Origin of the sequence: Candidatus Photobacterium acropomis (assembly GCF_030685555.1) — a bacterium.
Classification (GTDB): domain Bacteria; phylum Pseudomonadota; class Gammaproteobacteria; order Enterobacterales; family Vibrionaceae; genus Photobacterium; species Photobacterium lucens.
In genome coordinates, this window is record NZ_CP131609.1 from 747227 (window position 1) to 862569 (window position 115343).

General features: G+C 43.2%; 93 protein-coding genes, 6 tRNA genes, 7 rRNA genes, 1 other RNA gene and 1 riboswitch (2 of these 108 running past the window's edge). Of the genes, 68 read left to right on the top strand and 39 right to left on the bottom strand.

Features of this window, described 5'->3' with window-relative positions:
* The 3 genes in view from Q7657_RS10215 to Q7657_RS10225 are tightly spaced (each overlapping or abutting the next) and all read right to left on the bottom strand, a layout consistent with a single transcriptional unit that may run on beyond the window.
* A protein-coding gene (locus Q7657_RS10215) for an O-antigen ligase family protein (protein ID WP_107167451.1) crosses the window boundary here: on the bottom strand, positions 1–979 show its 5' portion. Its footprint begins 365 nt before the window's first position; the window shows 979 of its 1344 coding nt (coding positions 1–979); it begins with the start codon at positions 977–979; its stop codon lies off the left edge, out of view.
* Complete coding sequence (locus Q7657_RS10220; protein WP_107167452.1) at positions 976–2346, bottom strand: lipopolysaccharide biosynthesis protein; 1371 nt, start codon at positions 2344–2346, stop codon at positions 976–978. The genes Q7657_RS10215 and Q7657_RS10220 overlap by 4 nt, the downstream gene beginning before the upstream one ends.
* The gene (locus tag Q7657_RS10225; RefSeq protein ID WP_107167453.1) at positions 2343–3482 is read right to left on the bottom strand and encodes a glycosyltransferase family 4 protein; all 1140 of its coding nucleotides are present in this window, start codon (positions 3480–3482) and stop codon (positions 2343–2345) included. Before Q7657_RS10225 ends, Q7657_RS10220 begins: the two co-directional genes overlap by 4 nt.
* Before the next feature lie 529 nt (positions 3483–4011).
* On the opposite strand from Q7657_RS10225, the gene Q7657_RS10230 reads away from it, so the two are divergent.
* The 14 genes from Q7657_RS10230 (at position 4012) to metA (ending at position 16321) form a co-directional block, all read left to right on the top strand.
* Positions 4012–5562 (top strand): 16S ribosomal RNA (locus Q7657_RS10230).
* 72 nt (positions 5563–5634) lie between these two features.
* Positions 5635–5711, top strand: a tRNA-Ile gene (locus Q7657_RS10235).
* A 45-nt stretch (positions 5712–5756) separates the two neighbouring features.
* Positions 5757–5832 (top strand) — tRNA-Ala (locus Q7657_RS10240).
* Positions 5833–6135: 303 nt separating this feature from the next.
* Positions 6136–9026 (top strand): 23S ribosomal RNA (locus Q7657_RS10245).
* Between the two features lie 85 nt (positions 9027–9111).
* Positions 9112–9227: ribosomal RNA gene (gene rrf, locus Q7657_RS10250) — 5S ribosomal RNA — on the top strand.
* 394 nt (positions 9228–9621) lie between these two features.
* A 16S ribosomal RNA gene (locus Q7657_RS10255) occupies positions 9622–11170 on the top strand.
* A gap of 95 nt (positions 11171–11265) precedes the next feature.
* Positions 11266–11341, top strand: a tRNA-Glu gene (locus Q7657_RS10260).
* Positions 11342–11366: 25 nt separating this feature from the next.
* Positions 11367–11442 (top strand) — tRNA-Val (locus Q7657_RS10265).
* Between the two features lie 5 nt (positions 11443–11447).
* Positions 11448–11523, top strand: a tRNA-Ala gene (locus Q7657_RS10270).
* A gap of 272 nt (positions 11524–11795) precedes the next feature.
* A 23S ribosomal RNA gene (locus tag Q7657_RS10275) occupies positions 11796–14685 on the top strand.
* Positions 14686–14806: 121 nt separating this feature from the next.
* Positions 14807–14922 (top strand): 5S ribosomal RNA (rrf, locus tag Q7657_RS10280).
* A gap of 46 nt (positions 14923–14968) precedes the next feature.
* Positions 14969–15044 (top strand) — tRNA-Thr (locus Q7657_RS10285).
* 8 nt (positions 15045–15052) lie between these two features.
* Positions 15053–15168 (top strand): 5S ribosomal RNA (gene rrf, locus Q7657_RS10290).
* Together the 16S, 23S and 5S rRNA genes with 6 tRNA genes alongside form the textbook arrangement of a ribosomal RNA operon.
* A gap of 211 nt (positions 15169–15379) precedes the next feature.
* Positions 15380–16321, top strand: a complete 942-nt coding sequence (metA, locus tag Q7657_RS10295; protein WP_107166944.1) for a homoserine O-acetyltransferase MetA — start codon at positions 15380–15382, stop codon at positions 16319–16321.
* A gap of 49 nt (positions 16322–16370) precedes the next feature.
* Here metA and Q7657_RS10300 read toward each other — a convergent pair whose 3' ends face one another.
* A complete protein-coding gene (locus Q7657_RS10300) occupies positions 16371–17651 on the bottom strand; it encodes a cation:proton antiporter (protein ID WP_045063236.1) in 1281 nt (426 codons plus the stop codon).
* Between the two features lie 195 nt (positions 17652–17846).
* Here Q7657_RS10300 and metH point away from each other — a divergent pair, with 195 nt between their 5' ends.
* Entirely contained in the window at positions 17847–21518 is a 3672-nt protein-coding gene (gene metH, locus Q7657_RS10305) for a methionine synthase (RefSeq protein WP_107166943.1), read from the top strand.
* A gap of 76 nt (positions 21519–21594) precedes the next feature.
* Here metH and lysC read toward each other — a convergent pair whose 3' ends face one another.
* Positions 21595–22974 (bottom strand): lysine-sensitive aspartokinase 3, encoded by a 1380-nt coding sequence (gene lysC / locus Q7657_RS10310; RefSeq protein WP_107166942.1) that lies wholly within the window; start codon positions 22972–22974, stop codon positions 21595–21597.
* 101 nt (positions 22975–23075) lie between these two features.
* Positions 23076–23260, bottom strand: a riboswitch (Lysine riboswitch).
* A gap of 240 nt (positions 23261–23500) precedes the next feature.
* Here lysC and Q7657_RS10315 point away from each other — a divergent pair.
* On the top strand, positions 23501–24619 hold the full coding sequence (locus tag Q7657_RS10315; RefSeq protein ID WP_060989289.1) for a pyridoxal-phosphate-dependent aminotransferase family protein: 1119 nt from the start codon (positions 23501–23503) through the stop codon (positions 24617–24619).
* Between the two features lie 53 nt (positions 24620–24672).
* On the opposite strand, the gene Q7657_RS10320 is transcribed toward Q7657_RS10315, so the two are convergent.
* The 14 genes from Q7657_RS10320 to Q7657_RS10385 form a co-directional block, all read right to left on the bottom strand.
* On the bottom strand, positions 24673–26412 hold the full coding sequence (locus Q7657_RS10320) for a PglL family O-oligosaccharyltransferase (protein ID WP_107166941.1): 1740 nt from the start codon (positions 26410–26412) through the stop codon (positions 24673–24675).
* A gap of 77 nt (positions 26413–26489) precedes the next feature.
* On the bottom strand, positions 26490–29315 hold the full coding sequence (gene uvrA, locus Q7657_RS10325; RefSeq protein WP_107166940.1) for an excinuclease ABC subunit UvrA: 2826 nt from the start codon (positions 29313–29315) through the stop codon (positions 26490–26492).
* A gap of 129 nt (positions 29316–29444) precedes the next feature.
* Positions 29445–30317 (bottom strand): UTP--glucose-1-phosphate uridylyltransferase GalU, encoded by an 873-nt coding sequence (gene galU, locus Q7657_RS10330; RefSeq protein ID WP_107166939.1) that lies wholly within the window; start codon positions 30315–30317, stop codon positions 29445–29447.
* Positions 30318–30439: 122 nt separating this feature from the next.
* On the bottom strand, positions 30440–31288 hold the full coding sequence (locus tag Q7657_RS10335) for a glycoside hydrolase family 16 protein (RefSeq protein WP_107166938.1): 849 nt from the start codon (positions 31286–31288) through the stop codon (positions 30440–30442).
* A 9-nt stretch (positions 31289–31297) separates the two neighbouring features.
* On the bottom strand, positions 31298–32224 hold the full coding sequence (locus Q7657_RS10340; RefSeq protein WP_107166937.1) for a glycosyltransferase family 2 protein: 927 nt from the start codon (positions 32222–32224) through the stop codon (positions 31298–31300).
* 26 nt (positions 32225–32250) lie between these two features.
* The gene (locus Q7657_RS10345) at positions 32251–33162 is read right to left on the bottom strand and encodes a glycosyltransferase family 2 protein (RefSeq protein WP_258178286.1); all 912 of its coding nucleotides are present in this window, start codon (positions 33160–33162) and stop codon (positions 32251–32253) included.
* A gap of 28 nt (positions 33163–33190) precedes the next feature.
* Positions 33191–34123 (bottom strand): glycosyltransferase family 2 protein, encoded by a 933-nt coding sequence (locus tag Q7657_RS10350; protein ID WP_107166935.1) that lies wholly within the window; start codon positions 34121–34123, stop codon positions 33191–33193.
* The gene (locus tag Q7657_RS10355) at positions 34116–35099 is read right to left on the bottom strand and encodes a glycosyltransferase family 2 protein (RefSeq protein WP_053987994.1); all 984 of its coding nucleotides are present in this window, start codon (positions 35097–35099) and stop codon (positions 34116–34118) included. Before Q7657_RS10355 ends, Q7657_RS10350 begins: the two co-directional genes overlap by 8 nt.
* A 35-nt stretch (positions 35100–35134) precedes the next feature.
* Positions 35135–36568: an oligosaccharide flippase family protein gene (locus Q7657_RS10360; protein ID WP_107166934.1), complete on the bottom strand. Its 1434-nt coding sequence runs from the start codon at positions 36566–36568 to the stop codon at positions 35135–35137.
* An 89-nt stretch (positions 36569–36657) separates the two neighbouring features.
* Complete coding sequence (locus Q7657_RS10365) at positions 36658–37614, bottom strand: NAD-dependent epimerase/dehydratase family protein (RefSeq protein ID WP_107166933.1); 957 nt, start codon at positions 37612–37614, stop codon at positions 36658–36660.
* Positions 37611–38849, bottom strand: coding sequence for an O-antigen ligase family protein (locus Q7657_RS10370; RefSeq protein ID WP_107166932.1), 1239 nt, complete (start codon positions 38847–38849; stop codon positions 37611–37613). Before Q7657_RS10370 ends, Q7657_RS10365 begins: the two co-directional genes overlap by 4 nt.
* 60 nt (positions 38850–38909) lie before the next feature.
* A complete protein-coding gene (locus tag Q7657_RS10375) occupies positions 38910–41036 on the bottom strand; it encodes a GumC family protein (RefSeq protein WP_107166931.1) in 2127 nt (708 codons plus the stop codon).
* Between the two features lie 21 nt (positions 41037–41057).
* Positions 41058–41597, bottom strand: a complete 540-nt coding sequence (locus tag Q7657_RS10380; protein WP_081001658.1) for a polysaccharide biosynthesis/export family protein — start codon at positions 41595–41597, stop codon at positions 41058–41060.
* On the bottom strand, positions 41594–42814 hold the full coding sequence (locus Q7657_RS10385; protein WP_258178285.1) for an outer membrane beta-barrel protein: 1221 nt from the start codon (positions 42812–42814) through the stop codon (positions 41594–41596). The genes Q7657_RS10380 and Q7657_RS10385 overlap by 4 nt, the downstream gene beginning before the upstream one ends.
* A gap of 582 nt (positions 42815–43396) precedes the next feature.
* Between Q7657_RS10385 and Q7657_RS10390 the strand changes: the two genes are divergently transcribed.
* Complete coding sequence (locus Q7657_RS10390) at positions 43397–43936, top strand: single-stranded DNA-binding protein (protein ID WP_053987998.1); 540 nt, start codon at positions 43397–43399, stop codon at positions 43934–43936.
* Positions 43937–43983: 47 nt separating this feature from the next.
* Here the strand turns inward: Q7657_RS10390 and Q7657_RS10395 are convergent, their stop codons facing one another.
* The gene (locus Q7657_RS10395) at positions 43984–44883 is read right to left on the bottom strand and encodes a LysR family transcriptional regulator (RefSeq protein ID WP_107166930.1); all 900 of its coding nucleotides are present in this window, start codon (positions 44881–44883) and stop codon (positions 43984–43986) included.
* A gap of 227 nt (positions 44884–45110) precedes the next feature.
* On the opposite strand from Q7657_RS10395, the gene csrD reads away from it, so the two are divergent.
* The 29 genes from csrD (at position 45111) to tldD (ending at position 80706) form a co-directional block, all read left to right on the top strand.
* On the top strand, positions 45111–47030 hold the full coding sequence (gene csrD / locus Q7657_RS10400; protein WP_053988004.1) for an RNase E specificity factor CsrD: 1920 nt from the start codon (positions 45111–45113) through the stop codon (positions 47028–47030).
* Positions 47031–47212: 182 nt separating this feature from the next.
* Positions 47213–48688 carry a PilN domain-containing protein gene (locus Q7657_RS10405; RefSeq protein ID WP_107166929.1) on the top strand — a complete coding sequence of 492 codons (1476 nt, stop codon included), beginning with the start codon at positions 47213–47215 and terminating at the stop codon, positions 48686–48688.
* Positions 48685–49320 carry a type II secretion system protein GspM gene (locus tag Q7657_RS10410; protein WP_053988006.1) on the top strand — a complete coding sequence of 212 codons (636 nt, stop codon included), beginning with the start codon at positions 48685–48687 and terminating at the stop codon, positions 49318–49320. The genes Q7657_RS10405 and Q7657_RS10410 overlap by 4 nt, the downstream gene beginning before the upstream one ends.
* Positions 49313–49639, top strand: coding sequence for a hypothetical protein (locus Q7657_RS10415; RefSeq protein ID WP_053988007.1), 327 nt, complete (start codon positions 49313–49315; stop codon positions 49637–49639). Before Q7657_RS10410 ends, Q7657_RS10415 begins: the two co-directional genes overlap by 8 nt.
* A gap of 14 nt (positions 49640–49653) precedes the next feature.
* Positions 49654–51276, top strand: coding sequence for a pilus (MSHA type) biogenesis protein MshL (gene mshL, locus Q7657_RS10420; protein WP_107166928.1), 1623 nt, complete (start codon positions 49654–49656; stop codon positions 51274–51276).
* Between the two features lie 3 nt (positions 51277–51279).
* The gene (locus tag Q7657_RS10425; protein WP_053988009.1) at positions 51280–52128 is read left to right on the top strand and encodes an ExeA family protein; all 849 of its coding nucleotides are present in this window, start codon (positions 51280–51282) and stop codon (positions 52126–52128) included.
* Positions 52125–52472: a hypothetical protein gene (locus Q7657_RS10430; RefSeq protein ID WP_498827389.1), complete on the top strand. Its 348-nt coding sequence runs from the start codon at positions 52125–52127 to the stop codon at positions 52470–52472. The genes Q7657_RS10425 and Q7657_RS10430 overlap by 4 nt, the downstream gene beginning before the upstream one ends.
* Entirely contained in the window at positions 52441–53361 is a 921-nt protein-coding gene (locus Q7657_RS10435) for a tetratricopeptide repeat protein (protein ID WP_498827390.1), read from the top strand. The genes Q7657_RS10430 and Q7657_RS10435 overlap by 32 nt, the downstream gene beginning before the upstream one ends.
* Before the next feature lie 3 nt (positions 53362–53364).
* Entirely contained in the window at positions 53365–55077 is a 1713-nt protein-coding gene (locus Q7657_RS10440) for a GspE/PulE family protein (RefSeq protein WP_107166926.1), read from the top strand.
* A gap of 12 nt (positions 55078–55089) precedes the next feature.
* Positions 55090–56316, top strand: a complete 1227-nt coding sequence (locus tag Q7657_RS10445) for a type II secretion system F family protein (protein ID WP_053988012.1) — start codon at positions 55090–55092, stop codon at positions 56314–56316.
* Entirely contained in the window at positions 56297–56773 is a 477-nt protein-coding gene (locus tag Q7657_RS10450) for a hypothetical protein (RefSeq protein ID WP_107166925.1), read from the top strand. The genes Q7657_RS10445 and Q7657_RS10450 overlap by 20 nt, the downstream gene beginning before the upstream one ends.
* A 33-nt stretch (positions 56774–56806) precedes the next feature.
* A complete protein-coding gene (locus tag Q7657_RS10455; RefSeq protein WP_045063197.1) occupies positions 56807–57397 on the top strand; it encodes a type II secretion system protein in 591 nt (196 codons plus the stop codon).
* Positions 57398–57411: 14 nt separating this feature from the next.
* The gene (locus Q7657_RS10460) at positions 57412–57885 is read left to right on the top strand and encodes a type II secretion system protein (RefSeq protein WP_107166924.1); all 474 of its coding nucleotides are present in this window, start codon (positions 57412–57414) and stop codon (positions 57883–57885) included.
* Between the two features lie 35 nt (positions 57886–57920).
* Positions 57921–58388 (top strand): prepilin-type N-terminal cleavage/methylation domain-containing protein, encoded by a 468-nt coding sequence (locus Q7657_RS10465; protein WP_107166923.1) that lies wholly within the window; start codon positions 57921–57923, stop codon positions 58386–58388.
* A 29-nt stretch (positions 58389–58417) separates the two neighbouring features.
* On the top strand, positions 58418–58894 hold the full coding sequence (locus Q7657_RS10470; RefSeq protein WP_107166922.1) for a prepilin-type N-terminal cleavage/methylation domain-containing protein: 477 nt from the start codon (positions 58418–58420) through the stop codon (positions 58892–58894).
* A 103-nt stretch (positions 58895–58997) separates the two neighbouring features.
* Positions 58998–59489, top strand: a complete 492-nt coding sequence (locus Q7657_RS10475) for a prepilin-type N-terminal cleavage/methylation domain-containing protein (RefSeq protein WP_107166921.1) — start codon at positions 58998–59000, stop codon at positions 59487–59489.
* The gene (locus tag Q7657_RS10480) at positions 59486–60148 is read left to right on the top strand and encodes a type IV pilus modification PilV family protein (protein ID WP_107166920.1); all 663 of its coding nucleotides are present in this window, start codon (positions 59486–59488) and stop codon (positions 60146–60148) included. Before Q7657_RS10475 ends, Q7657_RS10480 begins: the two co-directional genes overlap by 4 nt.
* Entirely contained in the window at positions 60148–60870 is a 723-nt protein-coding gene (locus tag Q7657_RS10485) for a PilW family protein (protein WP_107166919.1), read from the top strand. Before Q7657_RS10480 ends, Q7657_RS10485 begins: the two co-directional genes overlap by 1 nt.
* Entirely contained in the window at positions 60860–61309 is a 450-nt protein-coding gene (locus Q7657_RS10490) for an MshP protein (protein WP_107166918.1), read from the top strand. The genes Q7657_RS10485 and Q7657_RS10490 overlap by 11 nt, the downstream gene beginning before the upstream one ends.
* Positions 61306–65478, top strand: a complete 4173-nt coding sequence (locus Q7657_RS10495) for a DUF6701 domain-containing protein (RefSeq protein WP_107166917.1) — start codon at positions 61306–61308, stop codon at positions 65476–65478. The genes Q7657_RS10490 and Q7657_RS10495 overlap by 4 nt, the downstream gene beginning before the upstream one ends.
* A gap of 173 nt (positions 65479–65651) precedes the next feature.
* Positions 65652–69581: a DUF6701 domain-containing protein gene (locus Q7657_RS10500; protein WP_107166916.1), complete on the top strand. Its 3930-nt coding sequence runs from the start codon at positions 65652–65654 to the stop codon at positions 69579–69581.
* A gap of 126 nt (positions 69582–69707) precedes the next feature.
* On the top strand, positions 69708–70751 hold the full coding sequence (locus Q7657_RS10505; RefSeq protein ID WP_005371106.1) for a rod shape-determining protein: 1044 nt from the start codon (positions 69708–69710) through the stop codon (positions 70749–70751).
* A gap of 40 nt (positions 70752–70791) precedes the next feature.
* Positions 70792–71769: a rod shape-determining protein MreC gene (gene mreC, locus Q7657_RS10510; RefSeq protein WP_107166915.1), complete on the top strand. Its 978-nt coding sequence runs from the start codon at positions 70792–70794 to the stop codon at positions 71767–71769.
* Complete coding sequence (mreD, locus tag Q7657_RS10515; RefSeq protein WP_053988023.1) at positions 71759–72247, top strand: rod shape-determining protein MreD; 489 nt, start codon at positions 71759–71761, stop codon at positions 72245–72247. The genes mreC and mreD overlap by 11 nt, the downstream gene beginning before the upstream one ends.
* Before the next feature lie 89 nt (positions 72248–72336).
* Complete coding sequence (locus tag Q7657_RS10520; protein WP_107166914.1) at positions 72337–72909, top strand: Maf family protein; 573 nt, start codon at positions 72337–72339, stop codon at positions 72907–72909.
* 12 nt (positions 72910–72921) lie between these two features.
* Positions 72922–74391 (top strand): ribonuclease G, encoded by a 1470-nt coding sequence (gene rng / locus Q7657_RS10525; RefSeq protein WP_107166913.1) that lies wholly within the window; start codon positions 72922–72924, stop codon positions 74389–74391.
* Between the two features lie 22 nt (positions 74392–74413).
* Positions 74414–78313 carry a YhdP family protein gene (locus tag Q7657_RS10530; RefSeq protein ID WP_107166912.1) on the top strand — a complete coding sequence of 1300 codons (3900 nt, stop codon included), beginning with the start codon at positions 74414–74416 and terminating at the stop codon, positions 78311–78313.
* 109 nt (positions 78314–78422) lie between these two features.
* Positions 78423–79241: a carbon-nitrogen hydrolase family protein gene (locus tag Q7657_RS10535; protein ID WP_107166911.1), complete on the top strand. Its 819-nt coding sequence runs from the start codon at positions 78423–78425 to the stop codon at positions 79239–79241.
* A gap of 19 nt (positions 79242–79260) precedes the next feature.
* Positions 79261–80706 carry a metalloprotease TldD gene (tldD, locus tag Q7657_RS10540; protein WP_053988028.1) on the top strand — a complete coding sequence of 482 codons (1446 nt, stop codon included), beginning with the start codon at positions 79261–79263 and terminating at the stop codon, positions 80704–80706.
* Positions 80707–80791: 85 nt separating this feature from the next.
* On the opposite strand, the gene yjgA is transcribed toward tldD, so the two are convergent.
* A complete protein-coding gene (gene yjgA, locus Q7657_RS10545) occupies positions 80792–81316 on the bottom strand; it encodes a ribosome biogenesis factor YjgA (protein ID WP_107166910.1) in 525 nt (174 codons plus the stop codon).
* A gap of 113 nt (positions 81317–81429) precedes the next feature.
* Between yjgA and pmbA the strand changes: the two genes are divergently transcribed.
* Positions 81430–82773, top strand: a complete 1344-nt coding sequence (gene pmbA, locus Q7657_RS10550; protein ID WP_053988030.1) for a metalloprotease PmbA — start codon at positions 81430–81432, stop codon at positions 82771–82773.
* A gap of 90 nt (positions 82774–82863) precedes the next feature.
* On the opposite strand, the gene mgtE is transcribed toward pmbA, so the two are convergent.
* From mgtE to Q7657_RS10605, 11 genes are all read right to left on the bottom strand, one after another.
* The gene (gene mgtE / locus Q7657_RS10555; RefSeq protein WP_053988031.1) at positions 82864–84225 is read right to left on the bottom strand and encodes a magnesium transporter; all 1362 of its coding nucleotides are present in this window, start codon (positions 84223–84225) and stop codon (positions 82864–82866) included.
* 292 nt (positions 84226–84517) lie between these two features.
* Positions 84518–84790 (bottom strand): HPr family phosphocarrier protein, encoded by a 273-nt coding sequence (locus Q7657_RS10560; RefSeq protein ID WP_107166909.1) that lies wholly within the window; start codon positions 84788–84790, stop codon positions 84518–84520.
* Positions 84787–85638, bottom strand: a complete 852-nt coding sequence (gene rapZ / locus Q7657_RS10565; protein WP_023933672.1) for an RNase adapter RapZ — start codon at positions 85636–85638, stop codon at positions 84787–84789. Before rapZ ends, Q7657_RS10560 begins: the two co-directional genes overlap by 4 nt.
* Positions 85639–85677: 39 nt before the next feature.
* Complete coding sequence (gene ptsN / locus Q7657_RS10570; RefSeq protein WP_053988033.1) at positions 85678–86127, bottom strand: PTS IIA-like nitrogen regulatory protein PtsN; 450 nt, start codon at positions 86125–86127, stop codon at positions 85678–85680.
* A gap of 2 nt (positions 86128–86129) precedes the next feature.
* Positions 86130–86417 carry a ribosome hibernation promoting factor gene (hpf, locus tag Q7657_RS10575; RefSeq protein ID WP_053988034.1) on the bottom strand — a complete coding sequence of 96 codons (288 nt, stop codon included), beginning with the start codon at positions 86415–86417 and terminating at the stop codon, positions 86130–86132.
* A gap of 35 nt (positions 86418–86452) precedes the next feature.
* The gene (locus tag Q7657_RS10580; RefSeq protein ID WP_107166908.1) at positions 86453–87922 is read right to left on the bottom strand and encodes an RNA polymerase factor sigma-54; all 1470 of its coding nucleotides are present in this window, start codon (positions 87920–87922) and stop codon (positions 86453–86455) included.
* Positions 87923–87994: 72 nt separating this feature from the next.
* Entirely contained in the window at positions 87995–88720 is a 726-nt protein-coding gene (gene lptB / locus Q7657_RS10585; protein WP_053988036.1) for an LPS export ABC transporter ATP-binding protein, read from the bottom strand.
* A 9-nt stretch (positions 88721–88729) separates the two neighbouring features.
* The gene (gene lptA, locus Q7657_RS10590; RefSeq protein ID WP_053988037.1) at positions 88730–89236 is read right to left on the bottom strand and encodes a lipopolysaccharide transport periplasmic protein LptA; all 507 of its coding nucleotides are present in this window, start codon (positions 89234–89236) and stop codon (positions 88730–88732) included.
* On the bottom strand, positions 89217–89780 hold the full coding sequence (lptC, locus tag Q7657_RS10595; protein ID WP_053988038.1) for an LPS export ABC transporter periplasmic protein LptC: 564 nt from the start codon (positions 89778–89780) through the stop codon (positions 89217–89219). The genes lptA and lptC overlap by 20 nt, the downstream gene beginning before the upstream one ends.
* Before the next feature lie 63 nt (positions 89781–89843).
* A complete protein-coding gene (locus Q7657_RS10600) occupies positions 89844–90815 on the bottom strand; it encodes a KpsF/GutQ family sugar-phosphate isomerase (RefSeq protein ID WP_107166907.1) in 972 nt (323 codons plus the stop codon).
* Between the two features lie 14 nt (positions 90816–90829).
* Entirely contained in the window at positions 90830–91789 is a 960-nt protein-coding gene (locus tag Q7657_RS10605) for a calcium/sodium antiporter (RefSeq protein WP_107166906.1), read from the bottom strand.
* A 517-nt stretch (positions 91790–92306) separates the two neighbouring features.
* Between Q7657_RS10605 and mlaF the strand changes: the two genes are divergently transcribed.
* Genes mlaF through murA form a run of 7 tightly spaced genes read left to right on the top strand, consistent with a single transcriptional unit; the run spans position 92307 to position 96985 of the window.
* Positions 92307–93107, top strand: coding sequence for a phospholipid ABC transporter ATP-binding protein MlaF (gene mlaF, locus Q7657_RS10610; RefSeq protein ID WP_053988041.1), 801 nt, complete (start codon positions 92307–92309; stop codon positions 93105–93107).
* 53 nt (positions 93108–93160) lie between these two features.
* On the top strand, positions 93161–93943 hold the full coding sequence (gene mlaE, locus Q7657_RS10615) for a lipid asymmetry maintenance ABC transporter permease subunit MlaE (RefSeq protein WP_053988042.1): 783 nt from the start codon (positions 93161–93163) through the stop codon (positions 93941–93943).
* Positions 93944–94002: 59 nt separating this feature from the next.
* Complete coding sequence (gene mlaD, locus Q7657_RS10620; protein WP_023933663.1) at positions 94003–94482, top strand: outer membrane lipid asymmetry maintenance protein MlaD; 480 nt, start codon at positions 94003–94005, stop codon at positions 94480–94482.
* Positions 94483–94490: 8 nt separating this feature from the next.
* Positions 94491–95129: a phospholipid-binding protein MlaC gene (gene mlaC, locus Q7657_RS10625; protein ID WP_107166905.1), complete on the top strand. Its 639-nt coding sequence runs from the start codon at positions 94491–94493 to the stop codon at positions 95127–95129.
* Positions 95126–95443 carry an STAS domain-containing protein gene (locus Q7657_RS10630; RefSeq protein WP_008987881.1) on the top strand — a complete coding sequence of 106 codons (318 nt, stop codon included), beginning with the start codon at positions 95126–95128 and terminating at the stop codon, positions 95441–95443. The genes mlaC and Q7657_RS10630 overlap by 4 nt, the downstream gene beginning before the upstream one ends.
* A gap of 19 nt (positions 95444–95462) precedes the next feature.
* Positions 95463–95717 carry a BolA family iron metabolism protein IbaG gene (gene ibaG / locus Q7657_RS10635; protein WP_008987882.1) on the top strand — a complete coding sequence of 85 codons (255 nt, stop codon included), beginning with the start codon at positions 95463–95465 and terminating at the stop codon, positions 95715–95717.
* An 11-nt stretch (positions 95718–95728) separates the two neighbouring features.
* Entirely contained in the window at positions 95729–96985 is a 1257-nt protein-coding gene (murA, locus tag Q7657_RS10640; protein WP_107166904.1) for a UDP-N-acetylglucosamine 1-carboxyvinyltransferase, read from the top strand.
* 72 nt (positions 96986–97057) lie between these two features.
* Here murA and degS read toward each other — a convergent pair whose 3' ends face one another.
* The 3 genes from degS to zapG all read right to left on the bottom strand — a co-directional run bounded on the left by degS (position 97058) and on the right by zapG (position 100216).
* Entirely contained in the window at positions 97058–98146 is a 1089-nt protein-coding gene (degS, locus tag Q7657_RS10645) for an outer membrane-stress sensor serine endopeptidase DegS (RefSeq protein ID WP_107166903.1), read from the bottom strand.
* A gap of 128 nt (positions 98147–98274) precedes the next feature.
* Positions 98275–99645 (bottom strand): Do family serine endopeptidase, encoded by a 1371-nt coding sequence (locus Q7657_RS10650; protein WP_107166902.1) that lies wholly within the window; start codon positions 99643–99645, stop codon positions 98275–98277.
* 112 nt (positions 99646–99757) lie between these two features.
* A complete protein-coding gene (gene zapG, locus Q7657_RS10655) occupies positions 99758–100216 on the bottom strand; it encodes a Z-ring associated protein ZapG (protein ID WP_181319887.1) in 459 nt (152 codons plus the stop codon).
* 195 nt (positions 100217–100411) lie between these two features.
* Between zapG and zapE the strand changes: the two genes are divergently transcribed.
* The 8 genes from zapE (at position 100412) to sspB (ending at position 106834) form a co-directional block, all read left to right on the top strand.
* On the top strand, positions 100412–101515 hold the full coding sequence (gene zapE / locus Q7657_RS10660) for a cell division protein ZapE (RefSeq protein ID WP_107166900.1): 1104 nt from the start codon (positions 100412–100414) through the stop codon (positions 101513–101515).
* A 283-nt stretch (positions 101516–101798) separates the two neighbouring features.
* Positions 101799–102227: a 50S ribosomal protein L13 gene (gene rplM, locus Q7657_RS10665; protein WP_005371187.1), complete on the top strand. Its 429-nt coding sequence runs from the start codon at positions 101799–101801 to the stop codon at positions 102225–102227.
* A 15-nt stretch (positions 102228–102242) separates the two neighbouring features.
* Positions 102243–102635, top strand: a complete 393-nt coding sequence (gene rpsI / locus Q7657_RS10670) for a 30S ribosomal protein S9 (RefSeq protein WP_005371189.1) — start codon at positions 102243–102245, stop codon at positions 102633–102635.
* A 377-nt stretch (positions 102636–103012) separates the two neighbouring features.
* The gene (gene petA / locus Q7657_RS10675) at positions 103013–103603 is read left to right on the top strand and encodes a ubiquinol-cytochrome c reductase iron-sulfur subunit (protein WP_053988049.1); all 591 of its coding nucleotides are present in this window, start codon (positions 103013–103015) and stop codon (positions 103601–103603) included.
* A complete protein-coding gene (locus Q7657_RS10680; RefSeq protein WP_008987889.1) occupies positions 103603–104868 on the top strand; it encodes a cytochrome b in 1266 nt (421 codons plus the stop codon). The genes petA and Q7657_RS10680 overlap by 1 nt, the downstream gene beginning before the upstream one ends.
* Positions 104865–105602, top strand: a complete 738-nt coding sequence (locus Q7657_RS10685) for a cytochrome c1 (protein ID WP_107166899.1) — start codon at positions 104865–104867, stop codon at positions 105600–105602. Before Q7657_RS10680 ends, Q7657_RS10685 begins: the two co-directional genes overlap by 4 nt.
* Before the next feature lie 85 nt (positions 105603–105687).
* Positions 105688–106326: a stringent starvation protein SspA gene (gene sspA, locus Q7657_RS10690; RefSeq protein ID WP_008987891.1), complete on the top strand. Its 639-nt coding sequence runs from the start codon at positions 105688–105690 to the stop codon at positions 106324–106326.
* Position 106327: 1 nt separating this feature from the next.
* Positions 106328–106834 (top strand): ClpXP protease specificity-enhancing factor, encoded by a 507-nt coding sequence (sspB, locus tag Q7657_RS10695; protein ID WP_053988051.1) that lies wholly within the window; start codon positions 106328–106330, stop codon positions 106832–106834.
* 64 nt (positions 106835–106898) lie between these two features.
* Here the strand turns inward: sspB and Q7657_RS10700 are convergent, their stop codons facing one another.
* The 4 genes from Q7657_RS10700 to Q7657_RS10715 are packed head-to-tail and all read right to left on the bottom strand — an operon-like array spanning position 106899 to position 110114.
* Positions 106899–107441 (bottom strand): BON domain-containing protein, encoded by a 543-nt coding sequence (locus Q7657_RS10700; RefSeq protein WP_107166898.1) that lies wholly within the window; start codon positions 107439–107441, stop codon positions 106899–106901.
* Positions 107442–107444: 3 nt separating this feature from the next.
* Positions 107445–108035 carry a phosphoheptose isomerase gene (locus Q7657_RS10705; RefSeq protein WP_008987894.1) on the bottom strand — a complete coding sequence of 197 codons (591 nt, stop codon included), beginning with the start codon at positions 108033–108035 and terminating at the stop codon, positions 107445–107447.
* 2 nt (positions 108036–108037) lie between these two features.
* The gene (locus Q7657_RS10710; protein ID WP_258178288.1) at positions 108038–108397 is read right to left on the bottom strand and encodes a YraN family protein; all 360 of its coding nucleotides are present in this window, start codon (positions 108395–108397) and stop codon (positions 108038–108040) included.
* The gene (locus Q7657_RS10715) at positions 108390–110114 is read right to left on the bottom strand and encodes a penicillin-binding protein activator (protein ID WP_258178284.1); all 1725 of its coding nucleotides are present in this window, start codon (positions 110112–110114) and stop codon (positions 108390–108392) included. Before Q7657_RS10715 ends, Q7657_RS10710 begins: the two co-directional genes overlap by 8 nt.
* Before the next feature lie 103 nt (positions 110115–110217).
* Here Q7657_RS10715 and rsmI point away from each other — a divergent pair, with 103 nt between their 5' ends.
* The 6 genes from rsmI to Q7657_RS10745 all read left to right on the top strand — a co-directional run.
* Positions 110218–111078 carry a 16S rRNA (cytidine(1402)-2'-O)-methyltransferase gene (gene rsmI / locus Q7657_RS10720; protein WP_053988054.1) on the top strand — a complete coding sequence of 287 codons (861 nt, stop codon included), beginning with the start codon at positions 110218–110220 and terminating at the stop codon, positions 111076–111078.
* A 150-nt stretch (positions 111079–111228) separates the two neighbouring features.
* Positions 111229–111614, top strand: an RNA gene (gene rnpB / locus Q7657_RS10725) — RNase P RNA component class A.
* A 267-nt stretch (positions 111615–111881) separates the two neighbouring features.
* Positions 111882–112340 (top strand): division/cell wall cluster transcriptional repressor MraZ, encoded by a 459-nt coding sequence (gene mraZ, locus Q7657_RS10730; protein ID WP_008987898.1) that lies wholly within the window; start codon positions 111882–111884, stop codon positions 112338–112340.
* 14 nt (positions 112341–112354) lie between these two features.
* Positions 112355–113302 carry a 16S rRNA (cytosine(1402)-N(4))-methyltransferase RsmH gene (gene rsmH / locus Q7657_RS10735; protein WP_023933638.1) on the top strand — a complete coding sequence of 316 codons (948 nt, stop codon included), beginning with the start codon at positions 112355–112357 and terminating at the stop codon, positions 113300–113302.
* A complete protein-coding gene (gene ftsL, locus Q7657_RS10740) occupies positions 113299–113619 on the top strand; it encodes a cell division protein FtsL (RefSeq protein ID WP_008987900.1) in 321 nt (106 codons plus the stop codon). Before rsmH ends, ftsL begins: the two co-directional genes overlap by 4 nt.
* Position 113620: 1 nt before the next feature.
* On the top strand, positions 113621–115343 hold the 5' portion of the coding sequence (locus tag Q7657_RS10745) for a penicillin-binding transpeptidase domain-containing protein (protein WP_053988056.1). 26 nt of this gene lie beyond the right edge of the window; the window shows 1723 of its 1749 coding nt (coding positions 1–1723); its start codon is at positions 113621–113623; its stop codon lies beyond the right edge, outside the window.

The window sequence follows — 115343 nt, forward strand, 5'->3', positions numbered from 1 at the left end:
CTAATCCCACCCCAGTCATTGGGTTATCAACGGCCATTAAAATAGCGGCTACCCAAGCATGAATACGTCCCATTGCAGATTCATCAATCGTGCCTGAACTTGCACTTGATACAAACCGATTTTCAAGCCCTGCGGCAGCGAACAGTATAATGATCCCAACAGCAGTAATGACCATAGGCATCACGATATTTTTGCTGTGTAATAAGATGGCCATAAAAATTACACTGATCACACCTAATTGCCCACCACGACTTTCAGTCACTGTAATGCCAGCTAGTAACATTAATGTCGCTGCGATCGCTAAGCATTTTATGAAGCGAGATGAATTAAATATATAGACTAAGGTAAATGAGAGTGGGAAGAGTAAAACTAAGGAAAGATCATTAGGATCCCCAAGCATCGAGCCAAACTCTCGTCCAATCGTGACTCGGGTCACTTCGACTAACCCTATACCATGTACTTTGTTATATAGGGTAAAAAAAGCAATTAATAAGCCACATAAGATCAGCAATAAAGGGATACGTTTTAATTGATTGATATTTGTCGGCAGCAAGCTAATAGCAAACACCATTAATACAATTTTAGAAAAGTTGCCAGTGAGCATTTCGAATGATTCTGTGCGGTTAGATGCCAATACACAGCAAATAGCGACCCATAACGCAAAAATGAGTAGCCAAGTATGTAATGGATGCCATTGGAAGCTACTAAAATTAAACCAAACTTGCCAACTTAATCCTGCAAGACAAGCCAATGCCAATAATTGAGGGATCTTAAAAGGCTCTAGCCATGGCATCGCCTCATGTAACCGAAAGTAAGAAAATAAAATAAACCAAATACACAATAGAAAAGCACGTTTGATCACAAAGGGGATGGCAAGTACCCCGAGTAAAGCGAAATAATGTTTTAGAGTGTATTGGCTAATAGCAAAACTACTCATTGTTGCTATAAAAGCAATGATCACTTGTTTGGTTTTTGTCATGGCTGAAGCCCCCGCAAGACATCACGGTAGTGACAATAATGACGCCAAGGCCAGTACACTTGAAAACAGAGCAGTGCTGTTAAAATCATGAGTAAAAAAGTGAGCTGATATTGCTGACAAAAACAGAGTAAGCAGATCAAAGCGAAGCTCAAAAACAATGAAGGAAGAGGGTACGATAATGGTAGATGGTATTGGCTATATAAATAAAAAATCACTAAGCGCAATGCTTGAATACTGATCCCACAATATATCAGCACTAAAATATCAAACATCGGAAGAATAAAAATAAATACCAGCAGTGAGAGCAGTGTTGAGAGGCTATTGATCATTAAAATGCCTTTGCCATGCTCATGGTAATAGCAGCCAACATTTAAAAAAGTACAGCAACCTTTAAGCATTAACCAAAGCGCAATAAACGGGATCAAAATACTGCTGTAATGAAAGGCAGGTTCAAGCCAAAAGCGTAAAAAACTGGGACCACATAAAATAATTGCAGCCGCAACTAATATACAAAGCTGACAGGCTAATATCGTAATATTAGCCAGTTGTTGTTTTTGCTCTTCACTATTTACCAAACTAAATCGTTTGGGAAACCACCAGAGAGAGAAAGGCTCAATGAATAAACTGGCTGCAACTCCCCACTGCATCGCAATAGCGTAAGGCGATACCGCATCCACTCCTAAATAATGGGCGATTGCCCAGCGCTCAGCCCCTAAAGAAATAAAACCAAGTAGACCTGAGATTGTCAGTATCACTCCATATTTCAATAAGGTGACATTTAAACTCAAGCTAGGCTTCGGCCATTGTTGGTATAACAATACACTGCCAATCAATTGGGCAAGAAGTCCAGCGAAAGCAATGCCATTTACTCCCCATGTGCGAACCAAGGATAAAATTAGGCCAGCTTGTACCAGTGCGACAATAACCTGGACGGTAATAAAGCGTGTCGCATTATCATCAATGCGTAACTTGGCTAATGGAATAGCATTGAGTGCATTGAGAAAAATCGTATAAATAAAGCAATTAAATGCAAATAATGGAGGGGGACCGGGGAGTAATGTTTGAAACTGTGGACTTAAAAACAGTAGCAAACTGGTGAGTATCAAGCCGCATAGTGAAACTTGCCATAATGCTTGCCCAAGTAAACGCTCAGGTTGTGAGTCATCATGATAAAAACGATATACCCCATCGATGACACCAAGAGTGATGAGGAGTGACAGCAGTGTGGTGAGTACCAATAGCACATCCAGTTTACCGTAATTTTCGAGCCCGAGTTGGGATGTGACATAAGGTTGCAGTGCTAGCCCTATCAATTTACAGAAAACCAGCCCAATGCCGTAAATCGCCACAACCTTAAAGGTTTTCATAATGCTTCAATCCATTGCGATAACCGTTTTGCTTGAATCTCGGCAGTGAAATGTTGCATGACGTGGCGATACCCTAACTCTCTTTGTTTCAGCAATGCTTGGTGAGTGTGTTGCTGGTGGCGAGTAATGGCATGAGCTAGCTGTTCTGGCGAATCCCTATCCACCATGATCCCAATATCAGGGGGTAAAATTTCGCAGCAACCATCAAGGTTCGTTGTAATAATAGGAAGCCCGAGTGCTAATGCCTCTTTTAATACCAAAGGTCCGGTATCCGTATCCCCATTAGCAGCAATCGTAAAAGGGGCGATTAAGCCTTGATAGCGTTCGGCATGGGAGCGAAGCCAATTGGCATCTTGGCTCCCTAAAAAAGAAACAACATTGGTTAATTGGTGTTGTTCGCAGAACCAAGCTAACTGCGCTTTCAGCGGGCCGTCACCGACAATATCGACCTTGATAGGATGCTTTAATTGCAGCAATGCTTGTAGTAGCGTCATCACGCCTTTTTTTTCTACCAAACGTCCAATAAAGAGAAAGCGTTCAGATGGATGCCAATCTTCAGTTAACAAGGGATAGTTTTGCTCTTCAATACCACAGGGTAAATAATGAACAGGCGTATCTGTTTGTGGCTGTAAGTGTGCATGCATTGCTTTAGTTACAGCACAGCAAAATTGGCAATGTGCCAGCTTGGCGAGCAAATCCTGAGGGCCGGCATAAATATCGGCACCATGACCGACAAACGACACTGGAATATTAAGTGTTTTAGCTGCAACTATCGCAATGGCAGCACTGTGCCAGGCAAAATGTGCATGAAGGTGTTGGCAGTGATGATGATCAGCCCACAATGCCAATTGTAATCCTTGGCGGATCAAGGCTAATCGACCAAATTCGTGTTGTTGAGAAATAAAAGGCAAACACCGAAAAGCATAAGGAATGTGACGAAAGCTGTAATAGGGCAAGCTTGACGAATAGCTGCATTGCTTCATGAGAGGGATATCAGCTTGTTGGTAATGCTGTCCTTTAACGAATGAGAAAGGAATGATTTGATGGCCAATTGCAGCCATCGCCCGCATTTCAACCCCTGTAAAAGTTTCAGATAAAGTGGGGAAACAAGGGATCACATAACCAATCGTCTTCATCATTCGGCTCCATGGTGCGATTAGATAAAATGATTCAAACTTAATGCCATGTTTTAGTGACACCGAAGTAAGAAAAATACGAATTTTTAAGACTGGTTATATTAGAACGTGATTAAAAGAAGATTGTTTTTGCAATTCGCAACTAAAATTGAATACGTGAAATGCATATTCCAATAGAGTGAAAGCATTAAAAAGCAGCGTTAAAAGCGATATTGGGTAAATACTAAACACTTAAATGTTTTTGTGAATTTTATGCTTGTCATCTCCAATTTAGCTCCTATAATGCGACCTCACTGACACGGAGCGAGCCACTGGCAAGCAACGAAATCAGTATTGTTCTTTAACAATTTGACCATGCAATCTGTGTGGGCACTCGTTGAATGATTAGTCAAAAAGATTTATCAATGATACTAGTGACCAATTTGATTCACCTCTTTATATAAAGAGGGGTATCAGCACAGTCAATTCATTCATCATTTATGATGAATTAACAGTATTCATTGAGCCGGTCGAAAGACCAACAAAACTTTAATTGAAGAGTTTGATCATGGCTCAGATTGAACGCTGGCGGCAGGCCTAACACATGCAAGTCGAGCGGCAGCGACTTAACTGAACCTTCGGGGAACGTTAAGGGCGGCGAGCGGCGGACGGGTGAGTAATGCCTGGGAATATGCCCTGATGTGGGGGATAACTATTGGAAACGATAGCTAATACCGCATAATCTCTTCGGAGCAAAGAGGGGGACCTTCGGGCCTCTCGCGTCAGGATTAGCCCAGGTGGGATTAGCTTGTTGGTGAGGTAATGGCTCACCAAGGCAACGATCCCTAGCTGGTCTGAGAGGATGATCAGCCACACTGGAACTGAGACACGGTCCAGACTCCTACGGGAGGCAGCAGTGGGGAATATTGCACAATGGGGGAAACCCTGATGCAGCCATGCCGCGTGTATGAAGAAGGCCTTCGGGTTGTAAAGTACTTTCAGTAGGGAGGAAGGCAGTGTCGTTAATAGCGGCATTGTTTGACGTTACCTACAGAAGAAGCACCGGCTAACTCCGTGCCAGCAGCCGCGGTAATACGGAGGGTGCGAGCGTTAATCGGAATTACTGGGCGTAAAGCGCATGCAGGCGGTCTGTTAAGCAAGATGTGAAAGCCCGGGGCTCAACCTCGGAACAGCATTTTGAACTGGCAGACTAGAGTCTTGTAGAGGGGGGTAGAATTTCAGGTGTAGCGGTGAAATGCGTAGAGATCTGAAGGAATACCGGTGGCGAAGGCGGCCCCTGGACAAAGACTGACGCTCAGATGCGAAAGCGTGGGGAGCAAACAGGATTAGATACCCTGGTAGTCCACGCCGTAAACGATGTCTACTTGGAGGTTGTGGCCTTGAGCCGTGGCTTTCGGAGCTAACGCGTTAAGTAGACCGCCTGGGGAGTACGGTCGCAAGATTAAAACTCAAATGAATTGACGGGGGCCCGCACAAGCGGTGGAGCATGTGGTTTAATTCGATGCAACGCGAAGAACCTTACCTACTCTTGACATCCAGAGAACTTAGCAGAGATGCTTTGGTGCCTTCGGGAACTCTGAGACAGGTGCTGCATGGCTGTCGTCAGCTCGTGTTGTGAAATGTTGGGTTAAGTCCCGCAACGAGCGCAACCCTTATCCTTGTTTGCCAGCACTTCGGGTGGGAACTCCAGGGAGACTGCCGGTGATAAACCGGAGGAAGGTGGGGACGACGTCAAGTCATCATGGCCCTTACGAGTAGGGCTACACACGTGCTACAATGGCGTATACAGAGGGCTGCCAACTCGCGAGAGTGAGCGAATCCCATAAAGTACGTCGTAGTCCGGATTGGAGTCTGCAACTCGACTCCATGAAGTCGGAATCGCTAGTAATCGTGAATCAGAATGTCACGGTGAATACGTTCCCGGGCCTTGTACACACCGCCCGTCACACCATGGGAGTGGGCTGCACCAGAAGTAGATAGCTTAACCTTCGGGAGGGCGTTTACCACGGTGTGGTTCATGACTGGGGTGAAGTCGTAACAAGGTAGCCCTAGGGGAACCTGGGGCTGGATCACCTCCTTACCTAAAGACTTACTGTTTAATGTAGTGTCCACACAGATTGCTTGGTTAATAGTAAAGAACGCAAAAAGACTTGGGTCTGTAGCTCAGGTGGTTAGAGCGCACCCCTGATAAGGGTGAGGTCGGTGGTTCAAGTCCACTCAGACCCACCACTTTCTCTCAGATGAAAGTGGCGGTTTTTAGTCTTTTATATCGTTGGGGTTATAGCTCAGCTGGGAGAGCGCCTGCCTTGCACGCAGGAGGTCTGCGGTTCGATCCCGCATAGCTCCACCACTCTTTAAACACATTCTCTTGAGTGTTTTTAAAAAGTGGTTATCTAACGATAAACACAATGCTCTTTAACAATCTGGAAAGCTGACTAGTAAATTCAATCGAATAGATTGATTTATAGTTTTCATCGAAAGATGAAAACGAGTTCTCAAAACAATACACATTCAAGTGTCTTGTATCGAGTCCGGCGAAAAACCAACGTTTAATACTTTCTTGATCGAAGTGTTAGACATAAACCTTGGTTGTTTGACCAACTTATTTCACTTTTTAAGTGAAGACTAAGAGTGAAACCTCTTGGGGTTGTATGGTTAAGTGACTAAGCGTACACGGTGGATGCCTTGGCAGTCAGAGGCGATGAAGGACGTATTAACTTGCGATAAGCCCAGATGAGGTAGTAAAAACCGGTGACTCTGGGATTTCCGAATGGGGAAACCCACTTACATAAGTAAGTATCGTGTTGTGAATACATAGCAGCACGAGGCGAACCGGGGGAACTGAAACATCTAAGTACCCCGAGGAAGAGAAATCAACCGAGATTCCGGCAGTAGCGGCGAGCGAAACCGGATTAGCCCTTAAGCTAGTTTGATGTTAGGTGAAGGTTCTGGAAAGTTCCGCGATACAGGGTGATAGCCCCGTAACCGACAACATCTTATCAGTGAAAACGAGTAGGACGGGACACGTGTTATCTTGTCTGAATATGGGGGGACCATCCTCCAAGGCTAAATACTCCTGACTGACCGATAGTGAACCAGTACCGTGAGGGAAAGGCGAAAAGAACCCCTGTGAGGGGAGTGAAATAGAACCTGAAACCGTGTACGTACAAGCAGTAGGAGCCCACTTGTTGGGTGACTGCGTACCTTTTGTATAATGGGTCAGCGACTTAATTTTAGTAGCAAGGTTAACCGTTTAGGGGAGCCGTAGGGAAACCGAGTCTTAACTGGGCGTCATAGTTGCTAGGATTAGACCCGAAACCGAGTGATCTAGCCATGGGCAGGTTGAAGGTGAGGTAACACTTACTGGAGGACCGAACCGACTAATGTTGAAAAATTAGCGGATGACTTGTGGCTAGGGGTGAAAGGCCAATCAAACTCGGAGATAGCTGGTTCTCCCCGAAAGCTATTTAGGTAGCGCCTCGGACGAATACTACTGGGGGTAGAGCACTGTTAAGGCTAGGGGGTCATCCCGACTTACCAACCCTTTGCAAACTCCGAATACCAGTAAGTACTATCCGGGAGACACACGGCGGGTGCTAACGTCCGTCGTGAAGAGGGAAACAACCCAGACCGCCAGCTAAGGTCCCAAAGTTATAGCTAAGTGGGAAACGATGTGGGAAGGCTCAGACAGCCAGGATGTTGGCTTAGAAGCAGCCATCATTTAAAGAAAGCGTAATAGCTCACTGGTCGAGTCGGCCTGCGCGGAAGATTTAACGGGGCTAAGCTATACACCGAAGCTGCGGCAATGTACTTTTGCCATTGGGTAGGGGAGCGTTCTGTAAGCCGTTGAAGGTGAGTTGTAAAGCTCGCTGGAGGTATCAGAAGTGCGAATGCTGACATGAGTAACGATAAAGGGAGTGAAAAACTCCCTCGCCGGAAGATCAAGGGTTCCTGTCCAACGTTAATCGGGGCAGGGTAAGTCGACCCCTAAGGCGAGGCCGAAAGGCGTAGTCGATGGGAAACGGGTTAATATTCCCGTACTTCTTATAATTGCGATGGAGGGACGGAGAAGGCTAGGTGAGCCTGGCGACGGTTGTCCAGGTCCAAGTATGTAGGCTGATGGTTTAGGCAAATCCGGACCATCTTAAGGCTGAGATACGATGTCGAGCTGCTACGGCAGTGAAGTCATTGATGCCATGCTTCCGGGAAAAGCTTCTAAGCTTCAGATTATAAGGAATCGTACCCCAAACCGACACAGGTGATCAGGTAGAGAATACCAAGGCGCTTGAGAGAACTCGGGTGAAGGAACTAGGCAAAATGGTACCGTAACTTCGGGAGAAGGTACGCTCCTAGCGGTGATGAGACTTGCTCTCTAAGCTGCCGGGAGTCGCAGATACCAGGTGGCTGCAACTGTTTATTAAAAACACAGCACTGTGCAAAATCGAAAGATGACGTATACGGTGTGACGCCTGCCCGGTGCCGGAAGGTTAATTGATGGGGTTAGACTTCGGTCGAAGCTCTTGATCGAAGCCCCGGTAAACGGCGGCCGTAACTATAACGGTCCTAAGGTAGCGAAATTCCTTGTCGGGTAAGTTCCGACCTGCACGAATGGCGTAATGATGGCCACGCTGTCTCCACCCGAGACTCAGTGAAATTGAAATCGCAGTGAAGATGCTGCGTCCCCGCGGCTAGACGGAAAGACCCCGTGAACCTTTACTATAGCTTGGCACTGAACATTGACCCTACATGTGTAGGATAGGTGGGAGACTGTGAAATAATCGCGCTAGCGGTTATGGAGTCGTCCTTGAAATACCACCCTTGTATGCTTGATGTTCTAACGTCGACCCCTTATCGGGGTTACGGACAGTGCCTGGTGGGTAGTTTGATCTGGGGCGGTCTCCTCCCAAAGAGTAACGGAGGAGCACGAAGGTGGGCTAATCACGGTCGGACATCGTGAGGTTAGTGCAATGGCATAAGCCCGCTTGACTGCGAGACTGACAAGTCGAGCAGGTGCGAAAGCAGGTCATAGTGATCCGGTGGTTCTGAATGGAAGGGCCATCGCTCAACGGATAAAAGGTACTCCGGGGATAACAGGCTGATACCGCCCAAGAGTTCATATCGACGGCGGTGTTTGGCACCTCGATGTCGGCTCATCACATCCTGGGGCTGAAGTCGGTCCCAAGGGTATGGCTGTTCGCCATTTAAAGTGGTACGCGAGCTGGGTTTAGAACGTCGTGAGACAGTTCGGTCCCTATCTGCCGTGGGCGTTGGATGATTGAGAGGGGCTGCTCCTAGTACGAGAGGACCGGAGTGGACGAACCGCTGGTGTTCGGGTTGTGTCGCCAGACGCATTGCCCGGTAGCTAAGTTCGGAATCGATAACCGCTGAAAGCATCTAAGCGGGAAGCGAGCCTCAAGATGAGTCATCCCTAGACCTTTAAGGTCTCTAAAGGGTTGTTGAAGACTACAACGTTGATAGGTCGGGTGTGTAAGTGCTGCGAGGCATTGAGCTAACCGATACTAATTGCCCGTGAGGCTTAACCATACAACACCCAAGGGGTTTTATACGGACTCCAAGAACACTTGAACGTGTGTTTGAGAATCAGCTTTTCAAGATTGTAACGAATTTGCTTGGCGACCATAGCATTATGGACCCACCTGATCCCATGCCGAACTCAGTAGTGAAACGTAATAGCGCCGATGGTAGTGTGGGGCCTCCCCATGTGAGAGTAGGACATCGCCAGGCTTAAAATTAGAAAGCCCGTTCATCAGAACGGGCTTTTATTCGCTCCCACTGATTGGAATGTGAGCGAGGTCAAAAGAAGGTTTTCACTTTTTAACCAACTGATTAAAAAGATGAGAATTTTGTCTTGACTGAATATCAGATAAGCGTATTATACGCCACCTGACTTGCTGAAGCGCAAAGCGCTAAGGCATTGAAAGTCAACGTTCTTTAACAATTTGACCATGCAATCTGTGTGGGCACTCGTTGAATGATTAGTCAAAAAGATTTATCAATGATACTAGTGACCAATTTGATACCTCTTTATATAAAGAGGGGTATCAGCACAGTCAATTCATTCATCATTTATGATGAATTAACAGTATTCATTGAGCCGGTCGAAAGACCAACAAAACTTTAATTGAAGAGTTTGATCATGGCTCAGATTGAACGCTGGCGGCAGGCCTAACACATGCAAGTCGAGCGGCAGCGACTTAACTGAACCTTCGGGGAACGTTAAGGGCGGCGAGCGGCGGACGGGTGAGTAATGCCTGGGAATATGCCCTGATGTGGGGGATAACTATTGGAAACGATAGCTAATACCGCATAATCTCTTCGGAGCAAAGAGGGGGACCTTCGGGCCTCTCGCGTCAGGATTAGCCCAGGTGGGATTAGCTTGTTGGTGAGGTAATGGCTCACCAAGGCAACGATCCCTAGCTGGTCTGAGAGGATGATCAGCCACACTGGAACTGAGACACGGTCCAGACTCCTACGGGAGGCAGCAGTGGGGAATATTGCACAATGGGGAAACCCTGATGCAGCCATGCCGCGTGTATGAAGAAGGCCTTCGGGTTGTAAAGTACTTTCAGTAGGGAGGAAGGCAGTGTCGTTAATAGCGGCATTGTTTGACGTTACCTACAGAAGAAGCACCGGCTAACTCCGTGCCAGCAGCCGCGGTAATACGGAGGGTGCGAGCGTTAATCGGAATTACTGGGCGTAAAGCGCATGCAGGCGGTCTGTTAAGCAAGATGTGAAAGCCCGGGGCTCAACCTCGGAACAGCATTTTGAACTGGCAGACTAGAGTCTTGTAGAGGGGGTAGAATTTCAGGTGTAGCGGTGAAATGCGTAGAGATCTGAAGGAATACCGGTGGCGAAGGCGGCCCCTGGACAAAGACTGACGCTCAGATGCGAAAGCGTGGGGAGCAAACAGGATTAGATACCCTGGTAGTCCACGCCGTAAACGATGTCTACTTGGAGGTTGTGGCCTTGAGCCGTGGCTTTCGGAGCTAACGCGTTAAGTAGACCGCCTGGGGAGTACGGTCGCAAGATTAAAACTCAAATGAATTGACGGGGGCCCGCACAAGCGGTGGAGCATGTGGTTTAATTCGATGCAACGCGAAGAACCTTACCTACTCTTGACATCCAGAGAACTTAGCAGAGATGCTTTGGTGCCTTCGGGAACTCTGAGACAGGTGCTGCATGGCTGTCGTCAGCTCGTGTTGTGAAATGTTGGGTTAAGTCCCGCAACGAGCGCAACCCTTATCCTTGTTTGCCAGCACTTCGGGTGGGAACTCCAGGGAGACTGCCGGTGATAAACCGGAGGAAGGTGGGGACGACGTCAAGTCATCATGGCCCTTACGAGTAGGGCTACACACGTGCTACAATGGCGTATACAGAGGGCTGCCAACTCGCGAGAGTGAGCGAATCCCATAAAGTACGTCGTAGTCCGGATTGGAGTCTGCAACTCGACTCCATGAAGTCGGAATCGCTAGTAATCGTGAATCAGAATGTCACGGTGAATACGTTCCCGGGCCTTGTACACACCGCCCGTCACACCATGGGAGTGGGCTGCACCAGAAGTAGATAGCTTAACCTTCGGGAGGGCGTTTACCACGGTGTGGTTCATGACTGGGGTGAAGTCGTAACAAGGTAGCCCTAGGGGAACCTGGGGCTGGATCACCTCCTTACCTAAAGACTTAACTGTTTAATGTAGTGTCCACACAGATTGCCTGGTTAAAATGTAGAGAACAAATCTAAGCTTCCCAAAGCTTAGAAATACTTAGTCCCGTTCGTCTAGAGGCCTAGGACACCGCCCTTTCACGGCGGTAACAGGGGTTCGACTCCCCTACGGGACGCCACTTCTTTCATCAGAAGTAAAACGATGGGCGATTAGCTCAGTTGGGAGAGCACCTCCCTTACAAGGAGGGGGTCACTGGTTCGAGCCCGGTATCGCCCACCATCGATGGGGTTATAGCTCAGCTGGGAGAGCGCCTGCCTTGCACGCAGGAGGTCTGCGGTTCGATCCCGCATAGCTCCACCACTTTCTAAATACATTATTAAAGTGTAATTAGAAAGTGGATATCGAATGATAAACACAATGTTCTTTAACAATCTGGAAAGCTGACTAGTAAATTCAATCGAATAGATTGATTTATAGTTTTCATCGAAAGATGAAAACGAGTTCTCAAAACAATACACATTCAAGTGTCTTGTATCGAGTCCGGCGAAAAACCAACGTCTCGCTCTTTTTGATCGAAGAGGAGAGACATAAACCTTGGTTGTTTGAACATACGAAACCTCTTGGGGTTGTATGGTTAAGTGACTAAGCGTACACGGTGGATGCCTTGGCAGTCAGAGGCGATGAAGGACGTATTAACTTGCGATAAGCCCAGATGAGGTAGTAAAAACCGGTGACTCTGGGATTTCCGAATGGGGAAACCCACTTACATAAGTAAGTATCGTGTTGTGAATACATAGCAGCACGAGGCGAACCGGGGGAACTGAAACATCTAAGTACCCCGAGGAAGAGAAATCAACCGAGATTCCGGTAGTAGCGGCGAGCGAAACCGGATTAGCCCTTAAGCTAGTTTGATGTTAGGTGAAGGTTCTGGAAAGTTCCGCGATACAGGGTGATAGCCCCGTAACCGACAACATCTTATCAGTGAAAACGAGTAGGACGGGACACGTGTTATCTTGTCTGAATATGGGGGGACCATCCTCCAAGGCTAAATACTCCTGACTGACCGATAGTGAACCAGTACCGTGAGGGAAAGGCGAAAAGAACCCCTGTGAGGGGAGTGAAATAGAACCTGAAACCGTGTACGTACAAGCAGTAGGAGCCCACTTGTTGGGTGACTGCGTACCTTTTGTATAATGGGTCAGCGACTTAATTTTAGTAGCAAGGTTAACCGTTTAGGGGAGCCGTAGGGAAACCGAGTCTTAACTGGGCGTCATAGTTGCTAGGATTAGACCCGAAACCGAGTGATCTAGCCATGGGCAGGTTGAAGGTGAGGTAACACTTACTGGAGGACCGAACCGACTAATGTTGAAAAATTAGCGGATGACTTGTGGCTAGGGGTGAAAGGCCAATCAAACTCGGAGATAGCTGGTTCTCCCCGAAAGCTATTTAGGTAGCGCCTCGGACGAATACTACTGGGGGTAGAGCACTGTTAAGGCTAGGGGGTCATCCCGACTTACCAACCCTTTGCAAACTCCGAATACCAGTAAGTACTATCCGGGAGACACACGGCGGGTGCTAACGTCCGTCGTGAAGAGGGAAACAACCCAGACCGCCAGCTAAGGTCCCAAAGTTATAGCTAAGTGGGAAACGATGTGGGAAGGCTCAGACAGCCAGGATGTTGGCTTAGAAGCAGCCATCATTTAAAGAAAGCGTAATAGCTCACTGGTCGAGTCGGCCTGCGCGGAAGATTTAACGGGGCTAAGCTATACACCGAAGCTGCGGCAATGTACTTTTGCCATTGGGTAGGGGAGCGTTCTGTAAGCCGTTGAAGGTGAGTTGTAAAGCTCGCTGGAGGTATCAGAAGTGCGAATGCTGACATGAGTAACGATAAAGGGAGTGAAAAACTCCCTCGCCGGAAGATCAAGGGTTCCTGTCCAACGTTAATCGGGGCAGGGTAAGTCGACCCCTAAGGCGAGGCCGAAAGGCGTAGTCGATGGGAAACGGGTTAATATTCCCGTACTTCTTATAATTGCGATGGAGGGACGGAGAAGGCTAGGTGAGCCTGGCGACGGTTGTCCAGGTCCAAGTATGTAGGCTGATGGTTTAGGCAAATCCGGACCATCTTAAGGCTGAGATACGATGTCGAGTCACTACGGTGATGAAGTCATTGATGCCATGCTTCCGGGAAAAGCTTCTAAGCTTCAGATTATAAGGAATCGTACCCCAAACCGACACAGGTGATCAGGTAGAGAATACCAAGGCGCTTGAGAGAACTCGGGTGAAGGAACTAGGCAAAATGGTACCGTAACTTCGGGAGAAGGTACGCTCCTAGCGGTGATGAGACTTGCTCTCTAAGCTGTCGGGAGTCGCAGATACCAGGTGGCTGCAACTGTTTATTAAAAACACAGCACTGTGCAAAATCGAAAGATGACGTATACGGTGTGACGCCTGCCCGGTGCCGGAAGGTTAATTGATGGGGTTAGACTTCGGTCGAAGCTCTTGATCGAAGCCCCGGTAAACGGCGGCCGTAACTATAACGGTCCTAAGGTAGCGAAATTCCTTGTCGGGTAAGTTCCGACCTGCACGAATGGCGTAATGATGGCCACGCTGTCTCCACCCGAGACTCAGTGAAATTGAAATCGCAGTGAAGATGCTGCGTCCCCGCGGCTAGACGGAAAGACCCCGTGAACCTTTACTATAGCTTGGCACTGAACATTGACCCTACATGTGTAGGATAGGTGGGAGACTGTGAAATAATCGCGCTAGCGGTTATGGAGTCGTCCTTGAAATACCACCCTTGTATGCTTGATGTTCTAACGTCGACCCCTTATCGGGGTTACGGACAGTGCCTGGTGGGTAGTTTGACTGGGGCGGTCTCCTCCCAAAGAGTAACGGAGGAGCACGAAGGTGGGCTAATCACGGTCGGACATCGTGAGGTTAGTGCAATGGCATAAGCCCGCTTGACTGCGAGACTGACAAGTCGAGCAGGTGCGAAAGCAGGTCATAGTGATCCGGTGGTTCTGAATGGAAGGGCCATCGCTCAACGGATAAAAGGTACTCCGGGGATAACAGGCTGATACCGCCCAAGAGTTCATATCGACGGCGGTGTTTGGCACCTCGATGTCGGCTCATCACATCCTGGGGCTGAAGTCGGTCCCAAGGGTATGGCTGTTCGCCATTTAAAGTGGTACGCGAGCTGGGTTTAGAACGTCGTGAGACAGTTCGGTCCCTATCTGCCGTGGGCGTTGGATGATTGAGAGGGGCTGCTCCTAGTACGAGAGGACCGGAGTGGACGAACCGCTGGTGTTCGGGTTGTGTCGCCAGACGCATTGCCCGGTAGCTAAGTTCGGAATCGATAACCGCTGAAAGCATCTAAGCGGGAAGCGAGCCTCAAGATGAGTCATCCCTAGACCTTTAAGGTCTCTAAAGGGTTGTTGAAGACTACAACGTTGATAGGTCGGGTGTGTAAGTGCTGCGAGGCATTGAGCTAACCGATACTAATTGCCCGTGAGGCTTAACCATACAACACCCAAGGGGTTTTAATACGGACTCCAAGAACACTTGAACGTGTGTTTGAGAATCAGCTTTTCAAGATTACTTTTGCCTTCAGTTTTTAAAAAACTGAAAGTAAATAAAGAATTTGCTTGGCGACTATAGCATTATGGACCCACCTGATCCCATGCCGAACTCAGTAGTGAAACGTAATAGCGCCGATGGTAGTGTGGGGCCTCCCCATGTGAGAGTAGGACATCGCCAGGCTTTGAATTTTAGAATTTGCTAAAGCAAGTTCATAAAAGCTTTGTGTGCTGGTATGGCTCAGTTGGTAGAGCGCACCCTTGGTAAGGGTGAGGTCCCCAGTTCAAATCTGGGTACTAGCACCATTAATTTGTTTAGCGACCATAGCACAGCGGTCCCACCTGATCCCATGCCGAACTCAGAAGTGAAACGTTGTAGCGCCGATGGTAGTGTGGGGCCTCCCCATGTGAGAGTAGGACATCGCTAAATCTCTTTCTAAAACCCAGCCTATGGCTGGGTTTTTTCGTTTCTAGCTCTTGCTTTTTTACCTTTAATTACTTCTTTAGTTTTTTGTTCTTTCTTTATTCGCGTATTGACTCTGTTATTCTTTCGTTATGAACTTGCGTCTATTTGATTTTTTCTATAACTTGAATGGAAGTTTAGATGGCTAAAAATCTTATGTGGAAAGGAGTCAACAAAGATGCCAATAAAAATACCTGATCGCTTACCTGCTACTGATATTCTACGTAGTGAAAATATCTTTGTGATGACAGAGAAGCGTGCTGCGAGTCAGGGGATCCGTCCATTGAAGGTGTTATTGTTGAATTTAATGCCAAAGAAAATTGAGACGGAAACACAATTTCTACGTTTATTATCCAATAGCCCGCTGCAAGTGGATGTTGAGTTACTGCGTATTGATAATCGACCAACAAAGAATACGCCGAAAGAGCATTTAGACACTTTTTACCGTCAGTTTGAGATGGTAAAAAATCGTAACTTTGATGGCTTGATAGTGACAGGCGCTCCGCTTGGTTTAGTGCAATTTGAAGATGTTTTGTATTGGGAAGAAATTCAAATCATCATGAATTGGGCGAGGGATCATGTGACATCAACGATGTTTGTTTGTTGGGCGGCACAAGCAGGTTTAAAGCTGTTGTATGATTTGCCTAAACGGACTCGAAAAGAGAAGCTTTCGGGGGTTTATCAACATCGCATTCATGATAATCATCACCCTATCTTGCGTGGTTTTGATGATACATTTTTTGCTCCTCACTCTCGTTATGCCGACTTTTCTCCAGAGTATTTAACTCAGCATACGGATCTGGATATTTTAGCAACTTCAGAGGTTGCAGGGGTGTATTTAGCGGCAACTAAAGATAAGCGTAATGTGTTTGTGACAGGTCATCCTGAGTATGATGTAGATACGCTACATAATGAATTTGTGCGTGATACTGAGCAAGGTATGGAGCCTGCAGTTCCTGTAAATTATTACCCTGATAATGAGCCATCAAATCCACCGATTGCCAGCTGGCGCAGCCATGGACATTTACTCTTTAGTAATTGGTTGAATTATTGTGTTTACCAGCAAACGCCATATGATTTGGATCACTTCTCTGAAGATAGTTTCACTAAAGATGAATAATAAAAAAGCCTGCGTGATATGCAGGCTTTTTTGTCTCGGTACGTATGAGTTACTTATTCTGTAGTTCCCATACTTTGGCTTTTTCAATTAATGGTGTGATTGTTGAACCTTGGATAAGAATAGAGAACACCACTACAGCATAAGTCATTACTAGGATGATCTCGCGTACATCAATGCCTTTTTCTGGGATCACCATAACCCCAGCTGGAATAGCCATCGCCATCGCTAGGGCTAAGCCGCCGCGTAAGCCACCCCATGTTAGGATTTTCACTGACATTGGGTTGTATTGACGGTAACGGCTAAAGCCTAAGTAAGGGAGCTGAATACTTAAGTAACGGCTAACTAAAACAAGTGGGATGGCAATTGCCATTAGAACCCAGTCTTCTTGGTGGAAGCTGAAGTCAAGCATGGTCATACCGATCAATAGGAACAACACACCATTTAAGAACTCATCAACTAATTCCCAGAAGTGATCGAGGTGCTCTTCACTTTCTTTGGAAAAACCAATGTAGCGAGTCCAGTTACCAATCATGATACCCGATACCACCATTGCTAATGGACCTGATACATGGATAACTTCTGCAAAAGCATAGCCTGCGCTTGGAATACCTATGGTGAGTAGTAGCTCCATTGAGTGATCGTTGGTTGAGCTAATAAGGTAGTGGAAAATAAGGCCAAGAATGAAACCGTAGGCAATGCCGCCAATTGCTTCTTGGAGGAATAGCTGAGTGACACCCATTACAGTTGGTGCTGTATCACCAAAAGCAATGGTAAACATAGTGACGAAGATGACTAAGCCAAAGCCGTCATTAAATAAAGACTCGCCCTCGATTTGAGTAGAAATACGACGAGGCGCATTCATTTTCTTAACGATGGCTAATACTGCTATTGGGTCGGTTGGTGAAATTAAAGCACCGAAGAGTAAACAGTAGATCAGATCAAGCTGAATGCCGATTAACTGACAAATTCCCCATAAACTGAAACCAATAAAGAAGGTTGAGAAAAGCGTGGCACCCAGTGCTAAAACAGTGATTTCCCATTTCTGATCTTCTAAGTGAGGGAGTTTAATACCTAACCCGCCTGCAAAAAGTAGAAAGCCTAAAATACCTTTTAGTAGGAAATCTTCGAAGTTGATTTTGCTGATTTGTGTTGCAGCAATATCTTCAAGGTGGAACCAACCATTGTGACCGGCAATGATGATCAACAGTGACAGGATCAATGAGCCTGCTGTGATGGCTATGGTGGTTTGCATTTTACCTATTTTACTGTTTACAAAAGCAATAAGCATTGCTGCTGCAGCCAGAAAGCAGAGCGTGCTATAGACCGACATGCGTGACCTCTAGATTGGTTAAGTTGTTAGGAAATTTGTGACGAAATAGTAAAACCATCAGATCTGAATGGCTACTGATAATTTGTTTTATTTTGAAATGCTTTTGTTGTCGAAATTATCTTTAGCTTTCTTTATCACGAATTGAAGTGTGGTAGGATGTTACAAAGCTGTAATGGATTATAAGGATGTAATGTAGTGTTAAACAGCAAGGAATTACTGCATAAGCGGTTAGAGCAGCAAATATTGATCATCGATGGTGGCATGGGCACCATGATCCAAGGTTATAAACTTGAAGAAGAGGATTATCGCGGTCAGCGCTTTGCTGATTGGCACTCTGATCTGAAAGGCAATAATGATCTTCTGGTTTTAACTCAGCCTCAACTTATTAAAGATATTCACCTTTCCTACCTTGAAGCTGGGGCGGATATTTTAGAAACCAACACCTTTAATGCAACAACCATTGCCATGGCGGATTACGACATGGAATCGTTGAGTGCTGAAATCAACTTTGAAGCCGCGCGTCTTGCTCGTGCTGCTGCTGATGAATGGACAGCAAAAACACCTGATAAACCGCGTTATGTTGCCGGTGTGTTAGGTCCAACCAACCGTACTTGTTCTATCTCGCCTGATGTTAACGATCCTGGTTATCGTAATGTCTCTTTTGACGAGCTTGTTGAAGCCTATTCTGAATCAACCCGTGCGCTTATTAAGGGCGGCTCGGATCTGATTTTGATTGAAACTATCTTTGATACATTGAACGCTAAGGCCTGTGCATTTGCCGTTGATTGCGTGTTTGAAGAAATGGGCATCATACTTCCTGTTATGATCTCAGGCACTATCACCGATGCGTCAGGACGTACCCTTTCAGGTCAAACTACCGAGGCGTTTTATAACTCATTACGTCACATTAAACCGCTCTCTTTTGGTTTGAACTGTGCGCTTGGTCCTGATGAGCTTCGTCCTTATGTTGAAGAGCTTTCTCGTATTTCTGAAACCTATGTTTCAGCTCACCCGAATGCGGGTTTACCAAATGCGTTTGGTGAATATGATCTTTCTCCTGAAGAGATGGCAGAACACGTTAAAGAGTGGGCTGAAAGCGGCTTTTTAAATTTGATTGGTGGTTGTTGTGGTACGACGCCTGAGCATATTCGCCAAATGGCGCAAGCGGTTGAAAATGTAAAACCACGTGCCTTACCTGATATCAATGTAGCGTGTCGTTTATCTGGGTTAGAGCCATTAACCATTGAAAAAGAAACCCTCTTTGTGAACGTCGGTGAGCGTACAAACGTCACGGGCTCTGCGCGTTTTAAACGTTTGATCAAAGAAGAGCTATATGACGAAGCATTAGATGTTGCACGCCAGCAAGTCGAGAATGGTGCCCAAATCATCGATATTAATATGGATGAAGGCATGCTTGATGCCGAAGCGTGCATGGTACGATTTTTAAATCTGTGTGCGTCTGAGCCAGAAATTTCTAAAGTGCCAATCATGGTCGATTCTTCTAAGTGGGAAGTGATTGAGGCTGGTCTGAAATGTATTCAAGGTAAGGGGATTGTTAACTCCATTTCGCTTAAAGAAGGCAAAGAGAAATTTGTTGAGCAGGCGAAATTGATCCGTCGTTATGGTGCTGCGGTTATCGTGATGGCGTTTGATGAAGTCGGTCAGGCTGAAACCCGTGAACGTAAACTGGAAATTTGTACCAAAGCCTATCGTATCTTAGTAGATGAAGTTGGTTTCCCACCAGAAGACATTATTTTCGATCCGAATATTTTCGCTGTAGCTACAGGTATTGAAGAGCACAATAACTATGCGGTGGATTTCATTGAAGCCGTTGCTGATATTAAACGAGATCTGCCGTATGCGATGATTTCGGGTGGCGTATCTAATGTTTCTTTCTCCTTCCGTGGCAATAACTATGTCCGTGAAGCTATTCACGCTGTGTTCCTTTATCACTGTTTCAAAAACGGCATGGATATGGGGATCGTTAACGCAGGCCAGCTTGAGATCTACGATAACGTTCCAGATAAGTTGCGAGAAGCGGTAGAAGATGTGGTGCTTAACCGTCGTAATGATGGAACAGAGCGCCTGTTAGATATTGCTGCTGAATATGCAGATAAAGGTGTAGGCAAAGAAGAAGATGCATCTGCGCTTGAGTGGCGAACGTGGGCGGTAGAAAAGCGTTTAGAACATGCGCTTGTTAAAGGGATCACTGAGTTTATTGTTCAAGATACAGAAGAAGCTCGTGTAAATGCGACTAAACCGTTAGAGGTGATCGAAGGCCCTTTAATGGATGGCATGAACGTGGTCGGTGATCTGTTTGGCGAAGGGAAGATGTTCTTACCACAGGTGGTGAAATCAGCCCGTGTAATGAAACAAGCCGTAGCCCATTTAGAACCTTTTATTAATGCTGAAAAACAAGCTGGCTCATCGAACGGGAAGATCTTATTGGCAACAGTAAAAGGCGATGTTCACGATATTGGTAAGAACATTGTTGGCGTGGTATTGCAGTGTAATAACTATGAGATCATTGATCTTGGTGTCATGGTGCCTTGCGAAAAGATCTTAAAAGTTGCTCAAGAAGAAAACGTCGACATTATCGGTCTATCGGGTTTGATCACTCCATCACTGGATGAAATGGTGCATGTTGCCAAAGAGATGGAGCGTTTAGGCTTTGATCTACCATTATTGATTGGTGGTGCTACCACTTCTAAAGCACACACAGCAGTGAAAATTGAGCAGAACTACAATCAGCCTGTGGTATACGTAAATAACGCGTCACGTGCGGTAGGTGTGTGCTCTTCATTGTTATCAGATACATTGAAGCCGGGGTTTGTTGAAAAGCTGCAAGCTGATTATGACATTGTACGTGAACAGCATGCGCGTAAGCGTCCACGTACTAAGCCTGTTACTTTAGAAAAAGCACGTGCTAATAAAGTGGCGATTGATTGGGATGCGTATACACCGCCAGTGCCAGTTAAACCGGGTATTCATGTTTTCGATGACTTTGATATTGCAACACTACGTAATTATATAGATTGGACGCCATTCTTTATGACATGGTCGTTAGTAGGAAAATATCCGAAGATCTTTGAACATGAAGAAGTGGGTGAAGAAGCGAAACGTTTATTTGCTGATGCTAATGAGTTGCTTGATCGTGTTGAGAACGAAGGCTTATTAAAAGCGCGTGGTATGTGTGGTTTGTTCCCTGCGGCAAGCGTTGGGGATGATATTGAAGTATACACCGATGAATCACGTACCGAAGTTGCCACCGTGCTGCATAATTTGCGTCAGCAAACAGAGAAACCTAAAGGCTTTAACTACTGTATTTCCGATTATATTGCGCCAAAAGGATCGGGCAAACTCGATTGGATTGGCGCCTTTGCGGTTACAGGTGGTATTGGTGAGCGTGAGTTGGCGGACGAGTATAAAGCCCAAGGTGATGACTATAATGCCATCATGATCCAAGCCGTTGCCGATCGTTTAGCAGAAGCGTTCGCTGAATACCTTCATGAGCGAGTGCGTAAAGAAATTTGGGGTTATGCAGCGGATGAAAACTTATCAAATGAAGATTTGATCCGTGAGAAGTACCAAGGTATTCGACCTGCACCGGGTTACCCTGCTTGCCCTGAGCATACTGAAAAAGGACCGTTGTGGGAGCTGATGAAGGTGGAAGAGAATATTGGTATGTCATTAACTACCAGTTATGCCATGTACCCTGGCGCTTCCGTATCAGGTTGGTATTTCTCTCATCCTGATTCACGTTACTTTGCGGTGGCGCAGATCCAACAAGATCAGCTTGAAAGTTATGCTGATCGTAAAGGCTGGGATTTGATCGAAGCTGAAAAATGGCTTGGGCCAAATCTGTAATTCCTAAATCGATATGAATAAAAAAGGCGCTTAATGCGCCTTTTTGTTTATTTAAGATTTGTGTGCTTGGAATGGGTTATTCCAGTAAAGAGGCGTGTAATGTACGAACGACGTCTTTTGCTTCATCTTCATTGATTAAGAAACATAGGTTGTGTGGGCTTGCGCCGTAACAAATCATACGCAGGTTATGATCTTCTAGTGCGCCAAAAATATCTTTTGCAGAGCCTTTAGTATCACTCATTTGGTTACCAATGAGTGCAACCAGTGATAAACCTTGCTCAACTTCGACACGGCATAATTGGCTTAGCTCTTCAACAGCTTTAAGTGGAAGTGTTGGTGCACCGCCACCCGTATCGGTTTGATCTAGGGTGAGTGACACACTGACCTCTGATGTGGTAATCAAATCAACGGAGATTTTGTGCTCAGCGAGAATACGGAATACTTCGGCTAAGAAGCCATAAGCATGGAACATATTCAGGCTGGTGAGTGTCACCATGGTTTGGTTAGCACGTAGCGCTAATGCTCGAAATAGTGGTGCATCTTCTACCGATTTGCGGATCCATGTACCACCTTGCTCTGGTGCTTTTGATGAGCCGACAAAGACAGGGATCTGCTGGCGAATAGCTGGCACTAAGGTTGATGGATGAAGGATCTTAGCACCAAAATTTGCCATTTCAGAGGCTTCACTAAAGCTGATCTCTTTAATAGGTTGTGCAGCTGGGGTGATACGAGGATCGGTGGTGTACATTCCCGGTACGTCAGTCCAGATCTCAAGGGTGGATGCACTGACGGCTTCTGCAATTAATGCGGCACTATAGTCACTCCCACCACGACCTAAAGTTGTCGTGATCCCTTGGCTATTTGAGCCGATAAAGCCTTGTGAAACGACAATACTATTTTCAAGCAATGGTAATAATTGTGTTTCCGCCAGTTGTTTAATTTGCTCTGGCTGAGGTACTGCTTTTCCAAATTGATCATCGGTACGCATAATTGGACGAATATCGACACGTACTGCTGGCGCGTTTAGCTCAACTAAAATTTGCGTGAAAAGGTAGGTTGAAAGCAGCTCACCGTGGCTCACGATTTGATCGGTTAATTGTGCAGATGTTGCAACAGCGGCTTGTTCAGCAAGTGTTGCTACGTTATCAAGTAGGCTGTAAATCGCATCTTGAATACTTGATGGTTGCTTAAGTTGATCAAGCACATCTTGGTGTGTTTGTGTCAGTTGCTGTAATCGTTGCTGACGTTCATCAGCATTACTGACACCATTAGCGAGTTCAACTAAAAGGTTCGTTACGCCAGAACAGGCGCTGATCAGAACAATTTTTGTTGCCGGATTTGCGGTAACAATGGCCGCACTGCGACTCATTGCGGTGAAGTCTGCAACGCTAGTGCCACCAAATTTGGCAACAGTGATTGATGATGGCGGTGCTGAATTTGCTGTAGAGTAGTCCATTATATTCTCCCTGAATCATAAACAAATTATAAGGTAGGCTATTTGTCTGGGAGTATTCCCGACATCCTGTCAGGAGAGCGTGAGAAGTGAATTAAGTGCACTTACCCAGAAGCTCCCCACCACATTCATTGTTGAGCGTGGTGACAGCTAGAAGGATTCAACCTTCATAGCCGATATAACTTAATCCCCGAATAAGTCATACCTCGGCGTTACTCTCCCTCTCATAATGGCTATAGGGTGGGGCCCTGTCATTATGATACCTAGGTAACGCTCCTCTTCCGTATTGCTGTAACCCTATACAAGCACATAAAAGCTTGAATAAATTATCATCTCATTGAATAAGATTTGTAACCCTTTTGTCAAATGTTATGTGACAAATAATTTACATTTAAAATTAAGCAACTGTGCGTAAGGGATGCGACATCGACTCTTGCGTCAATGAAAAGGCTCTAATACTCTTAAAACGATAGCAACCCGTTCCATACAAAAAATATCTATAGGGACTATGACTTTACGGAGCAAAATAATGACAATTACCAGTTTTATTCCGCCACATAGAACACTGATGGGGCCGGGGCCTTCAGATATTTACCCGCAAGTATTACAAGCACTCAGTCGACCAACGGTAGGCCATTTAGATCCCTTGTTTATCGGCATGATGGATGAGTTAAAACAGCTACTGCAATATGCATTTCAAACCAAAAATCCATTCACTATTGCTGTTTCTGCGCCGGGCAGTGCAGGGATGGAAGCGTGTTTTGTTAATCTCGTTGAGCCTGGCGATAAGGTGTTAGTGTGCCGTAATGGTGTTTTTGGCGAGCGTATGCGTGAAAATGTTGAGCGCTGTGGTGGTATAGCAGTTGTGGTTGATAATGAATGGGGGACGCCAGTATCTCCCGATCTTGTTGAGCAAGCATTACAAGATAATCCTGATATTAAAATTGTCGCTTTTGTTCATGCGGAAACTTCAACTGGCGCATTGAGTGATGCGAAAACACTGGCTGAAATTGCCCGTAAACATGATTGTTTAACCATCGTTGATGCGGTGACATCTCTCGGTGGTGTGCCATTGCTGGTGGATGAATGGCAATTAGATGCGGTCTATTCTGGTAGTCAAAAGTGTTTGTCTTGTACGCCGGGGTTATCGCCGTTAACGTTTTCCCAAAAAGCGATTGATAAAATCCAGCAACGTAAAACCAAAGTGCAAAGCTGGTTTTTAGATCAAAGTTTAGTATTAGGTTATTGGAGTGGTGAAGGCAAGCGTAGCTATCACCATACCGCACCTGTAAATAGTCTATATGCGCTGCATGAAGCGTTAGTACTGCTGCATAATGAAGGCTTAGAAAATGCGTGGCAGCGCCATCGTAATGCCCATGAAGAGCTTAAAGCAGGACTTGAAAAATTAGGAATCCAATTTGTGGTAGCAGAAGCGTCACGATTACCACAACTCAATGCTGTTTATATTCCTGACGGTGTTGATGATGCTGAGGTTCGCAATGAATTGTTGCAACGCTACAACTTAGAAATCGGCGCAGGATTAGGTGCGTTGGCTGGAAAAGCGTGGCGTATCGGTTTGATGGGCTATGGTGCAAGAAGTGAAAATGTTGCGCTGTGCTTAAAAGCGCTAGAAACCACATTGAAATAATCTATTGATGAGTAAATAAAAATGGCTACCGAGTGGGTAGCCATTTTTTATGGTTATTTCGCCGCAGACGTTGTATTTGCTTGGCTGGTTTGCTGCTCAAAATCTAAATCAGGAAATAAGAACAGCGCTTCATCTCTGATTTGTGATGCTTGCTCTTTGTTGCCGAGGGCATCGTAAGCAAGGATCAGGTTTTGATACAGTGCTGGTCGCGGCCACGCTTTGGCTTTTTCGGTTGCCCATTGAATATAGTCTTCAATCAGCGCTGGTTTATCGCTACCAATACCAAGTTGCAGTTGGGTAAGTTGTAAGTCCCAATCAAAACGGTTTTTCCACGACCATGGGTTATTCACCTTAAGTAGATAGTCGATGTTTACAGGTCGAGTTGTTTCAAACTTGGTGAGCTGCCAGCCAGAATACAGCGTTGTTACCATAAAGCTTGAAATGAAAATTGGAGTGATCAGTGCGAAAACTTTTAATCCTAATACGTATTGTAGGGAGCGTTTATGGTATTTCGCTGTGAGGTTATCAACCCAAAAAATAAGGATGATAAAGCTCAGCCAATGAACTAAAGAGTGGTAGAACGGGTACTCTAATTGTGTGTGCAATACGATAGGGAAAAATAATCCTATTAAGGCTAACTGGGTGCCATTAGGCGCTTTTCTTATTTTTACCATTACCGCAAATGCAGCAAGCAATAAGCCGATAAGTGGCACAATACCGCCTTCATCTGCCCAGAAAAGTAATTCGTTATGTGGGTGATCTAAACTTGGAACACCTGCGTGTTGTGTTGGATCTTCATTGTGCCACAGCGCAGTTTGAGTGATGTAAGCAGCTTCAAACTTTCCATAGCCATAACCAGTGAGAGGTTTAGTGGTAAACATCTCATAGGCTTGTGGGAAATGGATTGCTCTCAAACTTTCTAAACTGGTACTGTTTTCTTTTGGTGCCCAGTTTTCAGTTGATGAAATATTCCAAGCAAGGCTCAAGCTTAATGCAATCATCAATAACCATAAGCGTTGTACTTGTTTGGCAGCAAAGCGACGTAAATATGGCAGCATTAGTGCTACACCAATAATTGCACCTAACCAGCCGGTACGAGAGTTCAACACCACTAACATCGGAATAGTGAGGACAGGGGTTATGAGTAATATGACATGTAGCCATGACCACTTACCACGATATAGCGGAATACGTGCTAACAGGTAAGTGCCAATCACTAAACCTGTTGCAAGAAAGCTCGCCATTACATTCGGTTGTTGAAAAATACCATAAGGTCGGTTAGCGATAGTGTCGTAGCCGATAGGATTCTTTGCTGGGATCCAAAGGTATTGATACCACGCAAACACCGCTTCAATCAGTACACCGAGTAAAATAAACCACAACAAACGTTGGCGCTGTTGGTGAGTGAACACGAACTGTTGCAAGCTGACAAAAAACAGAAATCCAGCCCACAAGGTAAACAAGCGATTAAACGCTGCACCAGCATCGGCATTAGGATAAAAAACAGGGAGAGTTAGCAGTACACAGCAAGCAAATAGCAAAAGTGTCAGACGAGAATAACGCCAGATTTGTTGGCGACAAATTTCAAGTAAGCCAAAAGAGATAGCGAAGCTAAAAGGGATCCAAACTGCAGCGTTAAATGAGAGCTCAAGCCCTGAGCCGCCTGGATTATGTTGGAAATAGTGCATTGCAACAATAAAGATGATCCCAATTGTCGCAAGAAAATAGCGTACTAAGGGTTTTGAAATCCGTTTCTGCTCGAGTCTGGTGCCTTCGAGTTGTAACACTGTCATGGTTGTTCCTGAGTATGAATAAGCAAACAGGCTGATCAATATCAGCCTGTTTTAATATATTAACGTGTTTTCATAGTCTAACCTAGCAGCGGTTTAAGGAACCTTGCTGTGTGTGAGCCCTTCACTTTAGCCACAGCTTCTGGGGTGCCTGTTGCGATAATTTCACCACCACCACTACCGCCTTCAGGACCAAGATCGATGATCCAGTCGGCCGTTTTAATTACATCTAAGTTATGTTCGATCACCACGATAGTATTACCTTTATCACGCAGTTTATGCAGTACCGTTAGTAGCTGCTGAATGTCGTGGAAGTGTAAACCTGTGGTTGGTTCATCAAGAATATAAAGCGTTTTACCAGTATCTCGTTTAGATAACTCTTTGGCCAATTTCACACGCTGTGCCTCACCGCCAGATAATGTTGTCGCAGCTTGACCTAAACGGATATACGATAAACCAACATCCATTAAGGTTTGTAACTTTCTTGCAATAGCGGGAACCGGATCAAAGAATTCTCGAGCATCTTCCACCGTGAGCTCTAACACTTCATCAATGGTTTTACCTTTATAGCGGATCTCTAGCGTTTCGCGGTTATAGCGCTTCCCTTTACAAGCATCACAAGGCACATAAACATCAGGTAAGAAATGCATTTCAACCTTAATAACACCATCACCTTGGCATGCTTCACAGCGACCACCACGAACGTTAAAGCTAAATCGCCCTGGTTTATAGCCGCGAGAACGTGCTTCTTGAGTACCAGAGAATAGCTCACGGATTGGGGTGAAAATCCCCGTATAAGTCGCTGGATTTGAACGCGGGGTACGACCTATTGGGCTTTGGTTTATGTCGATAACTTTATCAAAATGCTCTAGATCTTGGATCTCACGGTACGGTGCTGGGGTCCCAGTCGTTGCGCCATTTAATTTATGATGGGCGATTTCAAAGAACGTATCGTTAATAAGCGTTGATTTGCCTGAGCCAGAAACACCGGTAATACAAGTAAACAAACCAACAGGAATTTCAACATTGACATCTTTTAGGTTGTTACCCGTAGCACCTAATAGTTTAACTGTTTTTTCAGGATCAAATGGTGTGCGCTCAGCAGGGATTTCAATCGCTTTTTTACCGCTGAGGTATTGGCCTGTTAATGATTCTTTTGATTTTAAGATATCTTTAACGCCACCTTGCGCGATGATATTACCACCATGTACACCTGCGCCCGGACCAATATCAATCACGTAATCAGCGGCACGAATAGCATCTTCATCGTGCTCGACCACAATCACGGTATTGCCTAGATCACGCAGATGGATAAGTGTGTTGAGTAATCGTTCGTTATCACGCTGGTGGAGACCAATGGATGGCTCATCTAATACGTACATGACGCCAACAAGTCCTGCACCGATTTGGCTAGCAAGACGAATACGCTGTGCTTCACCACCAGATAAGGTATCTGCGCTACGAGACAGACTTAGGTAGTTTAAGCCGACATTGATTAAGAAACTTAAACGCTCGTTGATCTCTTTTAAGATCTTCTCGGCAATTTGCGCACGTTGACCGGTTAAGGTTAACTCATCAAAGAATTGGTGTGCGCCGCTAATACTCATTTCACAGATTTGTGGCAAGTTAGTCTCACCGATAAACACATGGCGAGCTTCTTGACGTAGGCGTGAACCATGACAGCTTGAACAAGGCTTAGTGGAAACAAACTTGGATAATTCTTCACGTACTGAGTTTGATTCAGTTTCACGGTAACGACGTTCCATATTATTGAGGATCCCCTCAAATGGATGGCGTCTTACGGTAATATCACCACGATCGTTGATGTATTTAAATTCGATATCGGTAGTACCCGAGCCGTTCAAAATCACTTCTTTGACTTTCTTTGGCAGCGAATCAAAAGGTGCTTCAACATCGAATTTGTAATGCTCAGATAAGGATTTGAGCATTTGGAAATAATAGAAATTTCGTTTATCCCAGCCTCGGATCGCACCACCAGATAAACTGAGTTCACCGTTTTGAACCACACGTGCAGGATCGAAGTATTGTTGTACCCCTAAACCATCACAAGTGCCACAGGCACCTGCTGGGTTGTTAAACGAGAACAGGCGAGGCTCTAACTCTTGCATGCTGTAGCCACAATGCGGACAGGCAAAGTTAGCTGAGAAAACTTGCTCTTCGCCTTCTTCATCAGACATTGGCGCAATCACTACAGTACCACCTGAAAGCTCTAACGCAGTTTCAAATGATTCGGCTAAACGGATCTGAAGATCGTCACGAACTTTGAAACGATCAACCACGACCTCGATAGTGTGTTTTTTATGAAGTTCTAATGTTGGTGGATCGGAAAGATCGCATACCTCACCATCAATACGGGCACGGATATAACCTTGTGCGGCTAAGTTCGCTAGCGTCTTAACGTGCTCACCTTTACGCTCTTTAATGATAGGTGCCAGTAGCATCAGCTTACTACCTTCAGGTATGGCTAATACTTGATCGACCATCTGGCTAACAGTTTGTGCCGCAAGCGTAATATCATGGGTTGGACAGCGAGGCTCACCTACACGTGCATACAATAAACGCAGGTAGTCGTAGATCTCTGTGATAGTACCGACGGTTGAGCGTGGGTTGTGTGAGGTGGACTTCTGCTCGATGGAAATGGCAGGTGAAAGCCCTTCAATATGGTCAACATCAGGTTTTTCCATTAAGGATAAAAACTGACGGGCGTAGGCAGAAAGAGATTCAACATAACGACGTTGTCCTTCAGCATACAAGGTATCGAAAGCCAGAGAAGATTTTCCCGAGCCTGATAACCCTGTGATAACGATAAGCTTATCGCGAGGGATCGTTAGGTTGATATTTTTAAGGTTATGGGTGCGGGCACCCCTGACTTCGATGTTATCCATATCAGTGATGATTCTTTTATTTATAAGAACGGTTAGTATTTCATAGTCGATCACAATGAGCAAAAAATACTGATTAAAAACACAGTAATTTGGATAAAAAAAATCCCGCAGTTAAGCGGGATTCTGTGGTTATTTCTTGCCAGTTTGCTGTTTTGCCAACTCTTTGTGTTTACCTTTATTGTAAACATGTTCAAAGCAGTAGTTGGTTGCATCGATGTAACCTTCAACGCTACCACAGTCAAAACGCTTACCTTTAAATTTGTAAGCTAATACACAGCCTGTTTGTGCTTGTTGCATTAGGGCATCGGTAATTTGAATTTCACCGCCTTTACCCGGCTCTGTTTGTTCAATGATATCGAAGATATCAGGCGTTAGAATGTAACGACCGATGATTGCTAGGTTGCTTGGCGCTGTACCTGGCTCTGGTTTTTCAACCATGTTATCTACGCGGAATAAGTCATCACGTAGCATTTGACCTGAAATCACACCGTACTTGTGGGTCTCTTCTTCTGGCACTTCTTCAACGGCTACAATAGAGCAGCGGAATTGCTTATACAGCTCAGCCATTTGCGCTAGTACACCTTGTTGCTCTTCATCTGTTACACAAAGATCATCGGCAAGGACTACTGCAAATGGTTCATTACCTACAAGCTCACGGCCTGTTAAGATAGCATGACCTAGACCCTTCATTTCACGCTGACGGATGTAAGTGAAGTAAGCTGAATCAATGATGTCACGAATATCAACGAGCAATTCTTCTTTATTCGTACCGCTAATTTGATGCTCTAGCTCGTAGTTCTTATCGAAGTGATCCATTAATGTGTTTTTACCACGGCCTGTAACGATACAAATACGGTTCATACCTGCTTGGATCGCTTCATCAACACCGTATTCAATCAGTGGTTTGTTGACCACTGGCATCATTTCTTTTGGCATTGATTTGGTTGCTGGTAAAAAGCGTGTGCCGTAGCCAGCGGCAGGGAAAAGACATTTTTTAATCATAATGTGTCCTAATATCGATTCAGAATAATCACGTTATCTGTAATTATTGTTTCGTAATTGAGAGGATAAAAAGAGTAAATAAAGCCTTTATTATTTAATAGATAAAGGCTTTTTAATTTGTTTTATTTCAAATCATACACGCGAACGTAATCAATTAAGAATTTCTGTGGGAAGATCGAGTCGTCAATACCTTGTTGACCACCCCAGCCACCGCCAATAGCCAAGTTCAAAATTAAGTACATAGGCTTATTAAATGGCCACGCTTCACCGTTACGTTGCTGAGTGTGATACAACTTACCGTCGTAATAGAAACGTACTTCATTATCGTCCCACTCGGTCGCATAGGTATGAAAGCCATCTTCAAGTTTGTCATCTTGGATCACACCAGGTATTGCGTTACCTAATGTCTGGTTACGATCGGATTTATGGGTCGTGGAATAAGCAAAGTGAGGGTTGTAGCCGACGTATTCCATGATGTCGATTTCACCACAATCAGGCCAGCCAACGGTTTTAATGTTGTCACCCAGTAGCCAAATAGCAGGCCATGTGCCACGCCCTTGCGGTAATTTCGCACGCACTTCTACACGTTTATGTATCCAAGAATGCTTACCTGCTGTAGTTAAACTCGCAGAAGTGTAATAAGCGTATTTGCGTTGCTGGTGCCAATCAGTACCTTTAGGATCGTAATCGGCATTAGGCACAGTTTCTTTCAGCGCTTCAATCACCAAGTTACCGTTCTTAATACGCGAGTTCTTACTACTGGTGGTGTAGTACTGATCTTCTTGGTTACGAACAAACTTGGTTTCGTAGGTCCAATCATCAGGATTTGGACGCGTTCCTGTATTAAATTCATCAGCCCAGATAAGGTGTTTATCTTGTTTATCTACCGTATGAGATGCAGTGGCATATTGTGCTGCATAGGTGTATCCAGAAAATAAAACCAATGCGCTAGCGAGAAGAGTTTTTTTCATAACAGACCTTTATTTGTTAAGCACTTTATTAAGGCGTTTTTTCACGGGTAGCGATAACAACAACGCCGACTGCGGGTATTTAATCATGTCGATAAATGCTGAAAGATCTTTGTGCTTTAGCTTGGCAACAATCTCTAAATATTTACGTGCTGTGTGCATATTTTGAGTGCGATATTGTTGAGCTTTCGTTGCGTCAGCATCAAAGTTAAAGCTATTAACTAATTGAGTGTCATATTTCAGTAAAGTATCGATATGCTCGATATTAATGACACGGGAAATAGATCCTTCACGGATGGTATAAATGTAACCACAGTAATCGACAACTTGGGCTTTAGCGCCAAAGGCTAAGCAGTTAGCTAAGAAATAATAGTCTTCGCCAATCTTCACTTCAGGCCAGTAACGCACTTGATGTTGTTTGATAAACGCATTGCGAAATAGAGGTTTAACATAGCCTGTCGAATGCACATCACTGAACATTAGATTGGTTGCAATGAGATGAGCAAGGCTAAATGTACCTACAGGTAGTTCTGCATGGTTATAAATCGCTGCGGTTTGTTTGCCATCTGGCATTTGTTCACAGAAGTTATCGATAATGATATCGGTATCATCCGCTGCCATTTTTAGCATGGTAGCAAGGCGTTCTGGTTTCATTGCATCGTCAGAATCGACCACTGCAATCCATTCCCCTTGAGCGGCTTGAAAGCCTATATTTCGTGCCGCGCCTGGTCCACCATTTTGCTCGCTGGTGATCACTTTTACTCGAGGATCAGGATGTTTGCTGACTACTTCAACCGTATTGTCGGTTGAGGCATCATCGACCACTAACACTTCAAGCTCAACGCCGGTTTGTTGTAAAACAGAATCAATGGCTTGAGTAATAAATTGAGCTGAGTTCCATGCTGCCATGACCACGGAAACTTGGATTGGATTCGCCATGTATGGGTATCTCTTAATAATTCAGATCAAGTGTAGCTTTTAACGTTGGCAAAGAAGCCATAGAAGAAGCCACAGCCATGAACAAGATCGCCTAAGGAATTGAGAATGCTTCGATTTGGCAGCAAGGCATCTGGCAGTAACATCAGTGCGCCTTTGGCTAAATATGCTGAGCCTTTGAATAGACAGCGTGCATAGCTTTTCGCTGGTGGATTAATGCAAGATTCAATTTGAAGCTCGGTGGCACCAATACGGAAACGACGTTTGAGCGCCCATTTCACATTAAGACGCTCAGGGCTAATGAACTCACTAATGATCGCGTTTTGTACCCATAAGATCTTGCCACCATGACGACCCACTTGTTGGAACAATGCCTTATCTTCACCACCGAAAATTAGCTTGTTATTAAACGCTAATTGGTTTTGTGCAAAGAAGTTCAGATCAAGTAATACGTTATTGGTTGCCGCCCAAGTAAGCTCGGCACCATCAGCAAGTTTACGTTCATGGTAAACATTGGCTGCGGTGTACAAGGTTTCTGTGTTGTCGGGATAAATCGGAAATTGTGGCCCAGTGGTCACTTGCACCTGATTGTTTTGTAAGGCGGCAAATAGAGTTTGGATCCAGTTTGGATCAGCAATCGCGTCATCATCTACAAAGGCTAAATAATCAAAGCCTTGCTCTTGACCAAAGCGTAGTGCGTTATTACGTGCGAAAGGAATGCCCGCGGTGGTTTCAAGCAGATGATGAATGGTAAAAGGCGCATGCTGATAATTAGCAATCGCTTCAACCACGGCTTGATGGTGAGTTTGATTATTTTCAACAACCAAAATATCAACGCTAAATGTATTGTTGATATTTTGCTGCTGTAGGCTCTCAATACATTGGCAGAATGTCGCCATACGTGAGCCCGTAGTTAAGGTTGTGAGCAGAACTCTTTTCATAATTTAGCCACGAATAAAATCGAACAGATCAGTGAGTGTCACCGTATTGGGTTAAATGCTGTTTACCAAATAAACCACTCACCACACCAAGGTGTAGCGCAACGCGCAACTTCCAAAAATACTTTTGGCTGGTTTCTTGGTTAATGAAGCGCAACGCATAGATGTAACTGAACCCCGCTTTAGCACCAGCAAGCAATATTTGCTTTAAGCGATTGAAGGGGCTTGGGTTATCGAGTAGTAACATCTTGCCGTGGGTTTGCCCGCTGCGAAAACGACGCTGATAGAGCCAGTCATATTCAGTGCGTGCTAGTGGTACATGTTCAGAGGCTTCAGCCTGCTCGGAAAAGGCAATAGTGCCGCCTTGCATGGTTAGCTGACGAAAGAATATCGAGTCTTCACCACCAGAGCGACCATATTCCAAATCAAAGCGCAGTGGGTGCTGACGAATAAAATCAAGGTTGATTAAGGTATTACCGGAATTAGCAGTTTCAATTTTGCCACTCGGTGCGATGATTGGCTCTTTTACCGATTGTAAGTCGAGCGCTTTTACCCATTCAGGTGCTTGTTCTGGGTAAATACCCAATACCGGGCCAATCACCACATCTGCTTGTTCACGCTGTGCAGTATCTAAGTGCGCGCTGAGCCAGTTCTCTACTACAAACTCGTCATCATCAAGGAAGATCAAATATTGACTATGATCTAATGCCCACTCCAAGCAGGCATTACGGGCAATCGATATATTAGATGCAGGTGCATGTAGGTAGTGGATCGCTAATGGTGATTGAGCAGCATAACCTTCAATTAAGGTTTTTGAATTTGCCTCAACTGAGTTATCGGCGATCACGATTTGAATTTGCTTACCATCAGGGATTGCGATCTTTGCCAAGCTATCGAGCGTGTCTGTCACTTCTTGGCGATGATAAGTACATAAACCGATCGTAATTACATTAGGATCAATCATGAACAGGCTTCCTTCTTAAGGCAGGGAAGATCAAGGCTGCACAAAAGCCTAGTGACCAGCCAAAGTGCATGATCATAGCTGGGATCCCTGAAAGCTTAGCACTGAGTGGGAACTGCTCAGATTTACCTGTAGCACCTACGAGTAAACAGGCCGCAATCCATAGTAGTGCAGGCAGCGCGAAGATAAAGTGCCATTCACCAAGTAGTAACGCCATTAACAATACAGGCACGACAGATAATGGGATCAACTGGCGCAGTTTCGGGATCGTGTTGTGCTTAATACAGTTAGCAGCACGACCTTTGCCGTAGTTGTAGTATTGCTTAAATAGCGATTCTGGCGTTTTACGAGGAAAGTAAGTCATGTCCGTTTGACCGGTTAGCCAAATTTTATAACCGGCATCGGTTAAACGCTTATCCAGCTCTGCATCTTCATTGGCAACAAATGTTTCATCATAGCCACCCACTGCGCGGTAAGCAGATATTTTCATTAATGCATGGTGACCATGCTCAACCCATTTACCATCGTTTTGTGCGTTGCGGTGTGGTGAGCCACCATTGCCCAGTTTGGAGTTTTGCGCGATAGCTGCTGATACTTGAAAAGGCGTATGGCCTTCGGTGTACATACTGACAACAACAGAATCCGCTTGGTGTTTTTCAGCTTCAGCGAGCAAAGTGGTAATGAAATCTTCTGGGTATTGACCATGGGCATCAATACGGATGAAGTATTCATAATCATCACCAAATTGATCCACGGCTAAGTTCATTGCCGCACTTTGGATCTTATCTGGGTTGTGAAGCAATACAATGTGATCATCTTTTTCAGACCAACGCTCCACGATTTCTTGAGTGCCGTCATGGCTGCCACCATCAACCACAACCAGTTTACTGTTGTCTGTTAATGATGGAGAAAAATGCGTTAAAAGATCACCAATATGATCAGCTTCGTTTAAACAAGGAATGATAATTAAACAGCTCAAAATATTACCTTTAAGTCTTAGTTAAAAAGCAGAAATCACTGTCGGAAGGTGATTTTTTTATTGGATAAATCAATCGATAAAAAGTGTCGTGAAAATAGGAGCAACAACACGACATAACAGCTTAAAAAGAGAATGGCGCTAAAGCACAAATTGAAAAATTCGTTATTAAACGGCATTAAAGGCAGATGCATTGCCGCAAATGCGGTGATACCTAATGCACTGTAAATAGGCCATAAACTTTTTAAATAACGGTAAAACGAGGTTTTAATTTCACTGGTCACCAAGTAGGTCGAGGTGAAGAAATACAGCGCATTAACACCTAAGAAGCTCCACAGTACCGCATGAATATTAATGGTTGAGGCAAAGTACAATGTCGGCAGATAAATGGCTGCAATGATCATTTGTACTCGGAACCACAAACGTGATCGGTTAGTCACGATGATCGCAGTTTTGTTGATCATGCTGTATGAGATAAACAAAAATGCGATACAGAAAAATTGGAAGTAACCTGCTGAAGTGATCCATTTTTCAGAGAACAAGAAATTAAAGATCGTCTCAGAATAGATAAAGCCATACACAAACAGTGGTGAAGTGATCGCGCCTGTAATGAATAAAGCTTGGCGGATCGCCCGTTGCAAACTTTGTTGATCGTTTTGGCTGTTCGATAAATATGGCAATGACATGTCATAAGACGTGCCAGTTAAGATATCGTTGATGATATTCGATAACCGTTTGGCAATATTGAAAAAGCCTAAATCGTATTTACCGATGTTGCTACCAATCACAAAGGATTCAAAGTGGGTAGAAATACTCTCAACGGTTGTGATTAAGGTGTTATATAAACCAAATTCCCACGTTTCTTTAATTAAGCCCCAGCGAAATGACCAGCCCAGCATTTTTCGAGTCGGAATGTAGACAGCAACCAAGTTGAAAATCGAAATAATGGTTTGCGATAACACCAGTGCCCAGATATTAAAATCAAAGTAAAGCAAACTAAGAATGGTAACGGCTGAAACCATGGCGCCTAAGATAGTGCGATAACCCAAGGCTTTGTATTTTTGCTCACGGACTAACATAAACGTGAGAGTATGGCCTGCCGCATCGAAGGGCATTTTTATTGCCATTAAATAGAAAGCGAGATTAAACACCTGAGACTGAAAGCTAAAAAGATTTAAGGAAATGACAAAACAAGCGATCAGTGCAAAAGCGAGGCCGCATAACGTCAGAAACGCTAAAATGGTACTAAATTCTCGCTTGCCAAACTCTTGGTATTTAACGATGGCGCTCTGCCAGCCCGAGGGCAGAAAACTTGAAATAATGTAGATAATGGATAGTGCTAAGGCGACTAAACCAAAGTCTTCTGGAGCCAGTATTCTCGCCGTATAAGTAAATACAGCGAAGTTAATGATCGGCGGAAATAGCTTACTTGAAAACAGCCATAACATACCGGATATGGATGACTTAGACATAGGGATGTTCTTTGATGTTGATATCTAAGAGAGAGGCTCTCAGGAAAATAATGCGACAAGCGAGAACACTTGCCGCATTGATGCGGTAATTAGTCGAATTTACCGTCAGTGTCTTTAGACCAACGTGCTAACGCTGTTTGTAGGTTGCCTGGTAGTTCGATGTGGTTTTCAACTAACCAGCCAGGGTAAACATTGGTTGAGCGGATCAGTTTCATGACACGATCAGGGTGAATACCTACGTTTAGGAAGTTCACGATTTGCAGTAACTTCGCAGCACCAAGTACTACAAATTTTGGCACCATGTACACTTTCACATCTGGGAAATGCTCAGCTTTAAAGGCTTCAATGATTTGCTCTAGGGTGTAACGCTCAGGGTAAGCACCGTTAAACAATTCAAAGTTATTTTCTGTTGCGCGTGCTGCTTCAATGGCAAAGATCAAATCTTCCACATAGATGCACGCCTTAATGGTGTCTTTACGGCCTGGGTAGACAAAGAAACCTTTGCGCATCATTGCAGCAAGGCGAGTAAAGTTACCGCCTTCACCAGGGCCAAAGACAACAGCTGGGCGAACGATAGTTAGTTGATGCTCACTATTGCGTTCAAGCCATGCTTTGTGGATTTGCTCTGCTAACATTTTTGAATAGCCGTAGGCAGAATTTGGCGTTAATGGGCTGTTTTCATCTTTTTGCTCTTCACCCGGGCCGTATGGCGAAATTGAACTAGTGAAGACAATTTCTTTAATGTTATTACGCTCAGCAAACTGACAAACCGAGTTAGCACCTGCAATGTTGGTTTCGTAATACTCGTGGGTTGGATGTCCCGGTGTGGTGTGAACTGCGGCAAAGTTGTAGATACAATCAATCGGCTCATCAATCACTAAACCATCGAGGTTTCTAACATCATGAGTAATGTAAGTGACTTCGTCGTGACGCACTTTAGGTTCTCGAATATCAATCGAATAAACCTTTACACCTTCAGCAATATATTTCTTGATGTAATGGGAGGCAATAAAGCCTGAACCACCAAAAATAGCCACTGTTTTCATGAGATTGTACCTTTTTTATTTAATTGCTTTGCCTTCTGAGCGCTACTTTCAAGCTCTATCCAACAATAACAATACATGACATGCGCGATAGTGAATTGGGAGAACCAATCTACTTCTAGCACGCTTCTTGAAATGAAAAACACAAAATAAGCGACTGGGATAAAATCTCTTTTTTCAAAGTGTCCGCAAGCGATTAAACGGATGTTATAAAGCAGTCGCGCTAGTATCAGCAGGTAAATGATCAGTCCGACATAACCAAAGTGTACGGTCCAATGCACAAACATATTGTGGAAGTTGAACCCGACGCCTGGCGGAACTAACCCGATTTTCCATACTGCTTCACCAATAGGGTTACCGATTTGGAAGATGGCGTTATAGCCTGCACCTAAGATGGGAGCCTGTGCGATGGCTTTTGCGCCTTCTGCCCAGATCAGCGTTCGACTTGTCAGGGTTGGATCTTTACCGATATCAATCATAAAGTGATTGAATTCAGGTGTACCAAAGACGACATAGACGAAAATAATCACACACATCGCAAGAAAATAAATAAGGTTCAGTATGGCCTTTTGTGCGCGTTGTGTGAGTGGTGAATGAGAAAAGTGATATAAGCAAAAACAGAGAAAAATAGAGCCAAAGGAGGTCACCGTTGCCCCTAAGGATTTGGCTTTTAGTAGAACAGCGATAGAAAATAATAGCGACAGAATACCTATCAGTTTTTCCACTTTTGTTTTTGCTAAGGTATAGAACAAACCGAACCCGACAAAAAAGCCAATAGAGGCGGTTTGTGCGAGAAAGTTTTTACTACCAAGGTAGCCGATTAAAACGGTTTCTCCTGTCATACCATTGGTTTCAACACGATTTGAAACCAAACTCAATGCCATAATAATGATGACACTGGCAGACAAACCAACGAAAAAGTGTTCCTTTTTGATGTTGTAAACAACCGCAATACCAATGATGGTGGTTAGCAGGAACTGGATTGCTGCACGAAAGGTATCTGCTGGGTATTGTGACCATAAGGTCGAGAGTACCGCCAATACCGGATACACCATCACCATCCAATTATATTGGGTGCCTAATAGGGTGCGATGGAGGTGAAAGATAACGACACCACCACCGACGAGCAAAAATAATGCTGCGGCTGCAGATCCTAGAAAGGTATTCCAAACCAGCGCTGATGTAATGAGGAAAGAGGCCACTAACCCTATGGCTGTATCTTTTTTTATCTCAAGCATAGTGTTATTTGAAGCCAGCCATCACGGGTGATGACTGGCTAAACCTTATAAAAAGAAGCCTTACAGCACTTTATTAATCACAACACCATCAATGTTTAACTCATAAGCGTTAAATTTATGCAGTGTTTGTTCGACATCATTACGTTTGGTTTTATTTGCCGAAACGGTTAATAAAATCACGTCTGCGGCTTTTGCAACGATAAATGCATCACTGGTGATCAAGCTTGCTGGTGTATCAATGATCACCTTATCAAACTGCTGTTTTAGATCGTCTAAAAGTGCAGTGAAGCGTGGAGATGACAATAATTCTTGGGGATCGGAAACAGGCTCACCGGCTGGGATCATCACAAAATTATTCTGGTTAGATTTTGTCATCACATCGCTAAGCGTTGCTTTGCCTTTTAATATCTCACTTAAGCCTTGAGGGGCAGATAAGGCTGTACCTTGGTTATGTAAATCAACCTGTACTAGCGCAACTTTCTCTGATTGTGCAAGGGAGCGAGCAAGGTTAGTTGCTAGCGTTGTTTTCCCTTCTTTAGCTAAAGCTGAAGTGATCATAATTGTGCGTTGATCGTCTGTGATCGCAAGGTTTAACGCGGTACGTACATTGCGAATGCCTTCGAAGAACATCGGCTTTTCTTTAGCATTTAACGCATCTTCATCAATCGGTATTTTCTTTTTCGCTAGGCGCTTAATAAATGGAATATTACCTAACGAGAACAGTGGGAAATAACGCTCAAACTCTTCTGATGATTCGACCGTGGTATCAAAAAATTGGATTGCAAACAGTGCACAAAACGAAAGCATTAAGCCAACGATACTCGCGATCAGTACATTCTTCTTAATATTTGGACCAGATGGGTACGCTTTTAATGCGTAATCGGTAAAGTGCGCAATTGAGTCTTTGTAGTTCTCTGTTGCAATGGTCGCTTTTTGACGCTCTAAGAAGGCCTTTAATAGCTGTTTATTTGTATCAACATCTTGCTGTAGTGCTTGATAGTGTACTTTCTTAACGGCTAACGATTGGAACTGTTCTTTTTTCTTTTCGATCTCTTCTTTAATTTCACGTTCTTGACGTTGGTTACTTTCAAGTTCTTTTTTCACGCCCTCAACGAGGCGCTTCAACATACGATCTTTACGGGCACGAATAGCGGCTAGTTGCGATTCCGCTTCAAGCATTTTTTCGTGTTTAGGACCGTAGCGTTTTGATAGCTCAGCGACCACATTTTCAGCATCGGTTTCCGCATTGGTGATATCGCGGATTTGTGGGTGGTTAGAGATCTCGCTGATGGCATCAATTTGGTTGTAACTTAAATGGCGAGTACCACGTAGGGTGGTGTATAGCGATTCTGTTTGTACGCGTTTATCTGTAATCGCCGCTAAACGGTTAGTTAAATTGATGAGTTCACTATTAGCCAGTTCATCAACAGCAATGGTATTAACTAGTTGCTCTTTGGCTAAGTAATCGGTCAGTTTTTTTTCTGAATCACTTAACTGTTTTTTTAGTTCAGTTAAACGAGAAGTCAGCCAAACAGAGGCTTTTTTATTACTTTCTTCATTAATATCAATGTAGTAATTGATATATGCCTGACCAACAGCATTAGCAATGTTTGCCGCTAAAGAGGGATCTTTTGAGGTGTAAGTGATCATCACCAACTGAGTTTTATCGATTGGTGTGATAAGTAAGCCCTTAGCGAAAATTTGCAGTGCTTTCAACTCTGCTGGTGTGGTGTGAGTAAGGCTTTGATCTACTTCAACACTGCCATCTGATGGCTGCTTAAAGTCAATCAACCACTGCTTAATACGTGATTTCAGTGAAGGATGATTAGATTTAGGCACACCCATAAAGTCTGGGTTGTTAGTTAAATCTAAATTCTTAATCACTTTTTCTGCAATTACATTAGATCGTAATAAAGCATATTGTGTGGCGTAGAACTCTTTTTGGGTTGGATCGTAGTTCGGTAAGTTTTGCAGCGAAATCGGCTTAGGTGGCGTTGCATCGATCATTAACGTCGATGTTGCAGAATAGGTATTGGTCGAGATCGGTGATTTTAGAAAAGCCAGCGTAGCGAAAATTGCTGTAACTAAGATAATCCAAATCCAATTACTTTTAATGCGATTAAAATATTTAGAGAAATTAATCGTTTCGTCTTTTACAACCAACTCTTCTGGTGATTTAAATAACATATTAATTTAACTCAATAAAAATTAGAAAAAGCTTTGTCCCACAACGATGATATCACCGGGTTCAACTTCCATATTGATGCTGGCATCATCTGTTTTCAGTTTATTGTTCGCATCTTTAATCGTGATATCGTCAGTGTCTGCGCGATCAGTGAAACCACCTGCGAGCGCCACTGCTTTCTCTACACTTAAATTAGGTTGGTATTCATAACCGCCTGGGCGTCTGACTTCGCCACCAACATAGATTTGCTTGAAGTTAAGCAGATTCACCATCACTTTAGGATCGAGTAAGTAATCACCTTTTAAGCCATGGGTGATTTCATCTTTCACTTGGGTCAAGGTTTTACCTGCGACAGTTACCGAACCTAAATAGGGGTAATTGATCTGGCCACTCTCAGGAATAAGCAGTTCATTAAAGGTTAAATTGTCTTCGCCATAGACTTTAATTTGGATCTTATCACCAGGCGATAAAAGGTAATGTGCAGTATCAATTTGTGCGGCATAGACATGTGTTGTCAATGTGAGGAATAGGAAGCACAAACACATTTTTAGTTTATTTATCATAGTGAATCCAATTTAAAATTAGCGGAAAAATACACAATATTTTGGTCGTAATCGTTTTCTGGCACCGTGGAGCGATTACTTTCTTTTGTCCATCCCGTGACAAAGGTTAAGTAATTTCTAAATACATAGCCAATAGAGGCTTCATAACCGGTTGTTTTATCGGTTCTCAAGCCACTGGTATATTCATCGGTTAAGTAGTCTGCCTTAAGTTCGCTGTACAGACGATTAAGCCAAAAATGTTTCCAGGCAAAATTGTAATAAGTTTCTTTGCGATAATCGTTTTTAGCATCAGGATCGAGAATTTCTCGCTTTGTTTCTAAGCTAAAGGTCGAGTGTTTAACTGGGGACCAAAAGAAATCCCCACGCCATGATAAACCACTAAATGCAGGACGGTCTGGTTGGCTAAAGCTTTTATTTTGCCAACCTAACATTAATGAACCATGAGTATCTTTATTGATCCCAAGTTTGGTGCCAAGAAAGAAATAACTGGTGTTGTTATCAAGCGTGCTATCGGCAAAACGGTTGTATAAATAAGTACGGTCTTGGTTTTCTACGCGGACAAAAAATTCACTGACATCTGAGGGACGATAAGTAAATTGGCCTTCGAGTAGGATGTCATTGAAGTCATCAAAACGGGTTGATGATAAATCAGCGGCACCTGGTAAGTGACGATAATTTTTAAACCGTTTGGTATTAAAGCCTGCGCCAAATTCTAATCGCCCACGAGCCCATTGTGCGCCATAGATATAATCGAGCATACCGTGCTGTGCGTCGTATTTAACTGGCTCTGTGACATAGGGCAGTAGATCATCGCGAATATCAGCACGTCCATCATGAGATTTAATATATTGATATTTGAACTTTATTTTATTACGCATTGTGAAATGCTGTTCGATATCAAGCTCTAAATTATGATCGGTGTAATCGTCTTGCTTGCTGTCTAGGTATGTCGCTTTTTTAGCGTAATAGGTTAGATCGTAAGTATTGGTACTCTTTTCGCCGTTAATAATAAAGCCAGGTGTTAGCTCGATTATTGGCGATGAAATAGGATCTTTGGGTACTTGAGTGATGTTGTCATTGACTAAATACTTAGAGAAGACAAAAGGTGTGACTTTTACATGTAGGGGGTTGGCCCATACAGGAAATGCCATGCAGCCAGAGAATAATAGCAGTCCTATTTTTTCACGCATGTCTTTTTGATTCTCAGATTTAAACACGCTACCGCCCTTAGGTTTAAAGCTCCCAAAGTGCTTAGCTGATCAACGAAAATTTAAAGAGTATTTATCTTTGAAGTAACAATTATATTAATCCACTAAGAAATAACGATAGGAAGTAAATTTTGATACGCCTTTATACTCTTTAGTTACCATTTTGCTACAACCTCAAGATAATAAATGTATCTTGCCTCTCAAAGTTAGAAGCTAAGTAATGATAGTCATAAAATCATAGTGTTACAAACAGATAAACTATTTTTCAATGGAATAAAAAGTTTATTTCTGGTTCAGAAAATAAATAATATTATTCTTTTTATATGACAAATATGCTTTATAAAATTAATCATATCGAATAATTTTATAAAAGTGTCAGAAAAATGACATTTTTACACAGGCATAACATTAAACCTTGTAATGTAAAGGGATATAGGTGCGGAATCACGAAATTGTGAGTTGAGATTTTATCGTCTAGTACTTGGGCGATGGAAAAATACTGGCACCATGATAAACTGCGCGATTGAGTATAAACTTTGATTAACTGAGCTATTTGAATCGAATAGTGCGTGATCAGATTTGGAGTGAACTATGGCCAGTCGTGGCATTAATAAGGTTATCTTAGTCGGTAACTTAGGAAATGATCCTGAAGTCCGTTACATGCCAAACGGCGGTGCGGTAGCGAATATTACCATTGCGACATCAGAATCATGGCGTGATAAGAATACGGGTGAGCAGCGTGAAAAAACCGAATGGCACCGCGTAGCTCTATACGGTAAGTTAGCTGAAGTAGCTGGCGAATACCTACGTAAAGGCTCTCAAGTATACATTGAAGGTCAACTACAAACCCGTAAGTGGCAGAACCAACAAGGTCAAGATCAGTACACAACTGAAGTGGTTGTTCAAGGCTTTAATGGTACGATGCAAATGCTTGGTGGTCGTCAAAACCAAGGTAACCAACCTATGGGTGGCGGTCAGCAACAACAAGGTGGTTGGGGTCAACCTCAACAGCCTGCAGCACAAAGCTACGCACCACAACAGCAGCAACAACAAGCACCTGCTCAACAACCTGCACCTCAACCGCAGTACAATGAGCCACCAATGGATTTTGATGACGACATTCCGTTCTAATCAATCCGATATGAATAGTAAGAAGCAGCGTTTAACGCTGCTTTTTTTTATATCGATGATTTTGGGGGAGGATTATTTGTCGATTGCTTTATCACATCGATAAAACGTTTAGTTTTTTCATGTTGATAGTGAAGTTTTGGGTAATAGGCGAAGATTGTCTGCTTAGGCAAGGTTAATTGTGGCAGAACAGGGATCAGTAAACCGCTATTGAGGGCATGTTGTACATGATCTGGTGATGTTAAGATCAATCCCATTCCAGCTTCTGCACTAGCGAGTAAAGCGGCTGGATTAGCGGTAAGGAAGTTGCCTTGTAAGCGCAATACACTTCCATTATCAAAGACATAGTCTTGCTGGTGGTGATTACTCCCTAATAATAAGCAATTGTGCTGAGACAGTTGCTCGGGGAGCAATAAAGGATCGTGCTGTTCCAAATAATCAGGAGAGGCATAAAAACGGGCTTGGGTTTCAAACAATGGCGTGGCGATATAACTGGCAGAGTTAAAATCATCGATTTTAGGGCTGATAATGATATCTAAATTTAAATCAGGTAGTTGACCAAAGGTCGCGGAATGCAAAGCGATATTCACTTTTGGATAAAGGTGACTGAATGTAGTGATAGCTTGGATCAAGAATTGATCACCAGCTGTCAGTGATGAGCCAATACGTAAATTGCCGTGAATATCACTGTTTGTCGCGGTTGTTTCTGTCAGGAGTTGCTGCCACTGATCTAATAACATCAAACTACGGTGGAAAAAGGTATCGCCTGCCTCTGTCATTGATAAATGGCGAGTCGTGCGTTTGAGTAATTGAACCCCTAATTGCTGCTCTAGCCATGATAAACGTTTTGATAAGGCTGAATTAGAGATCTCAAGATGTTTTGCTGCTTGAGACAGTGAGCCGTGCTGGATAACAGTCACAAAACTTTTGGTACAGGTGATCCAGTCCATAGTGATAACCTTTCCTTGGTCCTTTTAGGCATAATGCGATGTTTATCGTTTTATCATGCGGTAGAGTATGTTTTGCTCACTGTAACGTAACTTTGGCAATGAGAATAGTCTGTCTAAATGTGATGTTATTGAATAAGTTACCATTTAGGTAAAAAATCTTCATAATAAGAAAGAGCCGTCAATGAACGAAGGCTCCGTTAAATTATCGTGCTTAGAGTTAGGATATTATGAGAAAAGCTTCAGGGATGAAATTAACCAATCGGTTAGTTGCTTTTGTTACCATGATCGTTATTTGTGCCATATTCATCATCTTCATTGGCGGTGCACTGAGCTTTCGTAAACTTGGGCAAGATTATTTAACCCATTACTTAAATGGGGTGGTCGAGGTGATCGACCAAGAGCTTTCCGATCCGCAAGGTGGCGCATCCATGTCTCGCTGGCTGCCTAAACTGCTCAAATCAAGCAATGTTGTCCAACTGACTGTCGCTAGTCCTCAAGGTGTGGTGTATTCCTACAAAGGGTTAGAACTCCTGCCTGATCCCAATATCCTCTATGATAGTGAATACCAACTTCAGCTTAACCCTCAGTATAAAGTGACGATAGAGTCGATCCCCCCTTATGCCGAATTTACTTATTCGTTAGGCGCGATGTCGTTTATTAGTTTGGCGATGGGGATTGTTATTTTCGGCTTAGTACAAGGGGTACGTTGGTTGAAATTGCAGTTGCGGGGCTCTGAGTTATTAGAAACCCGTGGGCGAATGATTTTGGCAGGAAAAGTGGATGATTACGCCATTGGTAATGATTATGAATGGCCCGGAACTGCCAGCTTAGCGATGGATCAATTGATCAAAGAGTTAAAGGATGCGCGTCAAGAGCGAAGCCGATTTGACACCTTTATCCGTACTCATACTTTCTTAGATCAGTTAACGGGAGCAGCCAACCGCGTACTGTTTGATAGCCGTCTTAAATCCATGCTGCAAGAGCCTGATAATCATGGTGCGGTGATACTGATGCGCTTGTCGGACTGGGAAGAAACCATTGCCGAAGAAGGTAAACAAAATGCAGATGAGTTCATCCAAGAGATCAGTATTATCTTATCTAACTTTATTCAACGTTTTCCTGACACCATGCTGTCTCGTTACTATGATGCCGAGTTCGCCATATTGATCCCGCAGCAATCAGTCAAAGAAGTGAAACTGTTTACCAACCAATTATTAAATGCGGTTGAGCGTTTATCCCCTCCGTTATCAATGGAACGTGATAATTGGTGCCATATTGGGGTGACTTATTTCCATGGTGGCGAGCGCCGTGGCCGTATTATGGATGAAGCCGATACCGCTTTGCGTAGTGCGCAATTACAAGGTTCAAACAGTTGGAATAGTTTTATTAAAGAAAATAATTGGGAAGATGATCGTGGTAGTGTGCGTTGGCGAACTTTATTTGATCGCATTTTAACGCAAGGCGGTCCTCTGTTATATCAGCAACCAGTGCTTAAAGCGCAAAATGAGGCTGTAATAAGCCGTGAAATATTAGCGCGAATTAAAGATGAACGTGGTGAATTAATAAAAGCATCGCATTTTATCCCTTATATTAATCAGGTTGGATTTAATCAGCGATTTGATAAGGCTGTGATTACACAAATAATTTCACTATTAAAAAGAGAATCAACGCCAGAAGTGTATTCAATAAATATTAGTGTTTATTCATTAATGGATAAAACATTTATTAAATGGTTAGTGAATGAATTATTACAAGCGCCACGTCCATTATTAAATAATGTGATGTTTGAAGTATCTGAAAGCTTGCTGGTAAAACACCTTGATGCCTTACGACCTGTGTTGAAAAAGTTGGTGGGAATGGGTTGTAAGTTAGCCATAGATCAAGCTGGTCGAACTATTGTTAGTACTCACTATATTAAAGAAGTGAAAGCCGATTACATTAAACTTCACCGAGGCTTAGTTCGAGACATAAATAAACGTCAAGAAAATCAGCTCTTTGTGAGAAGTATGTTAGGTGCGTGTGAAAACTTGAATGTCCAAGTCATCGCTGTAGGTGTTGAAACTTACAAAGAATGGGAAGTGTTAAAACAATTAGGGGTTGCAGCAGGACAAGGGCGTTTATTTGCCAAAGAAGATATTCTTTTATGATTTCTATGGCTGTTTTTTTTTCTTAGAAATGATAATAAAAAATTACATTAATTATTAACGTTAGGTTAATTAAGTGATGTTTATCAATAAAATTATCGTATATTATTGGGTCTGCCATTAGTAGCTGCTAATCTTATCAATAAAGCATCATACAGGATGTATAGTCTTTTTTCTGGTCGTCTATGAAACACGTATTTTCTAAGCTTTTTCAGCGAACGAGTTTTCACCCGTCCGCTGCTTTAGTTTTTTATACTGACACGGTTGTCTTTGTTCAGGCTAAAACCGATCACTTTGTTGTTGATCGCATGGGTGTATCTAACGTTTCAGATTGGAGCGATGCTGCACGCCATTTGATCACCCAGCATCAATTATCAGGATGCGATCTTAAACTGGTATTAGGCCATGGGCTTTATCAGAGTCTGGTGATCGATAAGCCAGAAATTAGCGCAGATGAGCTTTCAACTGCGTTGCCTTTCCTTGTTAAAGATCTGGTGAATGACTCCCCAAGTGAGCTCATTGCCGATGGTTTTCCTGCTGCAATAAAAGATCGTCTACAGGTCTTTGTTGCGTCACGCCAGTTGATCACCAATATTGTACTAACCTGTCATGAATTAGGTTGTCATGTTGTTGATATAACTACGGAAGATATTGCGTGGAGCCGTTTTTCCGATCCTAATCGCAGCCAACTTATTCTCCATGCCGATGCGGATGGTAACTTGCAGCTAACGGCATTTAATGAGCAAACCTTGTGCTTTCAACGTCAATTGCGTGGCTTTACTTTGCCATTGGTTGATCGCCAAGCATTAGATGGTGGCAGTTTTCAATTAGACAATTTGGCGTTGGAATTGCAACGCTCATTAGACTTCATTAGTGCGCAGCTACGTAGTAATCCGATCAGCCAATTGATCGTAAGTTGTGATAATGAAGATAACCAGACTTTAGCTGAAGAGCTGAATAAACGTCTAAATATCAGTGTTCAAGCGATCCAAGAGATTGATCCTGCGATTGATACCAATGCAGCAAGGCTTGGTTGGGCTGCATTACAGCGTCCTAAAGATGCCATTATCAATCTGTATTCCGATAATCTACTGCCCACTAAGCAGTGGATGACGTTATCGAATATAGTCGCAAGTTGGCTGGTGTTAATTGTCTTATTTGCGGCGTGGGCTGGCTGGAACAGCTGGCAAAACAGCATTATAGAAAAAGAACTCGCACATCAAGCATCACTGTTAAGTGAAGAACAGCAAAAGCTGGATCATGCTCGTGCACAGGTCGCGGCATTGTTCTCTGATCCTTTGAAAGTGAATGAATCAAAAGCTTTGATGAAAGAATTAGAAGCTAAGCGCGCCACATTAAAAGTGATTGAAGAGCATGATGAGAGTCTTCGTGTCGGTTATGCAGGCGTACTTAAGCAACTGGCAGATGCTGCTAGCGGTGATATCTCTTTGCAACGTATTTATGTATCTGGACAGTCAATGGATTTAAGTGGCCTAGCGCGTAATCCTGATGCGGTGCCACGTTGGGTTGGTGCATTTAAAGCTTACCCATCTTTAGCTGAGCGTCGATTCCAAAAGATGACGTTAGGGCGTAACGACAAGAACATAGTGACGTTCCAATTACAGGCTGAGCGTAAAATCATTAAGGAGAGCGCTCAATGATGACGTGGAATGAATTAAGTCAACGATTTGCAGCGTTATCTGTTCGTGAACAATGGTTGATCGCTATTACGGGTTGGTTTGGCATTGTATTTATTGGTTACATGCTCGTGATTGAGCCACAAATGCAAACGGCGCAGTCTGTGAAAACCAATCTAATGGATACCAAGAATAATTTAGTCACAGCGCAAAATCAGCTGATTGTTGCTAACCGTAAGCTTAAACAAGATCCTGACAAAGAAATTAACCAAAAACTCGCACAATATCGTCAACAAGATGCGATTTTAACCCAGCAGCTTGAAGATAAAATTGGCAGTTTGATCTCTCCAGTTCAAATGGCGGGATTATTGGAACAAGTTTTGCGCCATAGCTCATCATTGAAGTTAGATTCAATGACATCAATGCCATCGTCTCAGTTAGTGAGTGGTGACGATCAAGGGTATTTCGTTCACCCTGTACGATTAACGTTTAAAGGGCGTTACTTCGATGTGGTGAATTACTTAAACAAATTGGAAGCCTTACCTGTTAAGTATTACTGGCGTAGCCTGAACTACCAAGTTGATGAATATCCATGGGCGAAGGTTGAACTCGAGGTATATACCTTAGGTGAGAGTAAGGACTTTATTGGTGGATAAAAAATTTGCATGGACGGCAGCATTATTATTGAGCCTTGGTTCGGTAAGTGTGAATGCAGCCCAAGATCCCACAGCGCCATTGGGCTGGGTAGCGAGCAGTAAAAGCCAAGTAAAAGGGCAACCACGATTACCTCAATTACAAAGCATCATTTGTGATGGAGCGCAGTGCTCGGTCATTTTAAATGGTGAAGTGGTGAGTCTTGGCGGTCGAGTTAACGGTTATACCCTCACTCATGTCTCAGATAGTAGTGTCACTTTAAGCCGAGGCGGCAAGAAGTGGCATTTGGCGTTATTTGCTGAAAACATACGAACGAATTAAAGGTTAAAAAATATATGCGTCGAATTCTTCTGGGGGTTGTCATAGCATCCTTGGCTGGTTGTTCTATGGGGCATCAAAACCCAACTGAAATCAAACAAGCTTTAAATGAAGCAGCCAATGAAGCTAATAGCCGTCCGTTAATGGAACTACCTTCAGCGGTCAATGCTGATCTTATGCCGTCATTAGATGGTGGCATCAACCCGGTTAATTCTTCATTAGAGAAGCGTTTTCGTGTGAACGCAAAAAATGTTGAAGCCAGTGCATTTTTTACCAGTTTAGTAAAAGGTACGCCTTTTAATATCGTTATCCACCCAGGTGTTAGCGGTCGTATCACCATGAAATTAAACGATGTAACGCTTGATGAAGTGTTAAACGTTGCATCGGATATTTACGGTTATAACACCACCCGTAAAGGCAATATTATTCAGGTTTTCCCTGCAACATTACGTACTGAAGTGATCCCTGTTGATTACTTACAGCTACAGCGTAAAGGCAAATCATTAACCTCTATCACTTCTGGCTCTATTGCTGATAGTGAGAGTAGCTCATCGTCAAGTGATGACAGTGATAATAACAGCACATCAAGTAACGGTAATACCACTACGGGTGGTACCACGATTGAAACCACTTCTGACAGTGATTTCTGGGTACAGCTTGAAAAAGTTGTGAGTGGCATGATTGGCTCAGGTGATGGTCGCAATGTGATGGTTTCACCACAAGCGGGTTTGATCTCAGTGCGTGCGTTCCCGAATGAATTACGTGAAGTCAAAGAGTTCTTGGGCATGTCGCAAAAGCGCCTGAAGCGCCAAGTGGTACTTGAAGCCAAGATCATGGAAGTGACGCTTGATGATAGTTACCAACAAGGGATCAACTGGAACAACCTGACTGCAAGTATTGGCGGTACCGGTATCACTATGGGAACAGCTGCTATTGCTGAAACCTTACCGGGCGGTAATGCGATCTCTGATCTGTTAGGCGGTCAAACCAACATTACGATCTCTGATGGTAACTTCAGCACAGTGATGAGCTTCCTATCTACTCAAGGTGACTTGAACGTGCTATCTAGCCCACGTGTCACGGCAGCAAATAACCAGAAAGCTGTGATCAAAGTGGGTGGCGATGAATACTTTGTGACTGATGTTTCAAGCAGTAACGTATCAGGTGATAACAATAACGTAGCACCAGATGTGTCATTAACACCGTTCTTCTCGGGTATTTCGTTAGATGTGACACCACAAATCGACGATCAAGGCGGTGTGTTACTGCATGTTCATCCTGCGGTTGTTGATGTACAGAACGAAACCAAAACCATTGAGGTGGGTACGGCAAAACCTATGGTACTGCCATTGGCGAAAAGTACGATCCGCGAATCTGATTCTATCATTCATGCTCGCACAGGTGACGTGGTGGTGATCGGTGGTTTGATGAAATCGACAGTGAATGATCAAGTATCAAAAGTACCACTATTGGGTGATATCCCTGGCTTAGGTAACTTGTTCCGTCAAATCAATAAAGTGAAGAAGAAAACTGAACTTGTGATCTTGCTTAAACCAACTGTGGTGACTGATAACACGTGGAAGCAAGAGATCGAACGTTCTCGCGCACTGATCAACGAATGGTTCCCTGAAGAAGGGTAAACCATGTATATCGAGCATTTTGGTTTTAGTCAGCAACCTTTTGCCCTAACGCCAAATACATCCCTTTTTCATGCGCTGCCATCGCACATTGAAGCGATTCAAACTGTGCTGGCAGCACTTTCTATGGGGGAAGGGATCACACAGGTATCAGGAGAAGTGGGGACAGGTAAAACCTTAGTGTGTCGTATGTTAATGACCCAACTTCCCGAGCATTTTGATCTGGCTTATTTGCCGACGCCAGCCAGCAATGGCACCGAATTAAAACGGGCGCTGGCAAAAGAGCTAAACCTAACTCCTAGCCGTGATCCTGTATTGCTCACCGAGCAAATTCAAGATGAGTTGATCACCCGTCGTTTAAAAGGGCAATCGGTGGTGGTGTTATTAGATGAAGCCCAAGCCTTGCCTGATGATGCATTAGAAGCCATTCGTCTGCTCGGAAATTTAGAAACCGAGCAAGCGAAATTATTGCATATTGTGCTGCTTGGACAGCCAGAGCTTGATCAGCGTTTGGCGCAGCACCAATTGCGTCAGTTGCGCCAGCGGATCACCTTTCGTGCCGTATTGCGCCCATTAACCTTGGCTGAAACCATTGCTTATATAAAGCATCGCTTACATCAAGCGGGCTATACCGACATGGTGTTTAGTGTGCCGTTATGCCGTGCGATTTGGCGTTCGAGTAATGGCGTACCAAGATTAATTAATCAGTTATGTCATAAATCGCTGCTTGCGACGTTTTGTGAGCAAAAATATATCGTTAGTAAGAAAGAAGTTCTCATGGCAATTCGGGATACCTTAGGGGCAAGCCAGCCCAAATGGTCGTTTCCTGTGTTATGGGGATGGAGTCATTCATGAGTGAATTAAATCGCCGACTTAATGAGTTGAGCCAAGTTAAATTATCGTCTGTGACCCAGAAAGGCTCACCATTACGTGCAGCTGATATTGCACCTGTGCCGAAGTCAGTATGGCCTAAGTGGGCGGCATTTGGATGCTGTGGATTAGCCTTAAGCACTGTGGTGTGGTGGTTCAGTCAGCCTGATAGCGTAGTCAGTCCTGCAATGGCTGAAACCAGTGTTTCTGCTGAGCCTATTTTGCAACAGCCAGAACTCGTTGCGCAATCAACCATTGTACAAGGCGAAGCAACTCAACCTGCGATTGAGCAATCTGATGAGGGCCAAACGTCAGCCAGCAGTCAGTGAGCAGCCAATAGCACTTGTTCATGCAGAGTCTACTGCTGTGAAAAAAGCAGAATCTGTGCCACAAACTGCACGTCAGGTTGCGCAAAAATCAGTGCCAGCCGAGCTTGCTGATATGCCCGTTGCTCAAGCTTCACTAGAAAGTGAAGAAGAGCAAAAAGAATTACAAAGCTCTTATGATCAAGGCTATGAGAGTGGCTATGAGCGCGCTTTAGCAGAAGTGAAGCACGAGAAAAAAGCTAAAACGGTTGTACATCAAGCACCAGCACCTGCGCCTGTAAAAAGTGAACTGTCTATTCAAACCGTTGCGTTAACCCCTAATGAGTTAGCGCAAGTGGAATACTTAAATGCAGAAAAAGCACTAGAGCAAGAAGACAGCAAGCAAGCGGTGATGAATTTAGAAGCGGCGCTGAATTATCGCCCTGATTGGATCATGGCAAGACAGCGTTTAGCCGCCTTGTATTACGGTCGTGGTGAGGTGCGAGAAGCGATTGCTACACTTGAAAAGGGCTTAGCAAAACAGCCGAATCAACCAGAATTACGTTTAACGTTGGCGAAGTTATTAGTTAATGAGTCACAAAACCAAGCGGCATTGGCTGTACTTAATGATAAAAGCGGCACGATGAATACCCAGTATTTAGCGATGCGTGGTGCATTAGCACAAAAGCTAAATAATAACGCAGTGGCATTGAACAGCTATCAGCAATTAGTGCGTGTTGCCTCGTTTGATGGTCGCTGGTGGATGGGTTTAGCCATTGCTCAAGATCGTAGTGGTGATATGAAAAAAGCCGTTGAGTCTTACCGTAAAGCCTTACAACTTGGCAATATTTCAGCGTCATCTCAACAGTTTATTCAGCAGCGTTTAGCTGCATTAACTCAGCATAGGAGCTAGCCGATGCAAATTCGATTACGTAAACGCTTAGGCGATCTTCTGGTTGATGAAAATATCATTACTCAGCAACAACTAGAACAAGCATTAACGAAACAGCAATCAACCGGTCGTAAGCTCGGTGATACCTTAATTAATCTCGGTTTCCTTACTGAACAGCAGATGCTGCAGTTCTTAGCACGTCAGCTAGATGTTCCACTAGTCGATTTGACGCGAGTACAAGTAGATAGCGACAGTGTAGGCTTACTCTCGGAAGTAAACGCCCGTCGTTTGCGTGCCTTAGTGCTGGGCAAACACGGTGACACCGTACGTGTTGCTATGAGTGATCCGGCTGACTTAGCAGCGCAAGAAGCGGTGTTTGATCAGCTGAGTCAATACCGAGTGGAGTTAGTGATTGCTCCAGAGCGTCAGTTGTTAGCAGCGTTCGATCGCTACTATCGTCGAACCCAAGAAATTGCGTCATTTGCCGAGCAATTAAAAGCAGAGCACCAAGATCACCATACTTTCACCTTTGGTATGGAAGAGACCGACAATGAAGAAGTGACAGTAGTTAAACTGATCAATTCATTGTTTGAAGATGCGGTGCAAGTAGGTGCGTCGGATATCCACATTGAGCCTGATGCAGACGTATTGCGTATCCGCCAACGTATTGATGGTGTCTTACATGAAAACGTAATTGATGAGAGCAGTATTTCAGCGGCGCTGGTATTACGTTTGAAGCTCATGAGTGGTCTGGATATTTCTGAAAAGCGTCTACCTCAAGATGGACGTTTTAACATGATGGTACGAAACCGCTCGGTTGATGTGCGTATTTCTACCATGCCAATCCAACATGGCGAATCAGTGGTAATGCGTTTGCTTGATCAATCGGCGGGTATTTTAAGCCTTGATGAGATTGGTATGCCCGATGACATCGTGCAACGTTTTCGTCGTCAGCTAAAACGTCCTCACGGGATGATTTTGGTAACAGGTCCAACAGGTTCAGGTAAAACAACCACGCTTTATGGCGCATTGAGTGAGTTAAACAAGCCGGGTAAGAAACTGATCACCGCAGAAGATCCAGTGGAATACCGTTTGCCGCGTGTTAACCAAGTTCAGGTAAACAGCAAAATTGGTCTCACGTTCTCATCGATCTTACGTACCTTTTTACGTCAGGATCCTGATGTCATCCTTATTGGTGAGATGCGTGATCAGGAAACCGTTGAGATTGGCCTACGATCAGCATTAACCGGCCACTTAGTGTTATCTACACTGCATACCAACGATGCTGTTGATAGTGCGCTGCGTATGATCGACATGGAAGCACCGGGGTATTTGGTTGCAAGTGCAGTGCGTGCAGTATTAGCACAGCGATTAGTGCGTCGTATTTGTAGTGATTGTGGTGAAGATGCGCCGTTAGAATCCGGCCAAAAGGCATGGTTAGAAACACGTTTTCCATTTTACAACAACCACGTATTCCGTCGTGGGCGTGGTTGTCACAGCTGTAACTTTACCGGCTACAAAGGGCGTATTGGTGTGTTTGAACTATTAGAAATGCGCCAAGAAATGATGGATGCGCTGCGCCAAAACAATGCAGTGCTATTTACCCAATTAGCACGTAACAGTGAAGGCTATAAACCGCTTGTTGAATCAGCAATGGAGCTCGCTTTAGCAGGCAAAACCAGTATTGATGAAGTATTGCTCCTAGGTGAAGGAGAAATCATGGACGATCTTAAGTAGTAGAGACGAAAAATGGCAGTGTTCAGCTACCGAGGTCGCGGTGATAAAGGCCAGTTAAAGCAAGGAACGATTGAAGCATCGAGCCCGAATGCAGCGGCGGATCTGTTAATGCGTCAAGGTGTGATCCCACTAGAGATCCGTGAGACTCATGCTAAAAGTAAAAGCCAAGCCTTTGATTTAAGCTCGTTGTTTCAGGCGCAATTACCACTAGAAATTTTGGTGATCTTCTGTCGTCAGCTTTATAGCTTAACCAAAGCTGGTGTGCCGCTATTGCGCGCGTTTAAAGGGTTATCACAAAGTGCCAGTCACCCGTTATTAAAAACGACCTTAGAAGAGGTAACACAAGATCTGACTAATGGTTTGGCATTATCAGCATCTATGCAGCAGCATCCTCGGGTATTTTCACGTCTCTTCATTTCGATGATCCATGTTGGTGAAAATACTGGTCGCCTTGATCAGGTGTTATTGCAACTCGCTAACTACTACGAGCAAGAGATGAAAACCCGTCGCCAAATCAAATCGGCGATGCGTTATCCCACGTTTGTATTAACCGCTATCGTGATCGCAATGGGGATCTTAAATACCAAGGTGATCCCGCAGTTTGCCTCCATGTTCTCTCGTTTTGGTGTTGAATTGCCATGGCCGACTCGAGTGCTGATCGGTACGTCGAATTTCTTTGTTCATTACTGGCCCGTGATGATCGGGGTGTCATTTGCTACTTGGCTCGGTATTCGGTTGTGGCGTAATACACCCAAAGGGGCAGAAAAGTGGGATAACTGGCGATTACGAATGCCAATTACCGGTTCAATTGTCAATCGTGCTCAGATGGCACGTTTTGCGCGAACGTTTTCATTAATGATCCGTGCAGGTGTGCCGCTAAACCAAGCTATTCAAATGGCAGCGGAGTCTTTAGGTAACCGTTTCTTAGAAAACCGCTTAGTTGAAATGAAGCAGGGCATTGAGAGCGGTAGCAGTATTGCTCGCACCGCGACAAAATCTGGCGTATTTACCCCTCTCGTACTACAAATGATTGCAGTTGGTGAAGAAACGGGTCAAGTTGATGACTTGCTACTGGAAGTGGCAGATTTTTATGATCGGGAAGTTGAGTACGATTTAAAGACGTTAACCGCCAGAATCGAACCGATCATGCTAGTGGTTGTGGCTGGTATGGTGCTGCTATTAGCACTGGGTATCTTCTTGCCGATGTGGGGAATGCTCGATGTCGCTAAGGGATCGTGAATTACAGCACGCAAAAAGGTTACAAAATATTTCATGGGCTATTGTGACATTGGTCTTAATTAGCGTTTTGTTATACGAATGGAATCAAGTACACAAAAATGCCAAGTTAGTGCAGCTAGATTTGACCCGAAACAACCTGTATCAAGGTGCTGTAAACCTGCGTCAGAACTGGGAATTAAACAATAAACCACAGCATGACAAGGTAGCTGGAATTCCTTTTTCGTATACTTCGCTTGGTTGGCCTGTTGTGTACAAAAATGGCGACTTAGACTGTCCAAAAATATGGTCTTTATTATCAAATGGAATAGAAAAGCCAGAATATAACGTATTTAGTTATAGAAAATCAGACGATTCAGTGGCTTATAATTCATGTTTATATGACATAGGCATCAATAAAAAATTGGCAATATTTTATATTAATGACAGAATACACATTGCCAGTAATTTGTCGCTTTAGTGTCGAGTTTTTTACAGTTGTAAGGATAGGGAAATGAAGAAACACGCCGGCTTTTCGTTAATTGAATTAGTCGTTGTGATTATTGTACTGGGGATTTTAGCGGCTACCGCATTACCTCGGTTTATGAATATCACCGATCAAGCGAAACAATCAGCGATCGAAGGGATGACAGGTGGGTTTGCCACCGCTGTAATTTCGGCAAGAGCGCAATGGGAAGCGTATGGTCGCCCAGTTGATAGTGGCAATAATAATATTGTCGACTACGATGGTACTGAGTTCAAACTCACTAAAGAAGATACCACGCTAAACATTCGACCAGGTTACCCGTTTGCATTAAACAGTAGTGCAACCTTGAGTGCCGTCGATATGACAGCCAATGACTGTTTAGATTTATTGCAGGAGCTAATGCAAAACCCGCCATTAGCAACCATTTCCCGTGATGATTTGGTAAACAGCAAAGATTTATTTTTCGTCACCGTTGAAGGCACTGGTGCCGATAAACAGTGTCGTTATTATCAGCTAGCATCTGCTAGTAAAAATAGTTCTGGTGAAGTGAACCCATTAGCCGGACATTCTTTTACTTATAAACCGGCAGTGGGCCGCGTTGAAGTAGATTTGAAATAAAGAAGGGAATCTATATGAAACATCAAAAGGGTTTTACGCTTATTGAGCTGGTAGTAGTTATTGTCATCCTTGGCATTCTAGCGGTGACTGCAGCGCCTAAGTTTATGAACTTACAGACTGATGCTCGTAATGCATCACTCGAGGGCCTTAAAGGTGCTATTCAAGGTGCTGCTGGTATCGCTTATGGTAAAGCTGCAGTAAAAGGGCAAGAGTCAGGTGATGGTGCGATCAGTGTTGCTGGTGGTACATTAGAGTTAACCGAAGGTTATCCTGATGCAACATCTGCATCGTTAAGCTTAATTGTTAATGGCTTGCACAGTGGTAATACAGAATGGAAAGCGTTTCAGCCTAAAGATGCAGTAAGCAATACAATTTCATACACGTTTGCAAATCAGAAAGCTGATAACACACAAGCAAAATGTTATGTGACTTATGCACAAGCTACATCAACATCAGCTGCAACAGTAACTGTCACGAAGTGTGATTAATTTAAATAGTTAGTTAAGGTTTCATTGGAGTCAATATGAAGCGTCAAAATGGTTTTACCCTAATTGAGTTAGTGGTAGTGATTGTCATTCTAGGTATTTTAGCTGTTACTGCTGCACCTAAGTTTATGAATTTACAAGGTGATGCTCGTCATGCATCGTTACAAGGTCTAAAAGGTGCACTTCAAGGTGCATCTGGTATCGTTTACGGTAAGGCAGCAATCAAAGGGATTGAGTCAACATCTGGTGCTGTAAGTTCTGGTACGGGGACTGATATTCAAACTAAGTTTGGTTATCCAACTAATGACGGTATTGTGAATGCTATGGCAGATATCAGTGAATGGAACAATGATATTTCGGGTGCTGGTGCAACTGCAGTAAGAATTTTTACCTTTAAAAATTATGATGTAACGGCTATTCCAAAAAATTGTTACGTTAGCTACAAAGAAGCTTCAGCTAATGGTGAATCGCCAACTATTTCAATACCTGCTGATGCATGTAAGTAATCAAGTATATTTTATTTTGTGAGTAATTTATGAAAAAGCAACAAGGTTTTACTCTAATTGAGTTAGTAGTAGTAATTGTTATTCTTGGTATTTTGGCTGTAACTGCAGCACCTAAATTTATGAACCTTCAAAATGATGCGCGTAATGCATCGCTTCAGGGGTTAAAAGGTTCAATTCAAGGCGCAGCGGGCATTGTTTACGGTAAAGCGGCAATTAATGGTGTAGAAAGTTCTGATATAGTTAAAGATGTCGATGGTATTAAAACAATTTTTGGTTACCCAACAGCGAGCTCAACAGGTATTGCTCTTGCAGTTAAAGGGTTAGAGTCAGATTCAACTGAGTGGGCTCCTGTTAATGGGGCTACTGGTGGTGAGACTGCTGGTGCATCAATTTCTTATACATTGAAAAATCAAGCAGATAAAGCTAGTACTACTAAGTGTTCTGTAACTTACACTGCTGCAACTTCTTCATCGGTAGCAACAGTTAAAGTTAATGATTGTGAATAATTAACTCATTGTTTAAAAAGGCGCAGTCATTCGGCTGCGCCTTTTTTGTATAAATCTGATAAATTACATAATAAGCACAAATGATTAACGTTTAGGTGGTAATGTGAAGCAGCAACAAGGTTTTACCCTCGTCGAATTAATTATGGTGATCGTGATTATTGGCATTATTAGTGCCACGGCGGCTGCTCGTTTCTCTGGACGTAGTGAATTTGATGCACAGCTAACGCGTGATCAGGCGATTTCGGTTATTCGCCAAATTCAAATCTCTGCAATGCAAGGGCATAGCTTGCCATTAAAGGTGACAAATAGCTGTTTAGGTGTGTGTGAACCAACGGTCACTGAAAGTGATGATAGCTTGCGTGAAGCTCAAACCAATACCACCTTTGCCCTAACTAAAGCTGAGCCGCCAGCATCTATTTTGTATTTTAACTTGCTTGGACAGCCAGCCAGTGGGTCTGCGTCAAGCGCAGCGTTAGTGTGTACTAACGGTTGTACCATTACTATTACAGCAAAGAATAAACAAACCGCCAGTATTTGCATTAATAGCCAAGGCTATGTGTATAAAAAGCAAGATAATGAGGTATGTGGTAAGTGAATACTTACATTAAACAACGAGGTTTTACCTTAATTGAAGGGATCATCACCATTGTCTTGCTGGCGATAGCGATGATCACCTTAGTAAGCTTTCTTTTTCCTCAAGTTGAACGTTCTGCTGTACCTCATTATCAAGCCCGATCTGCAGCGATAGCGGATGCTATTTTCAATGAAATTTTAGCGCGTCAGTTTGATGAAAAATCAGACCCCAATGGTGATAGTGTTTATCGCTGTGGTGAGAACGATCAAAATAATAAATTCATTTATTGTTCAGCGACAGGGAAAAGAATCACCCCTCAACCACTTCCTATATCATTAGGTCCCGACACGCCTTCTGAGAAGTCTAATCCTGAAAACTCAAATGATGTTGATGATTTTATTGGTTGTTGGGGAACTATAGAACAATGTTATGGATATGAAGATTTACACAATATTGATCGTAGTAAATTTCCAAATACATTAATTGCACTAATACCTAGTCTTGATACTGCGAATTATCAACATATTTTTGCTGTTATTAAGGTTGAATATGTTCGCCCTAATCTAGAACAGCTAAATCAAGAGCTAAAGCCTGAGCCAAAACTTAAAAAAATCACAGTGAAAGTAGATGCAGGGCGCTATGGTAGTTACGACTACATTGCATATCGGGGGAATTACTAATGACGAAACCTCGTGGTTTTACCCTGTTTGAAATGGTGATAGCAATCGTAGTGTTATCAATCATTATGATTGGGATCGGTAGCTATATTGCGATAGGTGTAAAAGGTTATACCAATACCGTTGATCGTGAACGCCTACAGTCACAAGCCCGTTTTCTCGTTGCGAGGATGACCAAAGAAATTCGCCATGCAGCCCCGAATAGTTTGAATACTAGTGGTGGCTGTTTAAGTTTCTATCCGATTATCGCCCCTGCTGTGTATTACGCAAATTTACCCAATAACAGTTCAAGCATTGCGATATCGCCATTGAATTATTCCGCCAATTGGGAAAATAAAGACAACTTGGTTGCGGTTGGTTTTGCATCTTTCGAGCAGTATCAAAACAACACGATCAAAGTCAATGGGATCGCCAAGCCAACCAATGCGAATGAACCGTATCAATTAAGCTTAACGTCGCCAATAACAACAGCCTCTCCGGGTAAACGCTTATATTTGTATAAAGATAAGATCAGTTACTGTCAGCAAGGTTCAACTATTGTTAGACGTGTTAATGATGGGGATGGCGTATTAATGGCAGATAATATTGATACCTTTACGCCAGAAGTACAATCAGCAGGATTAAATAGCAGTGCAATTGCTCTTTTCTCCATTCAATACTTAGATCAACGAACCCAAGAAAAGTCGGATTATAACCACAGTGTGCAGGTGATGAATGTCTTATAGCAGTTATAAAAAGCAGCGTGGTAGTGGCTTAATGATCGTGCTATTCGTCATTGTCGTGATGGGGTTGATGGCAATGGTGATGACAAAAATTGGTACATCCAGCCAAACCATGACTACGAAAGAAGTTCTCGGTACACGGGCATGGTTTACCGCGCATTCCGCTAATGAAGTGGTATTAACCAAGCTTTTCCCTCTAGGTAAACCATTAGAAAGTGACGTTACTGCTTGTAAAAATTATTCAGCAGAAGAGATAACAAAAGAAATGCCTCAGTTTCAAACGGGATGCAAAGTCGAAAAAATACAGTGCACGACTAAACAAATAAAGATTTCAGGAAAGCCTTCTGTTACTGAATATCGACTAGAAAGTACAGCTACCTGCGGTAGTAATAACGTAGCAATGACGCGCACCCAAGAAGTATGGGCGAAAGGGTTAGAATGAGTAAGATTTTTGTTTCTTTTTTCACTTTGATGATGTTAATGGGAACGGCTTATGCTAGCGATGACGGACCTGTTTTCGATTTTGGTCAAAGTGATATATCGCAATCTAATGGCTGTATTAATAATGAGTGTGAAATTGTTTTAAATAAAGAGTTTACTACTAAACCTTTAATCTTTCTTATGCCGACCATTACAGATAATGGTCGCGATGCTCCATCGTCATTAAAAATTACTCGTATTTATAAAAAAGGTAATACATACGCATTTGGTGTACGTCAGGTTTACCCAATAGTATCGAGTTCAATTCGTTTAGAAGATGAGGATAGCTTATGGGGAACATGGTCTTCATGGAAAATGAAATGGCATCACTTTAAAGATAAAACCTATACTTTATATCGTATTCCAATGCGTAAAATTACCTATTTTGCGATGGAGAAAGGCACTATTGCATTAGGTAATAATGGTCGTATTACTGCCGCAGAACTGACAGTAAATAAACAACTGGATGCTAAAGATCCTAAGTTTCAAACGGGTAAAGGTGATATTAATTATGATGAACTTGAACCATTAATTGAAGATGGGAAAGTAACACCCGTTAACATTCCTAGTGGATTTAAAAGTAAGAAACCTGGCGGCATTGCAGAAATTCAACCAAGAAATAAGCACTATGCAATTACACCAAGTGGTACAGAGTTGGATTGGATAACGCCTTTTATTATTCGTGGAAGTATAAATCAAGGTACAAGCCATGATGGGCGCTTTTATTTAGGGGTTGATAGCTCTGAAACCAAATATGTGCTGAATCATGATGTAACGATTGGTTATTTATTAGTAGAAGGTAGTGGCTTATATAAAGGTTTACAGTTTGCTTTAGGTCCAGCAGAAACACCAAATACATTAAATGGTGATTATAAAGGTATTGAAAAAATCACTAAGCCGATTAAAGAGCAATGTGCAGGCTTTACCGATTTAAAAGGTAGTGATTTTGATTTTTCTGCACAATCTGAGAACCCTATTTTAGTGATCGCATCTAAAAACTCCCGCTTAGGTCCTAATGGAGGCTGGATCCGTTTATGTAAAAATCAGCAAAAGCCGGGGAAAGATGTTCTTGAGGTGAGTTTCGTTAATGATGAAGACTTAAATGAAAATAAGAACCCAGAGCGTCAACATGCTAATGAAATCGTGGGTTTTATGGCTTTTCAACGTCGTGCATCCGAAGAAGTTTGTAATGTATTCCCTGGGCCTGCACAGACATGGCAAAGCTCTACTGGTGCATTAAATGCTAGCCATAACATATTAATTAAAGGTTCAGCGTTAAAAGAAGGCAAACGCTATATTGGTTTCAATACAATTAACTCGACGGCGGGTGAAAATAATTATTGTAATGGTGAAAAGTGTTATACAGCCCAGTCGTATCCAAGCTTATTTGCCAAGAAACAAGTATTAGATACATGGCCTGCTGTTGATGATGGTGATTTACAATCACAGAGAGATTTTGGAAACAGAACTGTATTTTGGTTCAACACTATTAATTTAAGTAAAGAAAATATCACCTTCCCAACAGGCTCAACTGTCCATGTAAAAAAAATGAGCTTAATTAGTTCAACCATTAAACCTTTATCTGGAATTGCAGATGATCTGTTTATTGTTGTTCATGATTTGAAACCTGTGAATGACATTCTTCATGACTATGTTGAGTTAAATAAAGGTAGTCAGATTACCGGTTTAATTTACTCTGAGCGTAATCTTACAATGAGTGACGGTTTGGATAACCAGATCACTCGTATTACCGGTGCGGTAACAGCGCCTGATATCACTATGACAGGTGATGTGAATAACTTAGAAACTGAGATTATCGGTAGCAGTGCCTGTTTTGACCCTGAGCCTGAACCTGAATTTGAACTTACAATCACACCGACAGAAGTCACCAAGACGTTATGTCATGCCCAGCAAGTTGATTTTAATGTGACATCAGAGGATGGTACTAAAGAATTTGACGGTGATATTACGGTTAATATTACCTCGTCAACAGGTGGCATTTGGGCTGATAATTCAGCGCTAGCATCATCTCATAAGTTTACTGCAGGTACTCATACATTTACGTTGCCAGCAAAAAATCAACATGCAGTTATTTGGGTATTACCAAATGGCGCAGAGACGTTGAAAATAACGGCAAGTATTGAGTTTATGGCAGGTGATGCACCAGAAGGTAATTACACCTTTATTCCTGGTGGCTTCTCTATAGATCTTAATGATGGTCACAATATTGTGGCAGGTAAAAATTTCCCTGCAAAAATTACCGCTATGACTTGCACTACGGGTACGAATATTAAGCCGATTGAAAATTATAGTGGTACAAAACTATTAGACTTTTCAACGCAATATCAAGCTCCGAAAAAGGCAGCAGATCCTAATGATCCTATCACAGTAGAAATAGTGAAAGGGATACATATAGATCCATCAACAGGTGCTTCTAAACAGGCAAAAGTAGAATTTAATAAAGGAATATCTGAGCCTCTGACTTTACGATACCGCGACGCTGGCGTGATTATATGGCATGTCTCTGATCCAAATTGTACTGGCAGTAATTGCTTCTTAACGTCAAACAAAACCAAAGAGGCAAAAGCGTTGCGTAAGCAGCTTCCTAATGGATTAACCGGATCTGTTGCTATTAATGCAAGACCGTGGATGTTTGCAATTTGCCCATTAACTTTTAATGGCAAAAATGAATTTCGACTAGCAAATGGTACCGCATATTACAAAGATAAGGGTGAAGGTTATACCTTTGCTGGTAACAACTTTGATTTGTTATTAAAGCCATTAGTTTGGCAAACAGGTACAAACAAGTCTGGCGTTATTGATGTGTCTAACCAAGATTATTGTGGTTATTCAGTAACAGAAAACTTCTTAGCTTCTGATGCGCCAGGAATGGGCAGTGGCATTACATTGTCTGCAAGCTTGCATACTCCAAATAAAGGCGTGATGGGGGCATATAAAGCTGGCTCACAAACTATTGATACAAGACTTAAAGGGATCTTAGTTAAAGGTAATTCATGGTCAGAAGTAGGCAGTATCTGGCTAACAGTTGGAATGGAAAATTACATAGAGAGAGGTAACAATGTTGATAAGAGTAAGCGCCATATAGGTCGTTTTTATCCTGAATATTTTGCTTTCTCTCAGAATGATGTAAAACCTGCTATCAGTAAATTTACCTATATGGATCAGCCTTTTGAAGCGAGCTTTGTGATTAATGCATTTAATAGCGCTAATAATCCGGTGAAAAACTATCTTTTGTTTAGCCCAGAGTTTCAGAGTCAATTTGAATTTAAAACGGGCAATAACGAAGGCAGTTATTCATCTATTGCTGATCGATTAAAACAAAGTCATGGTAATAATCGATTATCGACTCCAATGATTGATCCTTGGAGTAAAGGTAACGAAGGCTACGCGGAAGTTAGGTATTCATCATCAAATCTTATTGTTCCACGACACTATGTAAACACCACGACCACTAAGGAAGATGGTCCGTTTCGTGAGTGGCAACTACGTGTACATCAAAAAACGCGACCAGATAAAGTGACTTGGTCTGGCGAGAATGTCAATGATGATGGGGCTAAGGTTGGTGATAACGATCTACGATACGGACGTATGGTATTAGAGAGTGTTGGCGGTGATATGAGTAAACCGTTGGCTGTGCCGCTGCGAGTCGAATATTGGGATGGCAGTGAGTTTGTTGAAAGCACTAATGACTCAAGCTCGCGGTTTGATGGTGCTAATTACTGTCGTCAGCTTGTTAGCATTACTCCTAGTGATGCTAAAAGCTCAGCAAAAACATCAGGTAGCGACAATATCGTTGCTGGTGAAGCGCTCTCAGGCAGTTTTATGGCTGAGCCAAGTAACGTGAAAGGTTACGGTGTGGACAGTAGCATTCCTGTTTACAAACAACAGATACGACTATGGCAACGACTTGAAACATCCAAACCTAAGCAACAAGGTAAGAATAAGGTTGAATGTTTTGGTACTAATGTAAATCAACCTTGGCTGCGTTATAACTGGCGACAATTAGGGGATGAAGATCCTTCAGCTATTATTACCTTCGGTGTTTTCCGTGGCAATGATCGCATATTGTACAGAGATGAGCCTGGAATCCCTTCTGTAGATTACCAATAAATCACATTTATTATTCAAAAAGCCGAGAGCGTGAGCTCTCGGCTTTTTTTATGGGTAATTATTAGATCTAACAGTAGATGTTTGCTTTGTTAATAATTAAAATATTAATATGAAACCTGTTAGATATCTACAGGGCATTTAGGTACTCTGAGTTATTGCTTAAAGGGATTTTTATGAAAGCGTGCTTTCAAACTGTATTATTATTTTTGTTTTCTACGCTGATTGCTTTTCAGGTTAATGCTGGCGAATATGAATTTGGTCATTATGAGTATTCAGCAACGGATAAATGCCATTTATCAAACAGTGTAAATGGTTGTACGATTCAGTTTAAAAAGCAATATAGCCAAACGCCACTTGTTTTCTTAATGCCAACGATCCCTGCAAATAATCCAGATGCAGATAGACCTCAAACCGTTTCTTTACTTAATGTGACGAAAGATAGTTTCACTATAAAGCAGTTTTCTGCCCCGTTAGATGATGATATTAAATTAAATAAAGAACTGATGATGAGCATTAGTTATTTTGTTATGGAACCTGGTGAGCTGATACTTGATGACGGTCATAAAATTTACGCTGGTTTTATTAATACAGGAAGATATGCGGGTGATGGAGAGGGTTCAAAACCAGCTTATAAAAATGTAAACATTAGTGATTTTTCTTTTTCCGAATCTCCGATCGTTCTTTCAGAAGTACAAACACGAAATAATAATCGTTGGTTTACATCGGCAGTACATAATATTACAGCCACACAACTAAAATTAGGTTTAGAAATTACACGAGTTGAACGTGATGATGTTCCCGATGATGATAAATCATTCCCTAAAACAGAAAAAATAGCCTACCTTGTCAGTGAGCCAGCTTCTGGTTTATCTGGCGGTTATCAATATGAGTTTTCTAAAGGTAGTGTTCCTCGTGCAACTGGTGATACGCCGTTAAAAGTGGCTTGTGATGGTAGCAATGGCTTTCAGCAACGCTATGATGCTTTACCCTTTGTTATTGGTGGAAAGTTAGAGCGAAAAGGTGGTCAAGGCGGTTGGTTGCGTCGCTGTGCTCTTACAGATAGAGACGTTAGTTTCGTTATTGATGAAGATATTTCTGAGAGTACAAATATTTCTAGCAGAAGACACACTAATGAAAAAGTAGGTTTCTTGGCTTTTGCTAAAAAGCTGAGTTTGCCACCGTTAACTGATGATTATTGTGAGTATTTCCCAAGCGTAGCACAGTCTCATTATGCTGATAGTACACTTATTATGATGGGTAATAATGGTGCACATATTAAATTCAGTGATGATGAGCAACCAAAGTTAGGATTTAAAAAATATAAGTATGACAATAATATTAGTAATAGAACGTGTCGCAATGATAATAATCAATGGAAATGTGAATTAGATCCTAAATTAATAGTAGGGAAGAAAATACTAAAATCGTTACCAGAAATCGATTTAGGCAATGTGACTCATTCTGATAAGAATAATGATTACCCTCTAAAGCCTGGTAATTATAATGTTGTTCAGGTTGATAATGGAGCTACTCTCATATTAAAAACGGGTGAGTATACTATAAAAAAATTACTGTCTTATAATGCAAATATTAAAGTTGAAAGTAGTGAAAGTAAGTCAGAGGTTTATTTTAAAGAAGCTGAGTTAAGTGGTAATGTGAATATTAACGGTAAGCCAGAACAGTTATATTTTTTTGGTGTGAATGAAGATGGAGATCCTAACGGAGGGGATTATATACCATCATCAATTCGAGTTAATGGGGATTCTGAAATCAGCGCATATTTATACTCTAAAGGTAATGTGATTTTTTCTGCTACCTATTCTGATTTAAATTCTCAACGTAAAATTACCTTTAAAGGTGCGGTAACTGCAAGAAATTTACGTCTTGACTCTCAAAGCGTTATTAAAGGTGATGGTATTTGTATTAATCCACCAGATAATTACATATTAGAAATCGAACCTGAAACGGCGTTTTCATTAACTTGTGATTATTTACCTGTGACGTTCCGTGTCAAAAAAGAAGATGGAACATTGGCTGATACTTACTCTGGCAGCGTGTCTATAACAACCAATATTACAGAGGTAGGAAAAGCATCGTGGTTTCCAACCGATAGTGACATGCCATATAAAGATGTCTCGGAAGAGGCTAGTGTTAATATCGTTAATGGTATTGGTCAGCTGCGATTAAAAAGCCATGGTTACATCGGCAATATTGCGGTCACGGGGCAATTAGATAATTCACCTTCAACCAATACAGTCAATGGTAGTTATACTTTTGTGCCGTTTAAATTTGGTTTTGAACCAAGTCCGGTGAAAGTGATTGCGGGTAAGCCTACAGCGGTAAAAATAAAAGCATTAGCTTGTGAGAATGATGAAGCGACAGTTGCAACAGGTTATAACGGAAATAAACGACTAAGTATTTCGAGTGCTTTTTTACAACCGTCAACGAAAGGCAATGGCGACGTAGCGTTAAAAGCCAGCAGCAGTGATTGGCAAACCGAGCAAGAAACGTTTGCTTTCCTAAATGGGAGCGCGGAATTTTCATTACGATATCCCGATGCTGGTATTGTTGATTTAAAACTTGCTGATCCTAACTGCTCAGTATCTAACGGTTGCGATATTTTACCGTCAGGTACGTTACCGAAAAGTTTTGCTGATTGGACACAATTAGAAGGCTCTGTTGAAGTGCATGCTCGTCCGTGGACATTTGCAGTATGTCCGGACAAGCAAAGTGATGGCACATCATCATCAGGTGTTGGTTTTGTCGCAGCTGGCGATCCGTTTAAAGTGACTGTGAAACCGCTTGTTTGGCAAGTGGATGGCTCGGGGACCGCATCTATACAGACAACGGATCAGTTGTGCTCGGCACAAACAACACAAAATTTCTTTAAATCAGATGCACCTATTGCAGATGTCGAGCTATCTATTCCGAATACGGTATCGGTAACACCAGTTGATGGTAAGCCTGGTGTGCTGCAAGGGACGGTACAACAAAGCCATACCGATGAGCTAGTGTTTAGCGACTTGTCGTGGAGTGAAGTGGGTAGTGTTCGCTTACAAGCTGATGCTAAAGCGCCATATTTAGACATGACGATTAACCAAGGCTATCGCCATCTTGGACGTTTTTATCCAAAGTATTTAGAGATCCAACCTAATCGTTTTACCTACCCTGACGGGCATAATGAGTTTGCTTATCTCAGTCAGCCATTTAATGCTGATCTGATGATCAAAGCGAAAAATGCATTGGGTGATCAGGTCGAGAACTACAATGGTTTTATTCCTGATTATCAGGCCGAAGTTGCTCTGATGGTCTATGAATCTCCATCATTAAATAGCTTAAATGATCGTTTCTCGTATCATCATATTACAAGTTCAACAGATCACAGCTTTAAAGGGCGCTGGAATAGTGACATTGAACAGGTGTGGTTATTAAAACGAAAACCTGTGATAGCAAGTCCATTAACTACTGTTGAAGATGGGCCTTGGGATGAATCGAATAGTCGTTGGGGCGGGTATATATCTTCGCATCATGATCCTATTTCTATCCGAAATACCATAACCGATGCAACCGATGAAGTTGATAGTAAACAGGTTGCCCCTTTTGAGACAGCACCTAATTTACATTATGGACGTATGGTATTGAGTGATGCGATTAGCCCATTTGATAAAGCTGTCACTATTCCGCTTAACATTGAACACTGGAATGGGACAGAGTTTGTCACACATGATGCTGATAGCGGCTCTAAATATAACAGTAACTATTTCTGTAAGGTGGCGTTACATCCTGCTGATGCGAGTAATACATCGATATTAACATTGGGTAATACTGGCACAGTTATGGTGGGCGAAACTGATCAAATTGAAGCGCACCCTCATCTTTCTCCGCCTGATAAATATAAAAAACAACAAACCCGTTTTTGGTTGCGTATAGCCGATGATGCTCCAGTTGATATAGGTTGTAGTCAAAACAATAAAGAATACCAACCTTGGCTCACTTACAATTGGCGAGAGTTAGGGGATGAGGATCCATCTGCAGTGGTCACTTTTGGCGTATATCGGGGCAGTGATCGCATCGTTTATCGAGGTGAAAAAGGGCTAAATTAAGCCTTAGTGCAAATAAATTGCAAATCTGTGGCAGGTTTGACAATCCTTGCCTTGTTTCAGTGTCTAGCGCTTGGTACATTTAGTGCAATTTAACGAATTTTGAGCTTTCAGGATTAGCCGAAGACTATGTTTAAAAAACTTCGTGGCATGTTTTCTAATGACCTGTCTATTGACTTGGGTACTGCCAACACCCTTATTTATGTCAAAGGACAGGGCATCGTTCTAGATGAACCATCTGTAGTTGCAATCCGTCAAGATCGTGCAGGCGCAACAAAAAGTGTTGCTGCGGTAGGTCATGACGCTAAATTAATGCTTGGTCGTACTCCGGGTAATATCGCTGCTATCCGTCCAATGAAAGACGGTGTAATTGCTGACTTCTATGTAACTGAAAAAATGTTACAGCATTTCATTAAGCAAGTGCATGACAATAGCATCCTTCGCCCAAGCCCACGTGTACTTGTTGCTGTTCCTTGTGGTTCAACGCAAGTAGAACGCCGTGCTATCCGTGAATCAGCACAAGGTGCTGGTGCACGTGAAGTATATTTAATCGATGAGCCAATGGCGGCAGCTATTGGTGCTGGTATGCCAGTATCTGAAGCAACAGGTTCTATGGTGATCGATATCGGTGGTGGTACAACAGAAGTTGCAGTTATCTCGCTGAATGGCGTGGTTTACTCATCATCTGTACGCATCGGTGGTGACCGTTTTGATGAAGCTGTAATTAACTACGTACGTCGTAACTACGGTAGCTTAATTGGTGAAGCAACGGCTGAGCGTATTAAGCATGAAATCGGTTCTGCTTACCCTGGCGATGAAGTTCGTGAAATTGAAGTGCGTGGTCGTAACCTTGCTGAAGGTGTACCTCGTAGCTTTACGTTAAATTCAAATGAAATTCTAGAAGCACTACAAGAGCCATTAACAGGTATTGTATCTGCAGTGATGGTTGCACTAGAGCAGTGTCCACCAGAGCTAGCTTCTGATATTTCAGAGCGTGGTATGGTACTTACTGGTGGTGGTGCACTACTACGTGATTTAGACCGTCTATTAACAGAAGAAACAGGGATTCCTGTGGTTGTTGCTGAAGATCCACTAACATGTGTGGCTCGTGGTGGCGGTAAGGCGTTAGAAATGATTGATATGCACGGTGGCGATCTCTTCAGCGAAGAATAATGCCTGCGTTAGTATTCTATAAAACAGGTCATAGTGTTAGATGAAACCTATATTTGGCAGAGGCCCATCTCTGCAATTACGCCTGTTTCTTGCCATATTACTATCGGCTAGCTTAATGCTAGCCGATAGTCGTCTTGATGCTTTTGCCAATGTTCGTTATTTCCTGAACTCAGCAATCGCTCCGCTTCAATATGCTGCTAATTTACCTCGTGAATTATTGGATGGCCTGAATGGGCAAATGAGTTCACACAAGCAATTATTGGCTGAAAACAAAGCGTTGAAGCGTGATTTGCTGATGATGAAAAGTAATGTGCTATTGCTTGATCAATTACAGCAAGAAAATCAGCGTTTAAGAAATTTATTAGGTTCACCGTTTGTACGTGGTGAACGTAAGATGATCGCAGAAGTCATGGCTGTTGATTCTGATCCTTATAGTCATCAAGTGATGATTGATAAAGGGCGTGTCGATGGGGTTTATGAAGGCCAGCCTGTAATTAACGATAAAGGTATTGTTGGTCAGGTATCTTATGTTGGTGCCCATAATAGTCGTGTATTGCTATTGATAGATCCTACTCATGCGATCCCTGTTCAAGTGGTGCGTAATGACATCCGTGTTATTGCAACAGGTACAGGTAAAAGTGATGAAATTCAGTTAGAGCATGTGCCTAGTAGTACCGACATTCGTGTAGGTGATCTACTGGTGAGTTCAGGCTTAGGTGGTCGTTATCCTGAAGGGTATCCGGTTGCTCGCGTCACCGAGTTCTCGTTTGATAATAAGCGCCCATTTGCCCAAATTATGGCAAAGCCAACGGTGCAATTTGACCGTTTACGTTACTTATTATTAGTGTGGCCAACATCTCGTGAGAAAATGGCAGAAACGCCAGCGGCTGAAGCTTCAGCAGTATCAAGTGCGACATCAACGTTAGCACCTGCAACTGAGCCTAAACCCGCAACCACAGGCACTACAGCGCCTACTGAGCAGAAAAAGCCAACCAATGAGGTGACGGATGTCAACTAGCCAAGCACATGGCCGAATTTGGATTTGGCTTTCTTTTGTTTTTGCTCTGGTACTGCAAGCAGCACCGTGGCCGGGGGAGTTGGAGCCGTTCCGTCCATCATGGGTATTGCTGATCACCTGTTATTGGGTATTGGCACTACCGCATCGTGTAAACGTAGGTACGGCACTGATCATTGGTCTGTTGTGGGATCTGATTTTAGGTTCCACCCTCGGTGTGCGAGGCTTAATGATGTCGGTGATTGCGTACATTGTTGCTCTTAACTTTAGAGTGTTACGTAATCTTTCATTAGGCCAGCAGGCGATTGTTTTTGCCTTACTCTCATTAGCTGGTAAGTTAATCGAGTTTTGGGCTGAATATTTAGTATCAAATGTGAGCTTTGAGCCACAGCAACTATGGGCGGTATTATTAAACTTTATCTTATGGCCTTGGTTGTTCTTATTACTTCGACGAATACGTCGTAAGTTCTCGATTCGTTAGTAATATGAAATAAGGGGAAGCCAATTTGGTATTCCCCTTATTTATAATTAAATGTATTTAAAGTATAAATAACAGATTAGAGGTGTAACATGTCTGCAATTCAATTATATCTTGCTTCAGGTTCGCCTCGTCGAATGGAATTATTAGCTCAACTGGGTTACCACTTTGAACGTGTTGTGGTGGATGTGGAAGAGTGTCACCAGCAAGGTGAAAGTCCTGAGGCATATGTTCAGCGTTTATCACGAGATAAAGCGCGAGCAGGAGTTCAAGCAGCAGCACAAGATTTACCCGTATTAGGATCGGATACAATTGTTGTTGCAGATCAGCAAATATTGGAAAAACCAGTCGATTTTCAGGATGCAGAGCGTATGCTGAAACTGTTGTCAGGTCGTCAGCATCAAGTGATGACAGCAGTAACCGTTGCAACGAAAACACGTGTAGAAACCAAGCTAGTCATCACCCAAGTGTGGTTCAAGACTTTGTCAGATAACGAAATCAAAAAATATTGGCAGAGTGGTGAACCGCAGGATAAAGCGGGAAGCTATGGCATTCAGGGTTTAGGTGGCAAATTCGTTGAACGTATTGATGGCAGTTTTTATGCGGTGATGGGGTTACCTTTAGTGGAAACCGACATCCTGTTACAAGATTTTTTAAAGTTATAAGTAGAGGCAACCATGAGCACTGAGCTGCTGATCAATGTGACACCGAGTGAAACTCGTGTCGCAATGATTGAACATGGCGTATTGCAAGAGATCCACATTGAACGTGAATCGAAACGCGGTATCGTCGGAAATATTTACAAAGGGCGTGTAAGCCGAGTATTACCCGGTATGCAGGCAGCTTTTGTCGATATTGGATTAGAGAAAGCGGCATTTTTACATGCGTCTGATATCGTTCCTCATACTGAATGTGTGGCTGAAAACGAGAAGAAACAGTTTCAGGTTCGCGATATTTCAGAGCTAGTACGCCAAGGACAAGACATTGTCGTGCAAGTGGTTAAAGATCCGTTGGGTACCAAAGGGGCTCGTTTAACTACCGACATTACTTTGCCATCGCGTTATTTAGTTTTCATGCCGGGCGCAAGCCATGTTGGTGTTTCTCAGCGCATTGAAAGTGAAAAAGAGCGAGATCGCCTGAAAAAAGCCGTAATGAAACATTGCGACGATTTGGGTGGCTTTATTATTCGTACTGCTGCTGAAGGGGCGAATACTGATGAAGTGGCGCAAGATGCGGCATTTTTGAAGCACTTATGGCGTAAAGTGTTAGAGCGTCGTGCGAAATATAAGCCACGTTCAATGCTATACGGTGAGCTAGGTTTAGCGCAGCGTATTTTACGTGATTTTGTCGGCACAGAAATTGATAACATCAAAGTGGATTCGCGCTTATCGTTTGAAAAGCTGAAAGAATTTACTGATGAGTTCGTACCAGAAGTTACCGAAAATATTGAATATTATTCAGGTGAGCAGCCGATCTTTGATCTTTATGATACCGAGTCTGAAATTCAGCGCTCGCTAGATCGTAAAGTTGAGATGAAATCCGGTGGCTATTTGATCATTGATCAAACCGAAGCCATGACCACCATTGATATCAATACTGGGGCATTTGTTGGTCGTCGTAATTTAGATGAAACGATCTTCAATACCAACATTGAGGCGACCAAAGCGATTGCTCGTCAGCTACGTTTACGTAATTTAGGCGGCATTATCATTATCGACTTTATCGATATGGTGTCCGATGAGCATCAGCGTCGAGTGCTGCAAGCGCTTGAGCAAGCCCTATCGTATGATCGCGTAAAAACCAATATTAATGGTTTTACGCAATTAGGCTTGGTTGAGATGACCCGTAAGCGTACCCGTGAGAGCATTGAGCATGTGTTATGTGGCACTTGCCCTTCTTGTGATGGACGTGGCACAGTGAAAACGGTCGAAAGCGTTTGTTATGAAATCCTACGTGAAATTACCCGGGTCAATCGTGCTTACGACGCCGATCGATTCATTGTCTATGTGTCATCTGCTGTGGGTGATGCATTAACGGGTGATGAGTCCCATGCATTGGCTGAGTTGGAAGTGTTTATTGGTAAGCAAGTGAAGATCAAGCCAGAGCCACTATACAATCAAGAGCAGTTTGATGTGGTTATGATGTAATGGGCGCGATGGGGAGCAGTAAGTGAATCGCATACTCGTAAAACTCTTACGGGGTATATTGTGGTTTGTGGTCATTGGCGCGGTAACACTGGCGGTTTTGATCAGCGCAATACGCTTGTTGCTTCCCCATATTGATAATTATCGTCAGCCACTTACGCAGTGGCTGTCACAGCAAACACATACACAGATATCAGCATCGCATATTGAGGGGCATTGGCGTCCAGCCGGTCCTGAAATAACCTTAACTCAGCTTTCTGTTGCTGAACATGCTGATAATAAGCCTTTGGTTGAAGTAGGACGCTCAGAGATTTACTTTGATTTTTGGCGCTCAGTTCTGACCTTTCGACCTGTTTTTAAAACGGTGCAAATTGCGCAGTTTGATTTTGATGTCACTCAACTACCAGACAGCCCCTCTGCAACCTCTTCTTCAGATGTATCCCTTAGCAAGCGTTTAGAGCAACTTTTCTTTACTCGCATTGATGATGTGATCTTAAAAGATGCCACGATCACTGTACCTTCTCCGTCTGGCAAGTTAGTCCAACTTGCGATCAAGCAACTGAATTGGCGTAACGATGATGGTCGTCATTTAGCCCAAGGGAGTATCGGGGTTGTTAATAGTCAGTTGGGGAAAATTGAAGTACGTCTAGATGTAACGGAAGACGGCGGTTTACCTAGCTTGAGTGGCATTGTGTATCTAAAAGGCCAAGATATTTCAGTGACGCCTTGGCTAAATAAAAAGTTCGCTGGTGTGGCGGATATTACCGATAGCAGCATTGGCTTGCAGGCATGGCTAACGTTAGATCACGGTAAGATTCAGTCAGCCACGCTGCAATTGGCTAATAGTCATATCGATTGGGCAACGAATAAGAAACCACATCAAATAGTGATTCATGATGGCGTTGTCACATTACAGCCAGAGTATAACAATGCACAGCAACAAGTATGGCGAGTTGATACCGAGCAATTTGATCTTGCGACGGATGATATTGCTTGGCCTCAATTTGATATTGCAGCGCAATTTGCTTTAGATAAAAAGCTGCAATTAACGGATTGGAAAGCGACGTTAACCAATATTGAGTTAGAACGCTTATTGCCATTAATCTCATTTCTGCCAAAAACCAGTAGTGCGACAGAAGCAATTAAGCAATTACAACCGACAGGGTTAGTCACAAATATTCGTGTTGCTGGTGGCACTAAACAAGCGCCACATTTTTCGTTTAATGTCGATGATTTAGCTTTTAAGCAATGGCAGTTATTGCCAGGGATCAATAAATTAAATGCGCATGTTGTCGGTGATACAACAAAAGGGACAGTAGCTTTACGAGTGGATGATGATGCGCTGCCGTATGGCACTGTGTTTCCTAAACCGCTTAATATTCATAAAGCGGATATCCATGCCAACTGGTATCACGATGAAAACACCACCACATTGTGGAGTGATAAACTTAATGTCGTGACTCCTGATCTCCAAGCAAAAGGTCAATTTAGACTCGATTTTTATACCAATGCGCCGACATGGTTAGCCTTTTATGGTGAAGCATCAGTAAAAGATGCTGGACAAACATGGCGTTATTTACCTCGCCCTGCACTGGGTAATAAGTTAACTCACTACTTAGCAACAGCGATTAAAGGCGGCATAGTTAACGATGCCAAATTACTGTGGTTCGGACCGCTTAATACCTTCCCATACCCGAAGCATGACGGCATTTTTAAAGTGGATGTGCCGCTGAAAAAGGCAAAATTTCAATTTGATCCTCATTGGCCATTACTGACTGATTTAGATCTGGATTTAGGGTTTAAGAATGATCGGATGACGATCAACGCCAGCCATGTCAAAACCATGTCTGCGATAGGCTCGAATGTCATCGGTGATGCGAAATTAGCAGAAGATGGACACTTAAAGTTGGCCCTTGATATTGCTGCACAGGGTAAAGATGTCACTGATTATATGCTAGCAACACCATTAGCCGATTCGGTGGGAAGTGCGTTACAAACGGTTGCGGTTGATGGACCGGTTAGCGCCAAATTAAACCTCGATATTCCGTTTGATGGTAGCGATGTCGATGCGAAAGGCGAGGTTTTCTTTAACAATAATCGTATTGATTTAGCAACGCCACCACTGACGGTGGAGCATACGAAAGGCAGCTTATCCTTTGATAACGCAAAAATTGAAGCTAAAGGGTTAACCGGAAAATTATTGCAGCAGCCCATTACCCTAGGTTTTACAGGCAATACCGTAGCCAGTGATAATTATCGAGTGAATGTTGATATCGCTGGTGATTGGCAAGTGGCTGATTTAAAACCTTATATTCCGATGCAATTATCTCACTATTTATCTGGAACCAGTGCTTGGAATAGCGCAGTACAAGTTGATTTAAACGGTGATAATTTTACTTATAAGGTGAAAAGCGTATTGCCGCTTGCACATATCAAGAGTGATTTACCTTATCCATTGCATCATCAACCTAAGCTTAATCAGTCACAGTTTATGACGGTAAATGTAGACGGTGATGCTCAAGGGCTTAATGGGCAATTACAGTTACCGGATGCGGCTTACCAAGCGCATATTAATCTTATTAATGGTACCCCTCAGCTTGCCAGCAGTGATTTGATGATAGGGAAAAAAGATCTGAAGTCAGCATTAGGGATCGGTCATGTGGTGAGTGTTGATACCAACACCTTTGATATTGATCCTTGGATTACACTGGCGAGTACATGGCAGCAATCAAGTTCAAATAACACGTCTGTTAGTCATGATTTTACTTGGCCGATCCCGAATAAGATCACGGCAAAGGTGAAGCAGTTAACACTGGGTAGTTTAGTGTGGAACGATGTGGATTTAGTTGCTCGCCATGGTCATCAGTGGTCTTTGAAAGTGGATAGTCGCCAAGCAGCGGGTTATATCACTTGGGATATGAAAGGGGCGGTGAATGCGATTTTCAAACGCTTACATATCAATGTTCCGCAATGGGATAAGCAATCAGACGCTTCTGCTACAGCGACGGTAACGACAGGCGAGCCGAGTAAAATAGAGCAAACAAAGCGATTATCATCACCAATGGTGACAGATGCTGATCGTCATATTATGGCTTCGATCCCAGCCATTGATCTGACGGTTTCTGATGCGTGGTTACAAGGTTATCGATTAGGGCAAGTGAGCGCAGCCATTACTAAATCACCGAATGCATTAACACTGCAAAAACTATCAGTCAGTGCTGGTAATATCAGTTTAGACGCCAATGGTCGTTGGGCTTTTAAAGATGATCGCAACCATACCGATCTCGATTTTACGGTAAAAGGTAAAAACAGCTCTGATCTGCTTCATCGTTTTGGTATTGAAGGTGGTGTGCAAAATGCATCATTTAATACTCAGGTGTCATCATCGTGGTTAGGCTCGCCTTGGGCGATGGAGCGACGCACGCTAAATGGCAAAGTGACCACTGATATTGGTAAAGGGTTAGTGAGTGGCGCATTTGGTGCTGGGCGATTATTGGGGTTGTTTAGTCTAGATTCGATTATTCGTAAGATGCAGCTCGATTTCTCAGGCGTGTTTGATAATGGCTTAGCGTTTAACTATATCCAAGGGGCGGGTGTGATCAAGCAAGGTATTTTCCATAGTGACAATATCAAAATGCAGGCACTGGCAGGAGATATGTATATTAAAGGTAAGGTCAATTTGATTAATGAAACGGTGGATGCCAATGTGAAATTTATCCCCGATTTCACCTCAGGTTTACCGGTATTAACGGCCTTTGCGGTTGCACCACAAACAGCTTTGTATGTGTTTGCGATTTCAACGGTGTTATCGCCTGTTTTAGATGTGATCACCCAAGTGAATTACCAAGTGACAGGGCCGATTGATGCACCCAAAGTGCTTGAGCGTTCACGATTATCCGGTGAATATTCAGTACCAGAAGAATAGCTTTAGAATGAATCAGTTGCGTTAATTTCTATCAGTGGTACAACAAGGTATTACGATTTGTTATTTAGCGAAAGCTTAATGTTATTAGGTATAGTTCAGGGAGCATTTCATGGCGAAGATTGGTTTAGTACAAATGAATTCGGGAGCCGATCCTGAGCATAACTTAAGTAAGTTAAAAAAGAAGGTGAAAGGACTTCAGCTACAAGGCGCTAAACTAGTAGTTACGCCAGAAAATACACTGGTATTTGGTAGCAAAGAAGATTACCAGCAATGGGCTGAGCCTTTAAATGATGGCCCGATGCAAACTGCGCTCTCGGAGCTTGCGGGTAAATTGGGAATTTGGCTACTGTTAGGCTCTATGCCCATTCTTCAGCCTGACGGCACAATCACTTCAACTAGCCTACTTTATGATGATAAAGGTCAGTTAAAAGAGCATTACAGTAAACTGCATATGTTTGATGTGGATGTTGCAGATAAGCACCATAGCTACCGTGAGTCAGATACATTCAAAGCAGGTGATGAGATTAAAGTTGTTACGACGCCTTACGGTAACATCGGTATGTCGATTTGCTATGACGTCCGTTTCCCTGCGCTGTATAGCGAATTACGTGCTCAAGGTGCCGATATCATCGTGATACCAGCCGCCTTTACTAAACTCACAGGTAAAGCCCATTGGGAAGTGTTACTGCGTGCTCGTGCGATTGAAACTCAGTGTTGGGTGATTGCGGCAGCGCAATGGGGAGAGCACAATGAGAAGCGAGAAACCTGGGGACATTCGATGATAATTGATCCTTGGGGACAAATTGTTGCCTGTCAGCAGCAAGGCACAGGTGTTCTGACTGCCAATATTGATTTACAATTATCTGCAAAGATCCGCGCTAATATGCCAGTTGCTGAACACGCTAAATTTTGTGTTCAACCGCGCTAAATAATTTAAGAGCAAATTAATGACCCTTAACACCGTAGAAAATACCATGCTAGACCAATCAGGTCTGGGCCGTGATGAACTGCACAACATCTTAGGTATCATTGCCGCAAGAGATGTGGATTATGCTGATATTTATTTCCAATCTTGCTGGCATGAGTCTCTAGTGCTGGAAGACAGCATCATTAAAGATGGTTCATTTAATATCGATCGTGGTGTTGGTGTACGCGCAGTTGCTGGTGAGAAAACCGGTTTTGCCTATTCAGATCAAATTAATCAATTAGCCTTAACTCAAAGTGCGAAAGCGGCACGTGGTATTGTGCGCCAAGGCGGTAATGGCAAAGTACAAACCTTTAGCCCATTAACCACATCAGGCATTTATGCGCCAGTTAACCCTCTGGGTAGCTTAGATAAATTCCAAAAAATCGCATTGTTGGAAGAGATCGATCGCTACATTCGTACTAAAGAGCCATTGGTAACAGAAGTGTCTGTTAGCATTAATGGTGTATACGAAGAAGTATTAGTGGCCGCCCTTGATGGCACTTACGCTGCCGATATTCGTCCATTGGTTCGCTTATCAATCAGCGTATTAGTAGAAAAAGGTGACAAGCGTGAGCGTGGTAGTGCAGGTGGCGGTGGTCGTTATGGCTACGAAGCGTTTTTAGTTGAAACGGATGGTAAGAGCCAAGCGCTGCACTTTGCTGATGAAGCGATTCGCCAAGCTCTAGTGAACCTTGAAGCAGAAGCGGCACCTGCGGGCACTATGCCTGTGGTATTAGGCGCTGGATGGCCAGGTGTGCTATTGCACGAAGCGGTTGGTCATGGTTTAGAAGGTGACTTTAACCGTAAAGGTTCATCCATGTTCTCAGGTCAGCTTGGTGAGCAAGTGACGTCATCGCTATGTACAATTGTGGATGATGGTACCTTGGTTGATCGTCGTGGTTCATTAAACATCGATGATGAAGGAACACCTGCGCAATACAATGTATTGGTAGAAGGCGGTAAGCTAAAAGGCTACATGCAAGATAAGCTTAATGCTCGTCTAATGGGTGTCGCACCGACAGGTAACGGTCGCCGTGAATCTTACGCACACTTACCTATGCCGCGTATGACAAATACTTACATGCTACCGGGTGAGCATACGCCAGAAGAGATCATCTCAAGCGTGAAGAAAGGTATTTATGCGCCAAACTTTGGTGGTGGTCAGGTTGATATTACCTCTGGTAAGTTTGTGTTCTCTGCATCTGAAGCTTACTTAATTGAAAACGGTAAGATCACTCGCCCAATCAAAGGGGCAACCTTAATTGGTAGTGGTATTGAAGCCATGCAGCAAGTCTCTATGGTTGGTAATGATTTAGATATCGATCGTGGTGTTGGTGTGTGTGGTAAAGCAGGTCAAAGCGTTCCTGTTGGTGTGGGTCAGCCGACACTGAAAATCGATTCAATGACAGTGGGCGGTACTGAATAAAGCCTGTTGTTATCGTGATAAAGAAAAAGCCAGCAAAAATTTGCTGGCTTTTTTTGTTTTCTTTATTATCTAGCTTAAGACTGACTTAGTCTTCTAGGTATAAAGATTTAAGGTATTGGAAAATCTCGCGGTAAGCTTTACCTGGTTTTTCCTGTGCCTTTTCTTTGGTCGCTGTACGAACAAGTTGGCGCAAGTGCTGACGATCAGCATCTGGGTGATCAACTAAAATGGCGTTGATCATGCTGTCGCCATTTTCAATTAGCTTATCACGCTTTTGTTCAAGCTTTTTCAGCGCAACAGTGTGCTGAGAGTGCTTGTTACGTAGCTTGTCTAATGCCGCTTGGATTGGCTCAATATCGATTAAGCGCATTTGCTTACCGATGTATTGAAGCTGACGACGACGTGCTTCTTTGTTGAAGCGCTGCGCATCTTTTACCGCAGCCATCATGTCGTCATCGAGAGGCATTTTAGCAAGAGCATTAGGCTTTAATTCCACTAACTCTTCACCAATTTTTTGTAGCGCATCCATGTCGCGTTTCATCTCGGATTTACTAACCCAGATGATTTCCTCTTCTTCATCCCAAGGGGCTTTTTTGTTTTTACGGCTCATAATGGGCTCACTAACACTATCAATAGCTCTATTTTATCAGTTTAATAACGATTTTGGGCGTAAATTACATTATTCTATAACCAATAAGCAAAACCCTAACCTTAAGTGATTGTATGGACGTAAGAGAACAGGTAGCCCAGCAGCGAGTTGAACTGGAAGCCGCTGTCGCGAAAGCGCTAGAAGTCGCCGGTAAACAAGCGGATGCCGCCGAAGTAGCCATTAACAAAACAACAGGGATCAGCGTCTCTACACGTATGTGTGATGTTGAAAATGTTGAATTTAATAGTGATGGCGCATTGGGGATCACTGTTTATCGCGGAAATCGCAAGGGCAGTGCATCAACATCAGATCTCAGTGAAGCGGCGATTGCTCAAACGGTGGCAGCGGCACTAGATATTGCCAATTATACGTCAGAAGATCCGTTTGCAGGTCCTGGCCCGAAAGAGCTAATGGCGCGTGATATTCCTGATCTGGATCTTTTCCATCCTGATGAGCCAGAGCCTGATCGCGCAGCATCGATTGCCATTGCCGCAGAAGAAGCCGCACTAGCGTACGATCCTCGTATTAAGCAAAGTGATGGTGCAAGTTACGATAGCCATTATGGTGTGCGTGTTTACGGTAACAGTCATGGCATGTTGGCAAGTTACGCATCTAGCCGTCACAGCATTAGCTGTTGTGTGATAGCGGAAGGCAAAAATGGTGAGATGGAGCGTGACTACAGCTACACCACTTCTCGCATTGCATCGGATTTATGGACGCCAGAGCGTGTGGGTCGTCATGCGGCAGAGCGTACTGTAGGCCGTGTTGATGCACAAAAACTAACAACCCGTGAAGCACCTGTGATGTTTGCTGCTGATGTAGCAACGGGTTTGTTTGGTCATCTTGTGATGGGGATTAGCGGCGCTAACCTATACCGTAAATCGTCGTTTTTAGTTGATAAGTTAGGCGAGCAAATCTTTCCAGAATGGTTAGATATTAGCGAGCGCCCACATATCTTGCGTGGGATGGCAAGTACCCCGTTTGATAGCGAAGGTTTAGCGACTTATGATCGTGAAATCATTACAGATGGTGTGTTACAGACTTATCTTCTAACTAGCTATGCTGCTCGTAAAATGAATATGCAGCCAACAGGTCATGCTGGTGGTATTCATAACTGGATGGTGAAATCGACCGGTGAAAGCTTCGAGCAAATGCTGAAGAAGATGGATCGTGGTTTATTAGTCACCGAGTTAATGGGTCAGGGCGTGAACATTGTCACAGGTGATTATTCTCGTGGTGCGGCAGGTTTCTGGGTTGAAAATGGTCAGATCCAATTCCCAGTATCAGAGATCACTATTGCGGGTAACCTTAAAGATATGATGCAAAACATTGTGGCGATTGGTAATGATACGGAAACACGCAGCCAGATCTTAACTGGTTCTATGTTGCTAGATTCAATGAAGATTGCTGGTGAGTAATACTTGTCGCAGTAAAGAGTAAGCGGTAAAAGAAGAAAGCCCGAATCATTGATCCGGGCTTTTTGTTTATCTGATGAATGTCATCATCTGTTATGGCGTGATAAAGATAGTGGCAAGGCCAAGGAACACCATTAAGCCGACAATATCGGTACAGGTAGTTAATGCCATACCGCCAGCAAGCGCTGGATCTATCTTGAGCTTCTTCAAGCCAATTGGGATCAATACCCCAGCCACCCCTGCGACAAATAAGTTAGCTAGCATTGCTCCTGCCATAATGGCACCGAGCATTAAACTGCCTTTCCATATCACCACCACGGCACCAATAATTAAAGCCCATACAAAGCCATTAATTAAACCGACTCGGGCTTCTTTACTCAGCAACCAACGGGTGTTGGTATCACCAATGTGACCGACCGCTAAACCACGAATAACCAGCGCTACTGTTTGGTTACCTGCAACACCACCCATAGAAGGTACGATAGTCATTAATACGGCAACGGTCGCCATCTGCTGTAAAGTGTTTTCAAACATGTTGGAAACAGAGGCTGCAGCCAAGGCAGTTAGTACGTTAACACCTAACCAAATACTACGACTTTTTGCCGATTTAATAACAGGTGCAAAGGTATCTTCGTCATCATCCATACCCGCCATACTCATCATTGAGTGTTCAGCTTCTTCACGGATAATATCAACCACGTCATCGATGGTAATACGACCTAACAGGTGATTATTTTCATCGACAACTGGCGCTGATACCCAATTACGGCGTTCAAACAGGTTGGCAATTTCACTGTCAGCCATATCAACAGGGATCGCTTCATCGGCATCTTCCATCACGTCTTTGATCTCAACATCAGGTTGCGTTGTGATCAGGCTTGCCAGTGATAAATGACCGATCAGAGCTTCATTTTCATCAACCACATAGAGTGCATCGGTAGCTTCAGGAAGCTCACCGCGCATACGTAGGTAACGTAAAACCACATCTGCGGTTACATCACCACGAATGGTAATGAAATCGGTACTCATCATACCGCCAGCGGTATCTTCAGGATACGCTAACGCTTTTTCGATACGATGACGATCGGTGGCATCCATTTGTGCCAGTACTTCTTGATAGCGATCATCAGGAAGGCTACGTAATACGTAAGCAACGTCATCGGTTTCCATCCCCTCGGTAACAGCTGCCAGTTTTTCTGGCTCCATTTGCGAGACGATGCCATCTTTTACATCTTCAGACAGTTCATCAAGGATCTCACCTTGCTCTTCCGGATCCGTCAGTTGCCATAGCACTTGACGCTCTTTAGGAGGTGAGGCTTCTAATAGATGAGCAATATCCTCCGGCTCCATATCTTGTAGGAGTCGGCGAACATGGACAAACATGCCATTTTCTAAAGCTGTATTAACTTCTTGAAGTCGTTGATGGGTTTGATCTTGTTCTAATACATCCGCCATAGGTATTAGGCCCACTTATATTTTGATGGCGCAATAAGCTGAATTTTAACGTAATAACCTAGCTTTTGTCTCATATGATTTACGTCTGAACAGTGAATTTATCCCTCAGACACATGCGGTATATACAATTGCTTGGCGCTTAAAACGAAAAGTTATCGCCTGTTGCCTACAGAGTTATTAATAATAGCGGTAATCGGAGCGGAATTTTAGATGTGTTCGAGAGTTTTTACGTATAAGAAACATAGAGTAGAGATACGGTAAGCTATTTTATCGTCATATGATAAAGAGAGCATTAACTCTCTTCATCAAATCCAGCTTCGATTAATGCAGAAATGGCTTCTAGTGCAGCGGTTTCATCATCACCTTCTGCGCTAACCATAATTTTTTGGCCTTGTGCAGAATCAAGCATTAAAAGCCCCATTACACTGTCGGCAGTGGCTGATACATCGTCGTTACTGACGGTGATCACGGCACTAAAGCTTTGTGCTAGCTCAACCAGTTTAATGGCAGCGCGTGCGTGTAAGCCTAAGCGGTTTTTAATGAATAATTCGCGTTGGACTGTCATCGTTTCTCTTCTAATGTGCGGTGGCGAACTTGGACTTGTTGCCCTTGATGCTCAAAGTAATCTGCAAGAGATTGCGCAATATAAACAGAGCGATGTTGACCGCCAGTACAGCCAATGGCAACAGTGACATAACTGCGGTTGTTTTTCTCCAGCATTGGTAGCCAAGTTTCGATGAAATTGCGGATTTGGTAATTTAGCTGGTTGACTTCACTATGGCTGGATAGAAAATCTTTAACACCTTGGTCTAGCCCGGTTTGCGGTTTTAATTCCGGTACCCAGTGAGGGTTTGGCAAGAAACGCACATCAAATACGTAGTCGGCATCTGAGGGTAAACCATGTTTAAAGCCGAATGATTCAAACACCAGAATCAGTTCTTTGGCTTCTCTACCTAACACACGAGATCGTACTGTTTCGCTTAAATCATGAATAGATTTGTTAGTGGTGTCGATCACCAGATCTGCATGCTCTTTGAGATCGCCTAGCAGTTGGTGCTCTGTGGTGATTGCTTGCTCTAGCGTCATATTCTGGCGAGACAAAGGATGTAAGCGACGTGTTTCGCTGTAGCGTTTCACCAATTCTTTATCGTCGGCATCAAGAAAAATAACATTCACATCAATGTCTTTTTCCAGAGATTTTAGAATACGTTCTACTTCACCTGGTTGTTGCGGCATGTTGCGAACATCAATGCTAACAGCAATGTCTTGCTCGGTATGGGCGATATCGCGAATAAACTGCGGTAGCAGATTAACAGGAAGATTATCGACACAGTAATAGCCGAGATCTTCTAGTACACGTAGGGCGACAGATTTTCCAGAACCAGAGCGGCCACTGACAACCATCAACATCATGGTTTATTTACCTCGGAATTAGGGATATGAAGCAGGAGATTATGATTCATCGGTTAGGATCTGATACAGCTCTTGATCGTTTTTGGCATTACGAAGCTGTTTACACACTTGCTTATTGCCGAGTTTCTCAGCCATGCTTGCAAGGGTTTTAAGGTGTTCTTTACATTGATCTTCTGGAACAAAAAGAGCGAACAGCAGATCAACGGGTTGGTTATCTATCGCATCAAAATCAATCGGCTCTTGGCACTGAACTAATACGGCAACAGCTTGTTCGCTGTTACTGATACGTCCATGTGGGATAGCAATACCATTACCAATGCCTGTAGTGCCCATCTTTTCACGGTTGAGCATACATTCAAATAAAGGTTGTGGATTTTGATCTAGATGAGCAGCAGCGATCTCACTAATAAGTTCTAGTGCGCGCTTTTTGCTGGAGCAAGGGACTGCACTTTTTGTGCAGTCCAGGCTCAATACATGACTAAGTTGCATAGTTAGTGGCTGTTGAGCTTATCTTTGTGTTTGTTTAATTGGCGAACGAGTTTATCAGTCAATTCATCAATCGCGGCATACATATTTTCAGAATCCGCCTTTGCGTGGATTTCCCCTGCGTTAATATGCAGGGTAGCTTCTGCAATTTGCTGAAGTTTTTCAACATTAAGAATGACTTGCACATTATTGATTTTATCGAAGAAGCGTTCAAGTTTTTCAAACTTGGCTAAGACATACTCACGTAGAGAATCGGTTACATCAACATGGTGCCCTGTAATATTGATTTGCATAGACATCTTCCTTTTGTTGGATCTGAACGAGTAGTTTAGATCAGACGTTTTCGCTGATTCGATGGCGGAATACCTAGAGATTCACGGTACTTAGCGATAGTACGCCTTGCAACCATGATCCCTTGCTCAGCTAGCAGTGTGGCAATTTTGCTATCACTTAATGGCTTCGCTTGGTTTTCAGCAGCAACAAGTTTCTTCACCAGTGCGCGGATCGCAGTCGACGAACATTCGCCACCGTTATCCGTACTGACATGACTTGAGAAGAAGTATTTCAATTCAAAAATACCTCGAGGTGTATGCATGTATTTCTGCGTAGTTACTCGAGATATGGTGGATTCATGCATTTCTACGGCAAGCGCGATGTCATTTAACACCATAGGTTTCATCGCTTCTTCGCCATACTCAAAGAAGTCTTGCTGATGTTCGACAATGCAGCGAGCCACTTTAAGTAATGTTTCATTTCGGCTTTCTAAGCTTTTGATCAGCCATTTCGCATCTTGAAGGTGAGTACGAATGAATTGGCTATCAGCACTATTGCGCGTATTTTTGCTCAGCGCAGCGTATTGTTCGTTAACCTTGATGCGTGGCACGCTATCTGGATTGATAGTGACGACCCATTTGCCGTGGTCTTTAAATACAGATACATCAGGCACCACGTACTCTGTATCTGTACTGATCACGCGATTACCTGGGCGAGGATCAAGCGAGTGGATCAGTGCCATTATCGCTTTGAGATCGGACTCTTTTAATTTGGTATCACGCATTAACTGGCGGTAATCACGATTACCCAGTAGATCAATATGCTCGGTTAACAGCATTTTTGCTTCTGCGAGCCACTGAGTATCTGATGGGTAGGTTGCTAATTGGAGTAATAAACACTCTTGTAAGTTACGTGAAGCCACACCGAGAGGATCGAACTGTTGAACGCGTTTCAATACGGCTTCTACTTCATCAAGTTCGATTTCTTCATCTTCAAAACTATCCAAAATGTCTTCAGTAGAACAAGAAAGGTAACCTTTCTCGTCAACTGCATCAATGATGGCTGTGGCGATGGCGAGATCGGTTTCACTAAATGGGGTCAAGTGAACTTGCCACATTAGGTAATCTTGAAGTGATTCCGTGGTTTCGCCTTGATAAACAGGCACATCATCATCAAGGGCAATGCCTGTGTTACCAGTGCCTGCGCTGTAGACATCATCCCATGTCGTATCGACAGGAAGATCTTCTGGCATTTCATGGGTTTCAATGACATCGGCAGTATCAAAACTTTCAATGTCATCAATATTGTCTGATACGTCATCTTTTGCTGAATCAGCCGCAGTTTTATCGTCCGTTGTAGAAAGATCTTCATTCTCTTCCAGCTCTAACAATGGGTTACCATCGAGTGCTTCTTGGATTTCCTGTTGGAGATCCAAAGTGGAAAGCTGCAGCAGTCGAATGGCTTGCTGTAGCTGCGGCGTCATGGCCAGTTGTTGGCCTAGCTTAAGCTGGAGCGAAGTTTTCATTAACGTAGATATACCTTGTCGTTATTATTTTTATACTGTGGCTTTTTCTTCAATCGCAGACCTATCTGTGGGTTATAGACGGAACTGATCACCTAGGTAAACACGTTTAACATGTTCATCGTTAAGAACGTGCTCAGGTGTACCATTCGCAATAAGATGCCCTTGACTTACGATATACGCATGTTCACAGACATCAAGTGTTTCCCTTACATTATGGTCTGTTATTAAGACACCAAGCCCACGATCACGTAAATGTTCAATGATCTTTTTGATGTCGATCACGGAGATTGGGTCAACACCAGCAAAAGGCTCATCAAGTAAAATAAATTTTGGGTTAGCGGCAAGTGCTCGTGCAATTTCGACACGGCGTCGTTCACCACCAGAAAGTGCCTGACCTAAGCTGTTACGAATATGCTGAATATTAAATTCATCTAACAAATCTTCAGCTTTGTCTTGGCGCTGTTCTTTAGTTAACTCTTTACGGGTCTGTAGTACCGCCATTAAGTTATCGTAAACACTTAAACGGCGGAAGATGGATGCTTCCTGAGGAAGATAACCAATACCCATGCGTGAACGATTATGCATAGGTTGAAGGCTAATATCTTCACCATCAATAGTGATGCTTCCTTCATCGCGAGCAACAAGACCCACAATCATATAAAACGATGTCGTTTTACCAGCACCGTTTGGACCGAGTAGGCCCACAATTTTTCCAGATTCAACCTCAAGGCTAACATCAGAAACAACTTTACGTCCGTTGTAGCTCTTTGCGAGGTGTTCAGCTTTTAGAATAGCCATAGATACTGTTTATTTCTTGTTATTGTTCAATTGATTTGGTTGGATGACCGTAGTAACACGCTCATTATCGCCACTTTTCGCGACTAAACGCTGTTCATCAATTTTATAAGTGATGACGTTACCTTTAATCTCACTGCCGTCTTGGTTTAAAACCGCTTTGTCTGTCATCTTCAAGAATTCGGTTTTGGTTTCATAACGCATTTTTAGCGCTTCACCGTCGATAGGTTTACCGTCATCCATGATTTGATGGAAGGTGGCAGGGTTACCATAAGCGACAATGGTTTGATCTTTAGATTGACTGTTAGGTCGTGTTACCACAACTTTGTTAGCACGAATATCAATGGTGCCTTGGCGCAGTTTTACATTGCCAGTAAAGGTAGCGATGTTGTTTTGTACATCGATTTCTTGGCTATCAGAGTCAATATTAATAGGTTGTTTAGTATCACTTTTTAATGCCCAAGACGGTGCGCTGACACATAATAAGCATAGTAGAGCACTAATTTTGATTCGGTTCATATCTACTTTTCACATTCTTTAAGAGTTTAGCTACTTTACGCTTCATATTACCTGTCATACCGTCGCCTTGGTTTTGGAAAGCGGGGCCGGTAATGGTGACGTGGTCTTGAGTATTAAAATCTTGCGTTTCAATATTCAATTGCAAGTTATCGGTTTTGATCACTTGAATATCTGAATCTGGCAATAAGTTAAACATACGTACATTGCCATGAAGGTTCAGAATGTTTTTGTTGTCTAACATGGCGGTATTTGCGCTAATACGCCATTCCGCATTACTGCCGTCCTTAAATACCCACAGTACAGGTTTAACAAAATCGGTTTGACCACTTTTCTCAAAGTATTCAAGATGATCAGAGTCGATCTGGTAACTGCGGATACCTGAAAGATCAAATGTTGTATTGCTAATATCATTACCAATAAAGACTGGCTTTTCATCATCAGGCTTCACCTGATTTTCTTTTTGCCAATGCTGTTCTAGTTGGTAATAGCCTAACCATGCACAAAATACTGCGAGAAGTACATAGAGTAGCCTTTTTAAAGTCATAGACTTAAGCCTTTATCATATTTCATTATTCTTATGCGTTACGCAATTTGCCTGCGTATGCTACTACATCACGCCTGCTTTTAATAAATCATGCATGTTGAGCGCCCCAACAAGTTGATTATTTTCGGTCACCAATAACCCATTAATTTTACGATCCTCCATGATTTTTAGGCCTTCTGCTGCCAGTAACTGAGGGGAGATCGTTTGTGGGTTACGTGACATGACATCACCAATACTCGTGGTATGAATATCAATATGTTTATCAAGTAGGCGACGTAAATCACCATCGGTGAAGATGCCACTTAGCTCTTGCTGAGCATTGACTATAGCAGTCATACCTAAGCCTTTTCGTGAGATCTCAAGTAAAGCATCTTTGATGCTGGCAGTTTCTTCAATAATAGGCAGCATTTCACCACTATGCATGACATCAGCAATGCGCATTAATAATTTACGTCCTAATGCACCACCTGGATGAGAGAGAGCAAAATCATCAGCAGTAAAGCCACGGGCTTCCATTACAGAAATGGCTAAGGCATCACCCATCACAAGTGTTGCAGTGGTGCTCGATGTCGGTGCTAAGTTCAGTGGACAGGCTTCTTTTTCAACGGTGATTTGTAAATTCACAATCGCCATTTTCGCCATGCTGGAGTTTGGTTTACCTGTCATGCTGATCATAGGAATACCTAGGCGTTTAATAACAGGTAAAAGAGCAATTATTTCAGAGGCTTCACCGGAGTTGGAGATCGCGATAACGATGTCTTCTTGTTTGATCATCCCCAGATCGCCGTGGCTGGCTTCTCCTGGATGAACAAAAAAGGCAGGCGTACCAGTACTGGCTAGCGTTGCTGCTAATTTACGCCCGATATGACCAGATTTTCCCATTCCCATCACAATGACTTTACCTTGGCAGTCTAAGACGAGCTGACAGGCTTGATGAAAACTGTCGTCAATGTAATGGCTGATGTTTTGTAGTGCTTGGATTTCTATATCCAACACTTGTTTACCATGACGACAAAAGTCAAAGGAGCGAGACATCTGAAAATTCTCCATTATGCGGAAACGTTTAAGAATAGGTAGGCTTGGTAGGCAATAAAGCAAATAACCAAAATACCACCTTCAACACGATTGATACGACGACGTTTACCAAGAGCCATCAGCAATAGCAATACAGAGAGCGCTAACATGACATAAAAATCACGGCTCATCGCAAGTGGGCTTAATACGGATGGATTAAGAAGACCCGGGATCCCCATCACAGCAAGGATATTAAAGACGTTGGAGCCGATAATATTACCTACCGCCATATCATCTTCACCTTTGTAGATACTAGCGATGGAAGCAGCTAATTCTGGCAAGCTAGTACCAACAGCAATAATGGTTAAACCAATTACTAAATCACTCATACCAAAGTATTTAGCGATAGTAACTGCTGACTCTACCACCATATCTGATGAGTAAAGTAGTAGACCTAAACCAATAAAGACCCAAATTAATGCTGACGAGTTACTAACACCTGTTGGAATTTCTTCCTCTTGGTTTTCCATTAAGGGATCGTTTTTACTTGCGCGACTAATTTTCAGCATCGCAAGCAGGAACAGAACAAATAGGACGGCAAGGAAAGCACCTTCCATGCGTCCTAGGTAGTTATCCCATAGCAATAAGCCAGCAATAACAGTAACACCTAGCATTAAAGGCAATTCACGGCGAATAATCGTAGAGCTGATAGAAAGCGGTTTAAGTAGCGCAGTGATACCTAAAATAAGAGCAATATTGGCAATGTTAGAGCCCAGTACGTTACCGACTGCAGTATCTGTTTTGCCTGCAAGTGCTGCTGTGGCTGAAACCATCATTTCAGGAGCCGATGAGCCCATTGCGAGGATAGTCATACCGATCACAAGTGGCGCAACCCCAAAATTGCGTGCAAGTGCGGCTGCACCATAGACAAGCCTGTCTGCACTCCACACTAATAAAACTAACCCTACACAGAGCAACACAATGGCTTCGAGCATTCTAATCCCTTTTAAAAATGGCACGTTGGAACGATGGAAGTGAATCAATCGTTAAGTCGTATTTGATCTTTGCGGCTAATTTTGACGGTTAGCAACGCAAAAGGGAAGTATAACAAATGACTAATTCTCTCATTCGCTGCATTTAGATGTGAAAATAGCAAATAAGATGAATTTCTTATCTTAGGCTTGTAAAGCACACTCTTTTTATCTGGTTTTTTGAATATTATGAATAGCGTACAATTATAGGTTGAAATAAAACTAAAGGCATAGCGGAAGAGATAAATAGGGATACCTATTGATGAAAGCCGCTGCAATGATTGTTAAATAAACAAAAATAGCTGGGAGATAAGCCGACTAACTTGAGTTGGTGATTTATTCTCCTTATCATCGTCGGCTATAATATTTCTTCACATAATGATGAGAGTTTTTATGTGATTAATTTTTAGTTGGCTGATTTTTAAAATAATTATCGGTATTTCATAAAGAATCACCAGTAAATAGAGGCGAATACGAAGCAATGGCTAAAAGCGATATACTGGTTTCGATTAAAAATCTTACTTTTTCTCGTGGTGAACGATACATTTTTGATGATATCTCCCTTGATGTGCCAAGAGGAAAAGTCACCGCTATCATGGGGCCATCGGGGATTGGTAAAACCACATTATTACGCTTGATTGGCGGTCAAATCACACCAGAAAAAGGTGAGGTTTGGTTTGATGAATGGAATATACCAACGTTAAGTCGACGTGATTTGTATCAAGCACGTAAACGTATGAGCATGCTATTTCAATCGGGCGCGCTTTTTACCGATATGAATGTGTTTGATAACGTTGCATTTCCACTACGAGAGCACACCGATTTACCGGAAGACTTACTGCGCAGTTTAGTGCTATTAAAGCTTGAAGCGGTTGGCTTACGAGGGGCGGCAGAATTAATGCCGAATGAGCTATCAGGTGGTATGGCACGTCGTGCAGCATTGGCGCGTGCCATTGCTCTTGATCCAGAGTTGATGATGTACGATGAGCCGTTTGTTGGTCAAGATCCGATCACCATGGGTGTGCTGGTTGAATTGATCAGTAGCTTAAATAAAGCATTGGGTATGACATCAGTGGTGGTTTCACACGATGTGCCTGAAGTGATGAGTATTGCTGATTATGTTTACCTGCTATCGGGCGGAAAGATTATCGGTAGTGGTACGCCACAAGAGCTACGTGATAATCCCGATCCTCGGGTTCGTCAGTTCCTTGATGGTGATGCTGATGGACCAGTACCATTTAAATTCCCCGCTCAGCCGTTAGAACAAGATCTCTTTGGTTAAGCATTTAGCTCGATGTGTCAGATACATCGGTAATTACATGGATAATGAGCAAAATGATTGTTAATGCTATAGCTCGTATAGGGCGAAGCGGTATTGATAAATGCCAAACCATGGGGCGGGCAACGCTCATGTTGTTTGGGGCATTGGTCAGTAAGCCTCAACCTATAAAAATGTTTCCGTTATTGATGAAGCAACTCTACTCAGTAGGTGTGTTATCAATGGCGATTATTTTAGTGTCAGGTCTGTTTATTGGCATGGTATTGAGTCTGCAAGGCTATATCGTGCTGGCAGATTTTGGTGCTGAAACCAGTTTAGGTCAGATGGTAGCGTTATCACTATTACGTGAGTTAGGACCTGTTGTCACTGCGTTATTGTTCGCTGGACGTGCAGGCTCTGCTTTGACCGCTGAAATTGGTTTGATGAAAGCCACAGAGCAGCTTTCTAGTATGGAGATGATGGCGGTTGATCCACTACGTCGTGTGATTGCCCCACGTTTTTGGGCGGGAGTGATCTCGATGCCATTGTTAGCATTAATGTTCAGTGTGGTCGGCTTATGGGGGGCACAGATCGTTGGTGTTGACTGGAAAGGGATTGATTACGGTAGTTTCTGGTCCGTGATGCAATCATCGGTGAACTTTAGCTATGACATTGGTAATAGCATTATTAAAGCTGTTGTCTTTGCAATCACAGTAACTTGGATTGCAGTCTTTAACGGTTACGATGCGGTGCCAACCTCTGAAGGGATCAGCCGAGCGACAACACGCACCGTTGTTAATTCATCACTCGCCGTTTTGGGCTTAGATTTTATTTTGACCGCGCTGATGTTTGGCAGCTAGGTAAAAAGGATTGTCGACATCGTTGTCGGCGTGGCAAAACAGATTAAGTGGATAAAAGCATGCAACAAAATAAACGACTAGAATTATGGGTTGGCGTATTTATGCTAGCCGGCATTGCTGCATTATTGGTATTAGCATTCAAAGTAGCGAATGTGCAAAACTTTGGCAGCAGTGAAACATACACCTTAAAAGCACATTTCGATAATATTGGCGGTTTAAAAGTACGTTCACCTGTGAAAGTAGGTGGCGTGACTGTTGGTGAAGTAACGGCAATTACCTTGGATAAAGAAACCTATGTTCCAATGGTGACGTTAGCGATTAACAAAAAGTTTGGTTACTTTCCTGAAACTAGCTCAGCCTCTATCTTAACTTCAGGTTTATTAGGTGAGCAGTATCTTGGTATTTCACCAGGATTTGTTGATGAAGATGTGGATATGCTACATAACGGTGATCTTATTGAAGACACTAAATCTGCGTTAGTATTAGAAGATATGATTGGCCAAGTGCTTTATAGCATTGGCGGTGACAAAAAAGACTAGGAGCACCCATGAAATTTTTACGATGCCTAATGCTGGCTTTTCTTGCCCTACCAATGTTGGCTCAAGCTGCAACAGTAGATCAAACTAATCCATACACCATGATGGATAAAGTGTCAGCGAAGCTATTTCAAACTTTAAAAGCTGAACAACCAAAGATCCAAGCAAACCCAGAAGAATTACGTATTATTGTTAAGCAGGAATTACTGCCATACATCAATGCGCGTTATGCTGCTTATAAAGTGTTAGGTAACAATAACCTAAAGAAAGCAACGGTGGCACAGCGTGATGCATTCACTAAAGCATTCACAGACTACCTTGTGGCTTCTTACGCACAAGTTTTAACTCAATACACCAACCAAAAAATTCAGATTGAACCTGCGAAACCAATTCCTGCTGATCGTAGCATTGTTTCTGTTCGTGTAGATATCATCGATCCTCAACGTCCACCTATTCGTCTTGATTTCAAACTACGTTTGAACAAAAAGACAAAAGAATGGCAAGGATTTGACATGGTCGCTGAAGGAGTCAGTATGATTTCGACTAAACAAAGCGAATGGAGTGGTGAGCTTCGTACTAAAGGTATTGATGCGGTAACGCAGAGCCTACGCGATCTTGCTGCTAAGCCGATTCAGATCGAGAAAAAATGATCATGTCTGAGGATAAGATCAGTTGGCAAGCTCTCGGTAATGACCAATATTGCTTGTCAGGTTGTTTAGAACGTGACACAGTGCCAGCCTTTTGGCTACGTAGAAAAGAGTGGATGCCTGATTCAAACAAGGTATCGCTCGATCTAGGTGGCTTGAGTCGGGTAGACTCAGCTGGCATGGTGATGCTATTACATCTTCACCAACAGTTAAGCAGCGCAGGATGTGACTTCACACTGCTTAATGTGCCCGAGCAGTTAAAAACATTATTACGCTTGAGCCATGTTGAACCTATATTAGCAACTTGCATGAAGTGAGTTGTAGCGAGGATAGCTTGTGGAAATCTCTGAGATTAAACAAATTCTAGAAACCGCCTTAGATCTTGATGAAGTGATCGTTAAAGGTGAAGGTAGCCACTACGAAGTGATTGCAGTGGGTACACTTTTTGACGGCATGAGCCGAGTTAAAAAACAACAAACTATTTATGGTCCATTAATGGATCGAATTGCAGCAAACGACATTCATGCGTTAACTATCAAAACATACACGCCAGAAGAGTGGGCGCGTGATAAGAAGTTAATGTCGTTATAACGAGGTAAATGATGCAGAAGTTTCGTATTCAGGGCGGTGGTCCACTAAGCGGTGAAGTGTCCATTTCTGGCGCAAAGAATGCCGCATTGCCGATTTTATTTGCCGCTTTGCTTGCTGAAGAGCCTGTAGAAATCGCGAATGTGCCAAAGCTACGTGATATCGACACCACAATGGAGCTGCTTTCTCGCCTAGGCGTTAAAGTATCGCGTAATGGCTCTGTGCATATTGATGCGAGTGACGTTAACGAGTTTTGTGCACCTTATGATTTAGTAAAAACCATGCGTGCGTCGATTTGGGCATTAGGCCCTCTAGTTGCGCGTTTTGGTCAAGGCCAAGTGTCACTACCTGGTGGTTGTGCTATCGGTGCACGCCCTGTTGATCTACACATTGTAGGTTTAGAGCAATTAGGTGCAACGATCACGTTAGACGAAGGTTACGTTAAAGCTACCGTTGATGGTCGTCTAAAAGGCGCACATATCGTAATGGATAAAGTGAGCGTTGGCGCAACAGTAACAATCATGTCTGCAGCAACCTTAGCTGAAGGTACAACGGTTATTGAAAACGCGGCACGTGAGCCTGAAATTGAAGATACTGCAGCATTTTTGAATGCACTGGGTGCAAAAATCACAGGTGCAGGTACAGCAACGATTACCATCGAAGGTGTTGAGCGTTTAGGCGGTGGTTACCATGAAGTGGTAGCTGATCGTATTGAAACGGGTACTTTCCTTGTTGCTGCTGCTGTTTCTGGCGGTAAGATTGTTTGTCGTAATACCAAGCCTGAACTAATGGAAGCAGTACTAGCTAAGCTAGAAGAAGCTGGCGCAGTAGTTGAAAGTGGTGATGACTGGATCAGCTTAGATATGACTGATCGTGAGCTAACAGCGGTAAACATCCGCACAGCACCACACCCAGGTTTCCCAACAGATATGCAAGCGCAATTCTCACTACTTAACCTAGTTGCGAAAGGTACAGGCATCATCACTGAAACGATTTTTGAAAACCGTTTCATGCACATTCCTGAACTAATTCGTATGGGGGCTCATGCTGAAATCGAAGGTAATACTGTAATTTGTGGTGATACTGACGGTTTAAGTGGTGCTCAGGTAATGGCGACGGATCTACGTGCATCAGCAAGTCTTGTCATTGCTGGTAGCATTGCAAAAGGCGAGACAATCGTTGATCGTATTTACCATATCGACCGTGGCTACGAGTTCATTGAAGAGAAGTTCAGTGCATTAGGCATGAACATCGAACGTATCTCTGCTTAATTGATTATTTAAGCTCTGATAACAAAAACGCCTCACATTGTGAGGCGTTTTTTTATATCTTGAACTTGGTGCTTATCGCATTGGCATTGGTTTGTTTTCAGATGCCGGGCGGTTAGCCACTTTCACTGGAATGATCATAGGCTTACCATCACGCAAGATCTTCACATTTACACTTGTGCCTGGGCGTATGTCAGTGACAATATCCCTAACACTTTGTACATTGGTTACTTGCTTACCATCAATCTCAATCACGACATCATTCTTTTTAAAGCCAGCTTTTACGGCGGGACCATTTGGATTCATACCGATCACAATGATGCCGTTGACTTGGTTCGCATCATAAAGGCGTGCCATAACAGGATTAATTTCACGTCCTTCAATCCCAATCCAACCACGGATCACGCGCCCATCGGCGATCAGCTTTTTCATGATCTTAATAGTTAGTTGGTAAGGAATCGCAAAAGAGATCCCATAAGTTTCAATATTTGTGGCTTGTTGGAAAGAGGCGGTATTAATACCCACAAGCTCACCACGAGTATTGACTAGTGCACCACCGGAATTACCACGGTTGATTGCAGCATCGGTTTGCAGGAAGTCTTGAGGGCCATAGAAGCTCATACCAGAGCGACCCGTAGCAGAAATAATACCAAAAGTGGTGGTTTGACCTAAGTTGTATGGGTTACCGATAGCTAGTACCACATCACCCACTGTTGCTTTGTATTCTGGGTTGACTGGGATCACAGGTAAGTTATCAGCATGAATTTTTAAAACCGCTAGATCCGTTAGTTGATCCAAGCCGATCAACTGAGCATTTAAAATGCGTCCATCTTGTAGTGCAACGATCACTTGATCTGCATTTGCTACTACATGGTAGTTAGTGACGATATAGCCCTTATCACTCATGATCACACCCGAGCCAAGACCTTGGGTAATAAGCTCAGGATCTGGTTTCGAGGTGTCATCTTCATAGCGGCGGTTATAGATGTTAACAACAGCAGGTGAGGCACGTTTAACGGCATAGTTAAAAGATAATGGCGTGGGTGCATCATCAAGTTGAGGTAAAGACACTGGAGATGATGGACGTAAACTTGGTACAGCAACCAGAATGACAGCTGCTGTGATAAGGCCGAGAAGAATAGAGCGACCAAGAAATGCCAACATCAAGAGTCCTTAATAGAAAATGGGAGAATAATGGCAAGGAGAATACCATTCCTACTCATTGAGACCAATAATAAAGTCAGGGCTAAGATCGCCCTGACTTTGTATGACATGATAGAAGAAACGTAAGATTATCGAATGATCAGGTACAATACGTTATCACCACGTTTGACTTCCATTGCGAGCACGCTTGGCTTTTCTTCTAGTGCTTTACGCAATTCACCAAGGTTATTAATCTTCTTACGGTTTAAACCAATGATGATATCGCCTTTTTGGAGACCATAACGGGCTGCAATTGAGCGTTCATCGAGCTGTGATACTTTCACGCCTTTCACTTTATCGGAAGCTGTCGTATTGGTAAATTCAGCTCCGGCTAAACTTGGGTGGAGGTTATCAGCCTTCACTTTATTGTCACTTGCCGCTTTTAGGGTAACATCGAAGTTTTGCTTCTTGCCGTCACGAATAACACCTAATGTCAGGGTCTTACCCGCGCCCATAGTGGCAATTTTTGCTCGTAACTCACTAAAGGTTTTAATTGGTGTACCATTAACTTCGGTAATGATATCACCAGCTTTTAATCCTGCTTTTTCAGCTGAAGAGTCAGGCATAACTTGGTTTACAAATGCACCGTGGTTAGTGGAGTAACCAAAGGTTTTTGCAAGCTCAGCGGTGAGTTCACCACCTTGAACACCTAAAATACCGCGTTTAACTTGACCAAATTCCAATATTTGATCAGTTAAGCTCTGCACCATATTCGATGGGATTGCAAAACCGATACCGACGTTACCGCCGTTAGGACCAACAATCGCAGTATTAATACCGATCAGTTCACCGTTAAGGTTAACCAAAGCCCCACCTGAGTTACCGCTATTAATTGCCGCATCAGTTTGAATGAAGTTTTCAAAGTTTTCGATATTCAAACCACTACGACCAAGTGCAGAAACAATCCCTGAGGTTACGGTTTGGCCTAACCCAAATGGGTTACCAATAGCGACCGCAAAATCACCGACACGCAGCTTATCTGAGTTAGCGAGTTTTACTTCTGTCAGGTTTTCAGGTTTGTCGATTTGTAGTAGAGCAATATCAGACATTGCATCACTACCAATTAACTTGGCATCAATTTCACGACCATCAGAAAGTTGTACTGCAATTTGATCTGCGCCATCAATAACATGATGGTTCGTTACAATATAACCTTTCTTAGCATCAATAATCACGCCAGAGCCAAGCCCTCTAAATGGGCGTTCTTGTACCTGCTCTGATGGGAAATCAGGGCCAAAGAAATAACGAAATGATTCCGGTAAACGTTGTTTTGACACATGTTTACCTTCAACTGCAATACTCACGACAGCTGGTGTGACTTGCTCCAGCATAGGCGCAAGACTAGGAAGTGATTGGTTGTTTACGGACGCAGGCAGAGCCGCGGTAGCCGTTACTGGGGTAATAACAGAACTGATACCTAATGCTAACGCACTAAAAACAAGCAAAGGTTTTTTAATCATTACTGAACTCCGGTTTTACAAGTACGAATAAGACATAAAAACCGGAGCTAAAGTTCACTTACACTCATTATTTGATGCATAAATATTGAGTGGATTGTGAATAATGTGATGGTTAGCTCGCTTTGGGTTCTGCGTGCAGTTGGGCTTTCTCTTCTTCAGTCACACTCGTATTTTCGCCCTTAAATAAACCTGTTGCGCCATTAGCGTAATCACGTGGCGGTTGCTCAATGTTTTCATCATCATTGGCGTTGTCTTTCACAGCTTCTAAGCTAGTGATACGTTTAGCAAAAGGATTATCTTGTGCAGGTAAGTTAGGCATTAACTCGGTGGATGTTTTTGCCATATGCTCATAGAGCTTACTGTAATCTTTCGCTACGTTGTCGAGTAAATCTGCGCTACGGGCAAAATGATCAACAAGCTCTTGGCGGAACTGTTCTAGCTCGTACTTAGATTTATCAAGCTCTTTTTTAAGCGATTTTTGTTGTTGTACGCTTTTGTTTGTAAGGCGAACGGCAAGAGCACCAACAAGGATCCCTGCTAAAAAAATAATAATTGCGCTAATCCAAGTCATAGTCATGAATAAACTCCTTGTGACTTATCAGTATGTACTAATACTTGTGTATCAATGTTTATCAATAATGGCTGTCGCGATACTATACCGTGAGGTTAAGCGACATGGTACTCAATAAATAAGATGTAAGAGCAATGTTGCTGATTATCCTCTCATAATTAAGAGATAGCATGGATAAAACAGGTAGTGTTTAGGATGACACCATTAGAAAAGTATCAACTCGATTTACAACAAACAGATTTCTTTGCTGATCCTGCACAAGCGAATGCAGTTTCCCATCTTGATGGTTTATACCATCGCATGCTAGTACCTAAACCAGAACCCAAAGTGTCATTTCTTCAACGAATATTTAAACCTAATCACAATCAAGCAGATATCATGCCAGTGAAAGGTTTGTACTTTTGGGGCGGGGTTGGGCGAGGGAAAACTTACCTTGTTGATACATTTTATGGATGTTTGCCTTTTGATCGAAAATCGCGGATGCACTTTCACCGTTTTATGCATCGCGTCCATACTGAGTTAAAACAACTCGATGGTATTGAAAATCCATTAGAACATGTTGCTGATAAGTTTAAACAAGAGACCGATATTATTTGTTTTGATGAGTTTTTTGTCTCAGATATTACCGATGCCATGATCCTTGGTACCTTGTTTGAAGCACTGTTTAAACGTGGGATCACACTAGTTGCGACATCCAACATTCCGCCACAGGAGTTGTACCGAAATGGTTTGCAACGTGCGCGTTTTCTTCCTGCGATTGCGCTTATTGAGCAGCACTGTGACATCGTTAATGTTGATGCGGGTATTGATTATCGCTTGCGTACGTTAGAGCAAGCCGAAATTTATCACTTTCCACTTGATGAAAGTGCGAAGTCTGATCTGAAACGTTATTTTGAGCAGCTCACGACAGCACCTCGTTATGAGCATAAAACAATCACGATTAATGGACGACAATTAACGACTGAGCGAGAAGCGGATGGGGTTGTTCAGTTTAGTTTTCATCAATTATGCCAAACAGCGCGAAGCCAGACCGATTATATGGAAATTGCACGTTTATATCACACGGTGATTTTATCGAACGTACCGCAAATTACCGTACAAGAAGATGATGCAGCAAGACGTTTTATTGCCATGGTTGACGAATTCTATGAGCGTAACGTTACTTTGATAATTTCAGCAGCGGTACCGATGGAGCAGCTTTATCTGCAGGGGAGACTCATGTTTGAATTTAAACGTTGTTGCTCACGCCTGACAGAAATGCAAAGCCATGACTATCTTGCTAAGCCGCATTTAGCCTAGAGAATTAAACATAATTAGATAACGTTATTAGGGATAATAAGGATTTATTGACTGCTTTTGACCTAATTTCTCGCTAATCAGAAAAAAAGCATTTTTTTTTAGGAAAAGAGGTGATTTTTTCCACACCCTTCCCTATAATCTTGCGACCCACCGTACCTGTGATGGCGAAAGCCAGGAGTGCCAACCACTCGAAGGGGTGATGACTGGGCTCTTAACAGAGGGATCATCAATATATGATGGTTCTAGTAAGTGAAACTATTTAAATAATTGGGTAATAATTAGCATGAAAACTTTCGTTGCTAAACCAGAAACTGTAAAACGTGACTGGTATGTTGTTGACGCTGAAGGTAAAACTCTTGGTCGTCTAGCAACTGAAATCGCATCTCGTCTACGTGGTAAGCACAAGCCTGAGTACACTCCACACGTTGACACTGGTGACTACATTGTAGTTATCAATGCTGAGAAAGTAGCAGTAACTGGTAACAAGCGTACAGACAAAATGTACCACCACCACACTGGCTACATCGGCGGCCTTAAGTCAATCAGCTTTGATAAGCTAATCGACAAGAAACCAGAAATGGTTATTGAAACTGCTGTTAAAGGCATGCTTCCAAAAGGTCCTCTAGGCCGTGCTATGTACCGTAAGCTTAAAGTTTACGCAGGTACTGAGCACAACCACGCTGCACAACAGCCAAAAGTACTAGACATCTAATTGGGAATAATGACAATGGCAGAGAATCAATACTACGGCACTGGTCGTCGCAAAAGCTCAGCTGCTCGCGTTTTCATCAAACCGGGTACTGGTAACATCGTAATCAACAAGCGTAGCATCGAAGAATACTTCGGCCGCCCAACAGCGCGTATGGTTGTTCGTCAACCTCTAGAGCTTGTTGAAATGACTGAGAACCTAGACCTATACATCACTGTTAAAGGTGGTGGTATCACTGGTCAATCTGGTGCAATCCGTCACGGTATCACTCGCGCTCTTATGGAGTACGATGAAACTCTACGTCCTGCTCTACGTGCAGCTGGCTACGTTACTCGCGACGCTCGTTGCGTTGAACGTAAGAAAGTTGGTCTACGTAAAGCACGTCGTCGTCCACAGTTCTCTAAGCGTTAATTTTACGCTCCAGATTTTATCTGGTTACTGTGTACGGGAAGCTCAACCTTCGGGTTGGGCTTTTTTTTATTTATTAATAAGTTACCAATAAATTTCCTCCAATAAAGATCATTTCTGTTTATCCTCTCGTAATAAATACTGAAGCCTTTTAAGTAACAATGTTTCTATTTGGTTACAAAAAAGAACGCGCCTCTCACATTTGTTGCTAAAAAGTAGCTTTATCTTGTCAACATATAGCCTTTTCTTTATCCTTCTGATGTTGGAATCAGTTTAAATTTGTAATTTTACTGTTACCTTTTCGTTGGAAGTTAGCCGTAGCTCCAGGGACGCATAAGGACATAATAAGAATCCAGAGCGGGAGTAAGGGAGAATATTGGATGAGCAATGCGCCAGTAAGTAAAGGACGACGTCGCTTTCTGACCGCAACAACCTCGGTTGTTGGTGGGCTAGGAGCCGCAGCTGTCGCCGTTCCTTTCATAAAATCATGGAATCCGAGTGCGAAAGCAAAAGCAGCCGGTGCCCCTGTCGAAGTTGATATTAGTAAGTTAGAAGATGGACAAATGGTTCGCGTTGAGTGGCGTGGTAAACCTGTATGGGTTGTTCGCCGTAGTGATGCCGTTTTAAAAGAGCTAGATTCGCATGATGGACAATTACGAGATCCTTCATCTGAAGAGCCTCAGCAACCATCATATGCACAAAATAATTTCCGTTCAGTAAAGCCAGAAATCTTTTTGGCCGTAGGTATTTGTACACACCTAGGCTGCTCTCCGACCTATTTACCTGATAGCTTTAGTGAACAAGTCAGTGGCGTATCATCAGGGTTCTTCTGCCCATGTCACGGTTCTAAATTTGATATGGCGGGACGCGTATTTGCTGGCGTTCCAGCACCATTGAACTTAGTGATCCCACCTTATCAATTCTTAGATGACAACACGATCTTAGTGGGTGTTGACGGGGAGGTGGCATAATGGAAGCGCTATTTGGTTGGATTGAAAAACGCTTACCTGTAATGAATGCATACAAAAAGCATGTTTCAGAATATCCAATGCCGAAAAACTTTAACTTTTGGTATATTTTCGGTTCATTAGCCATGCTTGTTTTAGTTAACCAGATCGTGACAGGGATTTGGTTAACCATGAACTATGTACCATCTGGTGACGGCGCATTTGCGTCGATCGAATACATTATGCGTGATGTGGAATACGGTTGGTTGCTGCGTTATATGCATTCAACAGGTGCATCGGCATTTTTTGTTGTTATCTACCTTCACATGTTCCGTGGTTTGATCTACGGCTCATACCAAAAGCCGCGCGAGCTATTGTGGCTATTTGGTATGTTGATCTTCCTTGTGCTGATGGCTGAAGCTTTCATGGGGTATCTACTACCATGGGGGCAAATGTCGTACTGGGGTGCACAGGTTATCATTTCACTGTTTGGTGCGATCCCTGTGATCGGTGATGATCTAACGCTTTGGATCCGTGGTGACTACGTGATCTCTGGCGCAACCCTAAACCGTTTCTTTGCGCTTCACGTTATCGCATTACCTATAGTATTACTGCTTTTGATTGTGCTACATATTTTGGCATTGCATGAAGTGGGTTCCAACAACCCTGATGGTATTGATACGAAATTACCAAAGGGATCTAAAGGCGAAGGATATAAAACTCAATTCCCATTCCACGAGTATTACAGCAAGAAATACGACATCATTGATTCTATTCCATTCCATCCGTATGGAACGGTAAAAGATATGGTTGGTGTTGCTGTCTTTGCTTTCTTCTTTAGCTACGTGATTTTCTTTAATCCAGAAATGGGAGGCTACTTCCTTGAGCCGCCTAACTTTGAAGCAGCAAACCCACTGAAAACACCAGAGCACATTGCGCCAGTTTGGTATTTCACACCGTTCTATGCCATTTTGCGTGCAGTTCCTGATAAGTTGTTGGGTGTGGTAGCGATGGGAGCATCCATTGTTTTCCTATTCCTATTACCGTGGTTTGATCGCTGTAAAGTTCGTTCGTTCCGTTACCGTAGTAAAGTGCACTTCGTTAACATTTGTCAGTTCACAGTAAGCTTCATTGCATTAGGTATTTTAGGTGCGCTACCAGCAACACCTACTTACACACTACTTGCGCAGATCTTTAGCTTTGCTTACTTTATGTTCTTCATTTTATTGTTCTTCTACAGTAAAAATGAAGCAACAAAACCGCTACCAGAGAGGGTGACATTCAAATGAAAAAATGGATTGTAGCGCTGCTGGCGGTACTACCAACCTTTGCTTTTGCAGCAGGTAGTAATGTCCCTTTGGATGCGGCGAATAATGATTTAAGTGATAAAGCGTCATTACAGCGTGGTGCAAAGACATTCATGAACTATTGTTCAGGTTGTCACTCTACTCAGTACCAACGTTATGAGCGTGTTGCGGAAGACTTGGGTATTCCACCAACCTTGATGAAAGAGAATTTGATCTTCGATCAAAACGCGAAGATTGGTGATCTGATGACCAATGCTATCTCAACGGAATACGCAGCGGCATCGTTTGGTGCCCCAGCACCTGATTTAACCTTGGTTGCACGCGTACGTGGTCCTGATTGGATCTATACTTATCTAAGATCCTTCTATGCGGATCCGAGTCGTCCGTTTGGTGTTAATAACCTTGTGTTCCCAAGTGTCGGTATGCCCCATGTACTTGAAGAATTGCAAGGTGCTCCTCGTAAAGTATTCGAAATGAAAACCATTGACGGTGAACAAGTTCAAGAGTTCGTGGGGATCGAATCTGACGGCACGGGTGAGTTAAACGCCGAAGAATACGATGACATGGTACGTGATTTGGTTAACTTCCTTGATTATTCTGCTGAGCCAATGAAGCTGGAGCGCCAGCATATGGGCTTGTGGGTGATGGGCTTTATTGCGGTATTCTTTGTTTTAACTGTATTGTTGAAGAAAGAATATTGGCGTGATGTCCACTGATAAGGTAATCTAGTGGGTTAAGAATCTCGCAATGGGGGCTCAAGCCTCCATTGCTTTTTGTGTATTGAATATACTGGAGGGGTTGATGGCTGTTGCTGCCAATAAACGCTCTGTGATGACTCTGTATTCTGATGCTTCAGACATCTACAGCCATCAGGTGCGTATCGTACTAGCCGAAAAAGGTGTTAGTGTTGAAATTGAATTGGTTGATCCATTGAATCTACCTGAAGATCTGTTAGAGCTGAACCCATATCAGTCAGTTCCAACATTGGTTGATCGTGAATTAGCACTATACCAAGCGAACATCATTATGGAGTACTTGGATGAGCGTTTTCCTCACCCACCTCTAATGCCGGTTTACCCTGTTGCTCGTGGTAACAGCCGTCTAATGATGTACCGTGTTGAGCGCAACTGGTACTCACTTGCTGAGAAGATCAAGACTGGCTCTGCCGATGAAGCTGATAAAGCGCGTAAGCAATTACGTGAAGAGTTACTTGCATTAGCACCAGTATTTGCAGAATTCCCATTCTTCATGAGTGACGAGTTCAGCCTTGTTGATTGTTACCTAGCTCCACTGTTATGGCGCTTACCTGAAATGGGTATTGAGCTAAGCGGCGCTGGTGCAAAAGAAGTTAAAACTTACATGACACGTGTATTTGAACGTGATTCTTTCCTTGCTTCATTAACTGAAGCTGAACGTGAAATGCGTTTAGCTGGCCAGTAATATGGATATGGAAAAAATGACGCCGCGTCGACCTTATCTACTGCGCGCGTTTTATGATTGGTTAGTGGATAACGATCTCACTCCACACCTTGTTGTTGATGCAACATTACCGGGTGTGAAAGTGCCGATGGAGTTTGTGAGTGATGGTCAAATCATCCTAAACATCGCTCCTCGCGCTGTGGGTAATTTAGAACTTGGCAATGAAGCGGTAAGCTTTAATGCGCGTTTTAGTGGTCGTCCACACTCTGTTATCGTACCTATGTACGCTGTGCTTGCTATCTATGCCCGTGAAAACGGTGCAGGAACGATGTTTGAGCCAGAGCCTAGCTACGAAACAGATATGCCAGTCTTTGACGATGCTGAAGAAGCAGAAGATATGATTGATGAGGCTCCAGAATCAACATCACCATTTGCTGTAGTTAGTGAAACTGAAACAGTAGGTAGTGATGATCCAGATGATGAGCCACCACGTCCTCGTGGTCGTCCAAGTCTACGTGTTGTGAAATAAGTAGATACCAAAGAAAAACGCAGCCACTAGGCTGCGTTTTTTTATGTTTAGAAAGTGCTGTTATTTAACTATTTGGGTTTTTCTCAAATAGCGTAACTACCTTTTGCACTCCACCAACATTACGAGCAATGTTAACCGCAATCTCCCCTTGACGAGGGGTGACATAGCCGAGTAGATAAACTTTTCCACCTTCACTGATCACTTTGATCACTGCACCTGTTAGCTGTTTGCTTGCGATCAGTTGTGATTTTACCTTGGTGGTCAGCCAAGCATCGTAACTGATGTCGCCAAAACCTAGTAATGGTCTGACTTCTAGCTGGTTATAGACATGTTCAACGTTAGCAATATGTTTGACTTGCTGGGCAAATTGCTCCTTAACAGTAGGAGAGGTGACTTGACCTATCAGCAGTACATTACCATCTAAAGAGACACTGTTAATACTAGCAGTACGGGTAAATTGACGACTGTTTGCCATTCCCGCAACATCCATTTCTATTTTTTGATCATCCCAGTGTTGTTCGACATCACGCGGATCTTGAGTTGAAAAGCTTGAGCATCCTTGTAATACAAAGACAAAAGCGATCAGTAGGCGAGTGAGCCAGCGCATGATTTATCCTTCGTGATGGGGAAATAGTACTTGGTCAATGAGATCACAAAGGCAGTGTACAGTAAGTAAATGCACTTCTTGAATACGGGCTGTGCGCTGAGAGGGAATTCGGATCTCAACATCTTGTATGCCCAGTAATCCAGCCATTTCACCACCATCTTTACCTGTTAGAGCAATAATGGTCATATCACGTGTTAGTGCCGCTTCCATCGCTTTGATAATATTTTTACTGTTACCACTGGTTGATAATACAAATAAAATATCACCGGCTTGACCTAAAGCGCGTACTTGCTTTGAAAACACTTCATCATGGTGGTAGTCGTTAGCAACAGCGGTGAGGATCGTAGTATCTGCCGTTAATGCTAATGCTGGTAAGCTTGGACGTTCAGTTTCAAAACGGTTGATTAAACAAGAAGCAAAGTGCTGTGAGTTAGCAGCTGAGCCACCATTACCACAACATAAAATTTTGTTGCCGTTTAAAAGGCTTTGCACCATCACTTGGGCTGCTTTGGAAATGGAATCTGGCAGAGCTTCTGCGGCGGCAATTTGAGTTTGAATACTTTCGGTAAAACTTTCACGAATGCTATCTAGCATGATTAACCTTCAACTAAGATGTTGGTATGCCACTCAATATGGTGTTCTTGACCTTCAATTGTCACGACATCAAATCGGCATTCCGTTTGATCAATTGAAAAGCCATTTTTTTGTAACCAAAAAAGGGCGGTGCGTTTTAATTTCTGTTGTTTGTGCCAATTCACCGCTTCTGAAGCCGAACCGAAATGGCGATGTGTTCGGTATTTTACTTCAATAAAAACAAAACATTTACCCTGTCGCATAATTAAATCTATTTCACCGCTGCGACAGCTAAAATTTCGTTCAACAAGCTTAAGACGATGGCGAGACAGAAACTGCTCCGCCATCCGTTCATAAGCTTGACCTTGCTGTCGTTTATTCAGGTTGAATACCGTCTGCTGTGAACTTACCCCAGTCAATTTGGCGATGAATAACACATTGGCTATCAGCACTTAATTTACCGGTTGCGCCTTGAGTGGTGTAATCACTCATCGTACGCATTTGTGGCAGCTCTTTGCTTAACAGGTAAGCATCCATACCAAAGGCATGAAGACGAATACTGGTATTTCCCTCATTTGGCCATAGTTGATTGAAACGCGCCATGTAATCTGCAGGTGGATTGATCAGTAGTGGAATATCCCCTACTTCTAAACCACGGATCTCTGGAGAGTTTGATTTATTGTCTGAGTTACTACGAGAGCTCACGTAAATTTGTGGTGGGTTACCACTTGCAGGCAATGACGCTTCAATAAATGGCTTGATGGTCATTAACTCTGTTTTACTGGCAATAACGTAGATCGCATCAGTGTGGCTACCTGGAGCTCGTCCAAATGCTTGACGGATCTGCTGTGGGATTTCACCGCGAGAGCCAAAAGTTACCACTTGTGCTGGCTGGCTATTTAAGCTCGACCATTCTTGATTAAATGCAGCGCTTACACGTTGACCATAGCTATTGCCTGGCACCAATACCACCGGATTGCGATGACCTTCATTAAAGATACGCTCTGCCGCTTGCTCTGCATCTTGCTCAGGTGATAGCGCAAAATAACATGCATTCGGGTGATTGTTATTGATTTCTGGTGGAAGGTTTAGCGCCAATGTATTGATGTGCGTGTTGTTATCACGTTGGAACTCAAGGATCTTATCTTTACGAAGTGGACCTACAACAAACTGAGTACCGTTTTGTTGTAGTTTTGCCATGATCGAAGCCATTGGCTCTGCTTCAGTATCGTAGATATTCAGATCGGTATCTGTACCACGACTAGCATCATCCATCATTGCATTAACAAAGCCATCACGTACGGTTTTACCTTGCGCAGCAAAACGACCTGACAATGGTAGTAATAGCGCTACGTTATCAAGTTTGATTGCTTTTAAGTTCATCACCGCTTCAAGTTCAGTCGGTAAGTACTGATTAGCTGGATGGTATGGATGTTGGCTTAGCCATTGCTCCACGGCTTCTTTTAGTTTGCCAGGTTGGCGAGCAGCACTGTTTTTCAACATGGCTAATTCAACCCAACCTTTCAATACACTTTCATCGCTACCAATTTTGGCATTACTCAGTTGTGTATTTGAATAGCCTGATAAGTCATGCCATAGATTGTTCCAGTTTGCTGCTTTTTGATCATTACTTAAGTAGAAATCAAGTTTACTGCGTTCACGCGCGGCTTGAAATTGGTGATTAAGTTGATCTAATAATTCAGCACGGAAAGTGTGATAGCGTCGGTATTGACTCTTCGTTAACTGCCAAGATGGTTGGAAATTTAAGCTGTTTAGTGCTTCTTGGTATTGCCCTTGATGATAACGCACAGCTGCGCGTGCAAGTTGCCATTCAGCAATTTGCAATGGGCTCATTGATTGTTGTGAAAGTTTGGCAATTTGTTGGTCAGCTTGCTGCCATTTGCCTTCTTCAATCATGGCTTTAAGAGCTAGAATTTCCCAGTTAATGCGCTCGGCACCTTTGCTGGCTTGAGCTTTACTGAGGTAAGCGGCTGAGCTTTGAGCGGCTGCCGCAGTGATATCAGTTAACGGAGCCTGTTGGTTATACAGGTTTGGCGTACTACAGCCTGCTAAAACTACAGCAAGGGCTACAGGCGCCATCAGTCGTGATACACTTTTACGCTTATGGGTAAAATTGGGCATTGAATTCATTCAACTGTGACAAATTACTCTTGATATTAATTGCAGATGAGATCTAAGACAAATGAGTGAAACCAATTCAAGCATGGTTGATGTTGCTACGTTGTACATCGTACCTACACCCATCGGTAATTTGGCTGATATAACCCAACGAGCATTAGACGTATTAGCAAATGTTGATTTGATTGCTGCTGAAGATACTCGCCATACATCACGCTTGTTATCCCATTTCTCTATCTCAACCCGCACCTTTGCGCTTCATGATCATAACGAACAGCAAAAAGCTGATTTTTTGATCGAGAAGCTTCAGTCAGGTACTAGCATTGCGTTGGTCTCTGATGCTGGTACTCCGCTGATAAGTGATCCAGGGTATCATCTTGTGAATCGCTGTCGTCAAGCGGGTGTTAAAGTTGTGCCATTACCTGGCCCATGTGCAGTGATCACTGCTTTGAGCGGTGCTGGTTTACCTTCAGACCGATTCAGTTTTGAGGGCTTTTTACCACCCAAAAGTAAAGGTCGCCGAGACTGTTTTCAAGCGTTAGCGAATGATGAACGAACACTGATTTTCTACGAATCGCCACATCGCATTAATGATTCCCTGAGTGATATGTTAGCCGTGCTTGGTGCCGAACGCCAAGTAGTATTAGCGCGTGAGTTAACAAAAACTTATGAAACAATTCATGGTGCACCACTAGGAGAGTTAATTGAGTGGTTGGCTGAAGACAGTAACCGAGTACGTGGTGAAATGGTGGTATTGGTTGCAGGTCACCGTGCACAAAAAGATGAATTACCTGCTGATGCATTGCGTACGCTGGGTTTACTTGCGAAAGAATTACCATTGAAAAAAGCAGCGGCACTAACCGCTGAAATTCACGGTGCTAAGAAGAACGCACTGTACAAGTGGGGGTTAGAGCATCTCGAATAATTGAGATGGCGAAGAAGGGAATAAAAAAAGTGCATCGATTAAGATGAAATTACGTGAGCAATAAACGCTTTTGCTGTTTTTTTGCTCATGCTGTGACTTTGTTTCGTTTTTCACTGGTAACTGTGATGGTTGTCTTATACAATCCGCCTCGGAGTTGGTCAGGTGATCGCTGCTTCATTGATGTCCTTTGGGAGACTGATGAAGGGGAGGAAAGTCCGGGCTCCATAGGGCAGGGTGCCAGATAACGTCTGGGGGGCGAAAGCCTACGACCAGTGCAGCAGAGAGTAAACCGCCGATGGCCCATTTTCGCAGGGGCACAGGTAAGGGTGAAAGGGTGCGGTAAGAGCGCACCGCGCGTCTAGTAATAGTTCGTGGCACGGTAAACTCCACCCGGAGCAAGACCAAATAGGTCCCTAATGGCGCGGCCCGCGTTGGGGACGGGTAGGTTGCTTGAGTCTGTGAGCGATTGCAGACCTAGATGAATGATTGCCGCCGCGCAAGCGGAACAAAACCCGGCTTATCGACCGACTCCCTACATTTAGAGAAGGTGGTGTTTGGATAACAAACACCACCTTTTTTTCGTCTTATTCCCCCATAAAAGCATTACATTACGCATAGCAAACAATGGAGTGTTAGAACTCTGTTTGAATTAAGGCCATGCGCTTGACATCGTTTTTGTCTCATACGTACACTTTGTGGTGGGAATTTGTGGGGAAAAGTGGTGCAGTCTCATTCTCTCTGTTTTTATTCTGCTAAAGTCAGTATCAATCACTGATTTTTAGTATCATGGAATGGACTAAAAAATGCTAAGAGGCGCAACATCGATATCTATTGATAGCAAAGGACGCATAGCGATCCCGAAACGTTATCGACAATGGATCACCGAACAATGTGGCGGCTTATTCATTTGCACTATTGATCACCAGTTTTCTTGCTTGTTGCTTTATCCCATCAATGAATGGGAGCACATAGAAGCGAAGTTAGCGACATTATCAAGCCTTCACCCTGCAGAGCGCCGAATTCAACGATTGTTGCTTGGCCATGCAAGTGAATGTGAAATGGATGGACAGGGACGAATTTTACTCTCACCAACCTTACGACAATACGCTCACTTACAAGATAAAATCATGCTTGTTGGCCAACTCAATAAATTTGAAATTTGGTCTGATGTGTTATGGCAACAGCAAATTGAACTCGATATCAACCTTCAGGCTGAGGACGCGTTAGCACAATCATCGCGCCTTAGTGAGCTTTCACTTTAGCTGAACTTATATTTATGTCTGAACAATTTGAGCACGTTTCCGTTTTACTTCATGAATCTGTAGACGGACTAGCAATTAAACCTGACGGTATTTATATCGATGGTACCTTCGGCCGTGGGGGACATAGCCGCCTTATTCTTTCTCAGTTAGGTGAGAATGGTCGTCTATACAGTATTGATCGCGATCCTCAGGCCATTGCCGAAGCTCAGAAGATCAATGATCCGCGCTTTGAAATTATCCATGGTCCTTTCTCTGGTATGGAGAAATATATGGAAGAGCGTGACTTGATTGGTCGTGTTGATGGTGTGTTACTCGATCTTGGGGTGTCGTCACCACAGTTAGATGACGCTGAGCGTGGTTTTAGCTTTATGCGTGACGGCCCACTAGACATGCGAATGGATCCAACATCAGGTCAGTCGGCCGCTGAATGGTTGGCGGAAGCGGAAGCGGATGATATTGCTTGGGTGCTAAAAGAGTTTGGTGAAGAACGTTTTGCTAAGCGTATTGCTCGCGGCATTGTTGAGCATCGTGAAGATCCTGAAAAAGAGCCGTTAACACGTACTCGTCAGTTAGCGAGCCTAATCGCTGAAGTTTCACCATTTAAAGACAAGCATAAACACCCTGCAACACGTAGTTTCCAAGCTATTCGTATTTACATCAATAGTGAGCTGGATGAAATCCAAACAGCCTTAAATGGTGCCGTGAATATTTTAGCTCCTGAAGGTCGCTTATCGGTGATCAGCTTCCACTCTCTAGAAGATCGTATGGTGAAACGCTTTATCCGTAAGGAAAGTAAAGGCCCTGAAGTGCCAGCCGGTTTACCGTTAACGGAAGAGCAAATTAAAGCACTAGGCAGTGCTGCGCTTAAAACCGTAGGTAAAGCGATTAAACCATCGCAAACAGAGTTAGGTCATAATACACGAGCACGTAGCTCGGTACTGCGTTTGGCTGAACGTCTATGAAACAACCTACAGAATCATCATTGAATCTGGCACGCCTGATTGGACGAGATCTCGTTACAGTCGGGCTTGTTCCACTCATTCTAACCTTTGCTATTCTCGCATCGGCACTTTCAGTGGTGTATATCACTCACGACACACGCCAACAAATTGTTAAACAAGAGCAATTATTAACTGAGCGTGAAGGCTATGATGTGGAATGGCGAAATCAAATCCTCGAAGAAAATTCACTTGCAGAGCACAGTCGAATCGAACGATTAGCAGAAACTGAACTCAAAATGCAACGTCCATCTGCCGATAGTGAAGTCGTAATTCAATAATATGAAGTTATTTAATCGTTCGAAGTCTAAGAACAGTGCAACTAAAAAAGCAAAGCCCTTGATTAAATGGCGCTTCACGGTTGTGTGTATTTTTGTTTTGTTAGGCTTCTTTGGCCTTATTGCTCGCGCCGCGTATATCCAAGTCCTTGAACCGGGCCGCCTTATTCAAGAAGGTGACGCACGTTCACTACGTACTAAACTAATGCCTTCAGCTCGCGGTATTATTTCCGATAGAAATGGTGAGCAGTTAGCTGTGAGTGTGCCTGTTCAGGCTGTATTCGCTAACCCTTCTGAAATTTTTAAGCATGGCGGTTTGAGTGATGTTGAACGATGGCATGCACTGGCTGATGTATTAGGTCTTGACCGTAGTTGGCTACTGCATGAATTAGATTCTAAGAAAAAACGTAAATTTATTTATCTTGCCCGCCAAGTAAGCCCTGCGATGGCGAACTATGTCCATAAATTAAAACTGCCAGGCATTGGTCTTAAAGATGAATCTCGTCGTTTTTATCCATCGGGTGAAGTAAGTGCCCATCTACTTGGTTTTACAGGTATTGATGGTCACGGTCTTGATGGTGTTGAAAAAACGTATGACGGTTGGTTAACCGGGGAGCCGGGGCGCCGAACAGTGCGTAAAGATCGCTACGGTCGTGTGGTTGAAAATATCTCACAACAAAAACGCCAGCCGGGCAAACCGTTGCAATTAAGTATTGATCAACGCATTCAGGCTGTTGCTTACCGTGCAGCTAAAGAGGGTGTGTTAGATATTCCAGCAACGTCCGTTAGTATTGCTATTTCTGATGTGCGAACGGGTGAAATTCTCGCGATGGTCAATGCGCCATCTTTCAACCCGAATAACCGTGATGATCGCCAGCCGTACAAAATGCGTAACCGTGTGATCACTGATACCTTTGAGCCAGGCTCAACGGTGAAGCCATTTGTTGTTTACACTGCGATGAAGCATGGCATCGCGAATGAACATACGCTGATTTCGATCCCAGGTAAGCATTTCCGAGTAGGCAGCAAGGTGATCACTGACGTATCACGTATTGAGCCGATGGCAACCGTACAACGTATCTTGCAAAAATCGAGTAACATTGGTGTGACTAAGTTATCACTGGCGATGCCGGTGGATTACTTGATTGATACTTATCGTAAAGTGGGCTTTGATGAGCCATCGGGCATTAACTTAATTGGTGAAACAACAGGCCACTTTCCAAACCGTTCTCGTTGGTCTGATATTGAACGTGCAACCTTTGCTTATGGTTATGGTTTATCGTTAACACCACTTCAGCTCCTTCACGCTTACACAACGCTAGGTGCTTACGGTATCAAGCGACCGTTATCTATTTTAAAAACGGAAAAAGTGGTACCGGGTGAGCAAGTACTTGATCCTAAGATCGTTAAGAAAATCTTGTTAATGATTGAATCTGTAACCGACAAAGCCGGTGGCGGCGGTGGTTGGCGTGCAGCTGTTCCTGGCTACCGTGTTGGTGTGAAAACGGGTACGGCTAAAAAGGCAATTGCTGGTGGTTATGGTGATGATTACTTCTCATACACCGTGGGTGTTGCACCGATCAGTAACCCGCGCTTAGCGATTGTGGTGATGGTGAATGAGCCAAAAGGTAAGGTTTACTATGGTGGTGCGGTTGCTGCGCCAATTCTGTCAAAAGTGTTAGGTAGTGCATTACAAATTCTGAACGTGCCGCCTGATGCAAATACCT

Excerpts from the sequence above, each read along its gene's own strand:
- Q7657_RS10220 (WP_107167452.1), bottom strand. The coding sequence starts at position 2,346 with ATGAAAACCTTTAAGGTTGTGGCGATTTACGGCATTGGGCTGGTTTTC.
- Q7657_RS10225 (WP_107167453.1), bottom strand. The coding sequence starts at position 3,482 with ATGAAGACGATTGGTTATGTGATCCCTTGTTTCCCCACTTTATCTGAA.
- metA (WP_107166944.1), top strand. The coding sequence starts at position 15,380 with ATGCCAATAAAAATACCTGATCGCTTACCTGCTACTGATATTCTACGT.
- Q7657_RS10300 (WP_045063236.1), bottom strand. The coding sequence starts at position 17,651 with ATGTCGGTCTATAGCACGCTCTGCTTTCTGGCTGCAGCAGCAATGCTT.
- lysC (WP_107166942.1), bottom strand. The coding sequence starts at position 22,974 with ATGGACTACTCTACAGCAAATTCAGCACCGCCATCATCAATCACTGTT.
- Q7657_RS10315 (WP_060989289.1), top strand. The coding sequence starts at position 23,501 with ATGACAATTACCAGTTTTATTCCGCCACATAGAACACTGATGGGGCCG.
- Q7657_RS10320 (WP_107166941.1), bottom strand. The coding sequence starts at position 26,412 with ATGACAGTGTTACAACTCGAAGGCACCAGACTCGAGCAGAAACGGATT.
- uvrA (WP_107166940.1), bottom strand. The coding sequence starts at position 29,315 with ATGGATAACATCGAAGTCAGGGGTGCCCGCACCCATAACCTTAAAAAT.
- galU (WP_107166939.1), bottom strand. The coding sequence starts at position 30,317 with ATGATTAAAAAATGTCTTTTCCCTGCCGCTGGCTACGGCACACGCTTT.
- Q7657_RS10335 (WP_107166938.1), bottom strand. The coding sequence starts at position 31,288 with ATGAAAAAAACTCTTCTCGCTAGCGCATTGGTTTTATTTTCTGGATAC.
- Q7657_RS10340 (WP_107166937.1), bottom strand. The coding sequence starts at position 32,224 with ATGGCGAATCCAATCCAAGTTTCCGTGGTCATGGCAGCATGGAACTCA.
- Q7657_RS10345 (WP_258178286.1), bottom strand. The coding sequence starts at position 33,162 with ATGAAAAGAGTTCTGCTCACAACCTTAACTACGGGCTCACGTATGGCG.
- Q7657_RS10350 (WP_107166935.1), bottom strand. The coding sequence starts at position 34,123 with ATGATTGATCCTAATGTAATTACGATCGGTTTATGTACTTATCATCGC.
- Q7657_RS10360 (WP_107166934.1), bottom strand. The coding sequence starts at position 36,568 with ATGTCTAAGTCATCCATATCCGGTATGTTATGGCTGTTTTCAAGTAAG.
- Q7657_RS10365 (WP_107166933.1), bottom strand. The coding sequence starts at position 37,614 with ATGAAAACAGTGGCTATTTTTGGTGGTTCAGGCTTTATTGCCTCCCAT.
- Q7657_RS10370 (WP_107166932.1), bottom strand. The coding sequence starts at position 38,849 with ATGCTTGAGATAAAAAAAGATACAGCCATAGGGTTAGTGGCCTCTTTC.
- Q7657_RS10375 (WP_107166931.1), bottom strand. The coding sequence starts at position 41,036 with ATGTTATTTAAATCACCAGAAGAGTTGGTTGTAAAAGACGAAACGATT.
- Q7657_RS10380 (WP_081001658.1), bottom strand. The coding sequence starts at position 41,597 with ATGATAAATAAACTAAAAATGTGTTTGTGCTTCCTATTCCTCACATTG.
- Q7657_RS10390 (WP_053987998.1), top strand. The coding sequence starts at position 43,397 with ATGGCCAGTCGTGGCATTAATAAGGTTATCTTAGTCGGTAACTTAGGA.
- Q7657_RS10395 (WP_107166930.1), bottom strand. The coding sequence starts at position 44,883 with ATGGACTGGATCACCTGTACCAAAAGTTTTGTGACTGTTATCCAGCAC.
- csrD (WP_053988004.1), top strand. The coding sequence starts at position 45,111 with ATGAGAAAAGCTTCAGGGATGAAATTAACCAATCGGTTAGTTGCTTTT.
- Q7657_RS10405 (WP_107166929.1), top strand. The coding sequence starts at position 47,213 with ATGAAACACGTATTTTCTAAGCTTTTTCAGCGAACGAGTTTTCACCCG.
- Q7657_RS10410 (WP_053988006.1), top strand. The coding sequence starts at position 48,685 with ATGATGACGTGGAATGAATTAAGTCAACGATTTGCAGCGTTATCTGTT.
- mshL (WP_107166928.1), top strand. The coding sequence starts at position 49,654 with ATGCGTCGAATTCTTCTGGGGGTTGTCATAGCATCCTTGGCTGGTTGT.
- Q7657_RS10425 (WP_053988009.1), top strand. The coding sequence starts at position 51,280 with ATGTATATCGAGCATTTTGGTTTTAGTCAGCAACCTTTTGCCCTAACG.
- Q7657_RS10430 (WP_498827389.1), top strand. The coding sequence starts at position 52,125 with ATGAGTGAATTAAATCGCCGACTTAATGAGTTGAGCCAAGTTAAATTA.
- Q7657_RS10435 (WP_498827390.1), top strand. The coding sequence starts at position 52,441 with ATGAGGGCCAAACGTCAGCCAGCAGTCAGTGAGCAGCCAATAGCACTT.
- Q7657_RS10440 (WP_107166926.1), top strand. The coding sequence starts at position 53,365 with ATGCAAATTCGATTACGTAAACGCTTAGGCGATCTTCTGGTTGATGAA.
- Q7657_RS10445 (WP_053988012.1), top strand. The coding sequence starts at position 55,090 with ATGGCAGTGTTCAGCTACCGAGGTCGCGGTGATAAAGGCCAGTTAAAG.
- Q7657_RS10450 (WP_107166925.1), top strand. The coding sequence starts at position 56,297 with ATGTCGCTAAGGGATCGTGAATTACAGCACGCAAAAAGGTTACAAAAT.
- Q7657_RS10455 (WP_045063197.1), top strand. The coding sequence starts at position 56,807 with ATGAAGAAACACGCCGGCTTTTCGTTAATTGAATTAGTCGTTGTGATT.
- Q7657_RS10460 (WP_107166924.1), top strand. The coding sequence starts at position 57,412 with ATGAAACATCAAAAGGGTTTTACGCTTATTGAGCTGGTAGTAGTTATT.
- Q7657_RS10465 (WP_107166923.1), top strand. The coding sequence starts at position 57,921 with ATGAAGCGTCAAAATGGTTTTACCCTAATTGAGTTAGTGGTAGTGATT.
- Q7657_RS10470 (WP_107166922.1), top strand. The coding sequence starts at position 58,418 with ATGAAAAAGCAACAAGGTTTTACTCTAATTGAGTTAGTAGTAGTAATT.
- Q7657_RS10485 (WP_107166919.1), top strand. The coding sequence starts at position 60,148 with ATGACGAAACCTCGTGGTTTTACCCTGTTTGAAATGGTGATAGCAATC.
- Q7657_RS10490 (WP_107166918.1), top strand. The coding sequence starts at position 60,860 with ATGTCTTATAGCAGTTATAAAAAGCAGCGTGGTAGTGGCTTAATGATC.
- Q7657_RS10495 (WP_107166917.1), top strand. The coding sequence starts at position 61,306 with ATGAGTAAGATTTTTGTTTCTTTTTTCACTTTGATGATGTTAATGGGA.
- Q7657_RS10500 (WP_107166916.1), top strand. The coding sequence starts at position 65,652 with ATGAAAGCGTGCTTTCAAACTGTATTATTATTTTTGTTTTCTACGCTG.
- Q7657_RS10505 (WP_005371106.1), top strand. The coding sequence starts at position 69,708 with ATGTTTAAAAAACTTCGTGGCATGTTTTCTAATGACCTGTCTATTGAC.
- mreC (WP_107166915.1), top strand. The coding sequence starts at position 70,792 with ATGAAACCTATATTTGGCAGAGGCCCATCTCTGCAATTACGCCTGTTT.
- mreD (WP_053988023.1), top strand. The coding sequence starts at position 71,759 with ATGTCAACTAGCCAAGCACATGGCCGAATTTGGATTTGGCTTTCTTTT.
- Q7657_RS10520 (WP_107166914.1), top strand. The coding sequence starts at position 72,337 with ATGTCTGCAATTCAATTATATCTTGCTTCAGGTTCGCCTCGTCGAATG.
- rng (WP_107166913.1), top strand. The coding sequence starts at position 72,922 with ATGAGCACTGAGCTGCTGATCAATGTGACACCGAGTGAAACTCGTGTC.
- Q7657_RS10535 (WP_107166911.1), top strand. The coding sequence starts at position 78,423 with ATGGCGAAGATTGGTTTAGTACAAATGAATTCGGGAGCCGATCCTGAG.
- tldD (WP_053988028.1), top strand. The coding sequence starts at position 79,261 with ATGACCCTTAACACCGTAGAAAATACCATGCTAGACCAATCAGGTCTG.
- yjgA (WP_107166910.1), bottom strand. The coding sequence starts at position 81,316 with ATGAGCCGTAAAAACAAAAAAGCCCCTTGGGATGAAGAAGAGGAAATC.
- pmbA (WP_053988030.1), top strand. The coding sequence starts at position 81,430 with ATGGACGTAAGAGAACAGGTAGCCCAGCAGCGAGTTGAACTGGAAGCC.
- mgtE (WP_053988031.1), bottom strand. The coding sequence starts at position 84,225 with ATGGCGGATGTATTAGAACAAGATCAAACCCATCAACGACTTCAAGAA.
- Q7657_RS10560 (WP_107166909.1), bottom strand. The coding sequence starts at position 84,790 with ATGACAGTCCAACGCGAATTATTCATTAAAAACCGCTTAGGCTTACAC.
- rapZ (WP_023933672.1), bottom strand. The coding sequence starts at position 85,638 with ATGATGTTGATGGTTGTCAGTGGCCGCTCTGGTTCTGGAAAATCTGTC.
- ptsN (WP_053988033.1), bottom strand. The coding sequence starts at position 86,127 with ATGCAACTTAGTCATGTATTGAGCCTGGACTGCACAAAAAGTGCAGTC.
- hpf (WP_053988034.1), bottom strand. The coding sequence starts at position 86,417 with ATGCAAATCAATATTACAGGGCACCATGTTGATGTAACCGATTCTCTA.
- Q7657_RS10580 (WP_107166908.1), bottom strand. The coding sequence starts at position 87,922 with ATGAAAACTTCGCTCCAGCTTAAGCTAGGCCAACAACTGGCCATGACG.
- lptB (WP_053988036.1), bottom strand. The coding sequence starts at position 88,720 with ATGGCTATTCTAAAAGCTGAACACCTCGCAAAGAGCTACAACGGACGT.
- lptA (WP_053988037.1), bottom strand. The coding sequence starts at position 89,236 with ATGAACCGAATCAAAATTAGTGCTCTACTATGCTTATTATGTGTCAGC.
- lptC (WP_053988038.1), bottom strand. The coding sequence starts at position 89,780 with ATGACTTTAAAAAGGCTACTCTATGTACTTCTCGCAGTATTTTGTGCA.
- Q7657_RS10600 (WP_107166907.1), bottom strand. The coding sequence starts at position 90,815 with ATGTCTCGCTCCTTTGACTTTTGTCGTCATGGTAAACAAGTGTTGGAT.
- Q7657_RS10605 (WP_107166906.1), bottom strand. The coding sequence starts at position 91,789 with ATGCTCGAAGCCATTGTGTTGCTCTGTGTAGGGTTAGTTTTATTAGTG.
- mlaF (WP_053988041.1), top strand. The coding sequence starts at position 92,307 with ATGGCTAAAAGCGATATACTGGTTTCGATTAAAAATCTTACTTTTTCT.
- mlaE (WP_053988042.1), top strand. The coding sequence starts at position 93,161 with ATGATTGTTAATGCTATAGCTCGTATAGGGCGAAGCGGTATTGATAAA.
- mlaD (WP_023933663.1), top strand. The coding sequence starts at position 94,003 with ATGCAACAAAATAAACGACTAGAATTATGGGTTGGCGTATTTATGCTA.
- mlaC (WP_107166905.1), top strand. The coding sequence starts at position 94,491 with ATGAAATTTTTACGATGCCTAATGCTGGCTTTTCTTGCCCTACCAATG.
- Q7657_RS10630 (WP_008987881.1), top strand. The coding sequence starts at position 95,126 with ATGATCATGTCTGAGGATAAGATCAGTTGGCAAGCTCTCGGTAATGAC.
- murA (WP_107166904.1), top strand. The coding sequence starts at position 95,729 with ATGCAGAAGTTTCGTATTCAGGGCGGTGGTCCACTAAGCGGTGAAGTG.
- degS (WP_107166903.1), bottom strand. The coding sequence starts at position 98,146 with ATGTTGGCATTTCTTGGTCGCTCTATTCTTCTCGGCCTTATCACAGCA.
- Q7657_RS10650 (WP_107166902.1), bottom strand. The coding sequence starts at position 99,645 with ATGATTAAAAAACCTTTGCTTGTTTTTAGTGCGTTAGCATTAGGTATC.
- zapG (WP_181319887.1), bottom strand. The coding sequence starts at position 100,216 with ATGACTTGGATTAGCGCAATTATTATTTTTTTAGCAGGGATCCTTGTT.
- zapE (WP_107166900.1), top strand. The coding sequence starts at position 100,412 with ATGACACCATTAGAAAAGTATCAACTCGATTTACAACAAACAGATTTC.
- rplM (WP_005371187.1), top strand. The coding sequence starts at position 101,799 with ATGAAAACTTTCGTTGCTAAACCAGAAACTGTAAAACGTGACTGGTAT.
- rpsI (WP_005371189.1), top strand. The coding sequence starts at position 102,243 with ATGGCAGAGAATCAATACTACGGCACTGGTCGTCGCAAAAGCTCAGCT.
- petA (WP_053988049.1), top strand. The coding sequence starts at position 103,013 with ATGAGCAATGCGCCAGTAAGTAAAGGACGACGTCGCTTTCTGACCGCA.
- Q7657_RS10680 (WP_008987889.1), top strand. The coding sequence starts at position 103,603 with ATGGAAGCGCTATTTGGTTGGATTGAAAAACGCTTACCTGTAATGAAT.
- Q7657_RS10685 (WP_107166899.1), top strand. The coding sequence starts at position 104,865 with ATGAAAAAATGGATTGTAGCGCTGCTGGCGGTACTACCAACCTTTGCT.
- sspA (WP_008987891.1), top strand. The coding sequence starts at position 105,688 with ATGGCTGTTGCTGCCAATAAACGCTCTGTGATGACTCTGTATTCTGAT.
- sspB (WP_053988051.1), top strand. The coding sequence starts at position 106,328 with ATGGATATGGAAAAAATGACGCCGCGTCGACCTTATCTACTGCGCGCG.
- Q7657_RS10700 (WP_107166898.1), bottom strand. The coding sequence starts at position 107,441 with ATGCGCTGGCTCACTCGCCTACTGATCGCTTTTGTCTTTGTATTACAA.
- Q7657_RS10705 (WP_008987894.1), bottom strand. The coding sequence starts at position 108,035 with ATGCTAGATAGCATTCGTGAAAGTTTTACCGAAAGTATTCAAACTCAA.
- Q7657_RS10715 (WP_258178284.1), bottom strand. The coding sequence starts at position 110,114 with ATGGCGCCTGTAGCCCTTGCTGTAGTTTTAGCAGGCTGTAGTACGCCA.
- rsmI (WP_053988054.1), top strand. The coding sequence starts at position 110,218 with ATGAGTGAAACCAATTCAAGCATGGTTGATGTTGCTACGTTGTACATC.
- mraZ (WP_008987898.1), top strand. The coding sequence starts at position 111,882 with ATGCTAAGAGGCGCAACATCGATATCTATTGATAGCAAAGGACGCATA.
- rsmH (WP_023933638.1), top strand. The coding sequence starts at position 112,355 with ATGTCTGAACAATTTGAGCACGTTTCCGTTTTACTTCATGAATCTGTA.
- ftsL (WP_008987900.1), top strand. The coding sequence starts at position 113,299 with ATGAAACAACCTACAGAATCATCATTGAATCTGGCACGCCTGATTGGA.